This window comes from Kibdelosporangium aridum (assembly GCF_900176515.1).
In the GTDB taxonomy this organism is placed as follows: domain Bacteria; phylum Actinomycetota; class Actinomycetes; order Mycobacteriales; family Pseudonocardiaceae; genus Kibdelosporangium; species Kibdelosporangium aridum.
Window position 1 is genome coordinate 1 of sequence record NZ_FWXV01000004.1, and the last position, 115,343, is coordinate 115,343.

104 protein-coding genes and 2 pseudogenes (1 of these 106 running past the window's edge) are annotated in these 115,343 nt (G+C 66.1%); 68 read left to right on the forward strand and 38 right to left on the reverse strand.

Going from position 1 to position 115,343, the window contains the following annotated elements; translation table 11 throughout:
* A pseudogene (locus B9C43_RS23745) lies at positions 1-304 on the forward strand (transposase); the annotation flags it as partial.
* Positions 305-838: 534 nt separating this feature from the next.
* Here B9C43_RS23745 and B9C43_RS23750 read toward each other — a convergent pair.
* Positions 839-1,645, reverse strand: a complete 807-nt coding sequence (locus B9C43_RS23750) for a S1 family peptidase (protein ID WP_033384832.1) — start codon at positions 1,643-1,645, stop codon at positions 839-841.
* A gap of 82 nt (positions 1,646-1,727) precedes the next feature.
* On the opposite strand from B9C43_RS23750, the gene B9C43_RS23755 reads away from it, so the two are divergent.
* The 4 genes from B9C43_RS23755 (at position 1,728) to B9C43_RS23770 (ending at position 4,013) form a co-directional block, all read left to right on the forward strand.
* Positions 1,728-2,621: an aldose 1-epimerase family protein gene (locus B9C43_RS23755; RefSeq protein WP_084429230.1), complete on the forward strand. Its 894-nt coding sequence runs from the start codon at positions 1,728-1,730 to the stop codon at positions 2,619-2,621.
* Between the two features lie 59 nt (positions 2,622-2,680).
* Positions 2,681-3,088: a prevent-host-death protein gene (locus B9C43_RS23760; protein ID WP_033384830.1), complete on the forward strand. Its 408-nt coding sequence runs from the start codon at positions 2,681-2,683 to the stop codon at positions 3,086-3,088.
* Positions 3,085-3,489 (forward strand): cytotoxic translational repressor of toxin-antitoxin stability system, encoded by a 405-nt coding sequence (locus tag B9C43_RS23765; protein WP_084429233.1) that lies wholly within the window; start codon positions 3,085-3,087, stop codon positions 3,487-3,489. Before B9C43_RS23760 ends, B9C43_RS23765 begins: the two co-directional genes overlap by 4 nt.
* 104 nt (positions 3,490-3,593) lie before the next feature.
* Positions 3,594-4,013 (forward strand): DUF6188 family protein, encoded by a 420-nt coding sequence (locus B9C43_RS23770; RefSeq protein ID WP_033384828.1) that lies wholly within the window; start codon positions 3,594-3,596, stop codon positions 4,011-4,013.
* Between the two features lie 475 nt (positions 4,014-4,488).
* Here the strand turns inward: B9C43_RS23770 and B9C43_RS23775 are convergent, their stop codons facing one another.
* Together B9C43_RS23775 and B9C43_RS23780 are read right to left on the reverse strand one after the other, a co-directional pair.
* A complete protein-coding gene (locus B9C43_RS23775; RefSeq protein ID WP_033384821.1) occupies positions 4,489-5,010 on the reverse strand; it encodes a GNAT family N-acetyltransferase in 522 nt (173 codons plus the stop codon).
* Between the two features lie 16 nt (positions 5,011-5,026).
* Positions 5,027-5,623: a helix-turn-helix domain-containing protein gene (locus tag B9C43_RS23780; RefSeq protein WP_084429235.1), complete on the reverse strand. Its 597-nt coding sequence runs from the start codon at positions 5,621-5,623 to the stop codon at positions 5,027-5,029.
* 148 nt (positions 5,624-5,771) lie between these two features.
* On the opposite strand from B9C43_RS23780, the gene B9C43_RS23785 reads away from it, so the two are divergent.
* Both B9C43_RS23785 and B9C43_RS23790 read left to right on the forward strand, forming a co-directional pair.
* Positions 5,772-8,033, forward strand: coding sequence for a glycosyl hydrolase family 95 catalytic domain-containing protein (locus tag B9C43_RS23785; protein WP_143446546.1), 2,262 nt, complete (start codon positions 5,772-5,774; stop codon positions 8,031-8,033).
* 14 nt (positions 8,034-8,047) lie between these two features.
* Positions 8,048-9,259 (forward strand): amidohydrolase, encoded by a 1,212-nt coding sequence (locus tag B9C43_RS23790; RefSeq protein WP_084429238.1) that lies wholly within the window; start codon positions 8,048-8,050, stop codon positions 9,257-9,259.
* 303 nt (positions 9,260-9,562) lie between these two features.
* Here the strand turns inward: B9C43_RS23790 and B9C43_RS23795 are convergent, their stop codons facing one another.
* On the reverse strand, positions 9,563-10,711 hold the full coding sequence (locus B9C43_RS23795; protein ID WP_033384818.1) for an acyl-CoA dehydrogenase family protein: 1,149 nt from the start codon (positions 10,709-10,711) through the stop codon (positions 9,563-9,565).
* 57 nt (positions 10,712-10,768) lie between these two features.
* Between B9C43_RS23795 and B9C43_RS23800 the strand changes: the two genes are divergently transcribed.
* On the forward strand, positions 10,769-11,695 hold the full coding sequence (locus B9C43_RS23800; RefSeq protein WP_084429240.1) for a carbohydrate kinase family protein: 927 nt from the start codon (positions 10,769-10,771) through the stop codon (positions 11,693-11,695).
* 205 nt (positions 11,696-11,900) lie between these two features.
* Positions 11,901-13,217 carry a citrate synthase gene (locus B9C43_RS23805; RefSeq protein ID WP_051896008.1) on the forward strand — a complete coding sequence of 439 codons (1,317 nt, stop codon included), beginning with the start codon at positions 11,901-11,903 and terminating at the stop codon, positions 13,215-13,217.
* 375 nt (positions 13,218-13,592) lie between these two features.
* Here the strand turns inward: B9C43_RS23805 and B9C43_RS23815 are convergent, their stop codons facing one another.
* The 4 genes from B9C43_RS23815 to B9C43_RS23830 are packed head-to-tail and all read right to left on the reverse strand — an operon-like array spanning position 13,593 to position 17,853.
* Complete coding sequence (locus tag B9C43_RS23815) at positions 13,593-14,816, reverse strand: ABC transporter permease (RefSeq protein WP_235038803.1); 1,224 nt, start codon at positions 14,814-14,816, stop codon at positions 13,593-13,595.
* Positions 14,813-15,721 carry an ABC transporter ATP-binding protein gene (locus B9C43_RS23820; protein ID WP_084429243.1) on the reverse strand — a complete coding sequence of 303 codons (909 nt, stop codon included), beginning with the start codon at positions 15,719-15,721 and terminating at the stop codon, positions 14,813-14,815. The genes B9C43_RS23815 and B9C43_RS23820 overlap by 4 nt, the downstream gene beginning before the upstream one ends.
* 54 nt (positions 15,722-15,775) lie before the next feature.
* The gene (locus B9C43_RS23825) at positions 15,776-17,227 is read right to left on the reverse strand and encodes a glycerol-3-phosphate dehydrogenase/oxidase (protein WP_084429808.1); all 1,452 of its coding nucleotides are present in this window, start codon (positions 17,225-17,227) and stop codon (positions 15,776-15,778) included.
* A gap of 35 nt (positions 17,228-17,262) precedes the next feature.
* Entirely contained in the window at positions 17,263-17,853 is a 591-nt protein-coding gene (locus B9C43_RS23830; RefSeq protein WP_033384811.1) for a TetR/AcrR family transcriptional regulator, read from the reverse strand.
* Between the two features lie 16 nt (positions 17,854-17,869).
* On the opposite strand from B9C43_RS23830, the gene B9C43_RS23835 reads away from it, so the two are divergent.
* Positions 17,870-19,459: an FAD-binding oxidoreductase gene (locus B9C43_RS23835; RefSeq protein WP_084429245.1), complete on the forward strand. Its 1,590-nt coding sequence runs from the start codon at positions 17,870-17,872 to the stop codon at positions 19,457-19,459.
* On the opposite strand, the gene B9C43_RS23840 is transcribed toward B9C43_RS23835, so the two are convergent.
* The 5 genes from B9C43_RS23840 to B9C43_RS23860 form a co-directional block, all read right to left on the reverse strand.
* Positions 19,446-20,297, reverse strand: a complete 852-nt coding sequence (locus B9C43_RS23840) for a DUF3558 domain-containing protein (protein ID WP_143446547.1) — start codon at positions 20,295-20,297, stop codon at positions 19,446-19,448. The genes B9C43_RS23835 and B9C43_RS23840 overlap by 14 nt on opposite strands.
* A 29-nt stretch (positions 20,298-20,326) precedes the next feature.
* Complete coding sequence (locus B9C43_RS23845; RefSeq protein ID WP_033384808.1) at positions 20,327-20,722, reverse strand: hypothetical protein; 396 nt, start codon at positions 20,720-20,722, stop codon at positions 20,327-20,329.
* A gap of 47 nt (positions 20,723-20,769) precedes the next feature.
* Positions 20,770-21,384, reverse strand: coding sequence for a DUF4232 domain-containing protein (locus B9C43_RS23850; RefSeq protein ID WP_033384807.1), 615 nt, complete (start codon positions 21,382-21,384; stop codon positions 20,770-20,772).
* Between the two features lie 82 nt (positions 21,385-21,466).
* Positions 21,467-22,435, reverse strand: coding sequence for a gamma-glutamylcyclotransferase family protein (locus tag B9C43_RS23855; protein ID WP_084429249.1), 969 nt, complete (start codon positions 22,433-22,435; stop codon positions 21,467-21,469).
* A complete protein-coding gene (locus B9C43_RS23860) occupies positions 22,432-22,803 on the reverse strand; it encodes a winged helix-turn-helix transcriptional regulator (protein WP_051896000.1) in 372 nt (123 codons plus the stop codon). Before B9C43_RS23860 ends, B9C43_RS23855 begins: the two co-directional genes overlap by 4 nt.
* 95 nt (positions 22,804-22,898) lie before the next feature.
* Here B9C43_RS23860 and B9C43_RS23865 point away from each other — a divergent pair, with 95 nt between their 5' ends.
* The 4 genes from B9C43_RS23865 (at position 22,899) to B9C43_RS23880 (ending at position 28,415) form a co-directional block, all read left to right on the forward strand.
* The gene (locus B9C43_RS23865) at positions 22,899-23,714 is read left to right on the forward strand and encodes an NAD(P)H-binding protein (RefSeq protein WP_084429251.1); all 816 of its coding nucleotides are present in this window, start codon (positions 22,899-22,901) and stop codon (positions 23,712-23,714) included.
* A 1,023-nt stretch (positions 23,715-24,737) separates the two neighbouring features.
* On the forward strand, positions 24,738-26,447 hold the full coding sequence (locus B9C43_RS23870; RefSeq protein WP_084429254.1) for a TIGR03767 family metallophosphoesterase: 1,710 nt from the start codon (positions 24,738-24,740) through the stop codon (positions 26,445-26,447).
* A 91-nt stretch (positions 26,448-26,538) separates the two neighbouring features.
* Positions 26,539-27,117: a PadR family transcriptional regulator gene (locus B9C43_RS23875; RefSeq protein WP_200825674.1), complete on the forward strand. Its 579-nt coding sequence runs from the start codon at positions 26,539-26,541 to the stop codon at positions 27,115-27,117.
* A gap of 65 nt (positions 27,118-27,182) precedes the next feature.
* On the forward strand, positions 27,183-28,415 hold the full coding sequence (locus B9C43_RS23880) for a C39 family peptidase (protein ID WP_084429256.1): 1,233 nt from the start codon (positions 27,183-27,185) through the stop codon (positions 28,413-28,415).
* A 343-nt stretch (positions 28,416-28,758) separates the two neighbouring features.
* Here B9C43_RS23880 and B9C43_RS23885 read toward each other — a convergent pair whose 3' ends face one another.
* Positions 28,759-30,396, reverse strand: coding sequence for a long-chain fatty acid--CoA ligase (locus tag B9C43_RS23885; RefSeq protein ID WP_033394177.1), 1,638 nt, complete (start codon positions 30,394-30,396; stop codon positions 28,759-28,761).
* 421 nt (positions 30,397-30,817) lie between these two features.
* Here B9C43_RS23885 and mihF point away from each other — a divergent pair, with 421 nt between their 5' ends.
* The 4 genes from mihF to B9C43_RS23905 all read left to right on the forward strand — a co-directional run bounded on the left by mihF (position 30,818) and on the right by B9C43_RS23905 (position 34,240).
* Positions 30,818-31,129 carry an integration host factor, actinobacterial type gene (gene mihF, locus B9C43_RS23890; protein ID WP_051793413.1) on the forward strand — a complete coding sequence of 104 codons (312 nt, stop codon included), beginning with the start codon at positions 30,818-30,820 and terminating at the stop codon, positions 31,127-31,129.
* A 133-nt stretch (positions 31,130-31,262) separates the two neighbouring features.
* Positions 31,263-32,372 carry an isochorismate synthase gene (locus B9C43_RS23895; protein ID WP_327222990.1) on the forward strand — a complete coding sequence of 370 codons (1,110 nt, stop codon included), beginning with the start codon at positions 31,263-31,265 and terminating at the stop codon, positions 32,370-32,372.
* Positions 32,373-32,381: 9 nt separating this feature from the next.
* Positions 32,382-33,218 (forward strand): PhzF family phenazine biosynthesis protein, encoded by an 837-nt coding sequence (locus tag B9C43_RS23900; RefSeq protein WP_084429258.1) that lies wholly within the window; start codon positions 32,382-32,384, stop codon positions 33,216-33,218.
* 788 nt (positions 33,219-34,006) lie between these two features.
* Positions 34,007-34,240 carry a hypothetical protein gene (locus B9C43_RS23905; protein ID WP_143446548.1) on the forward strand — a complete coding sequence of 78 codons (234 nt, stop codon included), beginning with the start codon at positions 34,007-34,009 and terminating at the stop codon, positions 34,238-34,240.
* Between the two features lie 13 nt (positions 34,241-34,253).
* On the opposite strand, the gene B9C43_RS23910 is transcribed toward B9C43_RS23905, so the two are convergent.
* Entirely contained in the window at positions 34,254-34,871 is a 618-nt protein-coding gene (locus B9C43_RS23910) for a signal protein (RefSeq protein ID WP_143446549.1), read from the reverse strand.
* Entirely contained in the window at positions 34,868-36,295 is a 1,428-nt protein-coding gene (gene pdxR, locus B9C43_RS23915) for a MocR-like pyridoxine biosynthesis transcription factor PdxR (protein WP_084429263.1), read from the reverse strand. The genes B9C43_RS23910 and pdxR overlap by 4 nt, the downstream gene beginning before the upstream one ends.
* Before the next feature lie 86 nt (positions 36,296-36,381).
* On the opposite strand from pdxR, the gene B9C43_RS23920 reads away from it, so the two are divergent.
* From B9C43_RS23920 to B9C43_RS23930, 3 genes are all read left to right on the forward strand, one after another.
* Positions 36,382-36,951, forward strand: a complete 570-nt coding sequence (locus B9C43_RS23920) for a TIGR03086 family metal-binding protein (protein ID WP_084429265.1) — start codon at positions 36,382-36,384, stop codon at positions 36,949-36,951.
* A 93-nt stretch (positions 36,952-37,044) separates the two neighbouring features.
* Complete coding sequence (locus tag B9C43_RS23925; protein WP_051897807.1) at positions 37,045-37,491, forward strand: hypothetical protein; 447 nt, start codon at positions 37,045-37,047, stop codon at positions 37,489-37,491.
* A 39-nt stretch (positions 37,492-37,530) separates the two neighbouring features.
* Positions 37,531-38,709: a PucR family transcriptional regulator gene (locus tag B9C43_RS23930; protein ID WP_084429267.1), complete on the forward strand. Its 1,179-nt coding sequence runs from the start codon at positions 37,531-37,533 to the stop codon at positions 38,707-38,709.
* An 804-nt stretch (positions 38,710-39,513) separates the two neighbouring features.
* On the opposite strand, the gene B9C43_RS23940 is transcribed toward B9C43_RS23930, so the two are convergent.
* The 3 genes from B9C43_RS23940 to B9C43_RS23950 all read right to left on the reverse strand — a co-directional run bounded on the left by B9C43_RS23940 (position 39,514) and on the right by B9C43_RS23950 (position 44,409).
* Positions 39,514-41,187: a substrate-binding domain-containing protein gene (locus B9C43_RS23940; RefSeq protein WP_084429269.1), complete on the reverse strand. Its 1,674-nt coding sequence runs from the start codon at positions 41,185-41,187 to the stop codon at positions 39,514-39,516.
* A 219-nt stretch (positions 41,188-41,406) separates the two neighbouring features.
* The gene (locus tag B9C43_RS23945) at positions 41,407-43,200 is read right to left on the reverse strand and encodes an AMP-dependent synthetase/ligase (protein WP_084429270.1); all 1,794 of its coding nucleotides are present in this window, start codon (positions 43,198-43,200) and stop codon (positions 41,407-41,409) included.
* A 210-nt stretch (positions 43,201-43,410) separates the two neighbouring features.
* Entirely contained in the window at positions 43,411-44,409 is a 999-nt protein-coding gene (locus B9C43_RS23950) for an asparaginase (protein ID WP_235038804.1), read from the reverse strand.
* A gap of 40 nt (positions 44,410-44,449) precedes the next feature.
* On the opposite strand from B9C43_RS23950, the gene B9C43_RS23955 reads away from it, so the two are divergent.
* The 6 genes from B9C43_RS23955 to B9C43_RS23980 all read left to right on the forward strand — a co-directional run bounded on the left by B9C43_RS23955 (position 44,450) and on the right by B9C43_RS23980 (position 49,541).
* Positions 44,450-45,670, forward strand: coding sequence for an SGNH/GDSL hydrolase family protein (locus B9C43_RS23955; protein WP_084429271.1), 1,221 nt, complete (start codon positions 44,450-44,452; stop codon positions 45,668-45,670).
* Positions 45,671-45,680: 10 nt separating this feature from the next.
* Positions 45,681-46,418, forward strand: coding sequence for an SDR family oxidoreductase (locus tag B9C43_RS23960; protein WP_084429272.1), 738 nt, complete (start codon positions 45,681-45,683; stop codon positions 46,416-46,418).
* 69 nt (positions 46,419-46,487) lie between these two features.
* On the forward strand, positions 46,488-47,174 hold the full coding sequence (locus B9C43_RS23965) for an ABC transporter ATP-binding protein (protein ID WP_084429273.1): 687 nt from the start codon (positions 46,488-46,490) through the stop codon (positions 47,172-47,174).
* On the forward strand, positions 47,174-47,824 hold the full coding sequence (locus B9C43_RS23970) for an ABC transporter permease (RefSeq protein WP_084429274.1): 651 nt from the start codon (positions 47,174-47,176) through the stop codon (positions 47,822-47,824). Before B9C43_RS23965 ends, B9C43_RS23970 begins: the two co-directional genes overlap by 1 nt.
* 11 nt (positions 47,825-47,835) lie before the next feature.
* Positions 47,836-48,939 carry a sensor histidine kinase gene (locus B9C43_RS23975; protein WP_160096661.1) on the forward strand — a complete coding sequence of 368 codons (1,104 nt, stop codon included), beginning with the start codon at positions 47,836-47,838 and terminating at the stop codon, positions 48,937-48,939.
* Positions 48,936-49,541, forward strand: coding sequence for a response regulator transcription factor (locus tag B9C43_RS23980; RefSeq protein ID WP_084429279.1), 606 nt, complete (start codon positions 48,936-48,938; stop codon positions 49,539-49,541). The genes B9C43_RS23975 and B9C43_RS23980 overlap by 4 nt, the downstream gene beginning before the upstream one ends.
* Here the strand turns inward: B9C43_RS23980 and B9C43_RS23985 are convergent.
* Positions 49,525-50,265, reverse strand: coding sequence for a FadR/GntR family transcriptional regulator (locus B9C43_RS23985; protein WP_084429281.1), 741 nt, complete (start codon positions 50,263-50,265; stop codon positions 49,525-49,527). The genes B9C43_RS23980 and B9C43_RS23985 overlap by 17 nt on opposite strands.
* 86 nt (positions 50,266-50,351) lie before the next feature.
* Between B9C43_RS23985 and B9C43_RS23990 the strand changes: the two genes are divergently transcribed.
* From B9C43_RS23990 to B9C43_RS24025, 8 genes and pseudogenes are all read left to right on the forward strand, one after another.
* Positions 50,352-51,830, forward strand: coding sequence for an ABC transporter substrate-binding protein (locus B9C43_RS23990; protein WP_033392387.1), 1,479 nt, complete (start codon positions 50,352-50,354; stop codon positions 51,828-51,830).
* Entirely contained in the window at positions 51,827-52,771 is a 945-nt protein-coding gene (locus B9C43_RS23995) for an ABC transporter permease (protein ID WP_084429283.1), read from the forward strand. The genes B9C43_RS23990 and B9C43_RS23995 overlap by 4 nt, the downstream gene beginning before the upstream one ends.
* A complete protein-coding gene (locus B9C43_RS24000) occupies positions 52,771-53,604 on the forward strand; it encodes an ABC transporter permease (RefSeq protein ID WP_084429285.1) in 834 nt (277 codons plus the stop codon). Before B9C43_RS23995 ends, B9C43_RS24000 begins: the two co-directional genes overlap by 1 nt.
* Positions 53,601-54,407 (forward strand): ABC transporter ATP-binding protein, encoded by an 807-nt coding sequence (locus B9C43_RS24005; protein ID WP_084429287.1) that lies wholly within the window; start codon positions 53,601-53,603, stop codon positions 54,405-54,407. Before B9C43_RS24000 ends, B9C43_RS24005 begins: the two co-directional genes overlap by 4 nt.
* Positions 54,400-55,176 (forward strand): ABC transporter ATP-binding protein, encoded by a 777-nt coding sequence (locus B9C43_RS24010; RefSeq protein WP_084429289.1) that lies wholly within the window; start codon positions 54,400-54,402, stop codon positions 55,174-55,176. Before B9C43_RS24005 ends, B9C43_RS24010 begins: the two co-directional genes overlap by 8 nt.
* A gap of 2 nt (positions 55,177-55,178) precedes the next feature.
* A pseudogene (locus B9C43_RS24015) lies at positions 55,179-56,623 on the forward strand (aldehyde dehydrogenase family protein).
* Positions 56,620-57,387, forward strand: coding sequence for an SDR family NAD(P)-dependent oxidoreductase (locus B9C43_RS24020; protein ID WP_084429291.1), 768 nt, complete (start codon positions 56,620-56,622; stop codon positions 57,385-57,387). Before B9C43_RS24015 ends, B9C43_RS24020 begins: the two are co-directional and overlap by 4 nt.
* Before the next feature lie 11 nt (positions 57,388-57,398).
* Entirely contained in the window at positions 57,399-58,775 is a 1,377-nt protein-coding gene (locus tag B9C43_RS24025) for an amidase (protein WP_084429293.1), read from the forward strand.
* Here B9C43_RS24025 and B9C43_RS24030 read toward each other — a convergent pair.
* Positions 58,720-59,322, reverse strand: a complete 603-nt coding sequence (locus B9C43_RS24030; protein WP_033392375.1) for a DUF998 domain-containing protein — start codon at positions 59,320-59,322, stop codon at positions 58,720-58,722. The two genes, B9C43_RS24025 and B9C43_RS24030, sit on opposite strands and share 56 nt — an antisense overlap.
* Positions 59,323-59,448: 126 nt before the next feature.
* Here B9C43_RS24030 and B9C43_RS24035 point away from each other — a divergent pair, with 126 nt between their 5' ends.
* From B9C43_RS24035 to B9C43_RS24045, 3 genes are read left to right on the forward strand one after another with little or no spacing between them, the layout of a single operon-like run.
* Positions 59,449-60,636: a sensor histidine kinase gene (locus tag B9C43_RS24035; protein WP_084429297.1), complete on the forward strand. Its 1,188-nt coding sequence runs from the start codon at positions 59,449-59,451 to the stop codon at positions 60,634-60,636.
* A complete protein-coding gene (locus tag B9C43_RS24040; protein WP_033392383.1) occupies positions 60,633-61,292 on the forward strand; it encodes a response regulator in 660 nt (219 codons plus the stop codon). Before B9C43_RS24035 ends, B9C43_RS24040 begins: the two co-directional genes overlap by 4 nt.
* 10 nt (positions 61,293-61,302) lie before the next feature.
* Positions 61,303-62,085: a TIGR03084 family metal-binding protein gene (locus B9C43_RS24045; protein WP_084429811.1), complete on the forward strand. Its 783-nt coding sequence runs from the start codon at positions 61,303-61,305 to the stop codon at positions 62,083-62,085.
* On the opposite strand, the gene B9C43_RS24050 is transcribed toward B9C43_RS24045, so the two are convergent.
* A complete protein-coding gene (locus tag B9C43_RS24050) occupies positions 62,082-63,518 on the reverse strand; it encodes a multicopper oxidase family protein (RefSeq protein WP_084429299.1) in 1,437 nt (478 codons plus the stop codon). The genes B9C43_RS24045 and B9C43_RS24050 overlap by 4 nt on opposite strands.
* A gap of 157 nt (positions 63,519-63,675) precedes the next feature.
* On the opposite strand from B9C43_RS24050, the gene B9C43_RS24055 reads away from it, so the two are divergent.
* From B9C43_RS24055 to B9C43_RS24095, 8 genes are all read left to right on the forward strand, one after another.
* Positions 63,676-64,476 carry a hypothetical protein gene (locus B9C43_RS24055; RefSeq protein ID WP_084429302.1) on the forward strand — a complete coding sequence of 267 codons (801 nt, stop codon included), beginning with the start codon at positions 63,676-63,678 and terminating at the stop codon, positions 64,474-64,476.
* A 3-nt stretch (positions 64,477-64,479) separates the two neighbouring features.
* Complete coding sequence (locus B9C43_RS24060; protein ID WP_143446551.1) at positions 64,480-65,595, forward strand: sensor histidine kinase; 1,116 nt, start codon at positions 64,480-64,482, stop codon at positions 65,593-65,595.
* Positions 65,595-66,251: a response regulator gene (locus tag B9C43_RS24065; RefSeq protein WP_084429306.1), complete on the forward strand. Its 657-nt coding sequence runs from the start codon at positions 65,595-65,597 to the stop codon at positions 66,249-66,251. The genes B9C43_RS24060 and B9C43_RS24065 overlap by 1 nt, the downstream gene beginning before the upstream one ends.
* 46 nt (positions 66,252-66,297) lie before the next feature.
* Positions 66,298-67,974, forward strand: coding sequence for an acyclic terpene utilization AtuA family protein (locus B9C43_RS24070; protein ID WP_084429308.1), 1,677 nt, complete (start codon positions 66,298-66,300; stop codon positions 67,972-67,974).
* On the forward strand, positions 67,971-69,566 hold the full coding sequence (locus B9C43_RS24075) for an acyl-CoA carboxylase subunit beta (protein WP_084429310.1): 1,596 nt from the start codon (positions 67,971-67,973) through the stop codon (positions 69,564-69,566). Before B9C43_RS24070 ends, B9C43_RS24075 begins: the two co-directional genes overlap by 4 nt.
* Positions 69,567-69,571: 5 nt before the next feature.
* Positions 69,572-71,929 carry an acetyl/propionyl/methylcrotonyl-CoA carboxylase subunit alpha gene (locus B9C43_RS58620; protein ID WP_235038805.1) on the forward strand — a complete coding sequence of 786 codons (2,358 nt, stop codon included), beginning with the start codon at positions 69,572-69,574 and terminating at the stop codon, positions 71,927-71,929.
* A gap of 50 nt (positions 71,930-71,979) precedes the next feature.
* Complete coding sequence (locus B9C43_RS24090; protein ID WP_084429312.1) at positions 71,980-73,248, forward strand: sensor histidine kinase; 1,269 nt, start codon at positions 71,980-71,982, stop codon at positions 73,246-73,248.
* 123 nt (positions 73,249-73,371) lie between these two features.
* A complete protein-coding gene (locus tag B9C43_RS24095) occupies positions 73,372-73,929 on the forward strand; it encodes a hypothetical protein (protein ID WP_143446552.1) in 558 nt (185 codons plus the stop codon).
* A gap of 48 nt (positions 73,930-73,977) precedes the next feature.
* On the opposite strand, the gene B9C43_RS24100 is transcribed toward B9C43_RS24095, so the two are convergent.
* A complete protein-coding gene (locus B9C43_RS24100) occupies positions 73,978-76,971 on the reverse strand; it encodes an AfsR/SARP family transcriptional regulator (RefSeq protein ID WP_235038806.1) in 2,994 nt (997 codons plus the stop codon).
* A 799-nt stretch (positions 76,972-77,770) separates the two neighbouring features.
* On the reverse strand, positions 77,771-78,259 hold the full coding sequence (locus B9C43_RS24110; RefSeq protein ID WP_084429316.1) for a hypothetical protein: 489 nt from the start codon (positions 78,257-78,259) through the stop codon (positions 77,771-77,773).
* 178 nt (positions 78,260-78,437) lie between these two features.
* Between B9C43_RS24110 and B9C43_RS24115 the strand changes: the two genes are divergently transcribed.
* Both B9C43_RS24115 and B9C43_RS24120 read left to right on the forward strand, forming a co-directional pair.
* Entirely contained in the window at positions 78,438-79,289 is an 852-nt protein-coding gene (locus B9C43_RS24115) for a LacI family DNA-binding transcriptional regulator (protein WP_160096664.1), read from the forward strand.
* Between the two features lie 50 nt (positions 79,290-79,339).
* Positions 79,340-80,113: a tRNA(His) guanylyltransferase Thg1 family protein gene (locus B9C43_RS24120; protein WP_235038807.1), complete on the forward strand. Its 774-nt coding sequence runs from the start codon at positions 79,340-79,342 to the stop codon at positions 80,111-80,113.
* Here the strand turns inward: B9C43_RS24120 and B9C43_RS24125 are convergent, their stop codons facing one another.
* Positions 80,114-82,444, reverse strand: a complete 2,331-nt coding sequence (locus B9C43_RS24125) for a Tex family protein (RefSeq protein ID WP_143446553.1) — start codon at positions 82,442-82,444, stop codon at positions 80,114-80,116. It lies immediately after the preceding gene.
* A 131-nt stretch (positions 82,445-82,575) separates the two neighbouring features.
* Here B9C43_RS24125 and B9C43_RS24130 point away from each other — a divergent pair, with 131 nt between their 5' ends.
* Together B9C43_RS24130 and B9C43_RS24135 are read left to right on the forward strand one after the other, a co-directional pair.
* Positions 82,576-84,075, forward strand: a complete 1,500-nt coding sequence (locus B9C43_RS24130) for a CocE/NonD family hydrolase (protein ID WP_084429320.1) — start codon at positions 82,576-82,578, stop codon at positions 84,073-84,075.
* A 47-nt stretch (positions 84,076-84,122) separates the two neighbouring features.
* Positions 84,123-85,085, forward strand: a complete 963-nt coding sequence (locus tag B9C43_RS24135; RefSeq protein ID WP_084429322.1) for a ring-cleaving dioxygenase — start codon at positions 84,123-84,125, stop codon at positions 85,083-85,085.
* Here the strand turns inward: B9C43_RS24135 and B9C43_RS24140 are convergent.
* From B9C43_RS24140 to B9C43_RS24150, 3 genes are read right to left on the reverse strand one after another with little or no spacing between them, the layout of a single operon-like run.
* Entirely contained in the window at positions 85,051-85,677 is a 627-nt protein-coding gene (locus tag B9C43_RS24140) for an alpha/beta fold hydrolase (protein ID WP_084429324.1), read from the reverse strand. The genes B9C43_RS24135 and B9C43_RS24140 overlap by 35 nt on opposite strands.
* Positions 85,674-86,153 carry a hypothetical protein gene (locus tag B9C43_RS24145; RefSeq protein ID WP_033383277.1) on the reverse strand — a complete coding sequence of 160 codons (480 nt, stop codon included), beginning with the start codon at positions 86,151-86,153 and terminating at the stop codon, positions 85,674-85,676. The genes B9C43_RS24140 and B9C43_RS24145 overlap by 4 nt, the downstream gene beginning before the upstream one ends.
* A 45-nt stretch (positions 86,154-86,198) precedes the next feature.
* On the reverse strand, positions 86,199-87,143 hold the full coding sequence (locus tag B9C43_RS24150) for an NADP-dependent oxidoreductase (RefSeq protein WP_084429326.1): 945 nt from the start codon (positions 87,141-87,143) through the stop codon (positions 86,199-86,201).
* Positions 87,144-87,224: 81 nt separating this feature from the next.
* Here B9C43_RS24150 and B9C43_RS24155 point away from each other — a divergent pair, with 81 nt between their 5' ends.
* Genes B9C43_RS24155 through B9C43_RS24180 form a run of 6 tightly spaced genes read left to right on the forward strand, consistent with a single transcriptional unit; the run spans position 87,225 to position 93,536 of the window.
* Complete coding sequence (locus B9C43_RS24155) at positions 87,225-87,587, forward strand: winged helix-turn-helix transcriptional regulator (protein WP_084429328.1); 363 nt, start codon at positions 87,225-87,227, stop codon at positions 87,585-87,587.
* Positions 87,588-87,596: 9 nt separating this feature from the next.
* On the forward strand, positions 87,597-89,018 hold the full coding sequence (locus B9C43_RS24160) for a carboxylesterase/lipase family protein (protein ID WP_084429330.1): 1,422 nt from the start codon (positions 87,597-87,599) through the stop codon (positions 89,016-89,018).
* A gap of 42 nt (positions 89,019-89,060) precedes the next feature.
* Complete coding sequence (locus B9C43_RS24165; RefSeq protein WP_200825675.1) at positions 89,061-90,296, forward strand: extracellular solute-binding protein; 1,236 nt, start codon at positions 89,061-89,063, stop codon at positions 90,294-90,296.
* The gene (locus B9C43_RS24170) at positions 90,293-91,228 is read left to right on the forward strand and encodes a carbohydrate ABC transporter permease (protein WP_084429332.1); all 936 of its coding nucleotides are present in this window, start codon (positions 90,293-90,295) and stop codon (positions 91,226-91,228) included. Before B9C43_RS24165 ends, B9C43_RS24170 begins: the two co-directional genes overlap by 4 nt.
* A complete protein-coding gene (locus B9C43_RS24175; protein WP_084429334.1) occupies positions 91,225-92,031 on the forward strand; it encodes a carbohydrate ABC transporter permease in 807 nt (268 codons plus the stop codon). Before B9C43_RS24170 ends, B9C43_RS24175 begins: the two co-directional genes overlap by 4 nt.
* A 5-nt stretch (positions 92,032-92,036) precedes the next feature.
* Positions 92,037-93,536, forward strand: a complete 1,500-nt coding sequence (locus tag B9C43_RS24180) for a beta-N-acetylhexosaminidase (protein WP_200825676.1) — start codon at positions 92,037-92,039, stop codon at positions 93,534-93,536.
* Here the strand turns inward: B9C43_RS24180 and B9C43_RS24185 are convergent.
* On the reverse strand, positions 93,511-94,221 hold the full coding sequence (locus B9C43_RS24185) for a GntR family transcriptional regulator (protein ID WP_084429338.1): 711 nt from the start codon (positions 94,219-94,221) through the stop codon (positions 93,511-93,513). The genes B9C43_RS24180 and B9C43_RS24185 overlap by 26 nt on opposite strands.
* A 195-nt stretch (positions 94,222-94,416) precedes the next feature.
* Between B9C43_RS24185 and B9C43_RS24190 the strand changes: the two genes are divergently transcribed.
* The gene (locus B9C43_RS24190) at positions 94,417-95,547 is read left to right on the forward strand and encodes a carbohydrate-binding protein (protein WP_084429340.1); all 1,131 of its coding nucleotides are present in this window, start codon (positions 94,417-94,419) and stop codon (positions 95,545-95,547) included.
* Here B9C43_RS24190 and B9C43_RS24195 read toward each other — a convergent pair.
* From B9C43_RS24195 to B9C43_RS24205, 3 genes are all read right to left on the reverse strand, one after another.
* On the reverse strand, positions 95,544-97,037 hold the full coding sequence (locus tag B9C43_RS24195; protein WP_084429342.1) for an amidohydrolase family protein: 1,494 nt from the start codon (positions 97,035-97,037) through the stop codon (positions 95,544-95,546). The genes B9C43_RS24190 and B9C43_RS24195 overlap by 4 nt on opposite strands.
* A 15-nt stretch (positions 97,038-97,052) precedes the next feature.
* On the reverse strand, positions 97,053-97,397 hold the full coding sequence (locus B9C43_RS24200; protein ID WP_143446554.1) for a hypothetical protein: 345 nt from the start codon (positions 97,395-97,397) through the stop codon (positions 97,053-97,055).
* 71 nt (positions 97,398-97,468) lie between these two features.
* On the reverse strand, positions 97,469-97,822 hold the full coding sequence (locus B9C43_RS24205; RefSeq protein ID WP_084429346.1) for a hypothetical protein: 354 nt from the start codon (positions 97,820-97,822) through the stop codon (positions 97,469-97,471).
* A gap of 200 nt (positions 97,823-98,022) precedes the next feature.
* Between B9C43_RS24205 and B9C43_RS24210 the strand changes: the two genes are divergently transcribed.
* Positions 98,023-98,484: a peroxiredoxin gene (locus tag B9C43_RS24210; RefSeq protein WP_200825702.1), complete on the forward strand. Its 462-nt coding sequence runs from the start codon at positions 98,023-98,025 to the stop codon at positions 98,482-98,484.
* Between the two features lie 45 nt (positions 98,485-98,529).
* Here B9C43_RS24210 and B9C43_RS24215 read toward each other — a convergent pair whose 3' ends face one another.
* Positions 98,530-101,667 (reverse strand): AfsR/SARP family transcriptional regulator, encoded by a 3,138-nt coding sequence (locus B9C43_RS24215; RefSeq protein ID WP_084429347.1) that lies wholly within the window; start codon positions 101,665-101,667, stop codon positions 98,530-98,532.
* A 241-nt stretch (positions 101,668-101,908) separates the two neighbouring features.
* On the opposite strand from B9C43_RS24215, the gene B9C43_RS24220 reads away from it, so the two are divergent.
* The 3 genes from B9C43_RS24220 to B9C43_RS24230 are packed head-to-tail and all read left to right on the forward strand — an operon-like array spanning position 101,909 to position 104,468.
* On the forward strand, positions 101,909-102,787 hold the full coding sequence (locus B9C43_RS24220; protein ID WP_084429348.1) for an NAD(P)-dependent oxidoreductase: 879 nt from the start codon (positions 101,909-101,911) through the stop codon (positions 102,785-102,787).
* The gene (locus tag B9C43_RS24225) at positions 102,784-103,620 is read left to right on the forward strand and encodes an NAD(P)-dependent oxidoreductase (RefSeq protein WP_084429349.1); all 837 of its coding nucleotides are present in this window, start codon (positions 102,784-102,786) and stop codon (positions 103,618-103,620) included. Before B9C43_RS24220 ends, B9C43_RS24225 begins: the two co-directional genes overlap by 4 nt.
* Positions 103,617-104,468 carry an NAD(P)-dependent oxidoreductase gene (locus B9C43_RS24230; RefSeq protein WP_084429350.1) on the forward strand — a complete coding sequence of 284 codons (852 nt, stop codon included), beginning with the start codon at positions 103,617-103,619 and terminating at the stop codon, positions 104,466-104,468. Before B9C43_RS24225 ends, B9C43_RS24230 begins: the two co-directional genes overlap by 4 nt.
* Here the strand turns inward: B9C43_RS24230 and B9C43_RS24235 are convergent.
* Genes B9C43_RS24235 through B9C43_RS24245 form a run of 3 tightly spaced genes read right to left on the reverse strand, consistent with a single transcriptional unit; the run spans position 104,431 to position 106,664 of the window.
* Positions 104,431-104,880 carry a hypothetical protein gene (locus B9C43_RS24235; RefSeq protein WP_084429352.1) on the reverse strand — a complete coding sequence of 150 codons (450 nt, stop codon included), beginning with the start codon at positions 104,878-104,880 and terminating at the stop codon, positions 104,431-104,433. The genes B9C43_RS24230 and B9C43_RS24235 overlap by 38 nt on opposite strands.
* Positions 104,881-104,889: 9 nt before the next feature.
* On the reverse strand, positions 104,890-106,014 hold the full coding sequence (locus B9C43_RS24240; RefSeq protein ID WP_084429354.1) for a sensor histidine kinase: 1,125 nt from the start codon (positions 106,012-106,014) through the stop codon (positions 104,890-104,892).
* Positions 106,011-106,664, reverse strand: a complete 654-nt coding sequence (locus B9C43_RS24245) for a response regulator transcription factor (RefSeq protein ID WP_033383305.1) — start codon at positions 106,662-106,664, stop codon at positions 106,011-106,013. The genes B9C43_RS24240 and B9C43_RS24245 overlap by 4 nt, the downstream gene beginning before the upstream one ends.
* Before the next feature lie 105 nt (positions 106,665-106,769).
* Here B9C43_RS24245 and B9C43_RS24250 point away from each other — a divergent pair, with 105 nt between their 5' ends.
* From B9C43_RS24250 to B9C43_RS24265, 4 genes are read left to right on the forward strand one after another with little or no spacing between them, the layout of a single operon-like run.
* Complete coding sequence (locus tag B9C43_RS24250) at positions 106,770-107,264, forward strand: hypothetical protein (RefSeq protein WP_084429356.1); 495 nt, start codon at positions 106,770-106,772, stop codon at positions 107,262-107,264.
* The gene (locus B9C43_RS24255; protein ID WP_084429358.1) at positions 107,261-108,277 is read left to right on the forward strand and encodes a peptidoglycan-binding protein; all 1,017 of its coding nucleotides are present in this window, start codon (positions 107,261-107,263) and stop codon (positions 108,275-108,277) included. The genes B9C43_RS24250 and B9C43_RS24255 overlap by 4 nt, the downstream gene beginning before the upstream one ends.
* Positions 108,274-108,930, forward strand: a complete 657-nt coding sequence (locus B9C43_RS24260) for an ABC transporter ATP-binding protein (RefSeq protein ID WP_084429360.1) — start codon at positions 108,274-108,276, stop codon at positions 108,928-108,930. The genes B9C43_RS24255 and B9C43_RS24260 overlap by 4 nt, the downstream gene beginning before the upstream one ends.
* Positions 108,931-110,121, forward strand: a complete 1,191-nt coding sequence (locus tag B9C43_RS24265) for an ABC transporter permease (RefSeq protein ID WP_084429361.1) — start codon at positions 108,931-108,933, stop codon at positions 110,119-110,121.
* Here B9C43_RS24265 and B9C43_RS24270 read toward each other — a convergent pair.
* Positions 110,108-112,858: an ATP-binding protein gene (locus tag B9C43_RS24270; protein ID WP_084429363.1), complete on the reverse strand. Its 2,751-nt coding sequence runs from the start codon at positions 112,856-112,858 to the stop codon at positions 110,108-110,110. The two genes, B9C43_RS24265 and B9C43_RS24270, sit on opposite strands and share 14 nt — an antisense overlap.
* Positions 112,859-112,906: 48 nt before the next feature.
* Here B9C43_RS24270 and B9C43_RS24275 point away from each other — a divergent pair, with 48 nt between their 5' ends.
* Together B9C43_RS24275 and B9C43_RS24280 are read left to right on the forward strand one after the other, a co-directional pair.
* Positions 112,907-113,626, forward strand: a complete 720-nt coding sequence (locus B9C43_RS24275) for an NAD(P)-binding domain-containing protein (RefSeq protein ID WP_143446555.1) — start codon at positions 112,907-112,909, stop codon at positions 113,624-113,626.
* Positions 113,623-114,357 (forward strand): SDR family NAD(P)-dependent oxidoreductase, encoded by a 735-nt coding sequence (locus tag B9C43_RS24280; RefSeq protein ID WP_084429366.1) that lies wholly within the window; start codon positions 113,623-113,625, stop codon positions 114,355-114,357. Before B9C43_RS24275 ends, B9C43_RS24280 begins: the two co-directional genes overlap by 4 nt.
* Here B9C43_RS24280 and B9C43_RS24285 read toward each other — a convergent pair.
* Entirely contained in the window at positions 114,329-115,129 is an 801-nt protein-coding gene (locus B9C43_RS24285) for an AraC family transcriptional regulator (RefSeq protein WP_200825677.1), read from the reverse strand. The genes B9C43_RS24280 and B9C43_RS24285 overlap by 29 nt on opposite strands.
* A 64-nt stretch (positions 115,130-115,193) precedes the next feature.
* Here B9C43_RS24285 and B9C43_RS24290 point away from each other — a divergent pair, with 64 nt between their 5' ends.
* A protein-coding gene (locus B9C43_RS24290) for a DMT family transporter (RefSeq protein WP_160096666.1) crosses the window boundary here: on the forward strand, positions 115,194-115,343 show its beginning. 750 nt of this gene lie beyond the right edge of the window; the window shows 150 of its 900 coding nt (coding positions 1-150); it begins with the start codon at positions 115,194-115,196; the stop codon falls past the right edge of the window.

The window sequence follows — 115,343 nt, forward strand, 5'->3', positions numbered from 1 at the left end:
TGATCCGGTTGTGGCGCAACGCATGGCAGGAGTTCATCCCGTTCCTGGACTATGACGTGGAGATTCGGCGTGTGTTGTGTTCCACGAACGCGATCGAGTCGTTGAACGCGCGGTATCGTCGTGCGGTGCGGGCACGAGGGCATTTCCCGACCGAGCAAGCAGCGCTCAGTGCCTGTATCTGGTCACCAGGAGCCTGGACCCGACCGGCACCGGGCAAGCCCGGTGGACAATGAGGTGGAAGCCCGCGTTGAACGCGTTCTCCATCACCTTCAGTGACCGCTGGCCGGCCGCTGAAACCTACTGACAACAACGGCCGGAAACACCCTTCGCGTTACAGTCCCGGGAGTGGTGGGGGATGTCCTTTTCTGGGGGTGGGGTTCGTCGAAGTCCGGCTTGTGCTCGGTCTCCCCGGACCGTGTGGATGGCTGGGTGTTTCCGTGAAGCTCGGGTTTTCCGGGTGTCTGCAAAAGATTGCAGCGAGGCCATCCAGAGGGAAGGGAAGGCCTTGTCAGCTTGTATTTCCCCGTGTGGTGGGCCTGGGTGTCCGGCCTGTCTGACGGAACCACGGGGCGTCAAGAGGCGCTGTGGGCCGGGTTGCGTAGGCCGACCTCCTGACACCCCATGGTTGGACAAGCCCAGCCCCAAACCGGAGGGAACCCCACACCCCTGTGCTACCGCACCGAAAATCAGCCTCACACGAAAAGGCTTGGATCCACCGCGCGTGATCCGGCGAAATTCAGAGGGCGCCAACAGTCGGGCCCCTCTGGTTGACTTAAATCAAGGGCTCCCCTGAATGGCGGGATTTGTCGCCACTCGGGGGAGCCGTAAGAAGTGAAACCTAGCGCGGCAGTGTGCAACCCGAAGCAGTCAGGTTGAACTGGTTGCCCGCGCCAATGCACGCAGGAATGTTGTAGATCTGCTGCCCGTACTTGTAACCAGTGCGAACCGTGACCTGACCGGACTGGCTGACCTCACACGGGTTGTTCAGCGTGCAGCGGCCGCCGCTCTCATTGGCCGTGTTGTTGACCGCGACAACCTTGCCCGAAGCCGTGTCGATCACGGGCGAACCCGAAGTGCCGCCGATGGTGTTGCACGTCGACTGGGAGGCGTACCGCACCGAGTCGCGCCACGTCCACACGTCCTCTTTGAGCTGATACGCGAAACCGTCGACCCGGCAGTTGTAGATGCGCTTCCAGTAACCCGACACGACCTGGATGCTCGTGCCCGCGGCCGGTCGCGTCGTGGTCAGTTCGAGTGCGCGTGAGCCGAACTGCTGCTGGATCTGCGCGTACGTCTGGGTGAGCTGGTAGAAGGAAACGTCGGTGTCCTTCATCGTGGCGTACGCGAGTTTGGTGGCGCGCAGCGTGCCGAGGTTCTGGCCGGCGCCGTTCAGCAGGGTGAACGTCCGCGACGAAGCCTGGTTGAGGATGACCTCGTTGGCACCCATGAACTTCACGCAGTGACCGTTGGACATCACCAGCGCCGGGTCGGTGTCCCTGGCTGCCGGCGGGCGCACGACCGAGCCGGAGCAGTTGCTCAGTGCCACGATGCCGGTGAAGTCGGCTTGCACGGCGTGGGCCGGGGCGGCGGCGAAAGCGCCGATGGACAGGGCTGCGAGCAGCGTGCCAGCTACACGCTTGATCATGATGAGGGTCCTTCCAATCGCAGGGTCCCTCCAGCGTCAACGCTGCGCGAGCGAAGTACCACCCGCCGTTAGGCTGCAAATCATGAGTCTGGAGATCGTGCACGGCACCGCTCGGGCCGTGATCACCGAAACCGGAGCGGGGCTGCAGGCCTATGAGGTCGACGGCGTGCCGTTCAGTGAGACGTACGGCTACGGCGAGACACCGCCTTTCGGTTCCGGTGCGGTGTTGGTGCCGTGGCCGAACAGGACGGCGGGCGCCCAGTGGCACCTAGACGGCGAGCTGCAGCAGCTCGACGTGTCCGAGCCCGCGCGCGGCAACGCCATCCACGGCCTGGTCCGCCGTCTACAGTGGACAGTCCTGGAGCATGTGGCCTCGTCGGTCTCGCTCGAGGTGGAGATCGAGCCGCAGCCAGGTTGGCCGGTGCGGTTGCGTACCACCATCGCGTATTCGCTCGACGACACCGGACTCACTGTTACGCACGGAGTGCATAACGTCGGCGACCGCCCGACGCCCTTTGGTGTTGGCACGCACCCGTATCCCCGTGCGGGCAACGACTCGACGGACTCGTGCACGTTGCAGCTGGCTGCGACGACAGTGCTGCCGTTGGACTCGGCGCGCATGGTTCCCAGCGGGCCTCCGATGCCGGTCGCCGGTACTGAGTACGACTTCCTTACCGCACGGCCTTTGCGTGACGTGCAGCTGGACACTCCTTTTGGCGGCTGCTTGCCTGGAGAAGACGGTCTTGTCCGGCATGTGGTGACCGGCCCGTCCGGCGGGGTCGAGCTGTGGGCCGATCCGGACTTCAAGTGGGTCCAGGTCTTCACGCCGGGCGAGTTCCCCGGACGCGGCAGGGCGATCGCGATCGAGCCGATGACCTGCCCGCCGGACGCGCTGAACTCGGGCACGGACCTGATCACGCTGGCCCCAGGGGAGTCCTGGGCGGCCCGTTGGGGAATAAACCCAATAAGTACCTGAAGTACTTGACGTACCTCACGGCCTCGGGAGAAAATGGACACCGACCGAGAGGGAACGTCATGCACTTCGACAGTTACACCGACGCCCGCACCCATCTCAAGGACTTGTTGGACGCGGCGGAAAAGGGACGGGTGGCGACCATCCGCCGCGACCACGCACGTACCGCGGTGGTCGATGTCGTTCGGCTGCAACATGTCTTGGTCACGATGAACCAGCCACGGGCCCATGTGGTCGCGGAGGCCGATGGCTGGTCGGTCTTCATCCCCGGCTTACCGATCTCGGCCGATGGCGCGTCGTTCGACGAGGCCATCACCGAGATGATCACGTCGTTGCGCGAGTACGCGGAGGACTGGCAGGAGCGGCTCTTGGAAACCCCCAACCACCGCGACAACTGGGGCTTAGTCCAGTTGATCGGCCTGAGTGACGATGCCCAACTGCGTGAGTGGCTGGTTGGGGTCGCTGAGTGAGCGAGCAGTCGCCGACCCCAGACGACCACGACCGCTTCTGCCAGATCGAAGGTTGGATAGGCGTTCGATCTGGCACGCACATCACCTACGAGCTCGGTCTGCCCGACGGGCGTGTCCTGCGCACACGCCTGTCGGACAGACAGACGTACGGTCCTGACCTGTGGCAGCACATCCTGCGTGACCAACTGGAGGTCGACGAGCCCACCTTCTGGGCCTGTGTCAACGACGACGAAAAACCCGACCGCGGCATCGCCAAACCCCGCCCCGACGCCCTTCCGGTCGATCTCGTGCACCTGCTCATCACTCGCCTGGGCCTGCCCGAGCGAACAGTCGCCACCATGACCAGAAAGGAAGCCATCGCTCGGATCGACGCCTACTGGGAACAAGCCGACGGCGCATAAGTCATGACTGTGCTGCCGTGCCTGGGCCATGCACTGTGCCCTCGAACCTTGACAAACGATAAGGCGCCACACCGTTCTCGCCGGAGAATGGCAGGCTTGGCCTCATGACCGAGCAGGCCACGCTGATCGAGTACGCGGACCACTGGGTGCTGCCGTACCGCGACATGCTCGTCATCCAGTTCCGCGTGACTCGTCAGCTCACGTTCGATTTGGACGGTGACGCGCAGATCCAGATCGAGCAGCCGTTCCAGCTCACCCTGAACGCATCCGGGCGTGGCGGGAAGGCAGCCACGCCCATCGAACTGGTCCCGGAACGCCACGAGATAGTGCCCGCGTTCTCGTTGCTTCTCGCCCGCATCACTTCGGCCATCGCATACAAGAACGGCACCCTGCAGGTCGACTTCGACAACGGCACCCGCCTACGCGTCCAACGCCACCCCCTCTACGAAGCCTGGAACGCCACCGGCCCCGGCAACCTGCACATCGTCGCCCCACCCGGCAACGACCTCGCCGTCTGGACCTGACCACCCCCGCGAGATGCACACTCCAACCCCCTGAGACGCACTCTCCGGCACCTTGAGTCGCACGTTCCGGCATCATGAAATGCGCGTTCCGGCACCGTGGAGTTGCCTCGCAGCACCTGGCCGCGGATGCACTCCATGTGCTGCCACCCCCACAACCCCTCGGAGCCGACCAAAGTGGCGGCCATCCTCCGCGAGCTCGTCGCGAACTGGTCCAACTCCCATCCCCTCTGGGACAACCACTCCGCGCCCGACTACCTATGAACCCGGCCCGCTGGCTCGAAACTGCGACGACCACTACGCCGAGCGCAAAGCAGCAATCCCTTGCAATCATGGGAAGTCACGTAGACAGCTTTCCGCGCAACCACCCACGCCACACCAACCAGCCGTCGCCACTTAGTGGCGGCCGTCAATGTGACCCTCCACGGGAGTGTCGCGCGAGCCGTGCGCGGCCAAGATGGATGCCATCACCCAGCTTTTAGTCCTTGACGTCGTCGACCCGTCGTCCGACGAAGATGACGTCGTGGATCACCCCGTCCAGGTCGGCGACGCCCGGCAGACGTCCCCACACCTGGAAGCCGAGGGACTGGAACAGCCGGATGCTGGGCTTGTTGCTGGCGAAAATGGTCGTTGCCAGCGTCCGGGCTCCCAGTTTCGGCGCGTGTGTGATCGCTTCACGCAGCAGGTAGCGGCCTTGCCCTCGGCCGCGATGGTCGGGGTGCAGGTATACCGCGAGGTCCAAGGTCGAGTCATACCCGCGTCTGCCGTTGAGAAAGGGTTCCATGGACAGGTATCCGGTCACGGTTCTCGGGTCGTCGGGCTTGTAGCCGACCCAGATGGGGTGCCGGTCGGGGCGGGCGTCGTCGAACCATGCTTGCCGTGAGGCAACACTGACTGGTTCCAGGTCGCAGGTACTCGACCTGGCGAGGACTGCGGAGTTGTAGATCTCGACGATCGATGGCAGATCTTCTTGCGTGGCAAGGCGATGGCAATAGGTCATGGCTGCTCCTCGGTGCTCACGGAAGGACGACCATCAGGACGTACCGGACCGGATCACGGCCGCAACTGCGGAACCGCGACGGTCCCCACAATCGGAACCGCAGGCAGTCGCCGGTGCGAAGTTCGTGGACGCTGTCGTCGACGCTGACCTCCAGCGCGCCTTCGAGCACCCAGATGTGATGTTCCAACCCAGGAACGGGCGATCCGTCGTAGGAGATGTCCGCATCCGGTCCCAAGACGCATTCGACGAGTTCACCGCGCAGTCCAGGATGCGGCGGGGACACCGAGCGCCGCGTGAAGCCCGAGGTCTCGTCCCGCCAGACGGCCTGCTGATCACCACGCACCAGCTGCGGAGGCTCTGCCTCGACCTCAGCCAGTAGCTGGGACATCGTCCTTTCGTACGCCAGGCACAACCTGCTCAGCAGTGCCGTCGTCGGGCTGATTTCCCCTCGTTCCAGTCGTGACAGGGTCGAACGGCTGATGCCTGTGTGTCGCGCCAGCTCTTCCAGCGACCATCCACGTTCCATCCGCAACCCGGCAAGCCGGGCGGCCAGGCGGACATCGAGCGCTTCAGCGCCGGACTCAGGTGGTGAATCATGCGGACGAGTTCTCACATTTGAGAGAGTATCCCAGATGTGAGATATAGGAAGGCTTTTCTCTTACGTCGACATTCATGCGCATCTGCCCAGTCATCGGATGAATACGGTTGTGTAACCCGATCAGGGGTGGTGTAACACGGTGATTCATCGTATGTTTGCCCCCGTGGCGGACGTGTCAAGGAGGACATTCCTGGGGGCCGCGGCCCTCACCAGTGGTTGGGTGGTCGGCGAGCCGGCCGCGTGGGCTGAGCCCGAGAGTCGAAAAGACCGCGTTTACGAGCAGATCGTCGCCGACGCCCGGATGGTCTGGCGGCGCGTGCCGACAGGGTGGGACAACAGCCCCTTCTTGGGCAACGGGTTCCTCGGCGTGCAGGTCTACCAGGGCCCCGAGCCGAACGTGCTGCGCTTCATGCTCAGCCACAGCCTCGTGCAAGACCAACGCGCGCAATGGGAAGCGGCGGTCGGCCTGTCCAGGCTGCCGATCGGTTTCCTGACGCTCACGCTGCCCGGCGCCGTCACCGCGGTCGACTGGACCCTCGACCTGTGGAACGCCGAGCTCAAGGGCACGGTGACGACCACACAAGGCAGCCTCAAGTTCGAAGCACTGGTGCACAACGAAAGCGGCGTCCTCCTGGTTTCGACGACCGGTGACGCGCAATGGGGTTTCACGCCGTTGCCGTCGCACACCACGCGTCAGATCAGGATCCCACCGGAGTACGTGGGCAATCCCACGCCGGCCATCGGTCCCAACTATGTCGAGCAACCGCTCATCGCGGGCGGTGGCTACAGCACCGCTTGGCAGGAAAGACAGTTTGGCACCCGGAAGCTGCTCACGGCGGCTGTGCACTACGGCTACCCCAACTCGACGGGGCTGGCCGAAGCGCTCGCCAAGGTCAAGGTCCTGCCGAACGTCGCGTCGCACCGCGCCTGGTGGAACGCGTACTACACCCGCAGCCTGGTTTCCGTTCCGGACAAGTGGGTGCAGCGGTTCTACTGGATCCAGCTGTACAAGATGGCTTGCGCGACAAGGAGAAACGCGCCGGTTGTGACCGAGTGGGGGCCGTGGTTCCCTGACGGCGGTGGTAGCTGGACGGCGGTCTGGTGGAACCTGAACGTCCAGGTCTCGTATCCGCTCGTGAACGGCTCGAACCATCCCGAACTGGACGCGGTTACCGAGACTTTCCGGCGATACCACGAGAATCTCGCGTTCTCGGTCCCGCCGGACTACCGCGACGGCAAGACGTACGCGCTCGCGCATCCCGGCGACCGGACGTTGCGGTCAGGCGGGCCGAAGCTGGGTTCGCAGATCCCCGACCATGCCACGGTCGGCAGGCCGGGCACGACCACCAAGACCGACCAGACCGGCAACCTGATCTGGGCGATGCACGGCGTCTGGGTGTCCTATCAGCACACCAGGGAACGCTGGGTGCTGCAGGACGTGCTGTTCCCGATCCTGACCAAGGCGCTGAACTTCTACCTGCACTTCCTGACCGAAGGCAGCGACGGCAAACTGCACCTGCCGCTCACCCGCTCACCGGAGGTCGCCGACGCGAGCGACTGCACGTACGACCTGTCGTTGATCCGTTGGGCCGCAGGGATTCTGCCCAAGCTGGCCGAGGAGTTGCGGGTCGAACCGGACCCGCGGTGGCGGGACGTGGCGACCAGGCTTGTTCCGTATCACGAGAACGAGACGGGTGTCATGATCGGCGACGGTGTGGCGCTCACCGCGTCGCACCGCCACTTCTCGCACATGCTGTGGATGCACCCGTTGCGGGAGAAGACGTGGGACAACCCGGCTGATCGCGACATCATCAAGCGCACGTTCGACCATTGGTCGAGCATGCGTTCGGCGTGGGCCGGTTACAGCTATCCGGCCGCGTCGACGATGTCCTCGATGATGGGCCAGCCCGAACAGGCGCTGGCGTATTTGCGCCATTTGTTGGACGGCAACGTCATCGGCATCGCCAAACTGATGCCGAACACGATGTACAAGGAAGGCTCGAACCTCGCGATCGAGAGCCCGCTCACCGCGGCACAGTCCGTTTTGGACATGGTGATCGACAGCGATCCGGACCTGGTGAAGGTTTTCCCGGCGCTGCCGTGGCCGGACGCGTCGATAGCGGGTCTACGTACGCAAGGCGCCTTCGAAGTCGACGCCTCACGCCGGGCCGGTCGCACCGAGTGGATCAGGATCCGCAGCTGTGCGGGTGCGCCTTTGTCGCTGCGTCACGGACTTTCCGGCGAACTGGACGTACGGGACGAACGCGGGCGGCGGCTGCCGTGGCGGGAAACGTCGCCCGGCACGATCGCGATCCGGCTCAGGCGCGGTGAAACAGCTGTCGTGACCCCGCGTGGCAGCAGGCCGGACTTGCGGCCGAGGGATGTTCCGGCGGCGAGTGCCGCCCCTCAATGGGGTATGGCCTAGTACGGTGTCCACCCGTGACAGTCGCAATCACGGGTGGATACGTTGTTCCGGTCACGAGCGAGCCCATCGAGGGCGGCATCGTGCTGATCGAGAACGGCAAGATCGTCGCGGTCGGTGCGGACGCCGATGTCGATGTGCCGGATGACGCCGAGATCGTCGACGCCTCGGGCACATGGGTGCTGCCGGGGTTTGTCGAGGCGCACGCGCACGCCGGCATCGGCGAGGAGGGCCTTGGCTGGGAAGGCCGCGACTACAACGAGATGACCGACCCGAACGGCGCCAGACTGCGGGCGATCGACGGGATCAACCCGGACGACCAAGGACTGCGGGACGCGCTCGCCGGTGGAGTCACCACGCTGGTCGTGAAGCCCGGTTCCGGCAACCCGATCGGCGGACAGACCGCCGCGATCAAGGCGTGGGGCCGCACGGTCGACGAGATGCTGGTCCGGACGCCGTGCAGCCTGAAAAGCGCCCTCGGTGAAAACCCGAAGCGGGTGTACGGCGAGCAGAAGAAGCTGCCGTCGACCAGGCTCGGCGTGGCGGCGGTGATCCGTGACGCGCTGACCAAAACCCAGGACTACGTCAAGAAGCGTGACCATGCGGCCAGCGAGGACAAGCCGTTCGACCGCGACAACACCCTGGAGGCGCTGGCGCAGGTGCTCAGTGGCGAGGTGCCCTGGTGCCAGCACAGCCACCGCGCCGACGACATCGTGACGGCGATCCGGCTGGCCGACGAATTCGGCTACCGCCTGGTGATCAACCACGGCACGGAGGGGCACCTGATCGCCGACCTGCTCGCCGAGCGGGAGATCCCGGTGATCATCGGCCCGCTGTTCACCAGCCGCAGCAAAGTGGAAGTCAACCGGAGGTCGCTGCGCAACCCCGGCATCCTGGCCAGGGCAGGCGTGAAGATCGCGCTGACCACCGACCACCCGGTCGTGCCGATCGACTTCCTGGTGCACCAGGCAACCCTGTGCGTGAAGGAAGGCCTCGACACCGACACGGCACTGAAGTCGATCACGGTCAACCCAGCGCAGATCCTGAACCTCGACGACCGAGTCGGCGCCCTCGCACCCGGCCTGGACGCCGACGTCGTGATCTGGTCCGGCGACCCACTGGACGTGATGAGCCGCGCGGTCCGCGTCTTCGTCGAAGGCAACGAGGTCTACTACTTCGACGACGCCAAGGGCGAAGGCATCACCAAGAGCCCCTGGTACAGCGAATAACCCGCAAAGCTGCCCAGGCGCTTCGAACCGCCGAACCGCCTGGGCAGCCGGGTGTGCTTGGGCAACGCATCCCCTTGCACACCAGCAACGGGTTTCGGACAGTGCCGGGGGCCACGCCGACATAGGCAATGGGTTTCGAGGGCGGGGTCGAAGGCCGCCGACGTATGGCGATGGACCCTGGAGGCCGCGCCGACGGATCAGGCGATGCGGCCCGAGCCCGCGTCGTGACAAGGCGGCCGGGGTCAGCGGACACGGGCCAGCCAACCTGACCCGTGACTTCGCCATTGACATGCGAACCGAACGTCAAGCCATGTTCTTCAGTTCCCGCGCGATCACCATGCGCTGGATCTGGTTGGTGCCCTCGAAGATCTGCGGGACCTTGGCTTCTCGCATGTACCGTTCCACCGGGAAGTCCTTTGTGTACCCGGCGCCGCCGAGTACCTGCACCGCGTCGGTCGTCACCTTCATCGCGGCGTCGGTTGCCACCAGTTTCGCGATGGATGCCTGCCTCTTGAACGGCAGCCCGCGATCGCGGCGTCGCGCGGCCTCCAGGTACATGGCGCGCGCTGATTCCACCGCCGCTGCCATGTCGGCCAGCAGGAATTCCATGCCCTGGAATTCGATGATCGACCGGCCGAACTGGGACCGTTCCTTCGCGTACTTCACGGCCTCGTCCAGTGCCGCCTGGGCCAGCCCCACGGCGCAGGCCGCGATGCCGAGCCGCCCGGAGTTCAACGCCGTCAGGGCGATCTTCAGTCCGATGCCTTCCTCGCCGAGCCGTCGGGTCACCGGCACCCGGGCTCCGTCGAAGATCATCTGCGCGGTCGTCGATGCCGTCATGCCCATCTTGCGTTCGGGCGCGGAGGCGGACAGGCCGGGTGTGTCGCCGGGGACGAGCAGGCAGCTGATGCCGCGGCCGCCGTCCGGTGATGTGCGGACCATCGTCGTGTAGAAGTCCGCCTCGCCGCCGTGGGTGATCCACGCTTTGGTCCCGGTGACGACGTAGTCGGAGCCGTCCAGCACCGCTCGGGTTGACAGCGCCGCCGCGTCCGATCCGGCGTGCGGCTCGGACAGCGCGTAGGCCCCCAGCAGATCTCCGGCGAGCATGTCCGGCAGCCACGTGGAGCGTTGCTCGTCTGTGCCGTATTCGGCGAGGGCGTAGCAGGACATCGTGTGCACCGAGAGGCCGACGCCGACGGTCAGCCATGCGGCCGCGATCTCTTCGAGGACCTGCAGGTACACCTCGTACGACACTCCGCCACCGCCCCATTGCTCCGGGTATGGCAGCCCGAGCAGGCCTGAGCGGCCGAGCAGGCGGAACTCTTCTCTCGGGAACAGTTCCTTCTCTTCGTACTCGCCGGCCTTGGGCGCCAGCTCGTTGGTGGCAATGTCCCGGGTCAAGGCGATGAGGTCTTCCGCCTCGGTGTCCGGGAGCAGACGTTCGACTGCCATCGCGGGATCTCCGTATGTATGCAGTGCTTGAGGACATCCCACATTACTATCCGGGCTGTGATCTTTGTCGCTGGTGAGGCACTTGTTGACCTGGTGCCCGCGAAGTCCACACTCGACGGAGAACCGGGCGCTCTGCTGCCAAGGCTGGGCGGCGGCCCGTACAACGTCGCCGTCACGGTGGGTCGCCTTGGCGCACCGGTGAGTTTCCTGTCCAGGATCTCGGCTGACGACTTCGGCGAGGCCCTCGTCAACCGGCTCAACTTGTCCAATGTGGACACGAGTCATCTGCAGCGCGGGCCGGAGCCGACGACGCTGGCGGTCACCAGCCTCGGGCCGGACGGTGGCGCTCGGTACACGTTCTACGCCGAGGGCACGGCCGACCGCCTCTTTCAGGCACCTGACGAGCTGCCCGAGATGACCATGCTCTCGTTGGGCACTCTCTCGCTCGTACTCGAACCAGGCGCCAGTGCGTACGAGCAGGTCATGCGGCGTGCCGACGCGCTCACCGTGCTCGACCCGAATGTCCGGCCCGTGCTCATCGACGACCCGGGGGCCTACCGCGCCCGGTTCGCGAGCTGGCTGTCGGACGTTGATCTGCTCAAGTTGTCCGAGGAGGACGCCGAGTGGATCGCCGAAAAAGACGCCGTCGAAGCCGCCAAAGAATGGCACCGGCGCGGCCCGGCCGCCGTTGTCCTCACGCGCGGCTCGAAAGGGTTAGCCGTTGTTGCCGGGTCGGGTGAACTGATCGAGGTCCCGGCTACCCGTGCCCAAGTCGTCGACACCATCGGGGCTGGTGACACCGTGCACGGCGCATTGCTCAGTTGGTTGTATACAAAAGGCGTCCGTTCGGCGGAACACCTGCGTGACCTGGACAAGGATGCCTGGTCGGCGGCGCTGACGTACGCAGGCAAGGCCGCGGCGATAACGGTGTCACGGGCGGGCGCCGAACCCCCATTCGGGGCTGAACTGGGTCCAATCCTCTGAATCGTTCTGTGAATCGATGTGAGAAGCGTCCCACCAGCCGTGTCTTAACTTACGCCGCACTGGGAGATTCGCGCCGGGAGCACTAGCGTTGGGGGTTGACAGGACCCCAATGGGGCGGTGCTGCGGTGCGGCGATCGATCAGACCGCGTGCACGTGGCTTGATTCGCCAGATCCACCGCCCTGACCGATCGGGAGAGGGACGTTCATGCCCGACGCGACGACCGCGCCGCAATCCGGTACTCGTACCGTCGCGCTTCACCACGACGGCGGAGAGCTCGAGATGGCGGTAGTACCCGCCACCGAAGGCTCGAACGGAATCGAGCTCGGCAAACTGCTGGCGAAAACCGGACTGGTCACACTGGACCCCGGCTTCGTCAACACCGCCGCCTGCTCGTCGGAGATCACGTACATCGACGGTGACGCAGGCATCCTGCGCTACCGCGGATATCCGATCGAGCAGCTCGCCGAGCGATCGACCTTCATCGAGGTCAGCTACCTGCTGATCTACGGCGAGCTGCCGTCCCAGACGCAGCTCGACGACTTCACCAAGAAGATCAGCAGGCACACGCTGCTGCACGAGGACCTGAAGAGGTTCTTCGACGGCTTCCCGCGGGACGCGCACCCGATGCCGGTGCTGTCCTCCGCGGTGTCCGCGCTGTCCACGTTCTACCCGGAGACCCTCAAGCCGGTCACCGAGGAGCGGACCGAGATCGCCACCATCCGCTTGCTGGCCAAGCTGCCGACCATCGCGGCCTACGCGTACAAGAAGTCGGTCGGCCAGCCGTTCCTCTACCCGGACAACTCGCTTGGCCTGGTGGAGAACTTCCTGCGGATGACCTTCGGCTTCCCGGCCGAGCCGTACGATGTGGACCCCGACCTGGCCCGTGCGCTGGACCTGCTGTTCATCCTGCACGCCGACCACGAGCAGAACTGCTCGACGTCGACCGTGCGGCTGGTCGGCTCGTCCGAGGCGAACCTGTTCGCCAGCATCTCGGCGGGGATCAACGCCCTGTTCGGACCGCTGCACGGCGGCGCGAACAGCGCGGTGCTGGAGATGCTCGAGGGCATCAGGGACTCCGGCGGCGACGTGAAGACCTTCGTCAACAAGGTCAAGAACAAGGAAGACGGCGTCAAGCTGATGGGCTTCGGCCACCGGGTCTACAAGAACTACGACCCGCGGGCCGCGATCATCAAGAAGACCGCCGACGAGATCCTCGGCAAGCTCGGCGGCGACGACAGCCTGCTGGGCATCGCCAAGGAACTCGAGGAGCACGCCCTCGCGGACGACTACTTCGTCCAGCGCAAGCTCTACCCGAACGTGGACTTCTACACCGGGTTGATCTACCGCGCGATGGGCTTCCCGACGAAGTTCTTCACGGTGCTGTTCGCGCTGGGCCGGCTGCCCGGCTGGATCGCGCACTGGCGGGAGATGACCAACGACCCGGCGACCAAGATCGGCCGCCCGCGTCAGGTCTACATCGGACCGAAGCAGCGCGACTACGTCTCGATGGACGCTCGTTAAGACGCTTCGCTGGGTGGTGCGTGTTCTGCGCGCGCACCACCCACGCGATAGCGTTCCTGGGTGACGTCAGTCGTCTGGTTTCGCCGAGTTCTCCGGACCAGAGACCATCCTGCGCTGTTGTCCGCCGTACAAGGTCTTCACGCCCTTCGCCAGCCAGAGCATGGGTCGATCACGGTCGGCGCAAGCCCGCGGACACCGATGCGTCCAGTGTGGACTGGATCGACCCGCCCCGCAAAAGCCACATCCCCAAGGACCCCGCAGGTCCCGACCTGCCCGAGGCAGGCGAAGAGGCCGCGCTGAGCTCGCCTGGCGGGAGTTCTACGCGGATGTGTTGTGGCACAGGCCAGACAGCGCGCGCAAGAACCTGGACCGCCATCAAGCGCTGATGGCGTCCTTCAACCGGACGCGGCTTCCGGTGCGCAGTACCGCGTTGCGGTAGATCCGGCCACCGAGCCACGCCACGAACGCGATCCCGGCGAGGGACAACAGGATCGACGCGACCTGCATCCAGATCGGCGCGACGCCCAACGCGGTCAGGCCGGGCATCAGGATCGGTGCGAACGGCGGCAGGATCGCCATGATCGTGGTCAGCGTGCTGTCGCTGTTGCTGATCAACAGGTTGATGGCGAAGATGAAGCCGATCACGATCACCATCGTGACCGGGGTGAGCACGCTCTGCGTTTCCTCCTGGCGCGACACCAACGACCCGACCGCGCCGAAAATGGTGGCGTAGAAGAAGAAGCCGATCAGGTACCAGAACAGGCCGGCGATCACACCGGCGACCGCCGAGCCGGAGATCGTCAGCGCGCCGCTCGCCACCCCGGCCACCAGCCCGACCGCGGCGATCACCGCGAACTGGATCAGCCCGACGATACCGAGGCCGAGCACCTTGCCCGCCAGCAGCTGCCACGGCCGCACGGTCGCCAGCAGGATTTCCACGACGCGGCTGGACTTCTCCTCCACCACGCCCTGCGCGACCATCTGGCCGTAGATCATCAGTGCCATGTAGAGCAGGAACGCCACGATCAGACCGATCACCAGCCGCTGCCCCTGGTCGTCACCACGCGGCTCGAGCTGCTTGACGTTCACCTGCGCGGCGGCCGCGGTGCCGAGGACCTCTTTGGGATCCAGGTCGGCCGCGGCCAGTTCGGAGGTCAGGATCTGCTGGCGCATCAGGCCGTTGAGCGTGTTGCGCAGTTCGGTGTTCAGCGTGTCCTTGACGGTCACCTGAAGCGAGCCGACCGGCCCGGTGACCAACGCGTCCAGATCGTTGTCGCGGACCTGCTGTTCGCCCTGCGCCGGATCGCCGATGTCGACGATCTGCACGTTGTGCCCCAGTTGCTTGGCCGATTCGACGATCTGCGGGCCGAGCGCGGTCGCCTGGCCGCTCAGCCCGACCGTGCTGCGCGCACCGTTGTCGAACGAGGAGCTCTGCAGCAGAACGAAAGCCGCGAGCACGACCACTGAGATGATCGTGCTGATCACAAAGGACCGGGTGCGCAGCTTGGCGTTCAGCTCGCGACCCGCGATCAGCAGCACCGCCTGGGCAGGCTTCAACTCAGTGCCGATTCTCGATCCCGTAATCGGATCTTCGGTCACTGCCCCTCCTTGACAACGTTGCGGTACAGCTCGGCAAGGGACGGTCGGTGCCTGCTGAACTCGTGCACCGGGCCGGTGTCCAAAGCAGTCTGCAGGATCTGCTGGTCGTCGACGTCGTCCGGGACACGCAGAGTCGTGCGGCCGTCCTGTTCGGACACCACCTCGACGCCAGGAATCCCCGCGGCCCAACCGGTCGGCGCCTTCGGTGCGTGCACAACAAGCTCGGACGCAGCCGAGGAGCGGAGCGCGTCGACCGTGTCACACGCGACCATCGATCCCTTGTTCACGATCCCGACCCGGTCGCACAACCTCTGGACAAGGTCGAGTTGGTGGCTGGAGAACACAACCGGGATGCCCTCGGCGGCTTTTTCCCTCAGAACCTGGCTCATCACGTCCACCGCGACCGGATCCAGGCCGGAGAACGGCTCGTCCAGCACCAGCACCTCGGGGTTGTGCACCAGCGCGGCGGCCAGTTGCACGCGCTGCTGGTTGCCCAGGCTCAGTTTCTGGACCTCGTCCAGCCGTCGCTCGCGCAGTCCGAGCCGGACGATCCAGTCGTCCGCGGCCCGATGGGCGCCATTGGACGGCAGGCCGTGCAGCTTCGCCAGGTAGACCAGCTGATCGAGCACCTTCATCTTCGGGTACAGACCGCGTTCCTCAGGCATGTAACCGAACCGGCGGCGCGTGCTCAGCGTGATCGGCTCGCCCGCCCAGCGCACCGCGCCGGAATCCGCTTCGAGCACGCCCAGCGCGATGCGCATCGTGGTGGTCTTGCCCGCGCCGTTGCTGCCGACGAAACCGAACAATTCACCCGGCCGTACCTCGAATGTCATGTCTGACAAAGCGACGACGTCACCGTAGCGCTTGGAGACGTGGTCGATCTCCAGTCCCGCCTCAGGCACCATCGATCCTTCCTCGCTGGACGTACCCCCAGTATCCAGCCTGGAACCCGTCCGCGCTCAAGACCCTCGTGAGTGGTTACGCCGGTTGGTACCCGCATATTCTCCAACGATGTCTACCAGGGGGTTCGCCTCGGCGGGAATGAGGCCCACCCTGCTGCGGCGGTGCAGGACGTCTTCGGCGTCAAGGGCGCCTTCGTGCTCGAAAGCCCAGATCACCTCGGCGACCGTGAGATCTGTGTGCAGCCGGGCCGGGTCGAGCTTGGCGACCTGCACGGCTTCGGTGCCGTACTTGGCGATCAGCCTAGCCGGTGCGTCGATCCGGGTGAGTCGCTCGCGTGCGGTCGCGCCGACGAGCGGAATGTCCTTGGTACGGGCCGAAACCGTGGTCAGCTCGGTGGCATCGACCGCGTCGGCCGCCATTCGGCGGTATGTCGTGAACTTGCCGCCCACAACTGTGATCACACCGTTAGGTGCGGTGAGTACGGCGTGCCGGCGGGAAAGGTCCGCACTTGCGCCTTCCGCGTCAAGCAAAGGCCGCAACCCGGCGTACGCGCCCTGCACATCGGCGCGGGTCAGCGGCCGTTCCAGCACAGAGGACGCGACCGACAGCAGGAAGTCCACATCGGATTCCGGTGCCTGTGGCACGTCGGGGATCTCGCCGTCCACCGGCTCGTCGGTCAGCCCGACGTAGATCCGGCCGTCCAACTGGGGCAGAACGAGCACGAACCGGTTGCGGGAACCCGGAATCGGCACGGTCAGCGAGGTGCCGGTGATGCCAGGCGAGGACAGCACTATGTGCGTGCCGCGCGAAGGCCGTAACCGCACCGAAGGAACCACTTGGCCTGCCCAGACACCGGCGGCGTTGATCACTTTCCTGGCCCGGACGTCGAATTCCGAGCCGGTCAGGGTGTCGCGCAAGCGTGCACCGTCGCCCTCGACGGAAACAGCCTTGGTCCTGGTGAGAATTCTCGCGCCGTAGCCGGCCGCGGTCCTTGCCAGCGCGACCACGAAACGTGCGTCGTCGATCAACTGACCGTCGTAGGAAAGCAGCCCGCCGCGCAACCCTTCGCGCTTCAACCCGGGCGCCAACGCAAGCGCTTCCGCGGCAGGAATTCGCCGTGGACGTGGCAGGAGATTCGATGGTGTGCGGGCGATCCGGCGCAGCAGGTCGCCCGCGTGCAGGCCGGTCATCGCCAGCGCACTGGAAACGCCTTCGTGCAACGGAATGAGCTGGGGGAGCGGCCGGGTCAGGTGCGGCGCGGTGCGCGTCATCACTATTCCGCGCTCGACCGCGCTCTCATAGGCGATCCCGACATCGCCGTTCGCCAGATACCGGAGTCCGCCGTGGATCAGCTTGCTCGACCACCTGGACGTGCCGAACGCGAGATCGTGCGCCTCGGCAAGGACCACCGAAAGGCCACGTGAGGCGGCGTCCAGCGCGACACCCGCGCCGGTCACCCCGCCGCCGATGACCAGCACGTCGACGACGTCCTGCGCAGCGGCCGCCATGTCCGCGGCCCGGCGGCTCGCGTTGAGCGAGGTGTTCACCGGCTCTCCAATGCGCCCTCGAGCATCTTGGCCAGCTCGTCGAGTAGCGCATCACTGTCCACATCAGACGTCGCTGGGCGCAGCGACAGCACGAAGGACTGGACGACCAGCAGCACCGCGCGGGCCTGCGTGGGCACGTCGGCGCCGCGGATCGAGCCGTCGTCGTGCCCGGCTTTGAGCTGGTCGGCGATGAACTGCTCGGTCAGCCGCTGCGTGCTGCCCAGCCGCTGCACCACGTACGGCAGGATCAGTTCGGGTTCCAGGTCAAGCGCGGCCCGCATGATCGGGTTGTGTGTCAGCGCCTTGATCCCGGTGACCAGCCCGGTCACCAGCCGCTCGCGGGCCGTCGGCCCGGTCAGCGACGCCGATATCTCGGCGAGCAGCCCACCGAACTCCCTGGTCATCAGGGCCGCGATCAGGCTGCGTACGTCCGGGAAGCGCCGGTACAGCGTCATCCGGCTGACCTGGGCCCGCCTGGCCACCTCGGTGAGCGTGGTCCGGCCGACTCCGATCGCCAGCACACAGCTGCGCGCCGCGTCCAGGAGCACGTCGTCGTCGACTCGATAACTGTGACGTTGTGACGTCATGTGTCACACTGTACCCATGGCGAACCGAACTGACCAGCTCCTGAGGTCCGCGTGGACGGCCGAACCGCCTCAGTTGCCGCCGCACGCCCTGCGGTGGCTGCGGCAGGAGACTGGGCTGACGGACTCCTGGACGCCGACGCGGGTCATGACCGCGCCGCCGTCGGAGCTGCCGGAAAAGGCGCACGAGGTGCTGACGGCGATCGTCGGCGCCGAGCACGTGCTCACCGACGAGCAGAGCAGGCTCGGCCGGACCGGCGGCCTGTCATACCTGGACCTTTTGGCGCACAAGGGAATCGGCGACGTGTCCGTGCCCGACGCGGTCGTCCTGCCTGCCGACCCGGCCGAGGTCGCCGCGGTGGTCAAGGCATGTGCGGAGCTCGGGCTGAGCATCGTCCCGTTCGGCGGTGGGACCTCGGTGGTCGGTGGCGTCAAGGCCGCGGAACGTTCGGTCGTGCTTGACCTGGCCCGCCTCGACCGGCTGGTGCTGGTGGATGAGGTGTCGCGGCTGGCGGTGTTCCAGGCCGGTGTGCGTGCGCCGGACGCCGAAAAGGCCTTGGCGGAGTACGGGCTCACGCTCGGGCATGTGCCGCAGTCGTTCGAGCGCGCCACGATCGGCGGGTTCGCCGCGACCCGGTCCGCCGGTCAGGCCTCGTCGGGTTACGGCCGGTTCGAGGACATGGTCGAAGGCGTGCGCGTCGCCACTGCGCGCGGCGAAGTCCGGTTCGGCGTGGCACCCGCTTCGGCCGCAGGTCCTGACTTGCGCCACCTCATGATCGGCAGCGAAGGCGCCTTCGGTGTGATCACCGAGGTCACGGTGCGTGTCCGGCCGTTGCCCGCAATCCGCCGCTACGAAGGCTTCGTGGTGGACGGCTGGGATCGTGGCGCGGACGTCGTGCGGAAGCTGGCACAGGATCGCGTGCTCGCGGACGTGACTCGTCTGTCTGATGTGGACGAGACAAACGTGTCGTTCGCGTTGACCGGCGGGCTGAAAGCCGCTGGGCTGCGGGCATATCTGAAGGCGCGGGGAATCAACGAACCCTGCATGCTGATCGTGGGCTGGGAGGTTCAGGACCGCCATGAGCTCGCAATGCGCCGTGCCGCGACGCTTCGCCGACTGCGTGGTTCAGTCAGGCTGGGGCGGGTGCTGGGAGAGGCCTGGCGGCACGGGAGGTTCAACGGGCCACGGCAGCGCGACGCGTTGATGAACGCGGGCGTGTGCGTGGAAACCCTGGAGACCGCAACGCATTGGTCGCAGCTGAACGAGCTGTATGCGAAGGTCCGGCTGGCGTTGACCGATTCGTTGGGACGGGCCATCGTGATGTGCCACATCTCGCACGCCTACGAAACCGGCGCCTCGCTGTACTTCACAGTGATCGCGCCGCGGTCGATCGAAGACCCAGCGGGGCAATGGAAGCGCGCCAAAGCCGCGGCGTGCGAGGCGATCGCGGGGCTCGGCACGATCTCGCACCACCACGCCGTCGGCGTCGACCATGCTCCTTATCTGCCAGCCGAAATCGGCGATCTGGGGATGGAAGTGCTTGCCGCGGTGAAGAAGACGCTCGACCCGAGCGGGATCCTCAACCCCGGCAAGCTCATAGCTCCTTAGCCGACTCGTTGGCGGCGTTCGTGGCCTTCGCGCACGAGTCGGACGTCCCGCCCACCTCGAGCCGGGTGGTGAAATAGGACTGTTCGAGCACCGGCCGGACCAGCACCATGACCTCACACCGGTCCTGCTGGTCGGGTTCCTGGTGCCGCATTCCCTCCTTGCCGCCCACGGTCAGTGGTTCACCGTGCGCGTGCCCGGCCATGTTCTCGATCTCGTGGCTGATCAACATGGTTCCGTTCGCCCCGGTCAGTTCGCAGTTGATCAGCGTGGGGCGGCGGGCTTGGGTCAGCGCGCCGATCTGCTGGGTGAACTGGTCGATCGGCTGGCACGGATCCTTGCCGTGGAAGGGCGACGCGGCCGGGTTCTGCGGTGGCGATTTCAGCTTCGCGGCGACCGCGGTGGCCACGTCACGGGCCTGAGCGCACTGTTTTTCGTAGTCAGTGCCTTCGATGGAGATGGCGATACCCAAGTCGCCCGCCGTCTTGGCGGTGAGCGTGCAGCCGGAGTCCTGCACGGCGGTCAGGCCAGGGATTTCAACCGGTTTGGCGTCAGCCGCGACGCGTTCACCGACGTACGCCCTTGCGGTGAGCGGCGATCCGTCCGGCTGCGTGATCGTGACGACGCAGTTGTGCGCGCTCGCACCGCTGAAGGTGCGGGCACCGACCTTGCCAAGCTTCGACAGCGCGGCCTCGTCGAGGATCGCGCAGGAGTCGACGTTGCGGAACGAGGCCCATTCGTCCGGCGGCAGCGGTACCGATGGCGTGGACTGACCAGGTTCTGCGGAGCACCCCGCGAGCAGGAGCAGGGCGACGATCACGGTATGCGGTCGAACCCTCATACACCGTGATAGTACCTAATGGTCCAGACCTATTCGACCCCCGATTTGCGCTTCCTGACGGCGCCGAGCCAGATCCAGCCGATCATTCCGCCGAAGAACAGTGTCCACGCGGGCAGCGCGCGGTCGTCGATACCGCGATCGCACATGGCCACGTACTCGGCCAGGATCGGCCGTTCCGGGTTGCCGAGACTCGCGGCAAGTCGTGGCGTCTCGACGCCGCCGAGGGTGTTACCGCAGCTCACCTTGACCGTGGTGGTGGTGTCCAGGGTGGATACCCGGACCGGGAGCAGGCCGAGCACCAGGCCGACGACCAGCGCGATCGACGCCAGCGACGCGACGAAGACCCGTGGCGGCAAGGTGATCTTGGCCAGCGGGTCCTCATCGGTGTTCTGCCTCGCGGCAGGCGAGAGGATCTCTGTCGACATACGCGACAGCGTGCCTCTTCGGACCGGCCCGTGGCTAGGAAATCCGATTACTTGTAATACGCGCTGCCGTCGATCGAGCCGTGCTCGCACACCGACCCGAAGTCGAACTTGACCGTGAACGGCTGCGTCTCGTCTGGCGGAATCACCGTCGCACCTTTGGACTCGGGCTCACACGGGCCCGTCGTGGACTCGGTGCCGTCGGGCACCGCGCCCCAGTGCAGGTTCTTGTACGCCTTCTGGCCCGGCTCCAGCGTGACCAGCGACGGACCCGGGTCCGGCTTGCGGGTCAGCTTGGTCGGCATCGCGTGACCGTTGGCATCGGTCAACTGCAGGCCGCCGTAACCGTACAAAGTGCACGCTTTCGAGCTCGTGTTGGTCACAGCGAGCTTGGCGTAGCGGTTGCCCGCGGCCGCGTCGCCCGACACGATCTCGCCTTTCAGCACAGTGGGGCCGCAGCGCGCGACCTGGCTGGCGCGCGCGACGCTTTCCGGTCGCTCCGGACCAGTGGACGTGTGTTCCGGCGCGGCGGTTGGCTGCGTCGGAGTTTGTGTCACCGTCACGGTTTGCGGCGGTTGTCCGGTCGTGGGTCCACCGCCACACGCGGCCAGTGTTCCGGCTGCCAGCAGTGCCATACCTGCGAAAATCACCCTATTGCGGACCATGGTGCCACCTCCCGTAACGTAGTTACCTGGTCCTACCAGTAAGGACGGGCAACCGCACTCCGGGTTGCGAACGCTCACACGCTCAGGCGAATTTCCACGTGTACGCCCAGCAAATCGTGCCGCCGGGCGTTTTCACCCGAATTCGCCGGTATTCATCGCCTTCGTACGAATCCAAAGTGGCCAGTGCGGCTTTCGGGCTGCGCAACGGCAACACCCACCCGGCTACCTGATCGGTGCCCCGCTTGAGGCCCGGGTAGCCGAAGCCTGTGTCGAAGACCTCGCCGGTGATGCTGGCCTGGTACGGCTCACCGTCGACCCACGGCTCGACCAGTTCCCATGCGGACTCGCCGGGTTTCAGCGTGCCGTAGACGAAAACGCGCGCGGGGAACTCGTCCGGCTCGGGCGGGCCGTCCACAACGGACACGTCCAGGCCCATCACCGGCGCGGCGGTGCCGACCAGATCACGGGCTTGCTGCTGGCCAATTTCGGCCAGCCGGACCGGCGCACCGGAAACGAGCAACGGCCAGCGGATCTCGGCCTTGCCGGTGTACGCGAGCAGACCGTCCCAGATAGACCCGTCGTCGAGCTGGACGCGCCCGGAGTGCAAGCGGGACAACTGGTACCGGTCGCCCCGGCCCTCGCAGATGTCGAGCACGGCGACCTGAGCCGGATCGGCCATCCACACGGCATGGACCTCGGTGACATTGGGCATCGCCGCGAGCGTGACCGGTCGTTGGGTGTCCACGACCCTCAGCCCAGCGGCCCACACGGCGGACAACCCGGTGCACGTGGCCCGCAGGACGACGACGGGCCCTTCAAGCCCGAGGTTCTCGCGCAGCCAAGTGATCTTGCTCGGGTTGGCGTTCGAGCCGTACGTCAGCACGGGAACGCGCTCGGCCAGCGTCGCGGCGTTGTGTTTGGTCAGCCATTCGTCGAGGTCGTCATCGGGCGTGACCCGCCAGCCTTTGCCGTCGAGGTGGACGTAGGAGAAGGGCGGACGAGTGCCCGGGTAGGGCGCGGCGGGGTAGTCGGCGTCGGTGAACGTGCTCACTTCTTGCGCTCGTCGTACTCGATCTGGGCCTTCTCGAACTCCGCCCACCGGTCGTCGATCAGCTCGAACAGAGCGTTGACGGCCTTGGCAGCGTCCTGACCAAGATCGGTGAGGCTGTAGTCGACATGCGGCGGGATCACCGGATGCACAACCCGGCGGACGATGCCGTCGCGCTCAAGCGCCTGCAGCGTCTGCGCCAGCATCTTCTCGCTCACGCCGCCGATAGCGCGGCGCAGCTCGCTGAACCGCATCGTGCCCTCGCGCAGGAGCATGATCTGGATCAGCACGCCCCACCGGCTGGACAGATGTTCCATGACGGCCCGCGACGGACACTTCGCGTCGAAGACGTCGACCATGGCACTTTCCATGCACTGAGCATACGCTGGTTTCTTTCCTGAAGGTAAGTACAGCACTTCAAAGTAGGTACTTACTTCTAGTTAGTACCACTCCTAGAGTTAGTGCCATGACACTTTTGTTGACCGGGGCGAACGGCCAGCTCGGCACGTTGATCAAGAAGCACCTGACCGAACGCGGCGCGACCTTCCTCGAAGGCTCCCGCACGCCGCCAGCGGGCGGCCGTCGCGTGGACTACACGGACCCGGCAGGCCTGGAACAGGCGTTCGCCGGCGTGACCAAGCTGATCCTGATCTCCGCGCCCAGCGGCGACCGCGTCACCCTGCACCGCAACGCGGTGACAGCGGCAAAGAACGCAGGCGTCGAGCACATCATCTACACGAGCGTGACGGAGGCACCGACCTCACCATTGAGCCTGGCCGTCGACCACAAGGCGACCGAGGAAGCAATCCGTGACGCCGGACTGACGTTCACGTTCCTGCGCAACAACATGTACCACGAGAACTACACGGGACAGCTGGCGCACACCGAGGGCGTGTTCGTGACGTCCGCGGGTTCCGGGCTGCTTGCTTCGGCTGCGCGGGATGATTTCGCCCTCGCGGCTGCGGTGGTCGCCACGACACCCGGCCATGAGAACACGGCGTACGAGCTCACCGGTTCGACGGCGTGGACTTTCGACGACTTCGCCGCGCAGGTGGCTTCGATCACGGGGAAGCCTTTCGTGCACAAGAGCATTCCTGCTGCTGAGTTGCGGGCCGGGTATGTCGCGGCAGGCCTGCCGGAGGAGGCAGCTGAGGTTTTCACGGACATCTACGTGCACATCGCCGATGGGGCTTTGGCAGATGTGCGTCCGGACCTGGAGAAGCTGATCGGCCGCCAGGCGACGCCGCTCGCGGACTCCATTCGTGCGGCTGTTGGCGGCTAAGGCCCCTGCGATGGCGCATCCCGCACCTGGGAACAGTGTCTCGGGTCTTCGTGGTGCTTTTGTTCCGGGCTCTTGAAGAGAATGGCAGGGAGGCCACCCAGAGGGAGGGGGCCTTCAGCTCGAATTCCCCCGTGTGTTTGGTGGCGCGGGCGTCCCCTCCGGTACGGCCTGCCTGACGGAACCACGGTGCGTCAAGAGGTCGGTATCGCTTCCGCTCGGGGCTGGGTTGCGTAGGCCGACCTCCTGACACCCCGTGGTTGGACAAAGCCCAGGCCATACCGGAGGGAACACCCACGAAGCCCACCCCTGTGCTACCGCACCGGAAAAGCCATCCCTGGGCCGCCGCGCCGGAACGATGCCGCATAGAAGAGCCACCCGTGTGCAGCCGCGCCGAAACGCTGCCGCACCGGAAAGCCATCCCTGTGCTGCCGCATCCGAAGCCGCCCCGTGCTGCGGCATCGGAAAGCCGCCCTGTGCTGCGGCACCAGGAAACCCCTTCACACCCCGCGACAAACCACAGTTCCGGTTCACGCAGCACCGACCACTGTTGACAACCCAAACCCACCCCCAGAAAAGGACATCCCCCGCCACTCCCGGGGGGACGACCCCTGGCCAGTCTACCGGCGATATGGGCTGGTCAAGGGGGTTACTGGGTGGTTGTGGACAACCAGATTTGCGAACGGGCCGTTCGCGCGGACCTGTTGGTCGGGAGTCGCGCCGCCGCTGGTAAGTCGGCCCGGCGGTGATCCCGATGTCCCTGCCGAGTCAAATGTTCGAAGTGGACACTGGGGGAGAAGTGTTCATCTGTGGATAACCGGGACTGTGTTCACCGTTCGTTCCCAGTTTTGTCGGGCCTTCTCGCTAGGCTGGAAATCGGGGGCCGGAGGCCCGTGCCGCGGAGTCAAAGTTGAGCACTTTGCCTGTCAGAGCTCAAGTTTGTGGTCGGGTCCACAGTAGATTCCCTGTGCGATCCCAACCTTCGGAGTAGTGACTTTTCTTCATGTTCTCCGGCAGGATCGCGGCATGGCCAACCTAAGCCGTCGTCGGCTGCTGACAGCCACAGGTGCGTTGGGTCTGCTCGCCGTCACACCGGCGCAGGCACTTGACCGGGCGTTGCGCGAAACTACCAAGCGCGCGATCGCCCCAGCCGGAACAACATTGGAGACCGTCGGCATCCCGGTGGGCGCCGGGTTCCGCCGGCTCGCCGCGGGCCCGGGCTGGCCGCTCGTCGTCCGCCCTGATCTCGTCGAGCCGAAGACTGGGCGCGATGATCGTCGCACGGCGCTCACGTCGTTCGTGCAACTCACCGACATGCACGTGATCGACGCGCAAAGCCCGGCTCGGGTCGAGTTCGTGCATCCGTTCATCGGGTCGGCACACCGTCCACAGGAGACATTGGGTACGCATGGTGCCGCCGCGCTCATCAAGCGGGTCAACTCCATCAAGGGGCCGTATACCGGGCGGGCGTTCGACTTCGTGTTGAGCACGGGCGACAACACCGACAACCACGAGATCGTCGAGCTCGAGTGGTTTCTCACGCTCCTCAACGGTGGCACGATCACCCCGAACACGGGTGACCCCGCGCGGTTCGAGGGCGTGCAGAACTCAGGTTCGACGCTGTACTGGAACCCAGCCAGCAGTGTCGCGGACATGTACAAGGACAAGGGGTTCCCGCTGATGCCGGAACTTCTTGCCAACGCGATCAAGCCGTTCACCAGCCCCGGCCTGAACCGGCCGTGGTACAGCGTTTTCGGCAACCACGACGACAGCGTGCAAGGCACGTTCCCCAGCGGTGTGCCGCTCGTCGACGGCATCTACACCGGTTCGGTCAAGATCGAGGGCTTCTCCTCGCAGTCCGACGCCGCCAAACTCGCCCAGGCTATGCGGAACTCGCCGCTCAAGGCCGTCGAGTTGCTGCTCAACTTCCGTGGGCCGATCCGTCGCGTCACACCGGACGCCCGCCGTCGGCCGTTCACGCCGAAGGAGTACGTCGCCGCGCATCGTGATCCGCGCAACACCGGTCCCGGCCCTGTCGGCCACGGCTTCGGTCCGGCCAACGCGACCGGGCGTGACCTCTACTACACGTTCCAGATCGCATCGGGCGTCGTCGGCATTGGTATGGACACCACCAACCGCGCGGGCCTTGCCGACGGTTCGCTGGGCGACGGGCAGTTCAAGTGGGTCGAGCGCACGCTCAAAGCGGGCAGCTCGCGCTACTACGACACCAAGGGCAACCTGGTTCGTACGAGTGCTGCGGATACGTTGTTCGTCCTGTTCAGTCACCACACGAGCACGTCGATGGACAACCTGCTGCCGGACCCGACAAACCTGCTTGAGCCGCGACGGGACGGTGCCGCGTTGGTCGCGTTGCTCAACCGGTTCCCCAATGTGGTGGCGTGGGTGAATGGGCACTCCCACCGGAATGCCATTACCGCGCACCGTGGCGCCACGCCCGAACAGGGCTTCTGGGAAATCAATACCGCGTCGCACATCGACTATCCACAGCACGCCAGGATCATCGAGCTGACCGACAATGGGGACGGAACACTGTCGTTGTTCACCACGCTCATTGAGGCCGACAGTCCATACGAGGCCGACTACGGTGACGGCTCGCCGGCTGGCCTCGCGTCGTTGTACCGGCAGGTCTCGCTCAACGACCTGCACGCCGATCCAGGGTTGATGGGCGGCACGGTCGACCGCAACACCGAACTGGTCTTGGCCAAGCCGTTCTGACCGGGCGGATTCGGCTCGACTGTGTTGGCATAAGGGGAGCGCACAAACGGCTGCGTGATCGCTATGGTCTCAGGGCGATGCTTCCCAGGAGGTGACTCCGCTGCCCGCTGAACCTGTCGAGCCGACCGCCGGGCGGTCGCGCAAGCTCAACGCGACCTCGTATGTGGTACTCGGCATGCTCACGTACGGCCCGGCGACGAGCTACCAGCTCAAGCAACGGGTCGGCCGGTCGGTCGGGAACTTCTGGGCGTTCGCCCACTCGCAGCTGTACGACGAGCCGGCCCGGCTGGTCAACGCAGGCCTTGTCACACAGACCACCGAGGAGGGTGGCAGGCGCAAACGGACATACGCGATCACCGACGAGGGCCGCAAGGCGCTGGCCGAGTGGCTGGCCGAGCCGACCCTCGAGCAGACCGAGGTCAGGGACACCGGTTTGCTCAAGCTGTTCTTCAGCACCGGGGCCACGCCTGACGACATCCGCAGGCTCGCCAGGGACCGATACCAGTCACATCGCGACCGCGCTGACGGCTACCTGCGACAGCGCGCCGAAATCGAGTCACTCGCCGACCGCTGGCAGCTCAAGACCCTTGAGCTGGGAATGCGCTACGAGCGCACGGTGGAGAAGTTCTGGAAGGACTTCATGGACGAGCTGGATCGCGATCCACCCTGACAGCGGTTTACATGATCTATGACAATGGTGAAAATATCTCCCACGTAGTTGAGGGAGACGACGCCATGAACCGCTTAGCCCTGCTGACCATCGCAACCCTGATGGTGTTACCTGCGCTTCCCGCGGCAGCCGCCAATCCGCAAGCGCCGGTGGACTTCCACTCGTGGCAGAAGCATGACTTCTTCTACGCAGGCCAGCGCGACGGCCTGGTCCCGACCTTGCGCGGCCTGCGAATCGGCCGCCCAGCAGGCACGGTCGAGCACACCGAGCCGGGCATGGGCACCAAGACGTACGAGTACGGCACGTGGACCTCGCCGTTCTACCGTCACGGTTTCGACGCGACGCAGCTCGTGGCTTCATGGAACGCGACCACTCCTAAGGGCACGTGGCTGCGCGTCGACATGCGCGGCCGGACATCATCTGGCGCCGAGACGATCTGGTACGGCATCGGCCGCTGGGCGTTGCCCGACACCGACATCCGCCGCGCGAGCCTGCCGCAGCAATCCGACGAGCACGGCTACATCGACGTCGACACCTTCGTCGCGAAATCCACCCTGCGCGCGTATCAGCTACGCGTAACGCTGTACCGCGCGGTCGGCAGCGGCGAATCGCCGACGTTGACCATGGCAGGCGCGATGACGTCCGCGATTCCTGATCGCTTCAGCGTTCCGACGAGCCCGAACTCGGGTGCGTGGGGCACGGAGCTGAAGGTGCCGCCGTACTCCCAGAATATCCACATCGGACACTACCCGGAGTACGGCGGAGGCGGCGAAGCCTGGTGCAGCCCGGCCTCGACCCAGATGGTCGTGGAATACTGGGGAAAGCGTCCATCCAAAGAGGACCTCGCGTGGGTCGACCCGTCCTATCCGGACCCAGCTGTCGACCACGCAGCGAGATTCACCTATGACAGCAACTACGACGGCACCGGCAACTGGCCGTTCAACACCGCTTATGCTGCAACGTATGGCCTGAAGGCGTACGTGACGCGGCTGCGCTCGCTCGCCGAGCTCGAGCAATACGTCAAGCGCGGCATACCCGTGATCACCTCGCAGTCCTTCCTTGCGTCAGAACTGGATGGTGCGGGCTACGGCACCGCCGGCCACATCATGGTGGTGATCGGCTTCACGAAGGACGGCGACGTCATCGCCAACGACCCGGCGTCGTCCAGCAACGACCGGGTGCGCAACGTCTACAAGCGAGCCCAGTTCGAGAACATCTGGCAGCGCACCAAGCGGTACCGCGCGGACGGATCGGTCGCCAGCGGTCCCGGCGGAATCGCGTACATCATCACACCCTGAAGCCAGGCGGCCTTCCTGAGCGGGTGCCTCCCCCCTCGCTCGCTCACGAAGGCCGCCGTCCTCATCGCGTGCGGCACGCGCGCCCTCGGTGCTCAAGAATTCGCTGAAAGTCGTTGCCCCGGAAGGGAAACCGCAGCAGCAGGTCACCGTGAAGCCGAAGGGGTGCCGCGGAGACCGGCGGCGGCTTCACGGCCGCGTAGCCGCCTAGGCGTGTAACGGTGCAGCCGTGTAGCCGTGTAGCCGAAACTGTCGTACCCCTGCGGTAACGTGAAAATCAGGGGCTCCCCTGGATGGCGGGATTTGTCGTCATCGTGGGGAGCCCCGGGTGCTCTACTGTGGCCGGTCAGGTCAGGTGTGTGACGTCGAGTTTGCCCTCGGCGTAGGCCGCGCGGATCCGCTTCTTGTCGAACTTGCCGACGCTGGTCTTCGGGACTTCGTCGATGTACGTGAAGTTCTCCGGCACCTGCCAGTGCGCGACCCGGCCTTCGAGGAACTCGCGCATCTCCGCGGGCTCGACGCTTTCCCCTTCCCGCAACACGATCGCGACCAGCGGGCGCTCGTCCCACTTCTCGTCGGGGATGCCGACCACGGCCGCCTCGGCCACCGCGGGGTGGGCCATCACCTGGTTTTCCAGCTCCACCGAGGAAATCCACTCGCCGCCGGACTTGATCACGTCCTTGGAGCGGTCGGTCAGCTTCAGGAAGCCGTCCGGCGTGAACGCGCCGACGTCACCGGTGCGCAGCCAGCCGTCGCGGAACTTCTCGGCGCCCTCGCCGTCTTCGTCCTGGCGGTAGTACGACGCGGCAATCCACGGGCCGCGAACCTCAAGCTCGCCAACGCTTTCGCCGTCCCACGGCACTTCGTTGCCGTCGTCGTCGATCAGGCGGGCGCTCACCGATGCTGGCGGGCGGCCTTGCGTGTAGCGGTACGCCCACTCAGCATCGCCGGTCACGCCCGCCGGAGGCCGTGCGACGCTGCCGAGCGGTGAAGTCTCGGTCATACCCCACGCATGCGTGATGTGGATGCCGTAACGCTCCTGGAACGCGTGCATCAACGCAGGCGGGCACGCCGAGCCGCCGACGATGACGTCGCGCAACGAAGACATGTCAACGGGATTGGCCTCGAGGTACGCCAGCAACCCTTGCCAGATGGTCGGAACCGCACCGGCGAACGTCGGCTTCTCCGCGGCGATCATCGCGGCCAACGGCTCCGGCTGCAGGAACCGGTCCGGCATCAACATCGATGCACCGACCATCATCGACGCGTACGGCAGGCCCCACGACATGGCATGGAACTGCGGCACGATCACCAAAGTCTTGTCCGCGCCCGAGAGGCCCATGCTGTCGGACATGCACACCTGCATCGAGTGCAGGTAGATCGAGCGGTGCGAGTAGACGACGCCCTTCGGGTTGCCGGTCGTACCGGACGTGTAACACATCGCGGCCGCTTGCCGTTCGTCGACTTCCGGCCAGTCGTACTCGTCTGGCTGCGCGGCCAGCAGTTCGTCATACGAGTGCACCTCGACGCCTGAGGGCGCTTCCAGTGCAGCAGCCGGGCCGTTGGCGACGACGACGTGCTTGACGGTGCTGAACGTGGGCAGCACACGGGCGAACAGCGGCGCGATGGACGCGTCGACGATCACCACGTGATCGGCCGCGTGGTTGGTGATGTACGTCAGCTGCTCGGGGAACAGGCGCAGGTTGAGCGTGTGCAGCACCGCGCCCATCGCCGGCACGGCCAGGTAGGCCTGGAGGTGCTCGGCGTTGTTCCACATGAACGTGCCAACACGCTGGTCGCCGGTGACGCCGAGGCTCCGCAGCGCGTGCGCGAGCTGTGCCGCCTTCCGGCCGGTTTGCCCGTATTGCTCGCGCCTTGCTTCCGTCCCGGTCCAGGTGACCACCTCACTGGACGAGTACATGCCAGTTCCGTGGCGGACGATCCGCCCGATCGTGAGAGGGGTGTCCTGCATCGTGCTCAACATGGGCTCTCCCGCTGTGTCCTGCGTCACCGCATCGTGCACCTGACTGCACAGTAGATGGTCCTTAGCTCCGTGTGCTGAGGCCCGGATCACGGTCACCGGTTGCGACTGGACCTCACGTGAGGTAGTTGCTGGAATTTTGGACATCCCCAGGAAGAGGCCCAAAAATATGGCCGAATCAGGCCGGGGAGTCTCTCCGGATAGTCCCCTCGGGACTGTCGAGAAACCGCCCTTGAGGGTGAATTACGGAGGGTTGTGCCTGGTCGTTGAGGGGTTGTTCAGCGGAAACTCCCGCGTGTCGGGGGTATGTTCCGCAGGTAGGTGTCGTTTACTGGTCGCGTCGTGAGGCGCGATCAGGCCCGAAAAAGGGCGGTGGAAATCGCACCCGGCGACACCAGACCTCGACATAGGAAGGAACAGCACGTTGGCTCTGCCTACGTTGACTCCCGAGCAGCGCGCTGAGGCGTTGGCCAAGGCAGCCGAGGCACGCAAGGCGCGCTCCGAGCTGCTTGCTTCGATCAAGGCCGGTAAGACCACCATCGACAAGGTGCTGGCCAAGGCCAAAGAAGACAAGACCATCGGAAAGACCAAGGTCAAGCAGCTGCTGATGGCAGTGCCCGGCCTTGGTGCGGTCAAGGTCGCCTCGCTGCTGGAGAAGGCTGGTATCGACGCCGAGCGTCGTGCCGCGGGTCTCGGCGAGCGTCAGCGCGGCGCGCTGATCGACGCCCTCAAGTGAGACCGGCCCCTAGCCGGAGGGGCTGAAGGATGTGCTGAAGGTGGTCCTCGCATGACGAGGGCCACCTTCAGCAGTTTCCGGGGTGCCCGCAGGGGCACCATGAGGGTGGGCGGGCACGATGAGAGGTGTGGACGTGGAACTGACTGACCAGTACCAGCCGGGAGCCTTCTTCTTCGCCACCCCGGACCGCACGTTGCTCGCCAGCGACCCAAGGCACATTCTTTCCGAGAAGGACTCCGCTGCCCTGTCAGTGCAGGTCAACGACGCTTTGGCGGAGTACGGCGGGATAGCCGTCGGCGCGCTGCCGTACGACGACACGGGCGAATCGCACGTGCTGCTGCCCACCTCGGTGGCCTGGTCAGGCCCAAACCGGCAGGAAAAGCAGCAGGTCTCGCTGCCCGGCTACCGCGTGACGCCCGAGCCCGAGCCCGAGGAGTACGAGCGGGGCGTCAGCAAAGCGCTCACACTGCTCAAAGACGGCACGGTCGGCAAGGTCGTGCTCGCCCGGACGCTCCGGATCGACCTCGACGAGCCCATCGACATGCGGCGAATGCTGGCCAGCCTCGCGGCGATGAACACGCACGGTTACACCTTCGCGGCGCCATTGCCCACCCCAGGGGTGACGCTCGTAAGTGCCAGTCCAGAGCTGTTGGTCCGCCGTACCGGGATGAGTTTCGTGTCCCGGCCGCTCGCCGGGTCGCAGCCGCGCGGCAAGGACCCGATCGAGGACCGGGCCAACGCCCAGCGGCTGCTGGCGTCGAAGAAGGACCACGACGAGCACCGCTGGGTGGTCGAAGCCGAGGTCGAGGCTCTGCGGCCGTTCTGCAAGCGGATGGACGTGCCGCGCACGCCGTCGCTGGCGAGCACGCCCAGCATGTGGCACCTGTGCAGCAAGATCACCGGCGAGCTGGTCGACCGCGACGTGACGGCGTTGACCCTGGCGGCGGCGCTGCACCCGACCCCGGCCGTCTGCGGCTCGCCGACCAGGGCGGCACGCGACGCGATCGCCCAGATCGAATCGTTCGACCGCGGCTTCTACACCGGCGCGGTCGGCTGGGTGGACAGCAACGGCGACGGCGAATGGGCGGTCGCGATCCGGTCCGCGGACGTCACTGACCAGTCACTACGGCTCTACGCGGGTGCGGGCATCGTGGACGCCTCGGTGCCGGAACTGGAACTGGCCGAGACGTCGGCGAAGTTCCAGACGTTGTTGCGTGGCATGGGACTTGATCTCACGCTGTAGCTTTGGCTTATGCATCCGTATGTCGTGGCCGACGTCTTCACCGAGCGGCCGCTGAAGGGCAACCCGGTCGCCGTGTTCACCGCCGGCCAGGACGTGCCTGCCGAGCACATGCAGGCGATCGCGCGGGAGACCAACCTCTCGGAGACGGTGTTCGTGCTGCCGGCGGCCGAGGGCGGTGACGCGAAGGTCCGGATCTTCACGCCCGCGGTGGAACTGCCCTTCGCCGGGCACCCGATCCTGGGCACGGCCTTCGTTCTGGGCCAGACGATGGCTGGCGACGTGATCCGGCTGGAAACAGGCAAAGGCATCGTGCCCGTGGCGTTGACGCGCGAAGGCGAGAAGATCGTGTCCGGCCGGATGTCCCAACCGGTGCCGACATGGGAGGAATTCGCGGATGCGGCGGAACTGCTGGCCGCGTTGGGCGTGCGGTACTCAGTGCTCCCGGTCGACGTGTACACCAACGGCCCGCAGCACCTGTACGTGATGCTTGATACGACCGATGCTGTCGCCGCACTGCGACCGGACATGTCGGTACTGGCGGAACTGCCCGGCATCGGAGTCAACTGCTTCGCGGGCTCCGGACTGCAGTGGAAGACCCGGATGTTCGGTCCATCCCTTGGGGTGAACGAGGATCCGGCAACCGGTTCGGCCGCGGGCCCGCTCGCGGTGCACCTCGCGCGCTACGGCCGGATCTCCTTCGGGCAGGACATCGAAATCAGCCAAGGCGCCGAAATCCACCGCCCCTCAACGCTTTACGCCCGGGTCGAAGGCTCAGGCGAGCAGATCGACAAGGTCGAAGTCGCCGGTTCAGCCGTGATCGTCGCGCGCGGGACACTCGAAATCTGAGAACGCACCAAAGGGATCATCGGCGAATCCAGTTGTCCACAACCGGCCGGTAACCCCTTTGACCTGCCCTTATCCCCGGTAGACTGGCCTGGGGTCGTCCCCCCGGGAGTGGTGGGGGATGTCCTTTCTGGGGTGTTGACGTCGGGCATGTCGGCCAGGTCGGGACTGTGACGTGGCGGCTGGGTCTCCGTGAAGGTTTGTTTCGGGCTCTTGAAAAGAATTGCAGGGAGGCCACCCAGAGGGAGGGGGCTTTCAGCTCGAATTCCCCCGTGTGTTTGGTGGCGCGGGCGTCCCCTCCGGTACGGCCTGCCTGACGGAACCACGGTGCGTCAAGAGGTCGGTATGGCCGTCGCTGTGGGTGGGGTTGCGTTGGCCGACCTCTTGACACCCCGTGGTTGGACAAGCCCAGGCCATACCGGAGGGAACACCCCCGAAGCCCATCCCTGTGCTACCGCACCAGGAAAGTGGTCCGTCGCACCAGGAAAGCTGCGCTACAGCGACCGACTTTGACTGAACCCTGCAGGGAGAGGCCGGGGGTGTCTAGTGCTTTGGGGGATTGAAAACCGAAGGGGCGCCCTGGAAACAGAGCGCCCCCGTGCCTGTTTCTCAGTGCGCCAACGTATTCACGAACATCCTGAACGCTGACCTTTCAAAGGCCAACGCTCCCGACGATCTTGGCGACGTCTTCGGGCGTTGGCGCCGTCGGCTCGATCTTCCGGCGAAGGCGTTCCATGTAGCGCCCGAGCTTGCGCTTACGTCGGGTGGGCTTAACGGCCATGGTTGCCGACATGGTCGCTGATCACGCTCCGCGCAGGTTCGCGGTGGTGCTCGAGTACGGCGAGCAGGTCGACGCCAGGATCGTTGCCTGGGGGCTCGAACTCGACGACGGTGCCTACATGGCCACTGTCGATGGCAAAAACCAATACGCCATGGCATCACCCGAGAGCGCGCTGAAGTACGTCAGCGCGCGCCCGAACACCACCCCACATCTCGTGTGGGTGGACGGCGAGGCAGAAGAATGACCGAAGCTGCCTGTCAGGGCAGGCGGACGACCGTGAGGTCGTAGTTGGCCTCGTTGTTGAAGGTTCCGCTGCTGCCGCGCAGCGTCAAGGTGTGCTGTCCTGGCGAGAGCGGGTCGATCCGGACCCAGAGGCCGCAGCTGTAGCCTTCCTTGGCGCCCTGCTCGGTGTCGTACGTGATCTTCGTCGGCTCGATCTTCTCCAGCTGCACCGGCTTTCCGTCCAGCAGTGCCTCGCCCTTCGCCGTGGCCAGGAACCTGGTGCAGCTGGCGGCATCCTGCGTCACCTGGGTCGCGGCTGGGCCCGCGAGGGGCAGGGTGGCCGGGACCTGGCAGTGCCGGTCGGCCGTTCCGCCCGGTGTGCCCGCGATCAGCCAGACGCCGAAGGGCTGGCTGTCGCCGCAGTACTGGCCCGTGGGGTCCTCGACCGGGTTCTGGCCAGGCTCTGCCGAACTCGCCCAGCTCCACCACACGGTCTGCAACCGTTGCGGGGTCAGGGGTTCCGCCTTCACCTGTTCGGCGGCGGGCTCAGCGGCGGGGGCGGGCGGCGTCGAGGCAGGCGCTGGCTCTGGCGTGCTGGAGCACCCGGCCAAGAGCAGTGCAGCTGCGCCGATCAACACGGGGCGTCGGATCACCGGCGCATGGTATCGGGCCGGATACAAGCACTGAGCCGGCGTAGGCCTTCGTCGATATCGGACAGTGCGATCGCGCCGTAGCCGAGCACAAGACCGGGCCGTCCGGGGGAGTGCAATCTGAAGGGGGACAACGCGTACACGCCGACACCGGCGGCACGGGCCCGCCGGTAGACGTCCACATCGTCCAGACCGGCGGGCAGGTACGCGCACAGGTGCAGGCCCGCCGCCACCGGCCGGGGTTCGAGCAGGCCCGCGAAGTCACGCCGCAACACCGTCAGAATTCGATCATGTCTGGCTTGGTACTCCTTTCGGGTGCGCCGGATGTGCCGGGCCAGCGAGCCCTCGTCGATGAAGTCGGCGAGCGCGCCCTGGATCGGCCGGTTGGACTGCCAGTCGCTGACGTACTTCGCGGCCCGCAACGCCGGGCGCAGACTGGCCGGTGCGATCAGGAAGCCGAGCCGCAGGGTCGGCAGCAGCACTTTGGACAGTGAGCCGACGTAGATCACCCGACCGGCGCGGTCGAGGTTCTGCAACGGCTCGATCGGACGGCCGCCGTACCGGAACTCGCTGTCGTAATCGTCCTCGACGACAACGCCGCCGGTCCGCTCGGCCCACTCGAGCAGGGCGGTCCGGCGCGCCAAGGACATCGGGACGCCCAAGGGGAACTGGTGTGACGGTGTCACGTAGATGATCCGCACGCCCGCGGGAATCGCGGACACGACGAGCCCTTCGTCGTCGACCGGCACGCCGACGAGTTCGGCGCCGTGCGACCGGAACAGGTGTTGCGGGCCGAAGTAGCCGGGATCTTCCACGGCCACAACGGTTCCCGGGTCGATCAGCACCCGGCAGATCAGATCGAGCGCTTGCTGGGCGCCGTTGGTGACGATCACGTCGTCGGCGGTGGCCCGCACCGCCCGCGACACGCCGACGTGCCGGGCGAGCGCCGCGGTGAGTTTGGGGTGCGCCGCGGCCGCGTCGTGCTCAAGCGACCCGATGGCCGCAGGCGTGAATTGCTTTGCCAGCAATCGGCGCCACGCGGCGTACGGGAACAGCTTCGCGTCCGGCAACCCGGCGCGGAAGTCGTAACGCACCGGCGAATGGTCGTGCTGTGGTGCGTGCAAGGTGTCCCACACCGGTTTGGGGCGTGGGCCGGAGCCGTCGGCGGGCTGCGGTGGCTGGGAGAAGCCGGAAGTGCTGACGTACGTGCCCGCGCCGCGCTTCGTGGTCACGAAGCCTTCCGCGGTGAGCCGGTCGTACGCCGCGCTGACCGTGTTCCGGGACACCGAAAGCCGGTTGGCGAGTTCCCGCGTCGGCGGCAGCGGGTCGTGCGGGCGCAGCCTGCCGTCCATGATCGCGGCCTTGACCTGCTGGTAGATCTGCCCGGTCTTCTCACCCCTGCCGATCAGGCTGACATGGAACTCCACGGCTGGAGGGTAGCCGGATTGGCCCAGTCGAACTTGCCGTTTTTGGCTCTTGGCGTGGGTCCGCTCGCCTTCCTAGGGTTCTTCGCGTGGACTTCCGGGAGCTCGATCGCCAGGCGATGAAGGTGACCGCTGACGTGGTCAGCCAGGTCCGGCCGGACCAGTTGCGGCTGCCGACGCCGTGCGCCGACTGGACGCTGCACGGCCTGCTGCGCCACCTGGTCAGCGAAGACCTGGCCTTCGCCGCGGCCACGACGGCGGGCACCGATCCGTCCGATGTGGACTGGAACGCGGGCAGGCTTGGCGCTGACCCGGTCGCGGACTACCAGCGTGCTGCTGCCGGGTACCTCGCGGCGTTCGAACCGGACTCGGTGCTGGACCGGCAGATGCGGATCAACGTCTTCGGCGTGTTCCCCGGCTCTGTCGCGGTGACGATGCACTTCATCGACACCGTCGTGCACGGCTGGGACATGGCCAAAACGATCGGCGTGCCGTACACGCCGGATGAGCAGCTGTGTGCTGCCGCGCTGAAAGTCATGCGCCGCTTTCCGTCCGATCGTCCTACGCCTGCGTTCGATGTCATGGTCGAGGTCCCCGACGACGCGAGTGAGCTGGACAAACTCGTCGCCTACGTCGGCAGGGATCCTCGCTGGAAGTAAGTCGGCAGCAGGCTGGGGGTCTGCTGCCGACTCGCGTGTTTCGCCTGCTTGGGGCCATACTGTCCGCTGACCGAACAGTGCAGGAGGCTTCCAGTGGCTGACGTCCCCGCGACCCGCGCCCGCATCACGTGGTTGGAATGGATCGGTGTCGCCGCCGGGATCGTCGCGCTGGTCGTGAGTTTCCTGCCGTGGTACAGAGCGTCTGACGCGGTCGCGGCCGAACTGCGTGAACAGGGTGCGCCGACCTGGCTGCCGGTGTGGGAAGGCAACTTCCTCGCCTGGTTCCCGGTCGTGTTGTTGCTGGCCGTCAGCGTCCTGCTGCTGTGGCAACGGTTTGGCAAGCCCGTGCAGATGCTGTCGTCGCTCTGGCTGACCCTCGCGGTGCTGGCCGTGGTGATGATCCTGCTGCGGTGGATCACGCTGCCCATGTCGGTCGGCAGCGGCTTCGGCCTATACCTTGGGCTCATAGTCGCCGTGGGCTCTGGTCTGACGGCCTTCCTGGCGTTTCGACGCGATCAGCACACGACTCAGGCCACCTGAGGCTATCCGCGAAGCGGAAAGGCGAGTTAAAGTCGCGTTATGGGCACTCGGATAGTGGCTACGCCGCCGCTGCCTGAGGAACTCCTGGACTTGGCGCGGGCGCAACGCGCGCAGGTGCCGGAGTTGTCCGCGCGGCTGGTGGACCTGCTGCGCGAGAAGACCGAGTGCTACCGCAGAGTGGCCGACGAGTACCCCGAAGAGCTGCGCAAAGTCTGCGAAGCGCACCTCGACGGCGCCTTCACGTCGTTCATCGAGTGCCGCGAGGTCGAACTCGACAACGCGTTGAAGACCGGACGCGCCCAAGCACGCATCGGGATCACCCTGCCAGACGCGCTGCGCGCCTACCGCCTAGCCGGAACGTTCGTCTACGAGATGCTGATCGAGCGCGGCGGCCCGCACACGCTCGGCGTGACACCGGAGCGGATGCTGCAGGCCAGCACCACGGTCTGGAAGATCATCGATGCCTACTCCGAAGCGCTCACCACCGCATACCGCGAAGTCGAGGCCGAACGCGGGCGCCTGGACGAGCAGGCGAAATCGGCGTTGATGGACGGCCTGCTGGAAGGCCGAATCGCCCAACGCCCAGACCTCGAGGACGCCGCAGGCGTGCTCGGCCTGCCGACGTCTGGCAAGCTCGTGGTGATCGTCGCCGACGACGCGAGCGTGGTCGACGCGATCGGCTCCCGCGCGGTCTGGCGCCGCCGCGTGCACTCGTCCGGTGTGGACATGAACGTCGGCATCATGCCGGTCGGTGCAGGACTGGACGCGCTGCGCGAAGTTCTCACGACAACCAGCGGCGTCGTTGGTGTGAGCACGCCGTTCGCAGACCTGACCGAAGTCCCGACGGCCTTGCACAGAGCCAGAATCGCCCGCAGGTCCCTGCCGCACGGGGCGAACGGCGTGGTGGTCTTCGGTGATTTGCCCGTCGCCGCGCTGGTCGCGGGCGCACCGGCGCTGGCAGCGGAACTCGCGCACGAGATGCTCGCGGGCGTGCTCGCGCTGCCACCTGCCGAGCGCGAGATCCTGCTGACGACGCTCGAAACCTGGTACGACCACGGCGGATCAGCGAAGATCGCGGCGAAGAACCTGTACGTGCACCCGAACACGGTGCGTTACCGGATTCGCCGGATCGAAGACCTGACGGGCCGCGACCTGAACAACCCGAAGTGCGTCGCGGAGCTCTACATGGCGCTCCAAGCGGTCCGCCTCGGTTTGTAACTTTCCCGCCCGAGTGCGCATCACACGCATAACCCCAAGATCGCCGACGGCTCACCTGAGCGCAGGGCAGCGTCACCCCGAAAGCTGATGGTCCAACGCGACGGTGGAAGACATCCCTCAAGACCCCGAACGCGTCCCGACCAATCCCAAGATCAACAGCCCCCGGGCGTGGCGACGTGCGACGAGCGCTGATGCTCATCCATGGTGACGAGTGGGACGACGCGATCACCGCGTGGATTCTGGCTCGAGCCAGCAGGCAGGACATCTCGGGCAGGACACCAGCGCCGGTGGACGGGCAAATCACTGCGTGGCACGTTCGGCCGCACCGGCGGCGCTGGGGTACACCTGCTCGCGGCCTGCACCCACGACACCGGACTGGTGGTCGGCCAGCGCATGGTCACGCCCGGGCAGAGCGAACTGGTGTGGTTTCCCGCGGTGCTGGACCAGCTTGAACTGGACGGTGACCGGCTGCGCTGGGTCCGTGACGTCACCTACCGCGAAGGCCGCTCCCGCCTACGCACCCACACCGCACCCAGAGCCATGGCCAGCCTGCGCAACCTCGCCATCACCGCCCTACACAGCACCGGCCACAGCAACATCGCCCAAGCCCTACGCGCCATGACCCGACCACTCACACTGCTCGGAATCCCAAGATCAACAGCCCCAAGACAGCCCCACCCATCCCAAGGGGGCGGGGACGCCCCGAGCGTCAATTCTATCGGGGGGATGGGGCCTGAACTGGGGAATCAAGGGAGAAGCCGGTGCGAACGGACCGTTCGCACCGGCTCTACACGTTCGGTTGAACTACGGCTTGCCTGAGATGAACCGGCTCAGGGCCGCGAAGAAGATCTCGTTGATCTTCGTGGGGTCGGCGGTGTTGAACGCCTGGCCGCCGGTGGCCTTGGAGATCGCGTTCAGCTCGGCCACGTCCACGTCCGGGCCGAAGCCGATGAACACGATCGGCAGCGGGCGGTTCGGGTCCTGCATCTTGCCCAGTTCGGCGAGCAGGGCCTCGCGCGTGGCGCCACGGCCGTCATCATCGTTCTTGCCGTCGGTCAGGATCAGCACGAGGTTCAGCCGGCCGGGCTCCCAGTTCTGGCGAGCCGAGGTGTACGCGGCCAATGCCGTGTCGTACAGGCCGGTGCGGCCGGTGGGCGTTGCCTTGATCGCCCGCAGTTTGTCCAGCGCGCCCTGTGGCAGGGACTCGTTCAACGGCAGGACCGGCAGGACTTCCTTGTAGTCCTTCTCGCCGTCCAGCTCCGCCGAGAACACCCAGATGCCCAGCTTGGTCCGGGGGTTCATCAGCCGGATGCCGCCTTCGGACGCCTCGAGCGTCACCTGCATCCGTGTCTTGCCCGAGCCCGGGATCACGCCGTTCATCGATCCGGACACATCCAGCACTGCTTGGATCCGCGAGGCCTTGCTGATACCCGCCCACGTGTTCAGCACCTGGTCGAGCTGTGCGGTGCCGGGTGCGGGGACGGGCCGCAGCTGGCGCACGATGGTCCGGTTGTCCGTCGGCGGCGTACCGGCGACACGGCCGTCGGGGAAGCGCAAACCGTTGGCTGCCAAGGCATCACCGACAGTCTGGGAGAGCATCGCGGTACGGAACTTCGCCGCGGCCACTGCTACGTCGTCCGGTGCGGGCAGCACGGCGTACGGGTAGTCCAGCGACGGCGAGGCCGGTTCGGGGTAGACCGCGACGAGCTGCTCGTCCTTGCGCTTGGCGTTGTTGTCCAGCAGCGCCCGCTCGGAGGTGGGGAAGGCCGTGATCGGCGTGCCGCCGGAGGTCGTGCCGGTCTTGGCGAACAGTTCGGACGAGCCGGAGGCCGCGTTCGGCGAGAGTTTCCGCAGTACCGCGACGTTGTTGGCGGCCGGGTCGGACGACAGCGCGGTCACCTGGCGCACCGCGATCAGTGCCGAGACGCCCACCGCGTCGACCGACGGGTCGACCATGCCCACGTTCAGGTCCGCACCACCGGCGCCGATCACGTCGGCCCAGTTCAGCTGCTTCTCCGGCCAGTTACGGGATCTCGCGGCCTGTTCGGCCAGCGCCATCACCACTGGCGAGCTGGCGATCGACGAACCCGAGTCGGGCACCTGCGCGGCGCCCTTCTCCTTGGCTCTACGCAGCCAGACTGACGAGTCGGGGATCCACACCGACGGCAGGTTGGCCGGTTTGGGTGCGGCCAGCTGGTCCGCGGTGGTCGCCGAGTCGTTGACGACGATCTCCACGCGGTAGCACGTGTTCGCGTCGTCCGGGTTCAGTCCGCGCGCGACCTGGTCGACCACCGGCGCGATGTCCGGCGCGGCCACCACGTTGAGCACGGTGGGGTTGGCGCACTTGGCCTGGGCTGGGTCCCGTAAGCGGTCCACTGTGAACCATGCGACTCCAGCGACCAACGCCCCGACCAGCACGATCACCAGCATCAAGATCAGTTTCCGGCGGTTGCGCTGTTCGATGTCGTGCCGGCCCATCTCTTTTCCTACCCCTTCACGGTGTCGCCGGCATTTCCGGCCAATCAGAAGTCCCCTGGAATCTACTGCCTCGAATGGCGCCGACGAATACGCCGTGTGCAGTAACACCGGGTTTCGTCAATGATTGTCGTTCCTGAAGGGGTGATCGTTATCAATTGGTTCGCTGTCCCCGGCGACAAACTAAGTTGTCGCCGAGGACTGGTGTCACAATTTGTAGCGTTATGAGTACAAGGCATCAACGTCGGCCTTGAAGTCGGCCATGATGACCGACCGCTTCAGCTTCAGCGACGGCGTCAGGTGCCCGGTCTCCGGGGTGAACTCGGTGGTCAGGATCCGGAACTTGCGCACCGACTCCGCCTTGGACACCGCGAGGTTGCCCTCGTCGACCGCGCGCTGGATCTCAGCGTTCAGGTCGGGGTCGTCGAGCAGGTCGGCCACGGTCGCCGACTCGGGCTTGCCCGCCGTGGTCTTCCAGTACGTGAAGTAGTCCGGCTCGATGGTGATCAACGCGGCGATGTAGCTCTTCCCGTCGCCGACCACCATGGCCTGGCCGACCAGCGGGTGCGCGGCGATCCGGTCCTCGATCACGGCGGGCGCGACGTTCTTGCCGCCGCTGGTCACCAGGATCTCCTTCTTCCGCCCGGTGATCTTCAGGAAGCCTTCGTCGTCCAGTTCGCCGAGGTCACCGGTGGAGAACCAGCCCTCGTCGTCCAGCGCGGCCTTGGTGGCCTCTTCGTTCTGCCAGTAGCCGGGGAACACCTGGCCGCCCTTGATCTGGACCTCGCCGTCGTCGGCGATCCGCACCGCGGTGTTGGGCAGCGGGTGCCCGACGGTGCCCGGCTTGAACTTGTCCGGCGAGTTCACGGTGGCCGCCGCGGTCGTCTCGGTCAGGCCGTAGCCCTCGAACACCACCAGCCCGACGCCGCGGAAGAAGTGCGTGAGCCGCAGGCCGAGCGCCGCGCCACCGGAGATGGCGTACTTGGCCTTGCCGCCGAGCGCCGCGCGCAGCTTCGAGTAGACCAGTTTGTCGAAGATCGCGTGCTTGATCTTCAGCCCGATCCCGGCCTTGCCGTCCGCCTCGCTGTACGCGATCGCGGTCGCCGCGGCGGCGTCGAAGATCTTGCCCTTGCCCGCCGCGTGCGCCTTCTGCCGTGCGCCGTTGTAGACCTTCTCCAGCACGTACGGCACCGACAGGATGAACGTCGGCTTGAACGCGGCGAGGTCCTCGGTGACCTTCTTGATGTCCCCGGTGTGCCCGAGCCGCGCCCGCGCCTGCACCGCGCCGACCTGCACCATCCGGCCGAACACGTGCGCGAGCGGCAGGAACAGCAGCGTCGATGTCTCCTCGACGCCGAGGCCCTTGAACACCGGCGCCAGCATCTCCACGACGTTGCCGCCCTCGGAGTGGAAGTTGGCGTGGGTGAGCACGCAGCCCTTCGGGCGCCCGGTGGTGCCGGACGTGTAGATCAACGTGGCCACGTCCGCGGCCTTGACTGCCTGACGACGCGCGTCGACGGCTTCGGCGGTCTCGTTGGCACCCGCCGCGACAACCTGCTCGACCGCGCCTTTCTCGATGTTCCAGATGTGCTTGAGCGCGGGGGCCGCGCCACGCACCTTCTCCACCTTCGCCTGCAACGCGTCGTTCTCCGCGATCACCGCGACCGCGCCGGAGTCCGACAGGATCCACTGGATCTGCTCTTCCGACGACGTCACGTAGATCGGTACCGAAACACCGCCGACCGCCCAGATGGCGAAGTCGAACAGGGTCCACTCGTACCGCGTCGCGGCCAGGATGGCGACCCGGTCACCGACGCCGACGCCGGAGCCGAGCAGGCCCTTGGCGACGTCGACCATCTCGTCCTTGAACTGCGCCGCGGTGACGTCACGCCACGTGCCATCGACCTTGCGGCTGAACACGACGGTGTTCGGGATCTCCGCCGCGTTGGTGTAGATGAGGTCGGCCAGTCCACCGCCGTAGGGCTCCACCAAGGGGGCGACTGCGATCTCGCGCATACCTCACTCCTCCGACCTGCTACTACTCGGTAACCAGGGTGACATAGTGCCTTCCCGCTGCGGCAACGGCCAGCCTCGCGGCCGAATCGGTACTTAACGGGCGGGTCCCGGCCGTCGATCTACCGTGCGGTAACCTACGATGCGCATCGGTAAACGTTTCCTGCGTCACAGCAAAAAATGCGTCTGTGGCATTTTTTGGACGAAATTTCTTCAGCTCACGCTGATCTCACCTGAGTCGTGGAAGATGCGCGTGATCTCGGCCCGATCGGCACCGGCCGACACCAGAACGTGCAGTAGAACCCGGGCTTTGAACGGGTCGAGGAAACCGGCGTTGATGAGACCCCTTGACAACAGGTCCTGTTCCGATCCCGGATATCCGTATGTCCGGGTCAGAACCGGTCCGGAACTCGTTCGGGACGCCAGCACGACGGGCTTCGCCTCGGCCAGTTCGGCCAGCAGCGGCACGAGCCGCGACGGCACGTGCCCGCCGCCGAACCCGGCGATGACCAGGCCGTCGGTGTGCTCGGCGAACGGCCGCAACCAGTCACCGTCGTCGCCTAGCGCGGCGTGCACCATGCCGATCGAGGTCTCGGTCAACCGCGGGCTACGCGGCAACGGCTCATACGGTCGTGGCCTGCTCAGCAGGACGAGTTCCTGTTCGACGATGTGACCGATCGGCGCGGCGTTGGGTGACGTGAACGCCCCGGTGCTCGTGCTGTGTGACTTACGGACATAGCGAGCCGCGTGTACCTCGTCGGACATCACTACGACGGTCCCAAGCCCACGCGCCTGAGGGTCGGCAGCGACGACCATGGCGGCCGACAGGTTCGCCGGACCGTCCGGACCCGCCTGCTGCGGATGCCGCATGGCGCCCGTCATCACGATGGGCACGTCACCGCCGATCGTGCGGTCCAGGAAGTAGGACGACTCCTCGATCGTGTCCGTACCTTGTGTCACGACGATGCCGGTGGCGCCGTCGGCGATCTCCTGCTCGATCTTCTCCGCCAGCGCGGCCAGGTCGGTGAAGCCGATGTCCGGGCTGGGCAGCTGCCGAAAGTCGTGCGTGACCAGGTCTATCTCGAGTTCGGGCAGGGTTGCCAGCAGGTCGGCGGCGTCCAGCTTCGGCACGACCGCGCCCTGGGCGCTCGCGGCGGTCATCGCGATCGTCCCGCCGAGCGTCAACATCGACAACTTGGGTTTGTCCGTCACGGCCGGGACCCTATGTGGTCTCTCGTGGTTCTATCGGTTCATGAGACGGAAAACGCTTCTCACACTGGTGACAGTGTTCGGGCTGGTGGCGTCCCCTGTGGTCGCGTCCGCCGGTCAGTCTGGGGGTTGGGAAGGCACGTGGGCGACCGCGGAGCACGAGGCGAACGAGGGCTTCGTGCCGAACTGGTCGCTGGAAGGCTTCGCCAACCAGACCGTCCGCCAAGTCGTCCGGGTCAGCCAGGGCGGCCCGGCGATCCGCATCCAACTCAGCAACAGGTACGGCTCCGCGCCGATCGCGATCACCGGGGCCACGATCGGTCGCGCCGGTACGGGCGCAGCGGTCAGCGACTTGCGCCCGTTGACCTTCAACTTCAAGAAATCGGCCGTGATCCCGGCAGGCGGGCAGATCGCCAGCGATGCCGCGCTGCTGCCGGTACGACCGCTGGAAAGCCTGACGGTCACGTTGTACTTCGCCAAGCCGACCGGGCCGGTGACCTATCACGGACTCGGCCTGGCCACGAGCTACCGGGCGGCTGGTGACCACCAGAACAACCTGGACGGCACGGCGTTCACAGAGAAGACGGAGTCCTGGTACCTGCTGTCGGGTGTCCAGGTGCTCGACCCGACCCCGAAGCGGGACGTTGTCGTGGCGTTCGGTGACTCGATCACCGATGGCGCTGGCATCGCCGCGGACACCAACGACCGCTATCCGGACGAGCTCGCCGAGCGGGTCCGCGGCCGGTTCGGTGTGCTCAACGAGGGCATCGGCGGCAACCAGGTGCTCACAGACACGGACTTCGCCGGTGAGGCCGCGGTCAAGCGGTTCAAGGCGGACGTGCTCGATCACCCGAAGGTCCGGACGGTGATCATCCTCGAGGGCATCAATGACATCGGGATGTCCGAGATCGAGTTCCCCGGCGTGCCGCCCCGGCCGCACGTGACGCCGCAGCAGTTGATCGACGGGCACCGCTCACTGATCCGCCAGGCCCGCGCGAAGGGGCTGCGGGTCATCGGCGCGACTTTGTTGCCGTACAAGGGAGCCTTGTACTACACCGAGCGTGGCGAGAAGGTCCGCGACGAGGTCAACAACTGGATCCGGACCTCGGGCGAGTACGACGCGGTCGTCGACTGGGACAAGGTGATGGCCGACCCGAATGACGCCGACCTGATGAACCCGGCGTACGACATCGGCGACCGGTTGCACCCAAACGCCGCGGGCTACAAGGCAATGGCAGCCGCGATCGACCTGGGGACCTTGTAATACTGCCCGCATGACTCAGGTTGCTGTGATCACGGGGGCCGGATCGGGGATTGGCCGAGCCGTTGCCGTCGAGCTGCTGGAAGCCGGATACGCCGTGGTGCTCGCGGGAAGGCGCGAGGACAAGCTGCGGGAGACGGCGGCACTGGCGCAAGGCGACTCCCTCCCGGTCCCCACGGACGTGGCGGACCCGGACTCGGTTCGAGCGTTGTTCGAACAGGTCCGGGCCCGCTACGGCCGGATGGACGTGCTTTTCAACAACGCCGGACTGAACGCGCCGGGCAACGTGGCCGATGTGTCCCTTGAGGACTGGCGTCGCGTGATCGACATCAACCTGACGGGCTCGTTCCTGTGCGCGCAGGAGGCTTTCAAGCTGATGCGCGACCAGGACCCACAGGGCGGCCGGATCATCAACAACGGCTCGATCTCCGCGCACAGCCCACGTCCGGCAAGCCCGGCGTACACGGCGTCGAAGCACGCGATCACGGGTCTGACGAAGTCGATCTCGTTGGACGGCAGGCCATACCGAATCGCATGTGGACAGATCGATATCGGCAACGCGGGCACCGAGATGGCCAGCAGGATGGTCAACGGCGTCCCGCAGGCGAACGGAACCATTGCGCCAGAGCCGATTTTCGACGTCAAGCACGTGGCTGCAGCCGTCCGTCAGATGGCTGCCTTGCCGTTGGACACGAACGTCCAGTTCATGACGATCATGGCGACCAACATGCCCTTCGTGGGCAGGGGGTGACGATCGTCATGGGTCAAGTCGCGATGCGCGACACTTAAAACTCGCGGCGGTGATTCCTAGCGTTGAAGCATGGACACATGCTTTGACCGGGTGAGCTACCGCTACGGCTCTGTGCAAGCGCTCACCGAAGTCAGCTTCACGGTCCCCAGTGGACAGACGGTGGCCTTGCTCGGCGCCAACGGCGCGGGCAAGTCCACCGCGGTCGACCTCCTGCTCGGCCTCAAACGACCGAACACCGGCACAGTCACCGTCCTCAACGGATCTCCGCAGGACGCGGTCGCCAACGGCCGGGTCGGCGCAATGCTGCAAAGCGGCGGCCTGCCAACAGACTCGACCGTCAAAGAGGTGGTCGACCTCGCATGCCGCCTGTACGGCAAACGCCGTACCTCCAAGGAAGTCCTTGACCTCGCCGGGCTGACGGAACTCCAGCGCCGCAAGGTGGACGCGTTGTCCGGTGGTCAAGCACAGCGCGTCCGGTTCGCCGTCGCGATGGCCGGACGACCCGAGCTGCTGTTCCTGGACGAGCCCACGGTCGCGCTCGACTTCAAGTCCCGCAGGCAGTTCTGGCGTGCCGTGAAGGAAGAAGGCAACACGGTCATCTTCGCCACGCACTACCTCGACGAGGCCGACGAGTATGCCGACCGCGTCATCGTGATCGACCAGGGCCGCGTGATCGCCGACGGCTCGCCCAAGGTGATCAAGGGCGACACGAGCCTGGAACACGCGCTGGTCAAGCTGACCGAGGGAGCCGAGTGATGCTCGCGTACACGAAATTCGAAGTTCTGCGCACCGTGCACAACATTCGATACTTGGTGTTCATTGTGCTGATGCCGGTTGTCTTCGAGTTGACCTGGGGCAAGCAGGGCCTTGGCGTGACCGCGGCGATGGCGGTGTACGCGGCCACCGGCGCCGGCCTGATGGGCAGTGGAAGCGCCATCGCCGAAGACCGGAACACCGGCTGGCTCAGGCAGTTGCGAGTGACACCCCTGTCGAACGAGGCCTGGCTGATCGGCAAGATCGTGCAAGGCGTGTTGACGGTGATCCCAGGCGTGCTCGCGGTCAGCGTGATCGGCGCGCTCACGGCACACGCGGACCGCTGGCCGATGCTCGTCGCGGTGACGGTGGCCGGTTCGTTGCCGTTCGTCCTGATCGGTGTCTTCGCCGGGATGCTGTTCAAAGGCAAGACAGCCATCGTCGCGCTGATGATCACGTTCTTCGCGTTGATGTTCATCGGCGGCGTGATCGGTGGCGAGACCCTCTGGTCGCTCGCGCCGACCCACAGCCTCACGACTTTGGGTATCGCCGCCCTCAACAGTCAGCCGATCGGGGTAGAGCCAGTCGTCAACCTGGGTGCCTGGACGGTGGCCGCGGCCGTGGCAGTACTGCTGAGGTGGCGCCGAGCGTGACAATGACGGACGTGGATCTCCCTGACGAGCACGTCCGGGCGATGTGGAACCGGCGCAAATGGTCGCGGTACGTGCTGATGTACGTGGCGCTGGTGACCTCGGCGGTGTTCTACTTCGTCGGCAAGCCACCCGTGTGGCAGGCGGTCCTCGTCGTGACAACCGCAGTCATCACGGCCCTGCTCGGAATGCGCCTGACGTTCGACTTCACGGCGCTGGACCGGCTGCCGTTCTGGCCGTCCTACGCCTTGCTGCTCGTGCTCTGTCTGGGGTTGGCCCTGCTCGGCGGCGGGGAGTGGACGTTCAACTCGGTGTGGGCCAGTGCCGCTACCGGCTGGATCGGCGGCCGGTGGCTGCCCGCGCGGCTGCTGGCGATCAGCGCCGCCTTCGGCACGATCGCGTGGCTCGACGACTTGGAACCGGTGCTCGTCGGGTGGCTGGTCCTGGTCGGACTGATGGTCGGCTTCTTCACCAGGCAGTCGCGGATCCAGTCCGACATGTTCATCGAGCTGCAGGTCAGCCGCCGGGAACGCGCCCGGCTCGCGGTCGCCGAGGAACGCGACCGGATCGCCCGCGACCTGCACGACCTGGTCGGGCACAGCCTGTCGGTGATCGCGGTGAAGACCGAACTCGCCCGTCGCCTGGTCACCGCCGACCCGCAGAAGGCCGAGCAGGAACTCGCGGACATCGACACGGTCGTCCGCCGGGCCCTGTCCGAAGTGCGGCAAGCCGTCACGAACTACCGCCAGCCCACTCTCGCGGGCGAGTTGGCATCCGCACGGAAAGCGGCCGCGTCAGCGGGCATCGACTGCCGCGTCGAGTCACCGGACTCGTGGTCCCTGCCCGCGTCGGTGGATGGCGCGCTGGCGTGGACCGTCCGGGAAGGCGTCACCAACGTCCTGCGGCACAGCCGGGCCACGCGGTGCACAATCACACTGTCCCTTGAGGACTCGTTCGCTGCGGTCGCGATCGCCGACAACGGCGTCGGGCCAGGCGAGAACGGCCGTGGCAACGGCTTGGCTGGCTTGGCCGAACGCGCGCAGGCCCTTGGCGGCTCGATGGACTCGGGCCCGGGCAAGGACAATGGCTTCACCATCCGAGTACGGGTACCAACATGATCAAGTTGTTGCTGGCCGAAGACCAGACCATGTTCCGCGGCGCGATGGCCACGCTGCTCGGCCTCGAGCCCGATCTCGAGGTTGTCGTGCAGCTCGGCCGGGGTGACCAGGTCGTCGGCGCGGCCGAGGCGTTCCGGCCGGACGTGGCACTGCTGGACATCGAAATGCCCGGCATGGACGGCCTTGAAGCCGCTCGGCTGCTCCGGGCAAGGGCGCCGGGCACGCGCGTGATCATCCTGACGACGTTCGGCCGTCCGGGGTACCTGCACTCCGCGATCGCCGCGGGCGTCGCCGGGTTCCTGATCAAGGACGCACCGGTGACCGAGCTGGCCGTGGCGATCCGTAAAGTCGCGGCGGGGGAACAAGTCGTCGATCCCGGCTTGGCGCTCGCTGCGCTCAGCGAGGGCGCGAGCCCTTTGACGCCACGGGAAACCGAGATCCTCGCGGCAGCACGCGGCCACGACACGATCGCGGAACTGGCCCGCGGCCTGCACCTCTCGCCCGGGACTGTGCGCAATCACCTGTCGTCGGCGATCCAGAAGCTCGGTGCGCGGACTAGGGCGGAGGCCGTCGAGATGGCCGAGGCTAAGGGCTGGCTATGAGCGGTTCCAGTAAGGCGCGATCTTCCAAAGGCACGCTGTCGGCGTAGTAGTCGTACAGCGCCTGGCGCGCCAACCGTGCGGCCAGTTCGCCATCACGGTCATGGATCGCTTGCAGGACTTCGGAATGGTGCTGTAGGTACGCCTGCATCAGCGCCTGCCGGTCAGTCGCGGTGGCCAGGTGGTCGGCGATCAGGTCCAGAACCACGCCCCGGACCACGTTGCTGCACACCAAGATCAGCGTGTTCTGCGTCGCCCGCGCGACCGCGTCGTGGAAGGCCACGTCAGCATCGCTGAACTCGGCGTGCCCCGACGCTTTGGCCATGGACTGCAGCGCCGCTTCCATCTCCGCGAGCTGAGCGTCGGTTCGTAACCGCGCGGCCAGCAGATATGCCGAGCCTTCGAGCAGCATCCGGAACTGCAACAGCTCCGCGAGGGACATCGACTCGGCGCGCACAAGCCGTGACATCGACTTCTGCAGGCTCTTCGGTGACGCGGGCAGCACCTCGGGACCACGCGGGTCACCCGCGCGGGACTGGATCATCCCGTTGCTCTGCAGCACTCGCAGCGCCTCGCGGACCGTCGAGCGGCTGACGCCGAACTGGGTCATCAGATCGCGTTCGCTGGGCAGCCGCGAGCCGGGCCGGAGCCGGCCGGTGAACACGGCCTCTTCGATCTGCTCGACCACTCGTTCATAGGCCCTGACCGGGCTGACTGGCTCGAACATCTTCGGACCGCCCCTCTTGACCAACGCGGCAGCGAGTGCAAGTCTACTGGTCAGACCAGCGTACTAGGTAGGTGAAGCCGGTGCGGATGTTCGTCGCCACGGTCGTCCTCGCGCTGCTGGCAAGTGCGTGTTCGGCCGGGTCTTCCGTGTCGGTTCCGGCTGATCCCGGCGCGATCTCCATCGGGTTCACCGCCGAACCGGCCAACCTGGACTTCACCAGGACCGATGGTGCCGCGATTCCCCAGGCTCTGCTCTACAACGTCTACGAAGGCCTGGTGAAACTGGACGCGGACGGCAGGATCGTGCCGTCGCTTGCTCGCGAGTGGACAGTCAGCGAAGACCGCAAGGCGTACGACTTCCGGCTGCACCCGAACGTCACCTTCAGCAACGGCCAGCCGTTCACCGCCCAGGATGTGAAGTTCTCCATCGAACGGGTGAAGACCGCGTGGACCATCTCGTTGAAGTCCAAGATGGACGTGGTGGACCGGGTCGACGTGGTGGATCCGACGCACGCGCGCGTGATCCTGAAGCGGCCGAGCAACAACTGGCTGTTCGACATGACCACCCGGGTCGGCGCGATGTTCAGCCCGTCCGGAGTCGCGGACCTGGCGAACACACCGGTCGGCACCGGGCCGTACGTCTTCGCGACCCGCAAGCGCGGCGACTCGATCGTCCTGCGCGCCAATCCTTCCTACTGGGGTCGCAGGCCGACCTACACCACGGTGTACCTGAAGTACTACCGAGATCCGACCGCATTGAACAATGCCTTGCTCAGCAACGGGATCGACGTGATCTCCGCGATCACCACACCCGACTCGATCGGGCAGATCGAATCCGACACCCGGTTCACCGTCCTGCAAGGCACCACGAACTCCGAAGTCACCCTCTCGTTCAACAACGCACGAGCACCCTTGACCGACAAGCGGATCCGGCAGGCCCTGACGTACGCGATCGACCGGAGAGCGGTGATGGCGACGGTCGCGGCGAACCGCGGCACCTTGATCGGCAGCATGGTCCCGCCGACCGACCCGTGGTACGAGGACCTCACCGGGGTCTACCCGCACGATCCGGTGCGCGCCAGGGCGTTGCTCGCCGAGGCCGGGCAGCAGAACCTGAGGCTCAGGCTGCGGGTTGCGAACCTGCCGTACGCGGTGAACGCCGCGCAGGTCGTGGCCTCACAGCTGGCCGATGTCGGGGTGACCGTGAGCATCGAGCCCCTTGACTTCCCGGCGGTGTGGCTCAAGCAGGTGTTCACCGACCACGACTTCGACATGTCGATCATCCAGCACGTCGAGGCCCGCGACATGGTCACGTTCGGCAATCCCAAGTACTACTGGGGCTACGACAGCCCCAAGGTCCGGGAACTGCTGACCCAAGCCGACACGGGCACGCCGCAGCGGCAGATCGACGCGATGAAGGAAATCGCGCGCACGATCACCGATGACGCCGCGGCTGACTGGTTGTTCCTGTTCCCCAACTTGGTCGCGGCCAAGACCAAGGTCACCGGGCTCGCGCGCAACCAGGTCAGCGAATCCTTCGACCTGACCGGGCTGGGGCGCCAATGATCCTCGCCATCGCCCGCCGCACGGCGATCTTCATCGTCAGCGTCGCCGTCGCCTCGATCGCGGTGTTCCTGTTCATGGCAGTCCTGCCAGGTGATCCCGCTCAGGTCGCACTGGGCATCAACGCCACACCCGAGCTGATCGCCAAGACCAGGGCCGAGTTCGGTACCGACCGTCCACTCACGACGCAGTACTTCGACTGGATCGGCGGCGTGCTGACCGGCGACTTCGGCCGTTCCTACGTCACCCGCGACATGATCGGGCCACAGCTGGCTGACCGGTTCGGGGTGACGTTGTGGCTGGTCGGCGCGGCGATGATGATCGCTTTGGTGATCGCCGTGCCATTGGGGTCGTTCGCGGCCGTGCGGCACCGGAAAGCCAGCGGCACAGTCATTTCCGGTGCTTCGCAGCTCGGCGTGGCCGTGCCCGCGTTCCTCGCCGGCATCCTGCTCGTGCAGGTCTTCGCCGTGCAGTGGCGGTTGCTGCCGTCCGGTGGATGGACGCCGCCGAACCAGGACTTCGGCGAGTTCCTCCGCGGGCTCATCCTGCCCGCGCTGGCGCTTGGTCTCGTCCAGGGTGCTGTGCTGACGCGATACGTCCGATCCGCCGTGCTGGATACCTTGCGGGAGGACTATCTCCGGACGGCTCGGGCAAAGGGCCTGATGCCTGGCCAAGCGCTAGTTCGGCACGGATTGCGCAACGCGGCTGTGCCTGTGGTGACCGTGCTGGGACTGCAGCTCACCACATTGCTGATCGGTGCGGTCGTGGTCGAGCGGGTGTTCGTGTTGCCAGGACTGGGAAGCATGCTGCTGGACTCGGTCGCGGCCCGTGACCTGCTGACCGTGCAGGGCATCGTGCTGGTTCTGGTGATCGCGGCCCTGCTGGTGAACTTCCTCGTCGACCTGCTGTACACGGTCATCGACCCACGGCTGCGGAGGTCCTGATGACGACTCTCAGCACCAAACGCCGTACGCCGACGCTGACCGTGGGCGCGGTACTCGTCGGCTTGGTCGTGTTGCTGGCGTTCGTGTCGTTCCTCTGGACGCCCCACGATCCGACCCGAGTCGATGCGGCCGTGCGCTTGCTCGGGCCGACGGGTGATTACCTGCTGGGTACCGACAAGTTCGGCCGTGACCTGGTCAGCCAGATCATGGTCGGTGCAAGGACAACGCTGTACGTCGGCGTGGTCGCCGTCGGTGTGGCGGCGGTGATCGGTACGCCGCTCGGCATTCTGGCCGCCATGGGGCCACGGTGGCTCGGCGAGTTCGTCATGCGTGTCAACGACTTGGTGCTCGCGTTCCCCGCGCTGCTGCTGGCGATCATGTTCGGTGCGGTGTACGGCGCCAGCACACTCACGGCCATGATCGCGATTGGCATCGCGACTGTGCCGTCGTTCGCACGGATCGCCAGGTCCGGGACGTTGCAGGTGATGAGCACCGAGTACGTGCTCGCAGCGCGTGCGGCGGGCCGGTCGAGATTCGCGATCGCGCGAAGGCACGTGCTGCCGAACATCGCGGGTCTGTTGATCGTGCAGAGCTCCGTGTCGTTCGCCATCGCCGTGCTGGCTGAGGCGGCGTTGTCGTTCCTCGGCTTCGGCACCCGGCCGCCGACGCCATCATGGGGCCGGATGTTGCAGGAGTCGCAGGAACTGCTTGCCGTGGAACCACGGCTGGCGCTCGTGCCCGGCATCGCGATCGCGATCGCCGTACTGGGCTTCAACTTGCTGGGCGACGGCCTGCGGGACCGGCTCGACCCGCGATTGGCAGGCCGCCGATGAGCGTGCTCACAGTGGACGGTCTGAGCGTCTCGGCAGGCGATGCCGAACTGGTCAAGGACGTGTCGTTCACGATCGACAAAGGCGAGCGGGTCGGTCTGATCGGCGAGTCCGGCTCAGGCAAGACAGTGACCGCGTCGGCGGTGATGGGCCTGCTGTCCGAGGAATTGACCGCATCAGGCTCCATCCAGCTGGACGGTCGGGAGATCGTCGGTATGCCGGAGCGCGACCTGTCCCGGCTGCGCGGCCGGGATATGAGCATGGTCTTCCAAGAGCCGATGACCGCTCTGAACCCGTCCATGCAGGTCGGCAAGCAGGTCGCGGAAGTCATGACGCTGCACCGCACGCGACCGGATCGCCGCTCGGCTCGTTCGGCCGCGGTGGACCTGTTGGATCGTGTCCGTCTGCCCGATCCACAACGAGCCGCGAAGGCGTACCCACACCAGCTTTCCGGTGGTCAACGGCAACGCGTGATGCTGGCCATGGCGCTGGCCAACAACCCGTCCCTGCTGATCTGCGACGAACCCACGACTGCGTTGGACGTGACGGTCCAGGCCCAGATCCTCGAGCTGATCCTGGCAGGCACCAAGGAATCCGCGCTGCTGTTCATCACCCACGACCTGGCCGTCGTGGCGACCGTGTGCGAGCGAGTGCTGGTCATGTACGACGGGCAGATCGTGGAATCCGGGCTCGTTCGGGACGTCTTCACGGCGCCGCGACACCGCTACACCCAACAGCTTCTCGCGTGCTCCGACCTTGAGTCGACGGACCAGGACGGCAGGCTCTGGACGGTGACCCATGATTGAGGTTCGTGACCTGCGCAGGACGTATCGCGGGCGGCTCGGCCGCAAGCCGGTGGAAGCGCTGCGTGGTGTGTCGTTCGACGTCGGTGTCGGCCAACGGTTCGGCATCGTCGGCGAGTCCGGCTCCGGGAAGTCCACCTTGATCCGGTTGCTGGCCGCACTGGACAAGCCGACCGGTGGCACGATCTCGTTCCGTGGCATCAGAATCGACGAACTGCCGGAACGCAGGCTGAAGTTCCTCCGCGACGAGCTGCAGATCGTCTTCCAGGACCCGATGGGGTCGCTGGACCCTCGGATGCGGGTGCGCGACATCATCTGCGAACCGTTGAAACGTTCCGACAATCGGGAAGGGCGGCTGCGGGAGCTGCTGGACGCGGTCGGACTGCCGCAGGACGCGGCTTCTCGTTACCCGCACCAGTTCTCCGGTGGTCAGCGGCAACGCATCTCGATCGCCCGTGCCCTCGCGCCGCATCCCAAGGTGCTGATCGCCGACGAGCCGGTCAGCGCGCTCGATGTGTCCGTGCGTGCCCAGATCCTGAACTTGCTGGGGGACTTGGTCGAACGGTACGACCTGACGTTGGTGTTCGTTTCCCATGACCTGCATGTGATCCGGCATGTGTGTGACACCGTCGCGGTGATGCGCCGTGGCGAGATCGTCGAACTCGGTGCGGTCGACCAGGTCTATCAGGAGCCGTCGCATCCGTACACGCGAGAGCTGATCGCCGCCGCGCCGACGTTGCGCACAGCACTCGCGAGGTTCCAGGAAGGATGAGCATGTTCCAGCCGCCATATCCACCTGGGCTGCCGATCGGGCCGGAGTGGGTGCCCGTGCCCAGTACCAGCCCGGTGCTCTTCCCGTACGACGGAAGCGTGGTCGCGCAAGCCCCTGTCGGAACAGCGGATCTGGCGCGTCAAGCCATCGACGCGGCCGTGGCGGTGAAGAAGGAAGTCGCCGCGCTGTCGTCACGTGCGCGCCGCCAGATCCTGGTTTCGGTGGCTGACGCGATCACCGACCAGCGGGAGGCGTTCGAGGAACTACTCGTCGCCGAGACTGGAAAACCCTTGGTGGACTGCAAGGTCGAGGTCGCACGGACGATCGTGACGCTGCAGGCCTCGGCCGAGGAAGTCGCCCGGCTGCACGGGGAAACTGTTCCGCTGGACCTGTTGCCGTCCGGCGACGGGATGGTCGGGTACTGGACCAGGCGCCCGATCGGCGTCGTCGTGGGCATCGCGGGCTTCAACTACCCGTTGCTGTTGGCCTCACACAAGATCGCTCCCGCCGTCGCGGCCGGCTGCCCGGTCGTGTGCAAACCCGCTCCCGCGACGCCGTTGGCGACTCTGTGGCTGGTCGATCTGTTCCGCAAGGCTGCTGTCGAGGCAGGAGCACCGGCATCGTCGGTCCAGTTGGTGACCGGGGATGTCGAGGTCGGATCGACGCTGGTGACCGATCGCCGGGTCGGTGCGGTGTCGTTCACCGGGTCGTCCGCGGTCGGGCACCAGATCGCCAGGGACGCCGCACCCACCAAGACTTTGCTTGAGCTCGGGTCGAACGCGGCCATGGTCGTCGCTGACGACGCGGACCTGGACGCGGCCGTGGATGCCGCGCTGCGCGGCGGGTTCTACGCCTCAGGCCAGGCTTGTATCTCGTTCAGCGGTTGATCGTGCATGAGTCGGCGGCCGCCGAGTTCGCCGCGCGGCTGAAGGATCGACTGGGCGAAGTCGTGACCGGTGACCCGCGGGACGCGAAGACACGGGTGTCGGCCTTGATCGACGAACGGTCGACCAAGCGGGTCCTGGAATGGATCGAATCGGCGGTCTCCGCAGGCGCGCGGCTGGTCAGCGGCGGTGGAGTGGACGGCGGAGTGATCAAGCCGACCGTGCTTGCCGATGTCCCAGCGGATGCGGCCTGCTGGAACGACGAGATCTTCGGCCCCGTCGTGTGCCTGCGCGCAGTGTCCACTATGGAGGAGGCGTTCGACGTGGTGAACGACTCGCGGTACGGGTTGAACGCGTCGGTGTTCACCCGGTCGCTCGCCACCGCGCACCGGGCGATCGACACCCTGGAGGTCGGTACGGTCGTGGTGAACGAGGTCCCGGGCTTTCGTTCGGACACCATGCCGTACGGCGGCGTGAAGGACTCGGGGATCGGCCGGGAAGGGCCCAGGTTCGCCATCGAAGAACTGACTGTGACGAGGATGGCGGTGATCCGGCCGGCATGACCGACTACACCAAACTGTTCCGGTTGGACGGTCGCAAGGCCGTTGTCCTCGGTGCGGGAAGCGGAATCGGGCGCGAGTCCGCGCTCGCTCTCGCGGCCCATGGCGCCTCGGTGATCTGCGCCGACGTGAACTTCGCCGCCGCGCAGGAGACCGCGTCGATGATCGACGCGGATGCGTATGAGATCAACCTCCTTGACTCCGAAGCCGTCGCCGCGGCCGCGGCTGCTTTGGGCGAGGTGGATGCCGTGGTCCTGACGGCCGCGATGAACGTCCGCAAGCGGTTGCTCGACTACAGCAGGGACGAGTTCGACCGCGTGGTCGCGTTGAACCTCGGCGCCACCTTCGATGTGGTACGGGCCTTCGGTTCGCGCATGGTCGAGCGTGGCCGTGGCAGCATCATCGGTTTCTCGTCGATCCGTGGCACCACGGTCGAACCAGGCCAGAGTGTGTACGCGGCGACCAAAGCCGGGCTGGTGCAGCTGTTCCGGACCGCGGCGGCCGAGTTCGGGCCGTTCGGCGTCCGGGTGAACGCGATCGCGCCCGGTGTGGTGGAAACCCCGCTGACCGCGCAGATCAAGTCCGATCCGGGCTGGTACCAGGCATACGCCGACAAGGGTGCGCTCGGCCGATGGGCCAAGCCGTCGGAAATGGCCGGTGCCGTGGTGTATCTGGCTTCGGACGCCGCCAGTTTCGTGACCGGGGCCGTGATCGCGGTCGACGGTGGCTGGACCGCGGTCGACGGCCGCTTCAACCCGCCTGCGTGAAGGGGAATGCCATGACAGACCTCGCTGACCTGTCCGCGGTCGACCTGCTCGCCGAGTACCGCGGCGGCCTGTCACCGGTCGAGGTGGCCGAGGCGGTCCTTGCCCGGATCGCGTCACTCGAACCTTCACTGAAGGCCTTCTACACGCACGACCCCGACGCCGTCCTCGCCGCGGCGCGCGAGTCGGAACAGCGCTGGCGATCAGGCAGTCCACAAGGGACCTTGGACGGCGTGCCGGTGACGATCAAGGAGAACATCGCCACCCAAGGCACTCCCGTTCCTCTGGGCACCGCTGCGACCGAACTGGTGCCCGCTGCCGAAGATGCCCCGGCCGCCGCACGGTTGCGGGAAGCGGGCGCGGTTTTCCTCGGCAAGACGACCATGCCGGACTACGGCATGCTCACGTCCGGCCTGTCCAGCTTCCATGAGACGTCCCGAAACCCCTGGGACACTTCGCGGACTCCCGGTGGATCGAGCGCGGGAGCCGGCGCCGCAGGCGCGGCCGGGTACGGGCCGCTGCACTTGGGCACCGACATCGGCGGATCGATCCGGCTGCCCGCTGCGTTCTGCGGTCTGATCGGGGTAAAGCCGTCGTTCGGTCGAGTGCCGGTGGATCCGCCGTACATCGGGCGGGTCATCGGGCCGATGACCAGGACAGTCGCCGACGCGGCCCTGCTGATGAAAGTGTTGTCACAGGCCGACGAGCGGGACCACATGTGCCTGCCGTACAGCGATATCGACTGGCAGACCTTGAATTTCGACCCTGCAGGTGTGCGGGTCGGATTGCATCTTGAGGCAGGCGTCGGGCTGGATGTCGAGCCCGAGATCCGGACAGCGGTCGACGAAGCCGCCCGGCTGTTCGAGAACACCGGTGTGACCGTCGAGCCAATGGAACCCTTTGTCACACGGGAAATGATCGACGGCCTTGACCTGTTCTGGCGTACCCGGTTGTGGTCGGACCTGTCGATGTTGCCAGGAGACCGGTTCGAGCGGGTGCTGCCGTACATCGTCGAATGGGCGCGAGTGGGCGGAGATGCGTCCGGTGTGGACGTGTATCGGGGGTTCTCGCAGATCGACCGGATGAGTGTGGCCGCGTCGCGGGCGACTTCGCGGTACGACTTCGTGCTGTCGCCGGTGTCGCCCACGTCCGCGTTCCCGGCCGAATGGGCATCGCCGGTGAACGACCCGGCCAAGCCGTTCGAGCACATCGGGTTCACCGTGCCGTTCAACATGTCCGGGCAGCCCTCGCTGTCGATCAACTGCGGGTACACCACGGCCGGACTGCCCATCGGCTTGCAGATCACCGGACGCCGGTTCGACGACCTCGGCGTGCTCAGGATGGCTGCCCTGTTCGAACAGCTGCGACCGGAACAGCGGACAGCCGTTTGATCAGCACACCGATGATGCCGAGATTGGCGCCGAGCACGAACCGTTCGGTGATACCGCTGTAGGCGCGCCATCCCGGGACCACGAATGTCGCCACGAACAGCGCGAGCATGACGAAGCTCGCGATCGAAAAAGGGCGCAACACCGGCCATTGGCGTGACAACAACAAACCGGCCCACGGCAACGTGATCAACCCGGCCAGCGCGGCATATCGGTGGATGGCTCCGTGCCAGGTCAGCGCCTGATCGGCCGGCTCCTGCGGGAAGATCGCCAGTACGGCCAGCCCGATGCCCCACACCAGGATCAGCCAGTACGCCGATTTCGGCCCACCGGCCGACCACAGCGCACCGGCCGCGGCCAGCGACGAGAAACCGACCGCGAGCATCGCCACACCGGCGAGACGTGCACCTTGACCTGTGTGGACGTACTCGCTGAAGGTCTGGTGGACCGTGCCCGCGTAGACGATCTCGAGGTATACCGCGACACTCAGGCCGACGATCATCCAGAGCAACGCGGAACCGGCCATCAGCCGGGTCATTCGCTCGTTCATGGTTTCAGCGTGTCGACCGGTTCGGTGTTCGTCGTCCCGCCACGGCGGTGTCTTGCACATACCCCTGCGGAGCTACGGGTATTTCCCTGATATCCGGGTACGGGCGAAGTTGGCTAGCGTCGGGGTATGGGGATTGTCTGGGCGTTTGTGACCGGACGTGATCGAGAACTCGACCCGCCGATCGGCTGGTGGCGCGGGCCGACGTGGCTGGGCTGGGCGCTGGTGCTCGGCGTGATGGGGATGTGGGCGATCAGCGCATTCCTTATATTCACACTGGCCAACGCGGGCAATTCACTGGTCGGTGTTCTCGTGGCCGCGCCGGAGTTCGCCGCGGTGGTCCTTGCCCGGCATTTCCCGTTGACCGCGGTGCGACTTGCTTTTGCCGCGACCATCGCCGCGGCGATCTACAGCAAAGAGCTTCCCCATCCGCTCGGTTATGCCCGCCACTGGCCGTTGGACTCGCATCTGATTCCGTTGGCGCCCGTGGTGGCTTTGGGCATCGCCCGGGCGCCGAAAGAGCGGATGGCGGGTGTTGCGCTGCTGGCTTTCGGCGCGATGGCGCTGGCGACTCCGATCGTCGCCGTGGGATACGGAGCCGACATGATGGCCGGACCGATCGCCGGCGTGATCGGCGCGGTCATCGCCGGGTTCATCCTGAACGACAACCGATACACGAGACTGGAATCCGAGTATGAACGGCAAAAGCGGTCGCATTTGCAGCAGCGCACCAAGATCGCGCGGGAACTGCATGACGTGATCGGGCACCACCTGTCGATGATCGCGGTACGGACCGACAGCGCGCGCTACCGCCTTTCCGGCGTGACACCGGAAATCCAGGAGGAATTCTCTGCTTTGGGCGACGCGGCGCGTGAGGCGTTGACCGACGCACGCAGGCTGATCGGGGTGCTGCGAGAGGATGACAGCGAGGCGGAACACTTGCCACAGCCCACCATCGACGACATTCCTGAACTGGTGCAGTCAGCCGTTGCCTCCGGTGCTTCGGTCACTGCTGAACTGTCTGCGGTTCCCGGAGTGCCCGCGATGGTCGGGCTGGCGGCGTACCGGATCGTGCAGGAGTCGTTGAGCAACGCGATGAGGCACAGTCCGGGAACACCGATCTCGGTGTGTCTGCGGTCAGCGGAGGACAGCATCGAGCTGTCTGTCGAGAATGGACCATTTGCGCCCTTTTCGGAAGCCGTTGACGGCAACGGGCTTGCGGGGATCAAGGAACGGGTGAGTTTGGTCGGCGGTGAATGCGCGGCCGGACGTCGTGCGGATGGGGGATTCCGGGTATGGGCGAAGCTGCCCCGATGATCAAGGTGTTCGTGGTCGACGACCAGGCGATGGTCAGGGAGAGTTTCGCGGCTGTGCTCGGTGCGCAGCCGGACATCACGGTTGTCGGGACGGCGGGTGACGGGGCCGAAGCTGTCTCGTCGATCCCTGCGGCCGCACCGGACGTGGTGCTGATGGACATCCGTATGCCCACAATGGACGGTTTGGAAGCGACCCGGCGGCTGCTGGCCGATCCGGCTCCTTACCGAGTGGTGGTCCTGACCACGTTCCACCTGGACGAATACGTTTACGACGCGTTACGCGCGGGCGCCAGCGGGTTCCTGCTGAAAGACGCGCCCTCAGCCGACCTGATCAACGCCGTACGGGTGGTCGCCGCCGGTGACGCGCTGCTCGCACCCGCCGTGACCCGTCGCCTGATCGCCGACCTCGTCAAAGCCAACCCCGCCCCACGAGCACGGCCCGCGGAGCTGTCCCGGCTGACCGAACGCGAGGTCGAAGTGCTCCGCCTGATCGCCCGAGGCATGTCGAACGCGGAAATCGCCGGAGAGTTCGTGCTGTCCGAGCAGACGGTGAAGACACATGTGGGCCGCATCCTGGGGAAGCTCCGGCTGCGCGACCGTGCCCAGGCCATCGTGCTCGCCTACGAATCAGGGCTGGTCCAACCAGGACAGGGTTAGAGTGACCGGCATGTCGGAACTTCGCGAGGTGCTTGACGACCTGTTGGCCGAGGGCGAGTCCCTCGACGCGATGGTGGCGTCGCTGCCTTCGGAGGCCTGGGCAACGATGACCCCAGCGTCCGGGTGGACCATCGCGCACCAGATCGCCCATCTCACCTGGACCGACGACGCCAGCATCCTGGCCGCCACCGACGCCGCCGCCTTCCAGGAGGTGGTGACGGAGGCATGGAAGAACCCGACCGGCTTCGTCGACGAAGGTGCCGCGACCCTCGCCCTGATCCCGCCCGCCGAGTTGCTCACTCGCTGGCGTGCCGGGCGCGTTGCCCTGGCGACGGCGTTGGGCGGCGTGCCCGCAGGCGTGAAGCTCCCGTGGTTCGGGCCACCAATGAGCCCGATGTCCATGGCCACCGCCCGCATCATGGAAACCTGGGCCCACGGCCTGGACGTCGCGGACACCCTCGGCATCACCCGCCCACCCACGATGCGACTCCGGCACGTCGCCCACATTTCGGTGCGCACCAGGGACTTCGCATTCCAGGTGCACAACCTCACCCCGCCCGCGGAGCCGTTCCACGTGGCGTTGACCGCCCCCGACGGTTCAACGTGGACCTGGGGCCCGACCGATGCGGCCCAGTCCGTCACCGGTCCAGCGCTGGACCTGTGCCTCGTCGCCACCCAACGCCGCCACCGCGCGGACACGTCTTTGGTGGCTACCGGGCCGGATGCGGACAAGTGGCTGGATATCGCTCAGGCTTTCGCGGGACTCCCAGGTCCCGGGCGTCAGCCTTCCTAATGGCCGTGGCCGGTCATGGGCAGCGTGCGCGACGTACTGTCCTCGGTGCCGGGCTTGACGATCACGAATTGGCCCATCATGCCTTGGTCCTCGTGCTTGAGGATGTGGCAGTGGTACATGTACGGCGTCTTCGGGTCGGTGTGCCTGCCGAACTCGACGGCGAGCCGGACCTTCGTCTTCCCCGGCACGAACACCGTGTCCTTCGGCCCGCGCATGTACTCCGGTGGCGCTTCGCCGTCGATGTCGAGCACCCGGAAAGCCACCTCGTGGATGTGGAAGTTGTGCGCGAACGTCGTGTTGTTCAGCTCCCAGATCTCGTGCGCGCCTGCGGCGACGACCTCGTCGACGCGGGTCATGTCCATGTCGCGGCCGTTGATGTTCGAGCCGCCGAGTTTGAACGTCCTGGTTTTCGTCGGTTGACTGGCTGGTGTGGGGGAGGCGAGCTTGGTGGGCAGTTCCGGTGACGGTGTGAGTTGCCCAGCGGCCGTGAACTTGATCAGGTCGAAGTCGCCGCTTTCGACGTCCGAGTCGCCTTCGAAGCTCTTCAGCAGCGCCTGCTCGCCCGGCTGGAACCCGGCCACGAACTCGACCCGTTCACCCGGGCTGATCCGGAACCGTTGGGCCGCGACGGGTTTCTCCAGCAGGCCACCGTCGCCGGCGACGACGTGGAACGTGCGGTCGTCGGCGAACCCGATGTTGTAGACGTGCGCGTTCGATCCGTTGAGCACCCGGAACCGGACGCGTTGACTCGTCACTTGGAAGAACGGGTCATACGTCCCGTTGACCAGAATCTGGTCGCCGAGTATGCCGAACGTCCCGCCGGACTTCTCATCGAGCCGACCGTCAGGAGTGAACTTCTTGTCCTGGATGATCAACGGAATGTCGTCCGTGCCGTAAGTCCTGGGCAATGCGACGTCATCGTCGATCAGGAACATCCCAGCCAGTCCACGGTAGACGTGCCGAGCGGTCTGACCGTGCGGATGCGGGTGGTACCACGTCGTCGCCGCGGGCTGATCCACTGTCCATTCAGGACTCCAGGTCTGTCCGGACTGGATCATCTGGTGCGGGCCGCCGTCCATGGCCGCAGGCAGCCGCATGCCATGCCAGTGCAGGGTGCTGGCCTCGTTGAGCGAGTTGGTCACGGCCATCGCCACCCGGTCGCCGCGCTTGGCACGCAACGTCGGGCCCAGGTAGTCGCCGTTGATGCCCCAAGTGCTGGTGGGTTTGCCCGGGAGCAGCTCGGCTGTTCCTTCCTGCAGCCGCAATCCGAACCGCTTGACCCCGTCCGGCCCGGGCGCCGGGTCAAGGACAGGCGGGATGTGCAGCGGGTTCGTGAACGCCAGTGCACCCGCATTGCCTTGCACACCTTCACATCCGGTGAGCGTGAGCGCCGCTGCGAGTGCGGTGAGGATCAGGAAGCTGCGTCGTCTCATGCCATCAAATCGTGCTTCGGAAGCCGTCACGGCACATCGGCCCGCAACGGCAACTTGGCGTACAACTCACGCAGTAGCGTCATCCCCAGGCGGTATACGCGGGTTGTCGTCCGTGGGCTGACGCGGTGACCGGGCCTGCATCGGCAGGGTTGTCCTCATGAAGCGATTACTGGTTCTTGTTGGTCTTCTGCTCGCGATCGCCCCGACGGCTGAGGCGTCCGAGCCCCAGAACGTGGACGTGTCGGTGACGCCAGCTGGGTTCGAGGCGCCGCGCGCGATACGAGCAGGTGCGGTGACGTTCCGAGTGAGGTCGTCCGATCCGGAAGGTGCGTGGCTCGGGTTGGTACAACCGCGAGTGCCCTTGCGGCGGTATCTCGATGATCTTGAGCGCGCGATGGGTGACGACCCCGTCGAAGGCGGTAAGGACGTGTTGCGGGACGCCGAAATGCTGGGCGGAGTCGCCGTTGCCGCGGTCCCGGCCTCAGTCACCTTGCGGGTGACGCCCGGTGACTACTACCTCGTCGACTTCCGTGACGTCGGCAAACCGGACCTTGCCAGCCGAGTACGTCCTGTCCGGGTGGTGCCGGGGCATGCGGGCTCGATGCCTCGCGTGTCAACACAGATCACCCTGACCGACGGGAAGTTCTTGGCGCCTCGGGTGATCGAGGGCCCGGTGCGCGTGGTCAACCTGTCACGCCAGCACAACGAAGCGATGCTGATGCCGGTCCGGCCAGGCACCACCTTGGCGGACCTGGACGCGTTCTTCACGGGCGTCGGGCCGTACCCGTTCACCGGCGGTCCGACCGGTGTCGTGCCCATGACGCCAGGAAGGTCCGCGATCCTCTCGACGACGCTTCCGCCCGGTGAATACGCGCTGGTCACGTGGGTCTACGACCTGCGAACAGGCAAGATGTTCGCGGCGCAGGGAATGCGTTCGCTGATTGCGGTGAAGGGATAGCACGTGCCACGAGCGGCCGATATCGCGTTGGGGGCAGGGGTGATCGCCCTGGTCCTGGCCACCAGCCTGCTGGAGGTGGGACCACCGGGGCCATCGGGTCCGCTGGATGTGGGCGCCGTCGTGCTCGCGGTGGTGGCTGGTGCCGCTGTCGCGTTCCGGCGGGCGTTCCCGGCCAGCTGTCTTGTCGTGGTCAACCTGGTCACTATGGCGTGGTTCCACTTCGACTATCACGGCCGTCTGATCACCGTCGCCCCGCTGATCGGCTGTTACACGCTGGCCGCGTACCGAGGATGGAAGGCAGGCGTGGCAGGTGGTCTGTTCACCGCAGCCGTCACGGTTCTGGCGGTGCGCTTGACCCTGAACGGAGAGTGGCTCGGCGACCAGGTGTTCAACGCCGTGCCGCTGGAGGCCGCCGCGACCGCGCTCGGCGCGGCGGTGTTCTCCCATCGCGCCTTCGCGGCCGGAGCCCGTGAGCGTGCCGAGCGCATCGCGGAGGCCCGTTCCGACCAGACCCGCAGGCAGGCGGCCGAGGAACGCCTTGAGATCGCTCGTGAGCTGCACGACGTCTTCGGTCACACGATGGCCGCGATCAGCGTGCAGGCCGGTGTCGCGGTGCACGTGATGCAGCGCAAGCCGGACCAAGCTGCCGAAGCCCTCAACACCATCAAGCAGATCAGCGACGAGGGCCTGGCCGAGGTGCGTGTCCTGCTCAGCGCGATGCGATCACCCGACATGCGCACCGCCACTGGTGGACTGGCGAATGTGGACAAGTTGCTCGACACGGCGGGAGTCGACGTCGAGGTGGTGACGCGCGGGGAGGACCGCACTGTGCCGGTGGCTGTGGACCTCGCGGCGTACCGGATCGTTCAGGAGTCGCTGACCAACGTCCGCAGGCACGCCAACGCCACGAAAGTCTGGCTGGAACTGGTCTACGGCGCAGCCTTGGAGATCATCGTGCGCGACGACGGGAAGCCGGGTGCTCCGGTACCGGGCGGCGGTCACGGGATCGAGGGAATGCGGGCACGGGCGAGGAAACTGGGTGGCACGCTGACCGCGGGCCCGTTGCCGACGGGCGGCTTCGAAGTCCGGTGTGTACTGCCGATCCGGAAGGACCAGTGATGATCAAGGTTCTGATCGCCGACGACCAGGCGCTGGTCCGCGGCGGCTTCCGGGTGCTGGTCGACAGCGAACCGGACATGACCGTGGTCGGTGAGGCGAGCGACGGTGGCACGGCCGCCGAGATCGCACACGCGACCAGCCCTGACGTGGTCCTGATGGACGTGCAGATGCCGGGCGTCGACGGCATCGAGGGCATCCGGCTGATCGCCGCGGATCCTTCGCTCGCGGACACCCGGATCCTGATCTTGACCACGTTCGACGAGGACGACTACGTGGTCGCGGGCCTGCAGGCCGGGGCGAGCGGGTTCCTGCTCAAGAACACCGACCCGGCTCAGCTCCTGCACGGCATCCGGGTGGTGGCCGGCGGCGAGGAACTGCTGTCGCCGGGGATCACCCGTCGGTTGATCGCCCGTTCGGCCAGGCCTGGCGGATCGGTGAACCACGACGTCTTCGCCCAGCTCACCGCCCGGGAACGGGAGGTCGTGGCGCTGGTCGCGCGCGGGTTGAGCAACGAGGAGATCACCCGCGAGCTGGTCATCAGCCCGGCCACGACCAAGACCCACATCAGCCGTGCGCTGGCCAAACTCGGCGCCCGTGACCGTGCTCAGCTGGTCGCGCTGGCCTACCGGCACGGCCTGGTGCAGGCAGGCGAATAAAACAAGCACGCTTGCTTGTTTTGGGGCCGGCTGGCATGCTGGCGGTATGTCGGCGATCAGGATCGGCAACGCGTCCGGGTTCTATGGCGACCGGTTCGGCGCGGTGCGCGAGATGCTCACCGGTGGGCCGCTCGACGTCCTCACCGGCGACTACCTGGCCGAGTTGACCATGCTCATCCTCGGCCGCGACCGGATGAAGGATGCCAAGCTCGGGTACGCCAAGACGTTCCTGCGGCAGATGGAGGAGAACCTCGGTCTGGCCGTGGAACGCGGCGTGAAGATCGTCGCGAATGCCGGTGGGCTGAACCCTTCCGGCCTGGCCGACGCGTTGCGCGAGCTGGCCGCGAAACTCGGGCTGGACGTCCGTGTGGCGCATGTCGAAGGTGACGACCTGATCGGTCGCGCGGCCGAGCTCGGGCTTGGCGAACCGTTGACTGCCAACGCTTATCTCGGCGCGTTCGGCATCGCGGAGTGCCTCAAGGCCGGTGCCGACGTCGTGGTGACCGGCCGGGTGACCGACGCGTCGGTGATCGTCGGCCCGGCGATCGCCGCTTTCGGCTGGCAGCCAACGGATTACGACCAGCTGGCCGGTGCCGTGGCCGCCGGGCACGTGATCGAGTGCGGTGCCCAGGCCACCGGCGGCAACTACTCGTTCTTCCAGGAACACGACATCCGTCATCCCGGGTTCCCGATCGCGGAGATCAACGCCGACGGCAGCAGCGTGATCACCAAGCACGACGGCACTGGTGGCGCTGTGACCGTGGGGACCGTGACGGCCCAACTGCTTTACGAGATCTCCGGCGCGCGATACGCCGGGCCGGACGTCACCGCTCGCTTCGACACGATCGAACTGTCCCAAGAGGACACCGACCGGGTGCGGATCAGCGGTGTCCGCGGCGAACCGCCCCCACCTTCGTTGAAGGTGTCGCTGAACACCCTCGGCGGCTTCCGCAACGAGATGGTCTTCGTCCTCACCGGACTGGACATCGAAGCCAAGGCCGAACTGGTCAAGCAGCAGCTGACGTTCGCCAAGCCACCGGCCGAGATCAAATGGACGCTGGCCCGGACGGACCACACGGACGCGGCGGGCGAGGAAGAGGCGAGCGCGCTTTTGCGATGTGCCGTCAAGGACGCCGATCCGAAGGTCGTCGGGCGCGCATTCTCCAACGCCGCCGTCGAAATCGCTCTGGCCAGCTACCCAGGCTTCCACGTCACCGCGCCGCCTGGCGACGCGTCACCGTACGGGCTGTTCAAACCTGGTTACGTGGACGCCAAGCTCGTCGAGCACGTGGCCATTGTGGACGGCAACCCGATCTCTATTCCGCCTGCGGCGGAGACCCGTGAGCTCGCCGAAGTCGACGAGCCCGCTTTGCCCGAACCACTGACTGGGCCGACGAAACGGGTTCCGCTGGGCACGATCGCGGGCGCGCGGAGCGGCGACAAAGGTGGCGATGCGAACGTCGGCGTATGGGTGCGTACCGACGAGGCGTGGCGTTGGCTGGTGCACGCGCTCACGGTCGACGAGTTCCGCAGGCTCCTGCCGGAAACCGCTTCGCTGCCGGTGACCCGGCACGTGTTCGGCAATCTGAAAGCGGTGAACTTCGTGGTCACGGGCATTCTCGGCGACGGTGTCGCCTCGCAGGCCCGGTTCGACCCACAGGCCAAGGCGCTCGGCGAATGGTTGCGGGCGCGGTACATGGACATCCCGGAGGTACTGCTGTGACGACGTTGCCGTCCACACTGGACACGGCGTCGGCGGAGTACGCGGCGAACCGTGACTCGATGCTCGGCAAGCTCGCCGAACTGGACGCCGAGTACGCCAAGGCGATCGCGGGCGGTGGGCAGAAGTACGTCGACCGGCACCGCAAACGCGGCAAACTCCTTGCCAGGGAACGAATCGAGCTGCTCGTCGACCCGGACTCGCCATTTCTCGAGCTGTCCCCGCTCGCCGCGTGGGGCAGCGACTACACCGTTGGCGCGAGCGTCGTCACCGGGATTGGCGTGGTCGAGGGCGTCGAATGCATGATCATGGCGAGTGACCCGACCGTGCGCGGCGGGTCGAGCAACCCGTGGACGGTCAAGAAGACGTTCCGTGCCATGGACATCGCGTTGGAGAATCGGCTACCGCTGATCAACCTCGGTGAGTCGGGTGGTGCGGATCTGCCGTCGCAGAAGGAGATCTTCATCCCAGGCGGCCGGTTGTTCCGTGACCTCACCAGGCTTTCGGCGGCAGGTATCCCCACGATCGCCTTGGTGTTCGGCAACGCCACGGCCGGTGGCGCGTACGTGCCGGGCATGTCCGACCACGTCGTGATGGTGAAGGGCCAATCCAAGGTCTTCCTCGGCGGCCCGCCGCTGGTGAAGATGGCCACCGGTGAGGAATCGGACGACGAGTCCCTCGGCGGCGCGGAGATGCACGCGCGCAAGTCCGGTCTCGCCGACTACTTCGCCGTTGACGAACAGGACGCGATCCGCATCGGCCGGCGAATCGTGGCGCGCCTGAACTGGAAGAAGCGCGGCGCGACGCCTCGTCCGTTCACCCCTCCTCGCCACGATGAAGAAGAGCTGCTGGGCATTGTGCCCGGCGACCTCAAGATCCCCTTCGACCCGCGTGACGTCATCGCCCGAGTGGTGGACGGTTCGGACTTCGACGAGTTCAAACCGTTGTACGGTGCCAGCCTGGTGACCGGCTGGGCCTCGGTGCACGGTTACCCCGTCGGCATCCTGGCCAACGCCCAGGGCGTGCTGTTCAGCGAGGAGTCGCAGAAAGCGGCGCAGTTCATCCAGTTGGCCAACCAGACCGACACCCCGTTGATCTTCCTGCACAACACCACGGGATACATGGTCGGCAAGGACTTCGAGCAGGGCGGGATCATCAAGCACGGCTCGATGATGATCAACGCGGTGTCCAACTCGAAGGTGCCGCACATCTCGATCCTGATGGGCGCGTCCTACGGCGCCGGGCACTACGGAATGTGCGGCCGCGCGTACGACCCCCGGTTCCTGTTCGCCTGGCCCAGCGCAAAGTCAGCGGTAATGGGCCCGCAGCAACTCGCGGGCGTACTGTCCATTGTGGCAAGAGCGGCGACCTTGGCCCGTGGCGAGGAGTACAACGAGGACAACGACGCGGCCATGCGCGCGATGGTCGAGGCGCAGATCGAGGCCGAGTCACTGCCGATGTTCCTGTCCGGCAGGTTGTACGACGACGGCGTGATCGATCCACGCGACACCCGCACGGTCCTTGGGATTTGCCTGTCCGCCATCCACACAACGCCAGTGGCCGGCGCGGACGGCTTCGGCGTCTTCCGGATGTGAGAGCGATGATCACGAGTGTTCTGGTCGCCAACCGGGGCGAGATCGCCCGGCGGGTGTTCCGTACCTGCCGGGCCCTCGGCCTCGGCTGCGTCGCGGTCTATTCGGACGCGGACGCCGCAGCGCCACACGTGCACGAGGCCGACGCAGCGGTGCGCCTGCCCGGCAACTCGCCTGCGGAGACATACCTGCGCGGTTCCCTGATCATCGAAGCGGCGTTGAGAGCAGGCGCTGACGCGATCCATCCGGGATACGGCTTCCTGTCGGAGAACGCCGACTTCGCCCGCGAAGTGATCGCGGCGGGCCTGACCTGGATCGGCCCATCGCCGGAAGCAATCGACCAGATGGGCTCGAAGATCGCGGCCAAGGAACTGATGGCGGCCGCGGGCGTCCCAGTTCTGTCCGAAGTGGACAACGTGACGGCGGCCGACCTGCCGGTGCTGATCAAAGCATCGGCAGGCGGCGGCGGACGCGGCATGCGAATCGTCCGTGCGCTGGATGACCTGCCTGGAGAGCTGGAAGCAGCCCGATCCGAAGCCGTGTCCGCATTCGGCGACCCAACGGTGTTCTGCGAGCCATACCTGGAAACAGGGCGCCACATCGAAGTCCAGATCATGGCCGACCAACACGGAGAGATCTGGCCAGTCGGCGAACGCGAATGCTCAATCCAGCGCAGGCACCAGAAAGTGATTGAAGAAGCGCCATCCCCACTGGTCGAACGCACACCAGGAATGCGCGCCCGGCTCTTCGCCGCCGCCCGCGCCGCCGCCAGCGCGATCTCGTACACCGGCGCCGGCACGGTCGAGTTCCTCGCCGACGAACAAGGCCGCTTCTACTTCCTGGAAATGAACACCCGCCTGCAAGTCGAGCACCCCGTGACCGAGTGCACGACCGGAGCCGACCTGGTCCGCCTGCAAATCCTGATCGCCCAAGGCGCCCACCTGCGCACCATCGCACCCCCAACGGCAGCCTTCCCCGCACCAGGAATTGGCCAGGGGGACCCCCTTGATTCAACGCTACCGCAGGGGTCTGACAGTTCGGGGTCGCGCGCAGCGCAGTCCCGGACCGGTGTGAGCGCGGCCGCTTCCGCATCAGCAATTGCTGCCGAGGGAGCCCCGAATTCGACGCTACCGCAAGGGGCCGACAGTTCTGAGTCTGACGCGGCGCGGTCCCAGACCGACCTGAGCACGACCGCTTCTGCACCAGGAATTCGCCAGGGGGACCCCCTTGGTTCAACGCTACCGCAAGGGTCTGACAGTTCTGGACAGCTCGCGTCGGACGCCTCGGGCGCAAGCTCTTCCACAACAACAATTCCCCAGGGGGAACCCCTGATTTCAATGCTACCGCAGGGGTCTGACAATTTTGGGTTGTCGCCGGTGCGGGGGCATGCGATCGAGGTTCGGCTGTATGCCGAGGATCCCGCGCAGGACTGGCGGCCGCAAAGCGGTGTGGTGCATCGGTTGGCTGTGCCCGGCGTGACGTCCGAATTCACCGTGCCGGGCGAACCTGGGCTTCGGTTGGACAGTGGGGTGCAGGACGGTTCGGCGGTCAGCGTCTTCTATGACCCGATGCTGGCCAAGGTGATCTCGTTCGCTCCCACGCGCGACGAGGCCGCGCTCGGGTTGGCCGGGGCGCTGGCGCGGGCGGAGATTCATGGGCTGACGACCAACCGGGACTTGCTTGTCCGTGTGTTGCGGCATCCCGAGTTTCTCGCAGGCAACACCGACACTGCGTTCCTCGACCGGCACGGACTCGCTGTCCTCGCCGAGCCGCTTGCGGACAAGGATGCCGAGGCGGTCAGTGCACTCGCGGCCGCGTTGGCGGACGCCGCGGCGCGCCGTTCCATGGATGTGCCGAGCGGATGGCGGAATGTGCCGTCGCAGCCGCAGCGGAAGGTGTACAGCACCGCCTCCGGCGATGTCGAGGTCACGTACCGGCACACTCGCGCTGGCCTGGTTGCCGATGGCTACTCGGACCTGCGGCTGCTCAGTGCCGAGCCGGATGCGGTGGTGCTGGAGTTGGCAGGGGTGCGGCGTGCGTTCCGGGTCTCGGTGTATCCGGATGTGGTCTGCGTCGACTCTCCCTTGGGCCCGGTCACGTTGACGCCCGTGCCGCGGTTCACCGATCCGTCGAGCCAGGCAGCTCCGGGCTCTCTGCTGGCACCCATGCCGGGGACTGTGGTCCGGGTCGCGGTTTCCGCCGGTGACCAGGTCGAACAGGGGCAGCCGTTGCTGTGGCTCGAGGCCATGAAAATGGAGCACAAGATCACCGCTCCGGCCGCGGGCACCCTCAGTTCGCTGCCGGTTGCCGCAGGTCAGCAGGTCGATCTCGGTGCGGTCCTGGCGGTGGTAACGCCCCTCGAATGAGTAGGGCTAAGTCCACTGGCTAGCGGCCGTCCGCGTACCAGAATGGACGTATGAGTTCACCACGTCCGGCGCCCACCAGGCTTCAGCTCCTCGGCTGGAGTCTGGCGTTGATCGGCATGATGCCCCCGCTGTACGTGCTGCTGGCCCTCCTGCTCACCTCGATCGGGCTGACCTTCATCTGGATCGGCTTCCCGCTGGTCCTTGGCGTGGTCGCGGTGCTGCGGGCGTTCACCAACCTGCACCGCAAGCAGGCCGGATGGGTCCTCGGTACGGAAATCGAGCGGCCGTACCGTGCCCGCGTCCCCGGGCACGGCATGTACCGGCGGGTGTTCGCCATCATCGGTGATCCGGCGACTTGGCGTGACGTCGCGTGGTTGTTCGTTGAGATGGCCGCGGGTTCGGCGCTGGCGATCACGAACTTCGCCCTGCTGGTCGGTGGGATCGGGCACATCACGCTGGCGACGTGGTGGTGGGCGCTGCCCGCCGACGCCGACGTCAACCTGATGGGCTTCCTTTCGGTGAACTCCACCGCATCGGCGATCTTCGTCGGTGTCCCGGTTGGCGTGATGTATGTGGCTATCTGGTACTTCGCCTCGCCGTACCTGATGCGGGCACAGGCATGGTTGACCGCGTCATTGCTTGCACCCACTGAGGCAGCACGGTTGGCCAACCGCGTTCAGCAACTGACCGTGTCACGTGCTGACACCGTCGATACGCAAGCCGCTGAACTCAGGCGAATCGAGCGCGATCTGCACGACGGCGCGCAGGCCCGTTTGGTGGCGCTCGGTATGAGCCTTGGTATGGCTGAGGAAACGGTGGCTCGCGATCCGGCGGCGGCTCGGGAACTGCTCGCCGAAGCCCGGGCAGCGAGTTCACAGGCATTGGCGGAGTTGCGTGACCTCGTGCGCGGAATCCACCCGCCGGTTCTCGCCGACCGGGGACTGGACGGCGCGATCCAAGCGCTTGTGTTGGCCAATCCGATGAAAACCGATGTGGAGATCGACATTCCGGGACGGTTGTCCGCGCCTGTCGAGTCGGCCGCGTACTTCGCGGTCGCGGAAACACTGACCAATATTGCCAAGCACGCGTCTGCGAGCAAAGCCTGGATCCGGCTGACCTACGACGACGGCAAGCTGACGATGCTCATCGGCGACGACGGTCGCGGTGGCGCAGACGCGAGCGGTGGCACAGGATTGCGTGGAATCGAGCGGCGCCTCTCCGCGTTCGACGGCACACTGGTGGTGAGCAGTCCGATCGGCGGGCCGACCGTGATCGTGATGTCCGTGCCGTGTGAGCTGATCGCGGGCCAGGAGCGTTGACCGGACTGCAATAACTGTGCAACGGCGGTGTTCGTTCCGTGTGGCCGGTGTTCTTAATGTGCTGCGCCTGGGTGACCCCGACATTTGTCACCCACTCCCGCAGATCAAGGAGCACTGAGGAACGTGAGCACTTATCCGACTACTCCCACCGGTCAGCACGCTGGGTACCCGATGGCCGCCGCGCCGACCAAGCCGGGGACTCTGTGGGCCGCGCTGGTCGTGACGGTCCTTGCGGGACTGTCCGCTGTGGCCTATGGCGTGATCACGCTGGCCGGTGGTGTCGAGCTGGCCAGGGAGATCGGCGCCAAGGCAGTGTCGATCGTGACGGGGGAGAGCGTTGAGGCGATCCTGGCCGAGGGCGGCTCGTTCCTGGAAGCCGCGACCACGGTCGCGCAGGGGACTCTCGAGGTCCGGGCGTATCTGCTGATCGTGCCGGGCGCCCTGTTGCTGCTGTTCGGCCTGCTGATGGGCAAGGCGTCCACCGCGGTGCGTGTGCTGGCCACGATCGCCGCGGCCTTCACGCTCCTGTTCGGCGGCATCGTCGGCCTCGACTCCGAAGCCGCCACCACGATCATGTCCATCAGCAGCTGGGTCGCGGCTCTCGGCGCGGTCGCGTGCATTCCGCTGATGTGGCTGTCGCCGAACGGCCGCTACGCCAAGGCGCTCAAGCAGCAGGCCTGATGGAAAGACACCGGGGGAGGGTCGGACGGGCTAGGGGTGCGTCCGGCCCTAAGGTGTCGCAAAAGTGAGATTCAGCAGCAGTTTCAACAGAATCGCGGTGTTGGTGTCCCGGGGGTCGCCAAGTCGCTCGGCTTCGGCGCGGGCTTCCTTGGCCGCGACAACGTCATTCTGTGAGTCGTAGGCGGCGGCCAACAGGTTCAGCGTGATCGTGGTCGCCGACGTACTGCCCATTTCGCGATATGTCTCAAGGCATTCGCTGAGCACGGTGATCGCCTCACCGGCACGGCCGTCACCGATCCAAGCCGCCGCGATGGCCCTGGTGCAGGACAGTTCCCTTGGCCGCTCAGTGAGTTCGCGGGCGATGTCACGAGCTTCCCGGAACGCTCGCACGGATTCCTCACGCTTTCCCAAGCCGGCCAGCACGGCGCCCATCGTGCGCAACGCCTTGGCAAGCGATGACCGTGAACCGACCGACCGCAGCAACGCGATGGCCTCTTGGGCGAGTTCGTGCGCTTTCTCCAGATTCCCTTCGCCCAGCACGCAACCCCAGGCCTTGTCGTGCAACGCCATCGCCAGTTGCCTTGGCTCGCCGAAGCTCTTGGCCAAATCGAGTGCCTCGGCCTCGAACCCCGCGGATTCCTCGGTGCGCCCCAACCGGTTGAGCGCCGCGATCTGAGTACGCAGCACGGAACCACCGGCGAACGGGTCATCGCGCAGTTCCTGCCAGGCCGCCGTGGTCAGCTCGATCGACTCGTCCGACTTGCCGACCGCTATCAGACACGCCGCCAAGTTGGTGCGCACCCACGCCAGCGCTTCGTCCTCGCCCAACTCGGCCAGTTCGACCGCGCAGGTCCGGTACTCGTCCACCGCTTTCTCGTACTGCCCGCGGGCATGCCACAGCAACGCGAGTACTGACCTCGCGCGGGCGGCGACCCGTGGATTCTGTTTGTCCGCAGCGTCGGCGATGCTCTGGTACGCCACGCGCATGTCCGCGTACAACCCCTCGGCCCACAGGTACACCGAAAGCCGGTCCATCAACAGGATCGAGTCGGTGTGCCAGCCGAGCGCGGTCATCTTCGGGATGCCGTTGAGCAGGTTCGCCCGCTCCGCGGCAAACCATGCCGCGGGGTTGGCAGTGAGCCGCTCGACCAACTCAGGTACCAATGGCTGCGTCGGAATTGGACCGTGCAGCCGTGGCAAGGGAATGGTCCATGGCAGCTTGCGCGCCGCGACGTCCGCGATGCCGATGATCGCGTCGATGATCGTCCGCGCACCCGTGTACCGCTCCCGTGCGCTGTCCTCCATCCGTGCCCGCTCGAGCGCGAACACCCGCACCAAGTCATGCAACCGGTAGCGCGGCTCGCCGGTCTCGTCGGTACCGGTCGGCTCCAGCAATCCGGATTCGACCAGGTCCTCGACAACACCTTCGGCAGGATGGGTGTCGAGCAACGTCGTGATCCGCCACTCCGGCAGGTCGACCGTGTTGATCAGACCAAGCCGTCGCAACGCGACCTGTGACGTCTTCTCCAGCGCGGCATAGCTGAGCGTCAGGCTCGCCCGTACCTGAAGATCGCTGACTTCGAGCTCGTCCAGCCTCCTTCCCTCGTCCTCCAGCCGATCGGCCAGCAACCCCAGCCGAAGGTTCGGCCGCAGCGCCAGCCTCGTCCCGGCGATGCGCAACGCCAACGGCAGATTCCCGCACGCGTCGGCGATTCGCACCGCATCCGCCCGCTCGGCGGAAACCCTTGCCCGCCCGACAAGTCGTTCCAGCAAGCGGAGCGCCTCGTCACCGGTCAACGGCCCGACCGTGAGCCGGCTCGCCCCGGCGAGACCACTCAGCCGCTTGCGGCTGGTGATCAGCACCGCGCAACCCGGCGTACCCGGCAGCAACGGCCGCACCTGTGCCGGATCGGCCGCGTCGTCCAGCACCACCAGGACCTTGCGGTCGGTCAGCATCCCCCGATACGTCGCCGCCCTGGCCTGCAGGTCGTCCGGGATCGCCGGACCGCTGACGCCGAGGCCACGCAACAGGTCCGCCAGCACCGCGCCGGTGTCCCTCGGAGAGTCCACTCCGGACAGTGGCACGAACAGCTGTCCGTCCGGGAACACCGACCGCACCTGGTGCGCCGCGCCGATCGACAGACTGGTCTTGCCCGCACCCGGTTCGCCGCTGAGCACCACCACCGGCACACCGTGACCGCCCGGGTTGAGCAGGCCGGTCACCTCGGCCAGCTGCTGCTCCCGCCCAGAGAAGTCCGCAGCAACGGCGGGCAGCTGACAGATCGGCCATGTCGGCCGCGGCAGCGGCGCGTCGTCACCGTCCCCTTGCAACATCGACGTGTGCAGCCGCCGCAAAGCGGTTCCCGGCTCGACACCAAGCTCGTCAATGAGCGTGGCCCGAGTATTCCGGTACACCTCAAGTGCTTCGGCCTGCCGCCCCGAGTGCTGCAACGCCAGCATCAGCTGACCGGCCAGGCGTTCCCGCAACGGGTTCTCCGCCAACGCCGCCTGTAACTCGGCCGCCACCTCCGCATGCCGGCCCGCCGCCAGTTCGGCGTCCACGCAGTCCTCGAACACCGCCATCCGCTCGGACTCGAGCCTGCCGAGCTCGGCGTCGAGCACCGGCACATGCATGTCGGTCAACGGATGACCGCGCCACTGCGCCAACGCCTTGCGGAAGAAGGTGGCCGCCTTCTCCGGCTGACCGGCTCGCGCCGCACTCCGTCCAGCGGCCGCGGCCTCCCGGAACACCAGGAGATCCACGTCCTCGGTGGCGACCTGCAGCCGGTACCCACGGCCGGCCAGGTCGATCCGGACACCGGGAAGGCGGACCCGCAACCGCGACACATACGTATGCAGATTGGACGCGTACGACTTCGGCGGCAGCTCCGGCCACAACGCGCCGACAAGCAAGTCGGTCGTCACGGGACGGTTCGCGTGGAACAGCAGCATGGCCAGCAGCGCACGCTGATGCTCACCGCGTAATCGAACCTCCCCCTCCGGACCCGCCACGGTCAGCGGGCCGAGCACGCCGAATTTCACAGTGTCGTCGCCTTCTCCAGCAGCTGGGCGGGGTGCAGCTTAGCCAGCATGGAAAGTGAATGCGCAACCAGGCGATAATTCATAAGGTGAAATAGCAACCTCCGCAGGTGATCGGGTGGAACTGAAAACCTCTCACGATGCGCCACCTGCCCTGTTTGGGCTGGTCAGCTGATCATTCGACGCGGGCGAGATCGTCGCGGCCGGCCGGTCGGGCTCGGTGGAGACAAAGTCTGGTTTCGTGGCGGGACTCCTCTCATGGCTGGCTCCAGCAAAGTGGGGACGTGAGTTACCGGGCTGCGGTTGTGGATTCGATGGTGGTCGGAAGGCGCTTCCCAGAAGGCATGGGTAAGGACACGAGCTATGTGGGTGCGCGGCCGCGCGGGGTGGGAAGGCGATTCTTGCGGGGGACACGGGCTGGTGGGTCAGTGTTGGTCGAAAGGCAGCTCCTTCAAGCGGACGGTTGTGGGTATGGGTGCCGCGGTTGTGGTCGGTAGTGGCCGGATAGGCGCCTCCAGGAATTGAGTGGCGGGGACCTGCGCTGTGGGCGGTACGGCGGGTGGTTTGGTTTGGTTGGGAAGGCACCTCCTGGGAATGGGTTGCGGACGGACGTGAGCTGTGTGGGTTTGTGCGGTGGCGCGATCGCGGGTGGTTGATGTCGTTGCTTCTATGTGCCTCCGGCGTGGTGGGCCTGGCTCTGATGAGGGCACGAGTGGTGTGGGGGTTCGGAGTTGGTTGCGAAGGCCGCTCCCAGGAAGGGGATTTGGGCCACGTGAGGGTGCGGGCTCACGAGGGGCGGGGATCACGGTGTGCGCGGGGGCGGGCGGGATGGGTGCAACGGCATCACGACTCGCCGGGCAGCGGGACGTAGGCGTGGCCGGGTGCGTCCGGATCGCAGCCGATTCGGAGCAATCGGGCGCGGATTGATCCGGTCGTGCGGCCGAAGTGATCGGCGAGGATCCGGCGGAAGGCGTGCGCGCTGTACGTGTCGCAGTTCCTCGTCCTGCTCCTTCGTCCACGGTGCTTGGGCGTTGGCCGGGCTCGCGGTGGACCGTCCGCTCAATGTGGACAGTCCGGAGAGCACCTGGCTGATCAGTTTGCCGACGACGTTGAGGCTGTCGGCAGGCAGCTTGAACGACCCGCATTCGGTTGCCGCGCCTGCCGAATCGAGGCCGGACAAGGCGACTTCGACGGATTCGTCCTGGTCGCCGTTCGCGGGCAGGGTGGCCGCGCGGACGGTGTACTTGCGGCCGTTGGCCTGGACGTCGGCGCTGCAGTCCACGATTCCCATGGTGTCTCCTCGGGTGGTGTGCTCGGTGGGTTCCTGGTGAACCCAGTGCGGCGACAGCATCGCGGGAGGTACCGACAGTCTGGGGCGGGCGGTTGGCGGAACAGTCATTTCGGATTGGGGTTTGAGCTGCGGGTCTTGGCTGGGTATCCCTCGGATGGGCGAACTTGCGGAGGCGGACATGAAGCGACCAACCATCGGCGACATCGCCCGGCGCGCTGGACTGTCCAAGGCGGCGGTGTCCTACGCGCTCAACGGCCGTCCTGGCGTGTCCGAGGAGACCAGGGAGCGCGTGTCACGGATCGCGCACGCGCTGGGCTGGCGAGCCAACATAGCCGCGTTGGCCTTGTCGAGCGAGCGGGTCGGTGTCATCGGGCTGGTGGTGGCCGGAGAGGTGCCGTGGCCGACTGTCGAAGGGATCGAACGCGAGCTCGCCCACGACGGTGTCGTCCTGCAGCTCGCGATCGCCAAGGACGCCGAAGAGACTTATCAGGACTGGTGGGCGTCCGGCCGGGTGGACGGCATGCTGCTGATCGACCCGTCCCCGAACGACCCGCGGATCGCGTTGCTGCACAAGCTGAGCGTGCCGACTGTCCTAATCGGTGCCAGTCATCCGGACATGTCAGCCGTTTTGCCCGACACGGCTGGCAAGTGCCGTCAGGTGACCGAGCACCTCACGCAGCGAGGACACACCAAGATCAGTCACATCGCCGCAGGCCCGGACGAAGCCTTGGCTGCCACCCGGGACTTGAAAGATGTCACGGCGGTGATCTACGAGGACCCCATGGCAGCGGCGAAGGTCGTGGCCCACGCGGCGGTTCTCAACAAGCGCATCCCCACGGACCTCGCAGTGATCGCGTGGGACGACGCTCCGGTGTGCCGGACGGTGTACCCGGAGATCACGGCGGTCAGCCACGATCACGCCGCCGACGGCTCGCTGGCCGCGAGGCTGCTGCTCGACCAGCTCAACACCGGTGTCCACGAACACCGCGGCGGCGGCCGTGACGAGCTGCAGATCCGTGGCACGACCTAGTCGGGCTGACCACGGTCGATACCGCTAGTGTCACGCACAGTGTCAAAGCGGTGACAAAGGGGCGGGGAGTGCACGGCGAGGAGTTCGAAGCCGGCCAGCGGGCGCGGGAGTGGTTCCACTCGATGACCGTGCCACCGGGAGCATGGGCCATCTTGCGGGTGGATGGCCGCAGCTTCTCGCGGTTCACCGAACAGCGGTACGACAAGCCGTTCGACTTACGTTTCTCGCAGCTGATGACGGAGGCAGCCAAGGCGTTGCTGGTCGAGTTCGGCGGCCGGTACGCGTACACCGAGAGCGACGAGATCTCGGTGCTGTTGGACCCGGAGTCGCAGATCTTCGGCCGTGGCGTTGAGAAACTGGTGTCGTTGTCGGCCAGTGTCACCGCCGCCGCCTTCACCCACGCCGTCGGCGAACCGGCGCATTTCGACAGCCGGGTCTGGATCGGAACCGGCCCGGTCGACGTGATCGACTACTTCTCCTGGCGGCAGGCCGACGCGGCTCGTTCCGCGTTGAACGGCTGGTGCTATTGGACATTGCGCAAAGACGGCCGAAGCAGGCAAGAAGCCACAAAAGCCTTGGAAGGCGCGAATGCCTCGGCCAAGAACGAAATGCTCTTCCGGCACGGCGTGAACTTCAACGAGGTCCCCACGTGGCAGCGCCGAGGTGTCGGCTTGTGGTGGGAGACCTACGAACGCCCGGGATATGACCCGAAGCGGGCGATGGTGGTGACCGCGACCCGCCGTCGAGTGCGTGAGGAGCGGGAACTCCCGATGAAGGAGCCCTATCGGGAGTTCCTCGCCGACCTCATCGCTGGAAAACCCTGACTACTTCCCGAAACCCGCACGCCGCAGGGCATCAGCCATCGAACCGCTCGCCGGTGGCTCGTTGCGCCGCTGCTGGCCGCCGCCGCGCTGACCACCGCGTTGCGGACGGCCGCCGTTGTCCCGACGGCCACCGCCTTGCTGCTGAGCGGGCTTGCCGGGTTCGTCGTCCAGCCGGAGCGTCAGGCCGATCCGCTTGCGCGGGATGTCGACCTCCAGCACCTTCACCTTGACGATGTCACCGGGTTTGACCACGTCACGCGGGTCCTTGACGAAGTTGCGGGACATCGCGGACACGTGCACGAGACCGTCCTGGTGCACGCCGATGTCCACGAACGCGCCGAACGCGGCCACGTTCGTGACCACGCCTTCCAGCGTCATCCCCGGCTTGAGGTCGGAGATCTTCTCGACGCCGTCGGCGAAGGTCGCGGTCTTGAACGCCGGGCGAGGGTCACGGCCCGGCTTGTCCAGCTCGGCCAGGATGTCGGTGACCGTGGGCAGACCGAATTTCTCGTCCACGAAGTCCTGCGGCTGCAGCTTGCGCAGCGTCGGGCTGCCGATCAGCGACCGCACGTCGGTCTTGGTGGCGTTCAGGATCCGCCGGACGACCGGGTAGGACTCCGGGTGCACGCTGGAAGCGTCCAGCGGGTCGTCGCCGTCGGGGATCCGCAGGAAGCCCGCGCACTGCTCGAAAGCCTTGGGGCCCAAGCGAGGCACTTCCTTCAACGCGGTGCGCGAGCGGAACGGCCCGTTGGTGTTGCGGTGCAACACGATGTTCTCGGCCAGGCCCTCGCCGATACCCGACACGCGGGTCAGCAGCGGCGCGGAAGCGGTGTTGACGTCGACGCCGACCGCGTTCACACAGTCTTCGACGACCGCGTCCAACGACCGTGACAGCTTTCCTTCGGACAGGTCGTGCTGGTACTGGCCGACACCGATCGACTTCGGGTCGATCTTCACCAGCTCCGCCAACGGGTCCTGCAGCCGGCGCGCGATGGACACCGCGCCACGCAAGGAAACGTCGAGCCCGGGCAGTTCGGCGGAGGCGTACGCCGAAGCGGAGTACACCGACGCACCGGCCTCGGACACCATCACCTTGGTCAACCGCAGGTCCGGGTGCGCCTTGAGCAGGTCACCGGCGAGCTTGTCGGTCTCACGGGACGCGGTGCCGTTGCCGATCGCGATCAGTTCGACCTTGTGCTGCTTGCACAGGAAGGCGAGCTTGTGGATCGACTCGTCCCAGGCGCGCCTCGGCTCGTGCGGGTAGATCGTGTCGGTGGCGACGACCTTGCCCGTGCCGTCGACGACCGCGACCTTCACGCCGGTACGGAAACCGGGGTCGAGGCCCATGGTCGCGCGGGTTCCGGCAGGCGCAGCCAGCAGGAGGTCACGCAGGTTCGCGGCGAACACGCGGACGGCTTCCTCCTCGGCCGCGTTGCGCAGCCGCATCCGCAGGTCGATGCCGAGGTGCACGAGAATCCTGGTGCGCCACGCCCAACGGACCGTGTCACCGAGCCACTTGTCGGCCGGACGGCCCTGGTCGTCGATGCCGAACTTGGCGGCGATGCGGATCTCGTAGTCGCTCGGCCCGGTCGCCGGCTCGTCGTCGGGCTCCGGGTTGAGGTTGAGATCGAGGATCTCCTCCTTCTCACCGCGGAACATCGCCAGGATGCGGTGCGACGGCAGCTTGGTGAGCGGCTCGGCGAAGTCGAAGTAGTCGGAGAACTTCGCGCCCTCCTCTTCCTTGCCTTCGCGCACCTTTGCCGCGAGACGGCCACGTGACCACATTTGTTCACGCAGCTCACCGATCAGGTCGGCGTCCTCGCCGAAGCGCTCGACCAGGATGGACCGGGCGCCCTCCAATGCGGCTGCCGCGTCCGCGACGTTCTTCTCGGCGTCGACGAACCCGGCCGCGGTGGCCTGCGGGTCCAGCGTGGGGTCGGCGAGCAGCTGGTCGGCGAGTGGTTCCAGACCAGCCTCGCGGGCGATCTGGGCCTTGGTCCGCCGCTTGGGCTTGTACGGCAGGTAGATGTCCTCGAGCCGGGCCTTCGAGTCCGCGGTGCGGATCTGCTGCTCGAGCTCGTCGGTGAGTTTCCCTTGCGATCGCACCGATTCCAGGATCGCCACCCGCCGCTCTTCGAGCTCTCGCAGGTAACGCAGCCGCTCTTCGAGCGTACGCAGCTGCGCGTCGTCGAGCGTGCCGGTCACCTCCTTGCGGTACCGGGCGATGAACGGCACGGTCGCGCCGCCGTCGAGCAGGTCGACCGCGGCCTTCACCTGGTGCTCGCGGACGCCCAGCTCCTCGGCGATCCGCTGGTCTATCGACAAAGTCACGCCGTGCATTGTGCCCTCAGGCCCTGATAGCTCAAGGCAGGGGTGAAACATACGTCCAGTAAGTTACTGATGCGTAACCCCATGGGTGGCTCGCGCGTTGTGCTGGTTACGCGACACCCAATGGAGGGTATATGCGCAGCTCACGGATGTTGACCCTGCTGACTACCGTGGCCGCGGCCGGCGCCTTGTTCGCCCCCGCGTCCGGCGCCGCGACCGCATTCGGCGCCGACATTTCCTATCAGGCAATTCCTGGCCATAACGGCACGCCGATGCGCGGATTCGTGGTGACCCCGACCGGGCGTGGCGACGGCCCGTTCCCCCTGCTCGTCATGCCTGCCAGCTGGGGAGCGCCCAACCTCGAATACGTCGGCGCGGCCCGCAAACTCGCGGCCGAGAGCGGTGACGTCGTCATCAGTTACACCAGCCGTGGGTTCTACGACTCCGGCGGCGAGATCGATGTGGCAGGCCCGGACACCGTCAACGACGTCAGCCGGGTGATCGACTGGGCGTTGGCCAACACCCCTGCCGATCCGAGCAAGATCGGCGTGGCCGGCATTTCCTACGGAGCGGGCATCGGACTGCTCGCGGCAGCGAATGACAGTCGGATCAAAGCGGTCGCGTCCATGAGCACCTGGGCCGACCTGGAGGCCTCGCTCTATCCCAACCACACGGTCAGTCAACTGTCGGCAGGCGCGCTGCTCGCCGTCGCGCAGGTGGCGGGCAGGCCGGGGCCGGATCTTCGCCGGATCACCGCGGAGTTCCTGCAAGGAAAGATCGACTACGCCAGGCAGCTGGCGCCGTCGCGATCGGCGAGCACCAAGGTGGACAAGATCAATGCCAACGGTGCCGCGATCCTGATCGCGAACTCGTGGCAGGACGCGATCTTCCCGCCGAACCAGGCGGTGGATTTCTACGATCGGCTGCGGGTGCCCAAACGGCTGATGTTGCAAGGCGGCGACCACGCGACCTCGGAACTGCTCGGCGCGGTGGGGCTGTCCAACGACGTGTGGAACGCGGTCACGAAGTGGTTCGATCACTACCTCAACGGAGCCGACAACGGCATCAACCGGACGCCGCCAGTCCAGTTGATGTCGGCCAACGCCGGAACATGGCGCGGTTACCCCTCTTTGGCTGCCGCGGCGACGGCGACGGACAAGATCTCGTTGGGCAGTAAGACTTTCGTGACCGGCATCGACAGCATCGCCAACAGTGGCATCCCGTTGTTGAGCGGTGCGTTGCAGGGATACCTCAAGATTCCGACGGGTGTCTTCGTTCCCGGTGCGGTGCCCGCGGGCGTGTGGAACGGGCCGGCCTACCCGAATGGCGCAACTGTTGTGGGCAAGCCACGACTCTCCGCGACTGTGACCTCGACCAACGAGGACACGACATTGATGGCGTACCTCTATGACGTGAACCCGGTGGGCTTCGGATCACTGATCACACACACCCCCTACACGATCAGGGGAACGAAGACGGCGACCATCGATTTCCCGCTAGAGTCGATCTCGTGGGACGTGCGCGCCGGGCATCACCTGGCGCTGGTGGTGGACAGTGCGGATCTGCGGTACGCGGGCGAAAGCAAACCAGGCACAGTCAAGATCGTTGGCACGCTGAGCATTCCTAGGAGGTGAAACCAGCGGCCTGAGCGGACAATGGGGCGCGGCGAGAGGAGCGACCCATGTCCGTCGCGACAAGCGGACTGCACCACGTCACCGCGATCGCCGGTGACCCGCAGCGCAATGTCGACTTCTACCTGAGAACCCTCGGCCTTCGCCTGGTCAAGACCACGGTCAATTTCGACGACCCAGGCACTTATCACCTGTACTACGGCGACAGCGCCGGCCGGCCGGGCTCGCTGCTGACGTTCTTCCCGTGGCGCGAGGCCCCGGTCGGCAGGCAAGGCAACGGGCAGGCCACCACAACGGCCTTCTCGGTGCCCGCGGCTTCCATTGGCTGGTGGAAGTCGCACTTGACCTGCCTTGGCGTCGAGGTCGGTCAGGTCGTCAGCAGGGACGAAGAGGAAGCGCTGACGTTCCGGGACCCAGACGGGTTGGCGATCGCGCTGGTCGCGCATGTTCAGGGCGACCCGCGCGAGCCGTGGGATCACGGGTTCGTGCCGCCTGAGCACGCCATCCGTGGCCTGCACTCGGTGACCTTGTCGGTGGACCAAGCGGAGGCGACGGCCGGCATGCTGGTCGACGACCTCGGTCTGCACCAGGTGGGTGAGGACAGCAACAGGTTCCGGTTCGCCGCGGGTGCGGGCGGTGCCGGTGAACTGGTGGACGTCCTTGTCACGCCGGAAGCTCCGCCGGGTGTGGTCGCGGTCGGCACCGTGCACCACGTCGCGTGGCGCGCGCCGGACGAGCACACTCAGGTGGAATGGCGTGAGGAACTGGTCGACCGAGGCGTGAATGTGACATCCATTTTGGACCGTCAGTACTTCAGGTCGATCTATTTCAGGGAACCAGGCGGAACCTTGCTCGAGGTGGCAACCGACCAGCCGGGTTTCGCGATCGACGAGCCGTTGCTCGAGCTCGGACGGGCCTTGAAGCTACCGCCATGGCTTGAGCCACAACGAGAAGAGATTGAGGCGATGCTGCCGAGACTCAACCTTCCAACAGAAAACGAGCGGACAGGCTAGCCAGCTGCTGCGGGTGTTGCCGCTGCATGGCGTGTGATCCCTCGAATCGGACGACCTGGTGACCGGACAGGTCGGCGATGATGCCCTCGCGCATGGCGTTGTAGTAGTCGGCAAATGGCTCCTGTGCTGCTGTGAGTTGATTGGCGACGACCGCGAGGTGCCTGGCGGTCAGGCCGTCGTAGAGGTCGTGGACCGAGTCGTTGTCGATCAAGGCGCGCAACGCGGCGTGCTCTGGCGGCATCTGCTTGGCCATCTCATCGAAGACTTCCTTGAGCTTGGCCTTCCAACTGCCGACTTCGGCGTCGGTCAGGCCGGGGTAGGTCGATGGATGGCCGTGCCAGTCCAGGTTGACCACGCCCGGGCACTCGGGATGGCGGTGGGCCCATTTGATGCCCAACGCTCCGCCGAGCGAGTGCCCGACGATGGCCGGGTTGTCCAGGTCGAGACTTTCGAGGTGGTCGAGCATCGCCTCCCAAGTCGTCAGGCCGGTCAAATCTGGTGCCACGCAACGAAAATCGGGCATCAGCGGGATGAACTCATCCCATGCCGCTGGACTGTCGCCCGCGCCGTGCAGCAACAACAGGTCTCTCATTTGCGTTGTCCCCTCAGCTGGATCCGTTCACGGATGGACGTCACGGTGACGCCCCCGTCGGGATGGCGGGCGAGCTTGTTGCGGGTCACCAGGTCGTGCACGCCTTGCCTGGTGACGCCCAACATCGCGCCCGCGAGCGAGTACGACACCGCCTCGCGGCCGGGGAAACCCATCTGGAGCAGAACAACCTGCCCGAGTGGGGTTCGCCACCAGTCCGCGGGTGGATCGAACGCGTCGTCGCCCGGGTACAGGGCGCCGATGATGCTCGCGACCGCGTAGTTGCCTTGCGGGCCGAGCAAGCGGGCCGCCCATGACTCGGCGGCCTGCTCGCATCGTTCCCGCAGATCCGAGACCGGGTCAGTGCCGATGCTCGATCCCGCGAGCGGATCTTCGGCCAAAAGGATCTCCAAGGGATCCAGCAGTCTGCTCGCCATGATCGACATCAGCTGCTGAGCCAGTGGTCCGGTCTCGGTCATCACCCGCCTCCTTGACGCCCAGTGTCAAGTACTTGACGTTGACTGTCAAGGGGCGACGCGGACCACCAGTTTGCCCTGCGCGCGGCCGCTTTCCTGGCGCTGGTGCGCCGCGGCGATCTCGCTGAACAGGAACACCTGCTCGACCTCGACCTGCACTTTGCCCGCGTCGATCAGGGCGGCGATCTCGGTCAGCGCGTGACCGTCCGGCTCGACGAGGAACGGGATCGCGGACACGCCGCGCTTCTCGGCGGCAGCGGCGAGATCGGCCGAGACTCCGCCCGGGACCGCGACGACGATGCCGCCCGGCTTGGTGACCTGGATGGACCGGAGTGCGTTCTCGCCGCCGATCAGGTCGACCACGATGTCCTGGTCACCGGCCACGTCCTCGAAGCGTGTGGACCGGTAGTCGATGACCTGGTCGGCGCCGATGTCGCGCAGCCAGTCATGCTTCGCGGCGCTGGCGGTGCCCGTCACGTGTGCGCCCGCGACCTTGGCGAACTGCACGGCGAAATGGCCGACACCTCCCGCGGCGGCGTGGATCAGCACCCGCTGTCCGGTCTTGATGTGTACCGCGTCGTGGAGGATCTGCCACGCGGTGAGCCCGGCCAACGGCACCGCCGCCGCGGCATCGAAGTCCACAGTGGACGGATTCAGGGCGAAGTGCCGGGATGGAGCGGTCACGTACTCCGAGAACCCGCCAGCCTGGCGAGGGAACCACGGCATCCCGTACACCTCGTCACCCGGCTTGAGGGTGTGCACGCCGAAGCCGACCTCCTCGACCACGCCGGACACGTCCCAGTCCAGGACAAACGGCGGCTGGCCGAGCACACCCGCCATCCCGCCACCCGCGCGGGTCTTCGCGTCCACCGGGTTGATGCCGGCCGAGACCACGCGGACCAGCACTTCCGTCGGTGCTGGCTCGGGGCGTGGGATGTCGATCTCGTGCAGCACCTCGGGGCCGCCGAACTCGTTCTGACTGATTGCTCGCATGGCTCGAAGCTATCCCTGAGGCCCTAGTTTCCCGCAAGGGCAGGTACTATCTATCGGGAAGTATGCAGCTAGGAGGCTCAAGTGACGCTCTCTTGTCCAACGGGACAGCACGACAAGCACGACGTTTACGCCGCGCAGTGCCCGTGCCGAGGTGTGCTGGACCTATTGGCGAACAAGTGGGCCGCGCTGGCCATCGGCGCGATGGAGGAGGGGCCGCAGCGGTTCGGCGAACTGCAGCGCAGGCTTGAGGGTGTGAGCCCCAAGGTGCTCACCAGCACCCTGCGCAAGCTGGAAGAAGCCGGGTTCGTCGACCGGACGATCTACCCGGCGGTGCCGTTGCACGTCGAATACGCCCTCACTGACCTCGGACGGAGCGTCGCGGAGCCGTTGGCCGCGCTGCGTTCATGGGTGGAGGACAACCTGCACCGGATCGCGTCCCTATAGTGGGGACGCGTGGCCTTGGTGACGATCGAGCAGGGGCGGCTCAGCGGGCTGCAGGGCGAGGGATGTGTTGTCTGGCGCGGTATTCCGTATGCCGAGCCGCCGGTCGGCGAGTTGCGCTGGCGCGCGCCCAGACGCGCGCCGCGGTGGGATGGGACATGGCGTGCCACCGATTTCGGGCCGCAGGCTTTGCAACCGCAGGAGATCGGCGTCGCCGCGGCACCGTCCAGTGAGGATTGCCTGTACCTGAACGTGTGCGCACCGCAAGGCACGCCACCGCCGGGCGGATGGCCCGTGCTGTTCTGGTTGCACGGCGGGGGTTATCGGACCGGCAGCGGGATCCAGGCCGGTGAGGGCGAGGCGTTCGCTCGTGCCGGGATCGTGGTGGTGACGGTCAATTACCGCCTTGGCGCTCTGGGAATGACCTATTTGGCCGGTATCTTCGGTCCCGACGAACCGGATGCCGGCGTGTGCACCCTGCTCGACCAGATCGCGGCGCTGCGCTGGGTGCGTGCCAACATCGGGGCCTTCGGCGGAAACCCACAACGGATCACGGTTTACGGTGTTTCCGCGGGGGCCAAGAGCGTGGGCAACCTGATGGCCAGCCCGATGAGCCGGAACCTGTTCTCCCAGGCCATCATCAGCAGCGGCGGTGATCACGTCGCGACTCCCGAGCAGGGCACGCGGATCGCCCGGCGGCTGATCGACGAACTCGGTACCAAGGATCTGCGGTCCGTGCCCGCCGAGGACATCCTCGCCGCGCAGGAACGAATCCTCACGGGGATGGCGGCGGTGTGGCTATGGCGTCCGACAGTTCATCCGAACGTATTGCCCGCGACGCCGACATCGCTCATCGCGGCCGGTAGCGCCGCCGGGATCCGGCTGATGATCGGCCACAACGGCAACGAGGCGGCCACGTTCTCGGCGTTTCTCGGCGAGGAGGCGATCGCGCCGGTCGACGACGTGCTCATCGAGATCTTCGGCAATACCAAGATCTTGGACACCTATCGGGACACGCGCGGCGCTGACGCGGCGAAGATCGCCGTGATGAGCGACGAGCGCTACGGCATTCCCACTCAGCGGCTGGCCGACGCGCAGGCACCGCACAGCCGCGTCTACCGGTACCGCATCGACATCGCGCAACCGGGCGTCCCGCACTTCCTTGACGGGGCGCACGGGATGGAACTCGGGATGGTGTGGAACCCGCCCGCTCAGGCCTCGTTGCCGAGAGAGATCACGGCCGCGCAGATCCACGAGGCGTGGGTGAACTTCATCGAGGACGGCATCCCGTTGCCCAGTTGGCCGCCCTACGGCGAGACTCGGCCGGTACTGGTCTTCGACGAGGACCCGCACGTCGAGTTCGACCCGAACCGGCGGGAACGCCTGGCGTGGGGCGATGTTTCGTGGCAACCGGGTGCGTGGTTCCCGTTCTGACGACCTCTTGACTGGAAAAGTGGTCTGTGTCACTGTCAGCGCGTGCGTTTACCAATTGGTCAACTGGTAGCTGTGGCCCTCCTGGCCGGCTGCGGCACATCCGCGCCCGCGGACAGCGGCCCGACCACGGTGGACGTCTGGCTGATGCGCGACAGCACCACGGACGACTTCACGGCCCGGTTCAAGGACGACTTCGAGAAGAACAACCCCGGTGTGCGGCTGAACATCCAGATCCAGGAGTGGGACGGCATCGGTCCCAAGGTGATCGCCGCGCTGGCCAGCAACGACGCCCCCGACGTGATCGAAGTGGGCAACACCCAGGTTGCCCAGTACGCCGCCAGTGGCGGCGTGGTCGACCTCTCGTCCAAAGTGGACGACCTTGGCGGCGCGGACTGGATCCCAGGGCTGCGTGATCCGGGCGCGATCGACGGCAAGCAGTTCGGGATCCCGTATTACGCGGCGAATCGCGTGGTGATCTACCGCAAGGACCTGTTCGAGCAGGCCGGTGTAAGCCCGCCGACCACTCGTGCCGAGTGGCTGGCAACGACCGAGAAGCTCAACCAAGGCGCGGTGCAGGGGATCTACCTGCCCGGGCAGATGTGGTACGCCCTGGCGGGCTTCATCTGGGACGAGGGTGGAGACCTCGCGGTGCGCGACGGTTCGGCCTGGAAGGGAGCGTTGGCCACGCCGCAGGCACTGGCCGGCGCGGACTTCTACCGGCGATTACAAGCGCTGGGCAAAGGGCCGAAGGACTCCGACGAGGCCAAGCCGCAGCAGTCCGACGTGTTCGCCAACGGGCAGGTGGCGCAGCTGATCGCGGTTCCAGGAGCGGCCAAACTGATCACCAAGGCCAACCCGGCCCTGGCGGACAAGCTCGGGTTCTTCCCGATCCCGGGCAAGTCGGCCGACATGCCGGGCGCGGTGTTCACCGGCGGGTCGGACCTGATCATCCCGCTGGCCTCCGCACACCAGGATCAGGCTTACCAAGTGGTCAAGTCGCTCACCGGACCGCAGTGGCAGACCGAGTTGGCCAAGACGATGAACTACGTGCCCAACCGGACCTCGCTGGCCAAGGCTTCGTCCGATCCCGGAGCGCAGGCGATGGCGCTGGGTGCGAGGAACGGCCACGGCACACCGAATTCGCCCAACTGGGCGGCAGTGGAGGCCCGCAACCCGATCAAGGACTACCTGACTGACATACTCACTGGAGCCGATCCGCTGACCGCGGCACGGGAGGCGGACGCGGTCATCACCGCGGCGCTGAACACCGGAAAATGACCGTCCTGCGGTCCCGGCCCGCACTCGAGGTTCCGCCAGTACCCCGAGCGCGGGCCACCCGGATCACCATCTGGCCGTACCTGCTGGTCGCGCCGACGATCGTGGCCGCCGCGTACCTGCTGATCTATCCGCTGCTGCGCAACGTCGTCATCTCGATGCAGCGCTTCGGTATCGGTGAGCTGATCAGGGGCGACGCGGATCTCGTGTGGTTCGCCAACTACGTCGAGATCCTCACCGACCCGCAGTTCTGGGCGGTGGTGCGGCGCACGGTCGCGTTCACGGTGGTCAACGTCGGGCCGATCATGGTGTTGTCCACTGCGGTGGCGTTGCTGCTGACCGGCCTGGGCAGGTGGATGCGGCTGCTGGTGATGGGCGGCCTCGTGCTCACCTGGGCGATGCCGATCATCGCCGCGACCACGGTGTTCCAGTGGCTGTTCGCCTCGCAGCTCGGCCTGGTCAACTGGGTGCTGGTGAGCTTGGGCTTCGAGCAGTTCGACGGGTACACGTGGTTCGCCAGTGGCAGTGCCACGTTCGGGATCCTGGTCGCGCTGATCGTCTGGCAGTCCGTTCCGTTCGCAGCGTTGGTGCTGTATTCGGCGATGACCACCGTCCCAGCCGAGCTCTATGAGTCGGCCAGGATCGACGGCGCGAGCGGGACGCGGATGTTCCGGTCGATCACGTTTCCCATCCTGCGGCCGATGTTCGGGCTCGTGCTGTGCCTCGAGGTGATCTGGGTCGTCAAGGCGTTCGTGCAGATCTGGGCGATCAGCCAGGGCGGGCCAGGTCAGGCGACCACAACGTTGCCGGTCTACGCGTTCCAGGTCGCGCAGGCGTTACACAAGTTCGACCTGGGCGCGGCCATCTCGATGGTGACCGTGTTGATGCTGACGGTCGTTCTGCTGGTGTACATCCGGACGGAGAAAGCCAGATGACCAAACGGCTTCTCGCATTGATCGTCTTCGCGGTGTCGGTGTTCCCGGTCTACTGGATGGTGCTCACGGCGTTCAAACCGACAAAAGAGATCCAGTCGGCCACACCGACTTTCTGGCCGTCGTTCACATTCGAACACTTCGTGACGGCCGTATCGGCCGCTGGGTTCTGGTCTTTCTGGCGCAACAGCTTGATGGTGGCCGTCGGTGGTGTCCTGTTGTCGCTTGTGGTGGCCTCGCTGGCGGCGTTCGCCGTGGCCAGGATGCGGTGGAGGGGCCGCAAGGCCTTCATCTTGATGGTCTTCGTCGCCCAGATGACGCCGTGGGAGGCGCTGCTGATCCCGATGTACGTGATCGCGCGCGACACCGACATGCTCGACAAACTGTCCATGCTGACGCTGATCTACTTCATGATCACGTTGCCGTTCACCATCGTCACCCTGCGCGGCTTCATCGAGGCGATTCCCGTCGAGCTCGAGGAAGCCGCACTGGTCGATGGCGCGAGCAGGGCGACGGCGTTCCGCAAGGTGCTTTTCCCTTTGCTGGCACCAGGTCTGTTGTCGACGTCGTTGTTCGGGTTCATCACGGCGTGGAACGAGTTCGCCTTCGCCAACCTGTTGATCATCAAAGACCTCGACGACCGGACACTGCCGGTCTGGTTGTCGAGCTTCAGCAGCACGTTCGGAACCGATTGGGGTGCGACCATGGCCGCGGCCACCTTGTTCATGCTGCCGGTACTGGTGATTTTCCTCGTCCTGCAAGGCCGGGTCACCGCTGGCATCACCGCTGGCGCGGTCAAGGGATGACGCCGATGCTGATCCCTCGTCCACATCGGATGATCACCAAGCCAGGGCACTTCACGCTGGACTCGAAGACCGCCATCCGGGCGGGACAAGGCGCCGAGCTGGCCGTTGAGCTGCTGCGGGACCAGATCACCGAGACAGTCGGGCTTGCGCCAAGGATCACGCGTGACGGCACTGTCGCGCTGACCTTGGATTCCCGGCTGATCGGGATGGGCGAGGAAGGCTACTCGCTGACTGTCAGCCCGCAGGCGATTGTGCTCAGAGCTGCTCGCAACGCCGGTTTGCTGCACGGCATCCAGTCGTTGCGGCAGTTGATGATGACGGCCACCGGCCACCGGATCCCGTGTGTGGATATCAGCGACCAGCCGCGATTTGCCTGGCGTGGGGCCATGATCGACGTGGCGCGGCACTTCATGCCGGTGAGCTTTCTGCACCGGTTCGTCGATCTGCTGGCATTGCACAAACTCAACGTGCTGCACCTGCACTTGACCGACGACCAGGGCTGGCGCATGCCGGTCCGTCGATACCCCGCTTTGACTGAGACAGGTGCGTGGCGTCCGGAGAGCATGATCGGCCCGGCCGGTAGCACGAGGTTTGACGGCACACCGCACGGCGGGGCGTACACCCGTCGTGAATTGCTTGACCTGGTTGGATATGCGGGCGAGCGGGGCGTGACGATCGTCCCGGAAATCGAGATGCCTGGGCATGCGATGGCGGCCCTGGCGGCGTATCCTGAGCTGGGGAACTTCCCGGACCGCGAAGTGGGCGTGTGGACCGGGTGGGGTGTGTCGGACGCGATCTTCGGCGTGCAGGAAGCGACGCTCGACTTCTGTCGTGAAGTGCTGTCCGAGGTGATGGAGATCTTCCCGTCACCATGGATCCACATCGGCGGTGACGAATGCCCGACGGTCGAATGGGAGCGTAGTCCGGTTGCGCGGCAACGGATTACGTCCGAAGGACTGGCAGGGTCGAGCGAGTTGCGGGGCTGGTTTCTCGGTCAGATCAGCCGGTTTCTCGTGCGGCACGGCAGGCAGCCGGTGTGCTGGGACGACGGTGACCACAGTGGAAGCCTGCCTGCGGAAGCCATGGTGATGGCCTGGCGCGATGCCGAACACGGGCTGGCGGCGGCGCGGCGCGGGCACCAGGTCGTGATGACGCCGTGGCAGTCGACGTACCTGGACTATCCACAAAGCGCACATGGCGAGCCGCCAGGGCAACCCACCGGGATCGTCACGCTCGAAGACGTTTATCGACAGGAGGTTCAACCGTCTACTTGGGATACTGAGTTGTCGAGCGCGGTCGTCGGTACGCAGGGGCAGCTGTGGACCGAGTTCGCGGCGACCGCCGAAGCCGTGGAGTACTTGGCATTTCCCAGGTTGTGCGCGCTGGCTGAGAATGCGTGGTCCGGTCAGTGGCCGGACTTCGCCGAACGGTTGGCACAACACGAAAGCAGGTTGAAGCAACTCGGCGTGAACTATCGGCCTAGCCTGAGGTATGATCGAACGTGAGGTGGGTGGTGATGCGGTACCGGTCCCCGCGATAGATCGACCGGGTGTACTCGATCACGCGATCGGTTGTGTCCCTTGTGGTGCGCTCGAAGAGCAAAGCCGGCGCGTGCAGTGGCACGCCGAGCAGCTGCGACTCCGCCGGATCGGTGACGGTGGGTTCGGTCGTCTGCACGGCTGTGCGCGCCACAACTTCATATCGGATGCGCAGGAGCTCGTACAGCGAGCCGGACTCGAAGTCGGCGGGGGCGATTTCCGGTACGAGTTCGGCCGGTAGCAGGATCCGCTCGATCGCCATCGGGCTGTCGTCGACGATCCGGATTCTGCTGACGTACAACAGTTCTGTGCTCGGTGAGACCTGGAGGCGCTGGCCGAGCCGGGCGCCGGCGACATGCGTGGTGAACTCGACGACGCGACTGAACCACGTGCCGTCCGCGGGTGGGGCGTTGAAGTCGCCGGTCGGCATCGGCGACAGTTCCTGGGAGATCTTGCGTGCGCCGGTGAACGTGCCACGGCCGTGCTCGCGGACCAGCAGGCCGTCCTTGGCCAGGTCGCTCATCGCGGCACGCAATGTCGGCCGGGACACGCCCAGTTCTTCGCTGAGGTTCCGCTCGGACGGCAGCACCTCGCCCGGCTGCCGCGAGTTGATCAGCTGTCGCAGCCGTTCGCGCACCTCTGCCCGCTTCACCGGCACTCCTCTCGCCGTCCGCCCACCGGGAAAGGCTACCAACCTGTACCAATAACTGACCAGGCAACCCGCGTGCGAGCTGCGAAGAGACAGATAGTGTTTACCTCTTGACAACGCTGGTCAACAGGGGGAGTTTACCAGTTACGGCCGGCCGGCTTTCTTACGAGGCTCCCCCTGCGACTCGAGGAAGAACCCATGTCCGGATCAAGAATCACCGCGGTGGTCGTGGCTCTTCTCGCCACGTTCGCCCCCGCGACCGCGATGGCGTCGCCTGCGGCGAACGCTGCTTGCGGCGAGCTTTTCGACGACTTCCATTACGCGTCCCATACCGATCCGACCTTGGCAGCGCACGGCTGGTCCGCGCGTTCCAACGCCGGTGGTCCGGGCGTGCCCGGTGCGAGATGGGCGCCGGAGAACATCACGTTCCCGTCCGTCGACGGCGACAAGGCTGCGCAACTGGCGTCGTCGACCGACGGCACGGCAAGCGGGACGAAACACACGGAGTTACTGCAGAACCAAATGCGGTTCTTCGAAGGCACGTACGCCGCTCGGATCAAGTTCGCCGACGCGCCGGTGAGTGGTGCCGACGGTGACCGCGTCAACCAGACGTTCTTCACCATCAGCCCGCTGCGGTACGACAACGACCCGCTGTACAGCGAACTGGACTTCGCCGAGTACCTGCCGAACGGCGGCTGGGGCGAACCGACCTGGCCGGTCAACTTCCACACTTCGTGGCACACCTACCAGCTTGAACCGTGGGTGTCGAAGAACAAGTACGACAAGCAGGTCAGGAGCATGGCCGGGTGGCACACCGTGGTGGCCACCGTTTCGGGCGGGCATGTGAAGTACTATGTGGACGGTCAGCTGAACGGTGACCACAGCACGATCTTCGTGGACGGCAAGGAACTCAGCGTCTACCCACGGCAGATGATGTCGCTGAACTTCAACCACTGGTTCATCGACCTCACCCAGCACAGCGGCGGGCTGAGCACGTACCACGAGCAGATCGACTGGGTGTACTACGCCAAGAACCGCGTCCTCACGCCCGCGGAAGCGGTCGCACAGGCCGGCACGTTCCGCGGCTCAGGCGTGCGGTTCAAGGATGATCTGGTCGGCAACTGCGGCACGCCGCCGCCGACCGACCCGCCACCACCCACCAACCCGCCTGACTGCACCAACGCCCAGGCCTGGCAGTGGGCCACGGTGTACCTGGAGAACCAGCGGGTCAAGCACAACGGAAAGCTGTGGCGTGCCCGCTGGTGGACTCAGGGCTCCGAGCCAGGTGTGACCGCGCAGTGGGAGAACCTGGGTACGTGTTCGACCTAGATCTGGCCACCGACGTGGCAGCACGCCGGTTGGACAGCGCCTTGTGGTTGCGGTTTCCCGGCGTTGGCTGCCACGTCGGCCAGGATCTTGGCGCGCTGCTCGGCGGTGATCACCTTGCCGCGGGTGATCACCGCGTGAATCTTCTGGGTGTTGGCGATGTCGGTCAGCGGGTTCGCGTCGAGGACAACCAGATCCGCGACCTTGCCCGGTGTGACCGTACCCATGGTCTTGTCCAGCTTGAGGAACCGCGCGGCATCCCTGGTCATCGTCTGCAGCGCTCGCATCGGTGACAGACCTGCCTCAACCAACAGGCCCAACTCGTCGTGTGCAGCGAAACCTGGGATCACGTAGGGGTTCCCGGCGTCTGTGCCGCCGATAATGCCGACACCCGCCCGTTCCATCGCGTTGACCATGTCGAGCCGGAATCGCAGATACTTGCGATGCGCGGCAATCGCTTCCGGCGTCGTCGGAGCTATCAGGCCGATGGTTTGCGCCCAGTACTCCCTGACTTCCTTGGGGATGTAGACAAGCCGGGGATCGTTGACGAACGTGTCCGGTGGTGACGAGTGCACCCGCAGCACAGACAGCGTCGGTGACTGCCATGTGCCGCCGCGTGCCATCCGGTCGTACAGGTCCGCAGCTTTGGATCGACTGTGGGACAAGGAAGCCTGCATGTCCGCTTCGGCAACCACGGCCCAGAAGAGGAATGGATTCGCTGGGTCGATCGGCGTGTTGACAATCCGCCGCAGGAGCGCGTCCTCGTCGCGGGACGTCGCCAGCGGCATCTGGTACAGGTGCTCGTAGCTCCGCATGCCCGCGGCGACGACTTGCCGGACTGGAATCCGTACCGGTTGATGCCCGGCGATCCGCAGACCGACCTTGCGCGCTTCATCGTTCAGTGCGAGGAACGCCTCGGGCAGCAGGAAAGAGTAGATCTTGACGAAGTCCGCGTTCTCCGCTTTCGCGGTGCGTACCGCGGCGCGGGCTTCCTCCGCCGTGACGACCTGGGTGGCCGTTGGCCAGAGCGAGTACTGGCCGTCGATGAGCGCGCTGGCGATGGTGAAGCGCGGTCCGAGAATTTCCCCGCGGTTGATCCGGTCCCGCAACTGGTGCTGTTCCGGAGAACCCCACATCTCCCGGACACTCGTCACACCGTTGACGATGTGCAGCGGAATAGTCGTTTGTACGTTCAGGCCCCAGTGCGTGTGCATGTCCCAGAGACCGGGAATGACGTACTTGCCCCGCAGATCGATGACGCGGGCATCCTGTGTTTGCGGCAACCGGCCATGTGGACCGGTCCAGACAATGCGATCGCCGACCAGAACGATCGTGGTGTCCTTGCTCGCAGGCGCCCCGGTTCCGTCGATCAGCGTCGCGTTGGTGAGCACGGTGATGTCGGTTGACGCTGTGGCGGCGCCGGCCGTGGCCGGCAATACAGCCAGGCCAACGCCGTTGATGCCAAGCCATTGAAGAAAAGTACGACGATCCATGGATCCCCCTGATGTCTACGTCGATGTGTCCGACTCTAGACCTCTGGCGATCCGCAGCAATGCTTCTTTCAGGCGAGTGGGCATTTCTCCTTGGCGGACAACGCTTTCACTGAGCCACATCAGCTCGGCGATGTTGTAGGCCGTGGCAGGGGCGACTGCCGTGAGGTACTCGGCTGTGCTCGGCGCCCACAACCCTGTGAGCACAGCGACTTCATGGTCCTCGCGTCCGAGTACGCGGATCAACGCACCTTCGTCGACCACGCGCCACACCCCAGGAGCGGCCCGGCGGCCCAGTTCCCGTAATCGATCGGATGCCGTCCGGATCTCCTCGGCCGCCAGCCGACTCTCGCGCTCGAACACGTGTTCGATCATTGGCGGTCAATGGGGGTGTCGGCAAATCGCGTTAACCCCTCTGGGGGAGAAGTGGCTGCTCAGCGGCTTAGGCGTGCTCGCACCGTGGTGCCGCCGCCTGCGATGCCGGTCGCGGCCAACGCGACGATGGCGAACAGGCCGGCGGTTTCAGCGGATGCGTCGTCGAGCACCAGCGTGCCGGATCGGCCGACGATGAAGCCCGCGTACAGCAGCCAGCACTGCACGCAGGTGGCGAGCGCGCCGACGACGGTGGTGATCGCCGAGACTCCGGCGATGGCCAAGGCGAGGGCGAACATGCCGATCTCATGGTTGGTGTTGGCGCCGGCCAGCGATGCGACCAGGGTCGCGATGATGCCTGCCGCGAAGCCCGCCGCGGATCCCAGTGCACCGGAGATCCTCGGCCATCTGTTCATGTCCTTGGCACCTCTCACTTGTCGATTCACTCACAGTAATCGACTGGTGGCGCCCCGCGCTGGCGAGGTTTTGACGCCTTCGGTGCGTTCCTTTATGTCCTCTTGATGCCGTGCGACGAAAGAGGCTGGTAGCGAAAATACCCAATCGTGTGAGCGATACGCTGGTGCTGCCTGATGCGGAAGAAGGAGATCTCATGGGTGTGGCCGTCGGTGACCTGGTGGACGACTTCGAACTGCCGGACTCGACGGGAACGCCACGGCGGCTGACCGAGTTCCTCGAAAAAGGCCCAGTGGTGCTGTTCTTCTACCCAGCCGCGATGACCCGCGGCTGCACGATGGAGTCATGCCACTTCCGCGACTTGGCCGCGGAGTTCGCGCAGTACAACGCGCAACGTGTCGGCGTGAGCGGTGACTCGGTGGAGAAGCAGCACGAGTTCTCCGACAAGCATGGCTTCGACTATCCGCTGCTGTCTGATTCGGACGGTGCGGTCGCCGCCAAGCTGGGCGTCCGCCGCAAGATCGGCTTCGGCGCGATGAAGACCCGCCGGATGACGTTCGTGATCGGCACGGACCGCAAGGTGCTCGCTGTCATCCACTCCGAACTGGACATGAACGGTCACGCCGACCGCGCACTGGAAACCCTTGCCGCCGCGCAGAAGTAGCGAAGCGGCTTGGTTCGCCCCACGGATGGCTTGATAGGGCTGGAGTCACCGGGGGATTAGCGCCGCGGCTGGGGTTTCCTTGCCACGCTGGAATTCTGTGGCGAAGGTTTCCGGGGGCAGGGTTGTGCGGATGGCTGAGGTTATGCGGTCGATGTCGTCGCGTTGGCCGGGTGGGAGGGGATGGCCGACGGATTCGCGGGCGTGCATCGCTGCGCCGAGGAGGCGGGCTGCCGATGTGTGGTTGCCTGCCAGCGCTTCTGCTCCGGCCAGGCCTTCGAGGGCCAGGGCTACCGCGCGCGGGTCGTTGACTTCTTGGGCTATGGCGTAGCCTTCCAGGTGGAGGTTGAGTGCCGTCTTCGTTTCGCCTCGGAGTTCTGCGATGAAGCCGAGTTCGGCCAGGATCAGTGAGCTTCCTGCTTCGTAGCGTTGGTCGCGGTGCCAGGCCAGGACGTTGCGCAGGTGCTTTTCCGCCAGGTCCAGATCTCCTGCTCGGCGGGCGCCTAGGGCGAGGCCGGTTTCGGCGTACATCTCCGCGGGTTTGAAGCCGTTTTCCTGTCCTATCCGGTGTGCGCGGGAGTGGAGGTCCCATGCTTCCGCGTAGTTGCCGCGGATCAGGGCGATTCGGCCGAGCCATGACAGTTGGTACGACACTTCGGGCGTGATGTTGAGTTCCTCGGCCATCCGCAGGCCTTCGCGGTGGACGGCCGCCGCGCGGTCGTAGTCGCCCGCGATTTCGGCGAGGGTGCCGACGGTGAAGCTGACTTGGAGTTGGCCCCAGCGTTCGCCGAGGGCGTCCATCAGTTTCGCGCTGCGGGCGGTGGCGCGTTCGGCTGCGGCGAAATCGCCGCGGGCTTTGTGATGCGTCACGCGGTCGATCAGGGCCACTGCGATGCCCCACTTGTCGTTCAGGGCTTCGAACTCGGACAGCGCTTGTGTGCTCATCAGTTCGCTGGTGGGTACGCCGCCCATGGTTGTGGTGACGTAGCCGAGGAACCATAGGGCCATGGCGCGGTCGGTAGGGTTCTTGATGTCGTACACCATCTCGAAGTCGTCGACGACTTCGCCTGCCAGGATGGCAAGTCCGGCATCCCATGCCAGCACGGTCGACCGCAGGTCCTGGACTTCGCCGGGAATCTCGAGGGCCTGCCTGATCGCCCTGCGAGCCTCGTTCATCCGGCCGCGGATGAACCAGTACCACGTCATAGCCTTGACGAGGCGCAAGGCGAGCTCGGCGTTTCCCTGCAGCAGCACGGTTTCCAGCGCACGGCGGAGATTTGCTGTCTCCAAGTCGACACGTTCGAGCCATTCGCGTTGTTCGCTGGTGCGCAGCTTGGTGTCGGCTTCTTCGGCGAGCGCGATGTAGTACTCGGCGTGCCGCAGGCGCACCTCGTCGAGTTCGCCCGCGGCCTGGAGTTGTTCGACGCTGTACGCCACAACGGATTCGAGCAGCCGGTAGCGCGGACCGGGCCCGCTGACCACGAGCGAGCGGTCCACCAGGTCGGCCACGTGCGTCATCACGTCGGCGGGATCCACGTCGCCACCGGCGCAGATCGCTTCAGCGGCGGCCAGGCTCGCGCCTTCCACGTGCACGGCCAGTCGGCGCAGCACGGTCTGCTCCGCCGCGGACAGCAGCTGCCAGCTCCAGTCAATCATCGCGCGCAGGGTTCGTTGCCGTGGTGGGCCGCTGCGGTTTCCGCTTGCCAGTAACCGGAATCGGTCGTCGAGGCGGGCGAGCAACTCGCTTGTGCTCAGTGCGCGGACTCGGGTCGCGGCGAGCTCCAGCGCGAGCGGGATGCCGTCGAGCCGGCGGCAGATGGCGGCGATGTCGGACGCGTTGCTCGCATCGAGCGTGAACCCGGGCGAGGCGGCCGATGCACGCGCGACGAACAACTGCACGGAACTGAACGCGCGCACGTCGTGCGCCTCGACACTGGCCGCGCTCGGCACGTCCAGCGGCGGGACGTTCCACACGACCTCACCGGCGACGCCCAGCGGCTCCTGACTGGTGGCCAGGATGCGCAGCCGTGGGGCGGCCTGCAGCAGCGTGGTCGCGAGTCTGGCGATCGACTCGACCAGGCCTTCGCAGTTGTCCAGCACCAGCAGGATCTCCTTGGTGTACAAGGATCCCGCCAGCCGGTCGAGTACGGCGACCTGCTCGTCGCGGATCCCGAGAGTGGCCGCGGTGACCTCGGCGACAAGGTCGTCACGCGGGCACGTCTCCGGTGTGCCGTGCTGCTCAAGACCGGCGAACTCGACCAGCCAGGCCTCCTGCACCTGTCGTGCGGTCTGCAGCGCCAGTCGTGTTTTGCCCACACCACCCGGGCCGGTCAGTGTGACCAGCCGAGTCTCACCGATCAGCGACAGCACCGACTGCACAGCGGTGTCCCGCCCGACCAGTTCGGTCAGGGGTTCGGGCAGGTTCGTCCGCAGCACCGACGGGCTGCCCAGCGCGGGATCCTGACGCAGGATCTGCGCGTGCAGCTCAGCCAGTGCCGGACTGGGAGTCAGCCCTAACTCGTCGTCCAGCACGGTGACCAGCTGCCGGTAGCTGTCCAGTGCTTCAGTTTGCCTGCCCGCGCGATAAAGCGCACGCAGTTGGAGCGCACGTAACCGCTCACGTAATGGATGTGCCGCGACCTGCTCCGTCAGCTCGACGGCCAACGGTCCATGCTCGCCTAGTTCCAGCCGCGCCTCGGCCCACTCCTCGAACGCGTCCAGACGTTCCTCGTCCAGCCGTTGGATCACCGGCACCGCGAACGGCTCGTCCGCGAAGTCCGCCAGCGCAGGCCCCCGCCACAGTGCCAGCGCATCGGACAACAGCGAAGCGCGAGTCCGAGGGTCGGAGACACTCCGCGCCTGGGCGGTCAGCGAACGAAACCGCGTCACGTCCAGGTCGACCTGCATCACGTAGCTGCCCGAGCGATGGGACACCAGCAGCCGCCCACCCGGCTCGGCGTCTTCCAAGGCCCGGCGCAGCTGCGAGACCTTGGTCTGCAGCGTGTTGACCGGATTTCCGGGTTGCCGCTCGCCCCACAGGTCGTCGGCCAGCCGGTCGGCCGGAATCGGCCGGCCTTCCTGGACGAGCAGGTCCGCCAACAGCGTGCGGACCTTGGCCTCGGGCACGCGCACCTCGCGCCCGTCGGCTGTCCACACGGCCAACGGCCCCAGCACCCCGAATCTCACTCTTCGAAGGTAGCGAAAGCCACCGACAGTATCGAATTGCCTCGCTCCGCTCGGCGGGCCTGGCCGCCAGAGCCAACCATTTCCACCCCGCCCCACGCAGCCGACGCCGCTCAGCGGTCGGCTGTCGCTGGGGGCGGGGCGGCGTCGGGCGTGTTGCGTGGCGTAAATGGTCGGCGCGGCCAAGCCGTTTGCATGCGTCGACCCCCAGTGATCCGTGCGTGGGGCCGCGCAGAGTGGGGTCATGCCAGATCTCAGCAAACCCGCGGTCACTGTCCTTGGGGCCGGTGACATGGGATCCGCCCTGGTCAGAGCGTTGCTCGCGGCCGGATATCCCACCACGGTGTGGAACCGCACGCCGGAACGGGCGAAGCCGCTGGTCGCGGAGGGTGCGACGCAGGCCACTACGGTGGCCGAGGCGGTGGAAGCCAGCAGGCTGGTGATCGTCTGCCTGCTCGACTACAAGTCCGTGACCGAGGTGCTCGACACGGCGCGCGACGCGTTGGCCGGACAGGTGCTCGTGAACCTGACCAACGGCACGCAAGGACAAGCGCGTGAACTCGCGGGCCGCTACGACGTCGACTACCTCGACGGCGGGATCATGGCCGTGCCGCCGATGATCGCGTCGCCCGCGGCGTTCGTGTTCTACAGCGGATCACGCAGCGCGTACGACACGAACAAGCCGGTGCTCGAGGTATTCGGGGAGAGCATCTACGTCGGCACCGACCCGGGTTTCGCGGCGCTGCACGACATCGGATTGCTCAGCGGCATGTACGGGATGTTCGTCGGCGGTCTGCACGCCCTGGCGCTCGTGACCTCCGCAGGCATCCCGGCCACCAAGTTCGCGCCGCTGCTGAAGCGGTACGTCAGCTCGATGACCGGCTACGTCGACCGGATGGCCGAACAGATCGACAAGCAGGACTACGCGATCGACGTCACCTCGAACATCGCCATGCAGTCCGCTGGCTACGTCAACCTCACGCTGTCCGCAGAGGAACAGGGGATCAGCCCTGAGCTGCTCGCCCCGCTCGGACCGCTGATGGCGCAACGGGTCGCGGACGGGCATGGCCACGAGGACCTCGGTGGTGTGGTGGAACTGTTGAAGAAGGGGAACAAGAAGTGATCACAGTCATTGGCCTCGGGCCGATGGGACAGGCAATGGTCCGGGGATTTCGCAAGGCAGGCCACGAAGTCACGGTGTGGAACCGGACCGCGTCGCGTGCTGAAGGTTTGGACGCTTCAGTCGCGCCGACCGTTACAGATGCGCTCAACGCCAGCGAGCTGGTGATTCTGAGCCTGACCGACTACAAGGCGATGTACGATATCCTTGACGGCCAGCCGATCAAGGGCAAGGTGATCGTCAACCTCAGCTCGGACTCGCCCGGCAAGACGCGGGAGGCCGCGAAGTGGGCGAGCGAGCAGGGCGCGACGTTCATCGACGGCGGGATCATGGTCCCGGCCGAGCAGGTGGCCACGGACATCGCATACGTGTTCTACAGTGGACCGGAAGATGCGGTCCGCAAGTACGAGCCGGAACTGAGCGTCATCGGCAAGGTGAAGTATGTCGGCTCCGCTCCGGGGTTGGGACAGCTGTTCTACCAGGCGCAGCTGGACATCTTCCTGACCACACTGGCGGCGTACCTGCATGCCACCGCGTTGATCGAAGCGGCGGGCGTGCCAGTCACCGAGTACCACGAGTTCGCGCTGGAGAACTTCGCCACCGTCAACTTCGTCCTCGAGGACGCCCTGAAGAACATCCAGTCCGGCGAGCACCCCGGCGACCTCGCGAACGTGATCATGATGGGTGCGACGGCCGATCACATCGTCGCGGCGAGCAACGAGTCCGGAGTGGACCCCGCGCTGCCGTACGCGGTGAAGTCCTTGTACGACCGGGCAATCGCGAAGGGACACGGCCGTGACAGCTGGACCAGCCTGTACGAGGTGATCAAGCCATGAAGGTGACCGTATTGGGGCTCGGCCAGATGGGCGCGGCGATTGCGGTTGCTCTGGTCAAAGCCGGTTATCAGACGACAGTCTGGAACCGGAGTCCTGGCAAGACAGTCGAGGGCGCGGACCACGCGAAGACCGCAGCCGAAGCCATTGCGAAGAGCCCAGTCGTGATCGCTGCCGTGTCCGACCACCAGACTGCCCGGGACATCAGTGGCTCAGCCAAGGTCCTGATCAACCTGGCGACTGGAACACCGGAACAGGCCAAGGAAACAGCGGACTGGGCGGCCGAGCGAGGCATCGACTACCTGGACGGCGCGATGCTGGCGGTGCCGAGCAACATCGCGACGCCGGAGGCGCACTTCCTCTACAGCGGGTCGAAGGCCGTCTTCGAAGACAACCGGGAGATGCTGGACCTGCTCGCCACGAGTGTGTACCTCGGCGAGGATCCGGCCGTCGCAGCGTTGTGGGACTCGGCATTGCTGAGCGTGGGGTACGCGACCTTCTTCGGGTTCTTCCACGCTCTCGCCCTGCTGGAGACCGCGAACACCCGGCCGTCGGAGTTCGTCCCGGTGGCGCGGCAGTCGCTGCAAGGCCTTTTCGGTTTCCTCGGCGAACTCGCCGGCGAGATCGAGAAGGGCGACTACCGCGGCGGAGCGTCCCCTGTGGACATGAACCGGGCGGTGCTCGGCAGCCTGGTCGGCACCAGCCTGTCCCGTGGCGTCAACGCGGAGACGCTGACGCCGATCAGGGCGCTGCTTGACCGTCGCTCGGCGGACGGGCACGGAAGTGACAGCCTGTCGAGTGTGATCGAAGTGCTCAGGACCGGAGCAGGTCGTCGGGTACAGGAAGGCTGAGTGCGGTGAGGAACTCGACGACCTTGGCCTCGACGAAGACCTCGGTGTCGGCAAGGTCGTCCGAGTCCTCGTCGGAGTCCCAGTCCTCTGCTTCGTCCTCGGCGAGGAAGTCGACCAGATCGTCGGAGATGACGGCGGAGGCGCCGAGTTCCTCACGCCATGCGGCCAGGCCTTCCGCCTCGCGCGCCACGTCTGTTGGTGCCGAGGCGGTCTCGTCGTCGAAGTAGATCCGGGGTGTGACCCCGATGTACGCGACGCCGGTGCCGGGGTCGGCGGGGCTGTAGCTGATCGTGGCGATATCACTGTCGTGGATGTCGACCGTCAGCCATGGCCCGGGTAAGTCGGGCCGCACGTCATTGTCATGCGGTGTCCATTTGTCACCGTCGTACAGATAGGTACCGAAGAAACCCACCGCAGCACCTTAGGGCGCCGACTCGACCAGGCTCAACTCCCGGGACAGGGGAAGCGTCACAGTAACGATCAAGCCGCCTCCTTCCCGCGGCTCGGCATGCACGTGACCGCCGTGCGCACGGGTGACAGCCTGCACGATGGACAACCCGAGCCCTGCGCCCGGTGAGGCCAATCGGTCGGCGCCCAAACGGCGGAAAGGTTCGAACAGCCCAGGAATTTCGTACCGGGGAACGACCGGGCCGGTGTTGCTCACGGTCACCACGGCTAGACCGTCGCGGGTCGTGCTGGCCACGTGGACCCACCCGTCGGGCACGTTGTACCGCAGGCCGTTCTCCACCAGGTTCTGCACGATCCGTTCGAGGAGAACCGAATTACCCGTCGTCGGTGCTTCCTGCGCCGAGACCCGGACGGCCGGGTGCTGGCTCGCCACGTGCTCGACGATGTCCGCCATGTCCACAAAGGATCGATCGCCGACTTCGCCTTCCGACCGGGCGAGCAGGAGCAGGCCGTCGATCAGCCGCTCGTGCCGGGAATTGATCTCCAGCAACGTTTCCCCGAGGTGCCGGACCGCGGGCTCTCGGTGCACGGCCACTTCGAGCAGTGCACGGTTCAAGGTCAACGGCGTGCGCAATTCGTGGGAGGCGTTGGCGATGAACCTGCGTTGCCCGTCGAACGACTTGTCCAGGTGCTCCAGCATCACGTCGAACGTGTCGGCGAGTTCCTTGACCTCATCTTGCGGCCCGTCAAGGGCGATCCGGTCGTGCAAGCCTCGGTCGGCCGCCGGCGCGTTCGCGATCCGCCGCGCGGTCTCGGTGATGTGGTGCAATGGTTGCAGCATTCGCGCCGCGATCAGCCAGCCGAGGGCGACGGCGACCGCGCTGACCAGGATGAGTGCTACCCCGCCCTGCACCAGCAGTACGCGCATGGTGTCGCTCTGAACCTCATTGATCACGCTTTCCATCCGGCCACCGATCCCGGGCGGTGGTGGTTCGCCGTGACTCGTGGTGGTTTTGGTCCCTTGCGGAAGCCGTTGGGAAACAAGAGCGTATGTGACGGCGAGCAATACGATGCCCGCGGCGAGGAAGAGTCCGCCGTAGACCAAGGTGAGCCGGGCGCGGATGGTCAGTCGTTTCACGGTATGCGATACCCCACTCCTGGTTCGGTTACGACCACCGGCGGATCGCCGAGTTTGCGGCGCAGTTTCAGGATGGTCATCCGGACCGCGTTGGTGAACGGATCCGCGTGTTCATCCCACGCCTTCTCAAGTAAGTGCTCGGCCGAGACTGCTGCGCCGTCGGCTCGCAACAACTCCGTGAGGACCGCGAATTCCTTGCGTGACAACGGAACGTAACGGCCCTTGCGGTAGACCTGACGCAGGTGCGGGTCGAGCAGGATGTCCCCGCGCTGCAGGATCGGCGGGGCCGCTGGACGGGACCTGCGGCCCAGCGCGCCAACCCGCGCCGACAACTCACGGAATGCGAACGGTTTCGGCAAGTAGTCGTCCGCTCCCATGGCAAGACCGGCAACGCGGTCATCGATCTCTGCCGCCGCGGTCAGCATCAGCACGCGGGCCTCGGACGTGCCTGCGAGCGACCGGCACACATCGTCACCGTGCACAACCGGGAGATCACGGTCGAGCACGACGACGTCGTAGTCGTGTACGCCCAAGCGCTCCAAAGCGGCACCGCCGTCGTGCACAACGTCGACCGCATGCGCCTCACCACGCAGCCACTTGGCCACGGCGTCCGCGAGTAGCGGCTCGTCTTCGACCACCAGGATCCGCATGCCTCCATAGTGACCCTTGGTGACGTTTCCTCAGCGTCAACATTTTCGGCAACGCCCAGGAAATCCGCGGTCCGGTCTCCTCGACAGTCACGGAAAGGAGACGACATGCGGATGATCGTGACCGGCCTTGCCCTGGCCGTGAGTCTGGTCGGCTGCGCGACGGCGGAGCCTGCCGAGCCGGCGAGCAAACCCGACGACGGGCCCTTCAAGTACTCGCAGTGCATGCGTGACAACGGCGTGCCGGAGTTCCCGGACCCCCAGATCAACGAGGGCGGCGGGATGGGGTTGAGCCTGCCGGAGGGCGTCGACAAACAGAAGCTCGAGGCGGCCGAGGCCAAGTGCAAGCAGTTCATGCCCAACGGCGGTGAGCCGCAGAAGGCGAGCCCGGAGATGGTCGAGGCCGCCCGCAAGATGGCGCAGTGCATGCGTGACAACGGCTACCCGGACTTCCCCGACCCGGACGAGAACGGCGGCATCGCCATCAAGGGCGGCGCTGGCATGGACCCGAAGGACCCCAAATTCCAAGAGGCGCACAAGAAGTGCGAGCAGTTCCTGCCCAAGGGGCCGGGCGGGAGCAAGCACGACAGGACCGAAGGATGAAGCGCACTCTTCTGGTGCTTGGCATCGTGCTCGCGCTCGGTGCCGTGATCGCCGCGGGGCTGGGGTTCGGTGGCTCACCGGATCCGAGACCGGCGAGCAGCACGTTGCCACCGGCCACGGCCACAGTGACCCGGCAGACGCTGGTCGACACACAGACCGAGTCCGGCGAACTCGGCTACGGCGACACGGTCACCGTCAACGGCAAGCTGTCCGGGACAGTGACGAGCCTGCCCGCCAAGGGATCCATAGTGGATCGAGGCAAGGCGGTCTATCACGTCGACAACTTACCGGTTGTGTTGCTGTACGGGACATTGCCCGCGTACCGCGCGCTCACGACCGGGCTTGAAGGCGCCGACGTCAAGCAGTTCGAGCAGAACCTGGCCGCGCTCGGCTACAAGGGGTTCACGGTCGACGACGAGTACACCGCCGCCACGGCGACAGCGGTCAAGAAGTGGCAGGGCGATCTCGGCCTGGACAAGACCGGAACCGTTGAGCCAGGGCGGATCGTCTACGCGACCGGGCAGATCCGGGTCGACAGCCACAAGGTCGCGGTCGGCGATGAGGCCAGGGGCGCGTTGCTGACATACACCGCACAGGGCCGGGTCGTGCAGGTCAAGCTCGACTCGTCCGACCAACGCCTGGCGGTGAAAGACGCACCGGTGCGCGTGAAACTGCCGGACGGCAAGACAGTCGACGGCAAGATTGTCGACACATCGACAACGGTCGAGGAACAAGAGAACCAGTCGACGACCAAGATCCTGGTCACGGTCGCGGCCGACGAGAACGCGTTCGAAGGACTCGACCAGGCGACCCTAGACGTGATCTTCACGGCGTCGAAGCGGGAGAACGTGTTGACCGTGCCGGTTGCCGCGTTGCTCGCGCTGCCCGAAGGCGGATACGGCGTGCAGTTGTCCGACGGCAGGGTTGTGCCTGTCCAAACTGGCCTCTTCGCCGGTGGGCGGGTCGAGATCACCGGCGTGGACGAGGGCGTGACTGTGGGGATGCCGTCATGATCGTGGTCGAGTTGGACGGTGTCACGAAGTCCTATCCCGGCGGCGTGACCGCGCTGAATGACGTCTCACTGGCCATTGAACACGGTGAGCTGGTCGCGATCGTCGGTCCGTCCGGGTCGGGCAAGTCGACCATGCTGCACCTGATCGGCACCCTCGACCGGCCGTCGAACGGAACGGTCCGGATCGAGGATCTGGACGTCGCGAGGCTGTCGGACCGCCAGCTGTCGGCGTTGCGGGCGAACCGGATCGGGTTCGTGTTCCAGCAGTTCCACCTCACGCCAGGTCAGTCCGCGGTGGACAACGTGGCAGACGGGCTGCTCTATAGGGGCGTACCACTGGCCCAACGCCGGATCCGCGCGGAAGAAGCCCTGATCAGGGTCGGCTTGGGAATGCGCCTTGACCACAAGCCACACGAGCTGTCCGGCGGTGAACGCCAACGCGTGGCGATTGCTCGTGCGGTTGTTGGCGAACCCGCGTTGGTGCTGGCTGACGAACCGACCGGCAACTTGGACACGGCGTCGGGCGCGGGAGTCATGGCTCTGCTCAAGGAGTTGAACGTCTCGGGCACGACGGTTCTCGTGATCACGCACGACCGCGAGATCGCGGCCAGCCTGCCGAGGCAAGTGTCGATGCGTGACGGGGCGGTGGTCTGAATGCTCACTCCGGCACGACTGCGCCCCCGCGATGTGCTGAGAGTCGGTGGCGCCGGACTGCGGACAAGGCCGCTGCGGGCTTTCCTGTCAGCGTTGGGCATCGCGATCGGTATCGCGGCGATGACAGCGGTCGTCGGTATTTCGTCGTCAAGCCGCGCCGAAGTCGACCGCAGACTCGCGGCGCTGGGAACGAACCTGCTGACGGTGGCGCCAGGCACCAAGTTGTTCGGCGGCACCGCCACATTGCCGAATGAGTCCATCGCGATGATCCGGCGGATGGACGCCGTCATCGAAGTCGCCGCGACAGGAAAAGTCCCGGACGTCAACGCATACCGGTCCGATCGGATACCCGCAGGCCAGTCCGGCGGGATCGCGGTCCAAGCCGCGCACCTGGATCTGCCGAGGACAGTGGGAGCCGAGATGGCACACGGAACCTGGCTGAACGCGGCGACGGCGAACTTCCCGGCGACCGTGCTTGGCGCGTCGACGGCCAGGCGCCTGGGCATCGGCGCGCCTGGCGTCCAGGTTTATCTCGGCGGCAAGTGGTTCACGGTGATCGGCATCCTGCAGCCGGTGCCGCTGGCTCCCGAGCTGAACTCGGCCGCGTTGATCGGCTGGCCGGCCGCCGAGTCCTATTTGGACTTCGATGGGCATCCGACGACCGTGTACACGCGGGCACAGGACAAGAGCATCGAGGCGGTACAGGCATTGCTGGCGGCGACGGCGAACCCGGAGGCGCCGAGCGAGGTCAAGGTGTCCAGGCCATCGGACGCGCTGGCCGCTCGCGAAGCCACCGATCAAGCCTTCACGGGCTTGCTCCTGGGCTTGGGCGCGGTCGCACTGCTGGTCGGTGGCGTGGGCGTGGCCAACACGATGGTCATCTCGGTACTGGAGCGGCGGGCCGAAATCGGGCTGCGCCGATCGTTCGGCGCGACCCGTGGACAGATCCGGGTGCAGTTCCTGGCCGAATCGCTGCTGCTGTCCGGGCTCGGCGGAATGGGTGGCGTGATCATCGGTATTGCCGTGACGACCTTGTATTCGGCGACGCAGTCGTGGCCATCGGTCGTTCCGGCCTGGGCGACTGCGGGCGGTGTGGTGGCGACGTTGCTGATCGGTGCGGTTGCCGGGCTCTACCCCGCGATCCGCGCTGCCCGCCTCGCGCCCACCGAAGCCCTTGCTACGCCTGGTTGATCCGCTCGCGGATCCGGTCGACGTCGCCCCGCTCACTTGGGGGTAGCGGGGCGCCAACGGACTGCCTGAGCTGGTCGGCCTCGGCCAGCAGCTCGGCGGCTTGGGCAGTCCGCCCGGCAAGGGAATGCGCACCCGCCAGACCTTCAAGGGCAAGGGCGACGGCACGCGGGTCCCTGGTGGCACGCGCCACGGCAAGCCCTTCCTCATGCAACGCCAACGCTGTCTCGGCAGCGCCGCGTTGTTCGGCGATGAAGCCGAGTTCGGCGAGGATCAACGCGGTTCCGGCGTCGCCGCCCCAACGGCGGCACCACTCGAGCCAGGTGCGGAAATGTGTCTCGGCGTCGTCGAGGTTGCCTTGCCGACGCGCGCTCAGGCCAAGACCGACCTCCGCGAACTGCACTCCACGCTGGTGTGATTGCTCGGACGCCAGACGCGCGGCCCGGGTGTGCAACTCGTCGGCTGTCCGGTAGTCGCCTCGCAGCAAAGCGATTCGGCCAAGGCCGGACAGTTCGTACGAGGCTTCGGTCCACAACCCCAACTCTTCGGCCAGACGCAGGGTGTTCTCATGCAGCCGCGCGGATTCCTGGTAGTCGCCACGGACCTCGGCCAGCAAAGCGAGCACTTGGGCGGCCTTGACCTGACCCCAGCCGTCGCCGAGCTCACGAAGCAGAGCCTGGCTCTGCTTGCCCAAGTCTTGCGCTGTCTGGAAGTCGCCGCGGGCGAACGCGGATGTCGCCTTGGTGTACAACGCGATCGCACTGTCCCAGGAGTCCTGGGGTTCATCGAATTCCATGCCGCCGGTGAACCCGCGTTGGGCGTAGCTCAGGAACCAGCGAGCGCGCGGGTCGATGTCGCCATCAGGGATCTCGGGCTCCGCGCTGTCGCGGATCAAGAGCGTGAACCCGGCGTACCAGGCGCGTCCGGTCGGTGAATCGTCATGCGCGAACGCACGTTGCGCTTCGCCGAACCGGCCACGCAGGAACCAGTACCAGCTCAACGCATGCGCAAGGCGCGGGTTGAGGGCACGCCGGAAGTTCGCCGACTCGGCGTCCAGCTTCTGCAGCCACTCCTGCTGACCGTGACCACGGAGATGCTTCGAGGCCTCCTCGGCCAACTCGGTGTAATAGGCACGATGCCGTTGCCGCATCCAGTCGAGCTCGCCCGCTTCGGCCAGCCGTTGCTGACTGTAGGCCGCGACGGACTCGAGCAGCCGGTACCGGGGCATGACCACGAGTGACCGATCCACCAAGCGTGCCAGGACGTCCACCCGGTCACCGGTGAGTTCGATCGCGGCATCGAGTGTGCAACCGCCCGCGGTCACGGACAATCGGCGCAGCACGACTTGCTCGTCCGGGGTGAGCAGGCCCCAACTCCAGTCGATCATCGCGCGCAGGGTTTGCTGCCGTGCCGGTGCGCCACGCCGTTCCCCGGTCAGGACGGCGAACCGGTCGTCGAGCCGGGCGGCGAGTTCACGAACACCCAACGCCCGCACACGAGTCGCAGCCAGTTCCAGTGCCAGGGGAATTCCGTCCAGCCGACGGCAGATGGCCCGGACATCCGGGTCTACTGTGGATAGACGAGCCCGTTTCCGGAACAGCTCGACGGCGCTGGCCTCGTCGAGCGGTTCCACCGGCAGGACTTGTTCGCCGTCCACCGCCAGGGGTTCTTGGCTGGTCGCGAGGATGTGCAGGTCGGGTGCGGCATGCAGGAGCTCCTGCGCCAGGTGGGCAGTCTCGGCGATCAGGTGCTCGCAGTTGTCCAGAATGAGCAGGAGCCGTCTCGTGCGCAGTGCGTCAACCAGTCGGCCGCGGACGTTGAGAACCTGAGCCACTACGTCGGGTGCATGGGTGGCCGAGGTCAAGTCGGCAAGCCAGACACTATCCGGAAAGGACAGACCACGCGCGACTTCGATGGCGAGCCGGGTCTTGCCGACGCCGCCAGGACCTGTCAACGTCACCAACCGACCGTCACGCAACGCTTCCCGTGTCTCGGCGATCGCGTGAGCGCGCCCGATCAGTGGAGACACTGGCGCTGGCAGGTTGGTCTTCTGCGCCAGAATCGACTGGTACACGCTGTTGAGTTCCGGGCTCGGATCCACCCCGAGTTCTTCGGCGAGGAACCGACGCAGCTGGTGGTAGCTCTCCAGAGCTTCGGTTTGCCGCCCGGCACGCTTGAGCGCCCGCATGTGCAAGCCGCGCAACCGTTCCCGCAGCGGATGCCGTGCCACCAACTCGCTCAGGGATACGTCTTCGCCCAGCTCAAGCCGAGCCTCCGCCTGATCCTCCAACGCCGCCAGCCGCAGGTCGTCCAGCCGCTCGATCACCGGCCGGGCGAAGTCGGCATCCTCGAAAGCCGGTCCCCGCCACAGCCGCAGCGCCTCCGCCAGCAAGCGTGCCTTGGCTGAGGGCGGTTCCTGCCGCGCTTGGGTGACCAGGGCCTCGAACCGGAGCATGTCGACTTCGTCGGGATCGAAACGCAGCTGGTAGCCGGACGGATGGGAGAGCACGCGGTCCGCGCCGATCGCTTTGCGCAGCTGCCAGACGCGGGTCTGCAAGGTGTTCTTGGGGTTCGCGGGCAGCTGGTCGCCCCACAGGTCCTCGATCAGCCGGTCGGTGGTGACCAGCTTGCCCTCGTGCGCCAGGAGATCGGCCAGCAACGCACGGACCTTGGTCTCCGCGATGCGCACCGGTTCGCCGTCCGCCCACACCTGCAATGGACCGAGCACCCCGAACCGCACAGACTCAGCCTAGACCAGACCTAGACCGCGTTTCCGCAGGCTGACAGCGTGAGTAAGCAATCAGTGACGGTCATCGGTCTTGGTGCCATGGGCAAGACGTTGGCCAAGACGTTTGTACGCAACGGTCACCCGACGACCGTGTGGAATCGCACGCCAGGCAAGGTCGTCGAGGGCGCGACCCATGCTCCCACCGCGGCGGAGGCGGTCTCGGCCAGCGAGGTCGTTGTGGTGTGCGTGCTCGACGACAAGGCTGCGCGTGAGGTTCTGGATCCCGTTGACCTGACAGGCAAGGCCGTGGTCAACCTGACCAACGGCACACCCGCGCACGCCAGGGAATTCGCTCGAGGTGACTATCTGGATGGCGGGATCATGGCTGTCCCGCAGATGATCGGCACACCTGAGGTGATCGTGCTCTACAGCGGGTCCCAGAAGGTCTTTGATAATTATCAGGACACGTTGAACGCGCTGGGCCGGAGCAAGTTCGTGGGAGATGATCCGGGACTGGCCGCGCTCTACGATCTGGCACTGCTCAGCGCGATGTACGGACAGTTCGCCGGAGCACAGCACGCGCTGGCGATGGTCGGCGCGAACAAGGGCGATTTCGTGGAGTCCCTGCTGATCCCGTGGCTGACCTCGACCATGTTCGCGATCCCGACGCTGGGCCAGAGCGACCCGCAGTCCCCGGACGACATGCAAGCCGTGGCGATCGCCAACATCATCCAGGCCAGCGAGGATCTCGGTCTGGGACAGCCGGGACACCTGCGATGAAGGCCGTGGTGATCGGCGGCACGCACGGAATGGGTTACGCGGTCGTCGAAGCGTTGCTCAAGCGTGGCGTCGAGGTGGTGCTGACCGGCCGGAACGTCGACGCTGTGCGGACCTCGGCGCACGTCGTCCGCAGCGACGTGACCAGCATGGAGGATATCGAGGCGCTCGGCAGGATCGTCGAGGAGAAGCTCGGCCGGATCGACTTCCTGTTCGTGAACACCGGAATCGCCCGGCTCGAACCGTTCATGCAGGTCACCGAGGCCTCCTACGACGAGAACTTCGCGGTGAACACGAAAGGACCGTTCTTCGTCACCCAGCGATTGGCTCCGTTGATCCGGGATGGCGGCTCGATCGTGTTCACCACATCGGTCGCCGACGAAGGCGGTACCGACGAGATGACCGTCTACTCCGGCGCCAAGGGCGCGATCCGGGCCATGGCCAAAGGCATCGCGGGCGCGTTGCTGCCGCGAGGAATCAGGGTCAACGTGATCAGTCCAGGCTTCATCGACACACCGACGATGGGCATCACCGATCTGTCCGAAAAGGACCGCAAGGACCTCATGGCGCTTGGCGACGAGGTCACGCCGATGAAGCGGCACGGCACGGTCGAGGAAGTGGCCGCGGCCGTGTTGTTCCTCGCCTTCGACGCGACCTTCACGACCGGAGCCAGGCTGACCATCGACGGCGGCATCGGCCAGGGGATCACGCGCGCTGATACGTCCCAGGAGTGACGCCGTAGTAGCGGCGGAACCACCTGGTCAGATGGGCCTGATCGGCGAAGCCGGACTGGACGGCCGCCTCGGCGGGAGCAACACCGGCGCGGAGCAGGCGGCGGGCGGAGCGAAGGCGAAGCTGCCGCTGGTAGTCGCTGGGAGTCATGCCGTAGGTCGTCTTGAACGCGCGGTACAAGGCAAACCGGCTGCAACCAGCGGCGGTCGCGAGGTCGTCGGCGCTCAACGGCGCGAGGTACTCCTCGTCGAGCAGGTCACGGGCGCGCTGGACGTTGGGCATCGGCTGTGTGACGGCGGCCGGTGCCGACATCGCCGCCCGGCGGACCATCGCGGCGACGGTCTCGGCCAGTGCTTCGTCCCTGGCAAGGGCCGTCGCCTCCGGCGCGAGGCTGCTGTACATCCGGTTCAGCGCGCCGGCCAAGACCGGGTCGTACAGCACCGGCTCGGTGAACAGCGGCAGCCCGGCCGGGCGGCCGGCCTGGTCCGAGAGCACCTCGCTGACCAGCGACGGGTCGATGTGGATGATCCGGTACGTGAAGCCAAGGTCGTTCTCGGCCCGGCCGTCGTGCGGTTCGTCAGGGTTGAACGCCATCACCATGCCCGCCGCGCTGGTCCTTCGGGAGCCACGGCAGCCGAACGTTTGCGCGCCGTGGTCGGTCAGGCCGAACGAGTAACTGTCGTGGCTGTGCATGTGATACCTGTGCTGCTCGAAGTGGGCATGCATTGCCTCTACTGGACGATCTGCCAGCCGCCGGTACCGAACCCACTCCACACCTCCATTGTGCGCGCACGAGCGTTCAAGACCAGCGAATATGGCGGCGCGCACGATTCTCACCGTGCGTACGTATCTGATGCTCGTGCTGGTCATGGCGCTCTGGGGGAGCGCGTTCGCGTCGTCGAAGCTCGGGGTGAGCGAGGTACCGCCGCAGGTCGCGGCGTTCTTCCGGTTCGGTCTCGGCGCGGTCGTCCTGCTGGCGCTGCACACC

Excerpts from the sequence above, each read along its gene's own strand:
- B9C43_RS23750 (WP_033384832.1), bottom strand. The coding sequence starts at position 1,645 with ATGATCAAGCGTGTAGCTGGCACGCTGCTCGCAGCCCTGTCCATCGGC.
- B9C43_RS23755 (WP_084429230.1), top strand. The coding sequence starts at position 1,728 with ATGAGTCTGGAGATCGTGCACGGCACCGCTCGGGCCGTGATCACCGAA.
- B9C43_RS23760 (WP_033384830.1), top strand. The coding sequence starts at position 2,681 with ATGCACTTCGACAGTTACACCGACGCCCGCACCCATCTCAAGGACTTG.
- B9C43_RS23770 (WP_033384828.1), top strand. The coding sequence starts at position 3,594 with ATGACCGAGCAGGCCACGCTGATCGAGTACGCGGACCACTGGGTGCTG.
- B9C43_RS23775 (WP_033384821.1), bottom strand. The coding sequence starts at position 5,010 with ATGACCTATTGCCATCGCCTTGCCACGCAAGAAGATCTGCCATCGATC.
- B9C43_RS23795 (WP_033384818.1), bottom strand. The coding sequence starts at position 10,711 with ATGGCAGTCGAACGTCTGCTCCCGGACACCGAGGCGGAAGACCTCATC.
- B9C43_RS23805 (WP_051896008.1), top strand. The coding sequence starts at position 11,901 with ATGCCCGACGCGACGACCGCGCCGCAATCCGGTACTCGTACCGTCGCG.
- B9C43_RS23820 (WP_084429243.1), bottom strand. The coding sequence starts at position 15,721 with ATGGTGCCTGAGGCGGGACTGGAGATCGACCACGTCTCCAAGCGCTAC.
- B9C43_RS23825 (WP_084429808.1), bottom strand. The coding sequence starts at position 17,227 with ATGGCGGCCGCTGCGCAGGACGTCGTCGACGTGCTGGTCATCGGCGGC.
- B9C43_RS23830 (WP_033384811.1), bottom strand. The coding sequence starts at position 17,853 with ATGACGTCACAACGTCACAGTTATCGAGTCGACGACGACGTGCTCCTG.
- B9C43_RS23835 (WP_084429245.1), top strand. The coding sequence starts at position 17,870 with ATGGCGAACCGAACTGACCAGCTCCTGAGGTCCGCGTGGACGGCCGAA.
- B9C43_RS23840 (WP_143446547.1), bottom strand. The coding sequence starts at position 20,297 with ATGAGGGTTCGACCGCATACCGTGATCGTCGCCCTGCTCCTGCTCGCG.
- B9C43_RS23845 (WP_033384808.1), bottom strand. The coding sequence starts at position 20,722 with ATGTCGACAGAGATCCTCTCGCCTGCCGCGAGGCAGAACACCGATGAG.
- B9C43_RS23850 (WP_033384807.1), bottom strand. The coding sequence starts at position 21,384 with ATGGTCCGCAATAGGGTGATTTTCGCAGGTATGGCACTGCTGGCAGCC.
- B9C43_RS23860 (WP_051896000.1), bottom strand. The coding sequence starts at position 22,803 with ATGGAAAGTGCCATGGTCGACGTCTTCGACGCGAAGTGTCCGTCGCGG.
- B9C43_RS23865 (WP_084429251.1), top strand. The coding sequence starts at position 22,899 with ATGACACTTTTGTTGACCGGGGCGAACGGCCAGCTCGGCACGTTGATC.
- B9C43_RS23870 (WP_084429254.1), top strand. The coding sequence starts at position 24,738 with ATGGCCAACCTAAGCCGTCGTCGGCTGCTGACAGCCACAGGTGCGTTG.
- B9C43_RS23880 (WP_084429256.1), top strand. The coding sequence starts at position 27,183 with ATGAACCGCTTAGCCCTGCTGACCATCGCAACCCTGATGGTGTTACCT.
- B9C43_RS23885 (WP_033394177.1), bottom strand. The coding sequence starts at position 30,396 with ATGTTGAGCACGATGCAGGACACCCCTCTCACGATCGGGCGGATCGTC.
- B9C43_RS23900 (WP_084429258.1), top strand. The coding sequence starts at position 32,382 with ATGCATCCGTATGTCGTGGCCGACGTCTTCACCGAGCGGCCGCTGAAG.
- B9C43_RS23905 (WP_143446548.1), top strand. The coding sequence starts at position 34,007 with ATGGTCGCTGATCACGCTCCGCGCAGGTTCGCGGTGGTGCTCGAGTAC.
- B9C43_RS23930 (WP_084429267.1), top strand. The coding sequence starts at position 37,531 with ATGGGCACTCGGATAGTGGCTACGCCGCCGCTGCCTGAGGAACTCCTG.
- B9C43_RS23940 (WP_084429269.1), bottom strand. The coding sequence starts at position 41,187 with ATGGGCCGGCACGACATCGAACAGCGCAACCGCCGGAAACTGATCTTG.
- B9C43_RS23945 (WP_084429270.1), bottom strand. The coding sequence starts at position 43,200 with ATGCGCGAGATCGCAGTCGCCCCCTTGGTGGAGCCCTACGGCGGTGGA.
- B9C43_RS23955 (WP_084429271.1), top strand. The coding sequence starts at position 44,450 with ATGAGACGGAAAACGCTTCTCACACTGGTGACAGTGTTCGGGCTGGTG.
- B9C43_RS23960 (WP_084429272.1), top strand. The coding sequence starts at position 45,681 with ATGACTCAGGTTGCTGTGATCACGGGGGCCGGATCGGGGATTGGCCGA.
- B9C43_RS23965 (WP_084429273.1), top strand. The coding sequence starts at position 46,488 with ATGGACACATGCTTTGACCGGGTGAGCTACCGCTACGGCTCTGTGCAA.
- B9C43_RS23970 (WP_084429274.1), top strand. The coding sequence starts at position 47,174 with ATGCTCGCGTACACGAAATTCGAAGTTCTGCGCACCGTGCACAACATT.
- B9C43_RS23980 (WP_084429279.1), top strand. The coding sequence starts at position 48,936 with ATGATCAAGTTGTTGCTGGCCGAAGACCAGACCATGTTCCGCGGCGCG.
- B9C43_RS23985 (WP_084429281.1), bottom strand. The coding sequence starts at position 50,265 with ATGTTCGAGCCAGTCAGCCCGGTCAGGGCCTATGAACGAGTGGTCGAG.
- B9C43_RS23990 (WP_033392387.1), top strand. The coding sequence starts at position 50,352 with ATGTTCGTCGCCACGGTCGTCCTCGCGCTGCTGGCAAGTGCGTGTTCG.
- B9C43_RS23995 (WP_084429283.1), top strand. The coding sequence starts at position 51,827 with ATGATCCTCGCCATCGCCCGCCGCACGGCGATCTTCATCGTCAGCGTC.
- B9C43_RS24000 (WP_084429285.1), top strand. The coding sequence starts at position 52,771 with ATGACGACTCTCAGCACCAAACGCCGTACGCCGACGCTGACCGTGGGC.
- B9C43_RS24005 (WP_084429287.1), top strand. The coding sequence starts at position 53,601 with ATGAGCGTGCTCACAGTGGACGGTCTGAGCGTCTCGGCAGGCGATGCC.
- B9C43_RS24010 (WP_084429289.1), top strand. The coding sequence starts at position 54,400 with ATGATTGAGGTTCGTGACCTGCGCAGGACGTATCGCGGGCGGCTCGGC.
- B9C43_RS24020 (WP_084429291.1), top strand. The coding sequence starts at position 56,620 with ATGACCGACTACACCAAACTGTTCCGGTTGGACGGTCGCAAGGCCGTT.
- B9C43_RS24025 (WP_084429293.1), top strand. The coding sequence starts at position 57,399 with ATGACAGACCTCGCTGACCTGTCCGCGGTCGACCTGCTCGCCGAGTAC.
- B9C43_RS24030 (WP_033392375.1), bottom strand. The coding sequence starts at position 59,322 with ATGAACGAGCGAATGACCCGGCTGATGGCCGGTTCCGCGTTGCTCTGG.
- B9C43_RS24035 (WP_084429297.1), top strand. The coding sequence starts at position 59,449 with ATGGGGATTGTCTGGGCGTTTGTGACCGGACGTGATCGAGAACTCGAC.
- B9C43_RS24040 (WP_033392383.1), top strand. The coding sequence starts at position 60,633 with ATGATCAAGGTGTTCGTGGTCGACGACCAGGCGATGGTCAGGGAGAGT.
- B9C43_RS24045 (WP_084429811.1), top strand. The coding sequence starts at position 61,303 with ATGTCGGAACTTCGCGAGGTGCTTGACGACCTGTTGGCCGAGGGCGAG.
- B9C43_RS24050 (WP_084429299.1), bottom strand. The coding sequence starts at position 63,518 with ATGAGACGACGCAGCTTCCTGATCCTCACCGCACTCGCAGCGGCGCTC.
- B9C43_RS24055 (WP_084429302.1), top strand. The coding sequence starts at position 63,676 with ATGAAGCGATTACTGGTTCTTGTTGGTCTTCTGCTCGCGATCGCCCCG.
- B9C43_RS24065 (WP_084429306.1), top strand. The coding sequence starts at position 65,595 with ATGATCAAGGTTCTGATCGCCGACGACCAGGCGCTGGTCCGCGGCGGC.
- B9C43_RS24070 (WP_084429308.1), top strand. The coding sequence starts at position 66,298 with ATGTCGGCGATCAGGATCGGCAACGCGTCCGGGTTCTATGGCGACCGG.
- B9C43_RS58620 (WP_235038805.1), top strand. The coding sequence starts at position 69,572 with ATGATCACGAGTGTTCTGGTCGCCAACCGGGGCGAGATCGCCCGGCGG.
- B9C43_RS24090 (WP_084429312.1), top strand. The coding sequence starts at position 71,980 with ATGAGTTCACCACGTCCGGCGCCCACCAGGCTTCAGCTCCTCGGCTGG.
- B9C43_RS24110 (WP_084429316.1), bottom strand. The coding sequence starts at position 78,259 with ATGGGAATCGTGGACTGCAGCGCCGACGTCCAGGCCAACGGCCGCAAG.
- B9C43_RS24115 (WP_160096664.1), top strand. The coding sequence starts at position 78,438 with ATGAAGCGACCAACCATCGGCGACATCGCCCGGCGCGCTGGACTGTCC.
- B9C43_RS24130 (WP_084429320.1), top strand. The coding sequence starts at position 82,576 with ATGCGCAGCTCACGGATGTTGACCCTGCTGACTACCGTGGCCGCGGCC.
- B9C43_RS24135 (WP_084429322.1), top strand. The coding sequence starts at position 84,123 with ATGTCCGTCGCGACAAGCGGACTGCACCACGTCACCGCGATCGCCGGT.
- B9C43_RS24140 (WP_084429324.1), bottom strand. The coding sequence starts at position 85,677 with ATGAGAGACCTGTTGTTGCTGCACGGCGCGGGCGACAGTCCAGCGGCA.
- B9C43_RS24145 (WP_033383277.1), bottom strand. The coding sequence starts at position 86,153 with ATGACCGAGACCGGACCACTGGCTCAGCAGCTGATGTCGATCATGGCG.
- B9C43_RS24150 (WP_084429326.1), bottom strand. The coding sequence starts at position 87,143 with ATGCGAGCAATCAGTCAGAACGAGTTCGGCGGCCCCGAGGTGCTGCAC.
- B9C43_RS24170 (WP_084429332.1), top strand. The coding sequence starts at position 90,293 with ATGACCGTCCTGCGGTCCCGGCCCGCACTCGAGGTTCCGCCAGTACCC.
- B9C43_RS24175 (WP_084429334.1), top strand. The coding sequence starts at position 91,225 with ATGACCAAACGGCTTCTCGCATTGATCGTCTTCGCGGTGTCGGTGTTC.
- B9C43_RS24180 (WP_200825676.1), top strand. The coding sequence starts at position 92,037 with ATGCTGATCCCTCGTCCACATCGGATGATCACCAAGCCAGGGCACTTC.
- B9C43_RS24190 (WP_084429340.1), top strand. The coding sequence starts at position 94,417 with ATGTCCGGATCAAGAATCACCGCGGTGGTCGTGGCTCTTCTCGCCACG.
- B9C43_RS24195 (WP_084429342.1), bottom strand. The coding sequence starts at position 97,037 with ATGGATCGTCGTACTTTTCTTCAATGGCTTGGCATCAACGGCGTTGGC.
- B9C43_RS24205 (WP_084429346.1), bottom strand. The coding sequence starts at position 97,822 with ATGAACAGATGGCCGAGGATCTCCGGTGCACTGGGATCCGCGGCGGGC.
- B9C43_RS24220 (WP_084429348.1), top strand. The coding sequence starts at position 101,909 with ATGCCAGATCTCAGCAAACCCGCGGTCACTGTCCTTGGGGCCGGTGAC.
- B9C43_RS24230 (WP_084429350.1), top strand. The coding sequence starts at position 103,617 with ATGAAGGTGACCGTATTGGGGCTCGGCCAGATGGGCGCGGCGATTGCG.
- B9C43_RS24245 (WP_033383305.1), bottom strand. The coding sequence starts at position 106,664 with ATGCGGATCCTGGTGGTCGAAGACGAGCCGCTACTCGCGGACGCCGTG.
- B9C43_RS24250 (WP_084429356.1), top strand. The coding sequence starts at position 106,770 with ATGCGGATGATCGTGACCGGCCTTGCCCTGGCCGTGAGTCTGGTCGGC.
- B9C43_RS24255 (WP_084429358.1), top strand. The coding sequence starts at position 107,261 with ATGAAGCGCACTCTTCTGGTGCTTGGCATCGTGCTCGCGCTCGGTGCC.
- B9C43_RS24260 (WP_084429360.1), top strand. The coding sequence starts at position 108,274 with ATGATCGTGGTCGAGTTGGACGGTGTCACGAAGTCCTATCCCGGCGGC.
- B9C43_RS24265 (WP_084429361.1), top strand. The coding sequence starts at position 108,931 with ATGCTCACTCCGGCACGACTGCGCCCCCGCGATGTGCTGAGAGTCGGT.
- B9C43_RS24280 (WP_084429366.1), top strand. The coding sequence starts at position 113,623 with ATGAAGGCCGTGGTGATCGGCGGCACGCACGGAATGGGTTACGCGGTC.